Source organism: Pseudoalteromonas agarivorans, from assembly GCF_024518735.1.
Lineage (GTDB): Bacteria > Pseudomonadota > Gammaproteobacteria > Enterobacterales > Alteromonadaceae > Pseudoalteromonas > Pseudoalteromonas atlantica.
In genome coordinates this window covers 749,728-865,070 of the sequence record NZ_JANIGJ010000001.1, presented here as the reverse complement: position 1 = coordinate 865,070, position 115,343 = coordinate 749,728, and the positions used below count along the sequence as shown (strand labels likewise).

Annotated in this window: 104 protein-coding genes and 1 pseudogene (2 of these 105 only partly in view); 73 read left to right on the top strand and 32 right to left on the bottom strand. The window is 39.6% G+C overall.

What is annotated here, in order from left to right; genetic code table 11:
* A protein-coding gene (rne, locus tag NQT65_RS03805) for a ribonuclease E (RefSeq protein ID WP_256850543.1) crosses the window boundary here: on the bottom strand, positions 1–2,818 show its 5' portion. 419 nt of this gene lie to the left of the window's left edge; the window shows 2,818 of its 3,237 coding nt (coding positions 1–2,818); its start codon is at positions 2,816–2,818; its stop codon lies beyond the left edge, outside the window.
* Positions 2,819–3,574: 756 nt separating this feature from the next.
* On the opposite strand from rne, the gene rluC reads away from it, so the two are divergent.
* Together rluC and NQT65_RS03795 are read left to right on the top strand one after the other, a co-directional pair.
* Entirely contained in the window at positions 3,575–4,534 is a 960-nt protein-coding gene (rluC, locus tag NQT65_RS03800) for a 23S rRNA pseudouridine(955/2504/2580) synthase RluC (protein WP_004587682.1), read from the top strand.
* Positions 4,534–5,193 carry an HAD-IA family hydrolase gene (locus NQT65_RS03795; protein WP_256850542.1) on the top strand — a complete coding sequence of 220 codons (660 nt, stop codon included), beginning with the start codon at positions 4,534–4,536 and terminating at the stop codon, positions 5,191–5,193. Before rluC ends, NQT65_RS03795 begins: the two co-directional genes overlap by 1 nt.
* On the opposite strand, the gene NQT65_RS03790 is transcribed toward NQT65_RS03795, so the two are convergent.
* Positions 5,190–5,783 (bottom strand): Maf family protein, encoded by a 594-nt coding sequence (locus NQT65_RS03790; protein ID WP_256850541.1) that lies wholly within the window; start codon positions 5,781–5,783, stop codon positions 5,190–5,192. The genes NQT65_RS03795 and NQT65_RS03790 overlap by 4 nt on opposite strands.
* A gap of 131 nt (positions 5,784–5,914) precedes the next feature.
* Here NQT65_RS03790 and yceD point away from each other — a divergent pair, with 131 nt between their 5' ends.
* From yceD to NQT65_RS03720, 14 genes are all read left to right on the top strand, one after another.
* Positions 5,915–6,439 (top strand): 23S rRNA accumulation protein YceD, encoded by a 525-nt coding sequence (yceD, locus tag NQT65_RS03785; protein WP_004587685.1) that lies wholly within the window; start codon positions 5,915–5,917, stop codon positions 6,437–6,439.
* Positions 6,440–6,449: 10 nt separating this feature from the next.
* Entirely contained in the window at positions 6,450–6,620 is a 171-nt protein-coding gene (gene rpmF, locus NQT65_RS03780) for a 50S ribosomal protein L32 (protein ID WP_004587686.1), read from the top strand.
* Positions 6,621–6,631: 11 nt separating this feature from the next.
* A complete protein-coding gene (plsX, locus tag NQT65_RS03775) occupies positions 6,632–7,669 on the top strand; it encodes a phosphate acyltransferase PlsX (RefSeq protein WP_004587687.1) in 1,038 nt (345 codons plus the stop codon).
* Positions 7,670–7,722: 53 nt separating this feature from the next.
* A complete protein-coding gene (fabD, locus tag NQT65_RS03770) occupies positions 7,723–8,655 on the top strand; it encodes an ACP S-malonyltransferase (RefSeq protein WP_256850540.1) in 933 nt (310 codons plus the stop codon).
* Between the two features lie 11 nt (positions 8,656–8,666).
* Positions 8,667–9,413: a 3-oxoacyl-ACP reductase FabG gene (fabG, locus tag NQT65_RS03765; protein WP_004587689.1), complete on the top strand. Its 747-nt coding sequence runs from the start codon at positions 8,667–8,669 to the stop codon at positions 9,411–9,413.
* A gap of 250 nt (positions 9,414–9,663) precedes the next feature.
* Positions 9,664–9,900, top strand: a complete 237-nt coding sequence (gene acpP / locus NQT65_RS03760) for an acyl carrier protein (RefSeq protein WP_004587690.1) — start codon at positions 9,664–9,666, stop codon at positions 9,898–9,900.
* A 272-nt stretch (positions 9,901–10,172) separates the two neighbouring features.
* Positions 10,173–11,411 carry a beta-ketoacyl-ACP synthase II gene (gene fabF / locus NQT65_RS03755; protein WP_004587691.1) on the top strand — a complete coding sequence of 413 codons (1,239 nt, stop codon included), beginning with the start codon at positions 10,173–10,175 and terminating at the stop codon, positions 11,409–11,411.
* Positions 11,412–11,484: 73 nt separating this feature from the next.
* Positions 11,485–12,288, top strand: a complete 804-nt coding sequence (gene pabC / locus NQT65_RS03750) for an aminodeoxychorismate lyase (protein WP_256850539.1) — start codon at positions 11,485–11,487, stop codon at positions 12,286–12,288.
* Positions 12,282–13,268 carry an endolytic transglycosylase MltG gene (gene mltG, locus NQT65_RS03745; RefSeq protein ID WP_126006628.1) on the top strand — a complete coding sequence of 329 codons (987 nt, stop codon included), beginning with the start codon at positions 12,282–12,284 and terminating at the stop codon, positions 13,266–13,268. The genes pabC and mltG overlap by 7 nt, the downstream gene beginning before the upstream one ends.
* Before the next feature lie 7 nt (positions 13,269–13,275).
* Positions 13,276–13,902, top strand: a complete 627-nt coding sequence (gene tmk / locus NQT65_RS03740; RefSeq protein ID WP_256850538.1) for a dTMP kinase — start codon at positions 13,276–13,278, stop codon at positions 13,900–13,902.
* Between the two features lies 1 nt (position 13,903).
* Entirely contained in the window at positions 13,904–14,818 is a 915-nt protein-coding gene (locus NQT65_RS03735) for a DNA polymerase III subunit (protein WP_256845870.1), read from the top strand.
* Between the two features lie 11 nt (positions 14,819–14,829).
* Complete coding sequence (locus NQT65_RS03730) at positions 14,830–15,156, top strand: PilZ domain-containing protein (protein WP_004587696.1); 327 nt, start codon at positions 14,830–14,832, stop codon at positions 15,154–15,156.
* Positions 15,157–15,508: 352 nt separating this feature from the next.
* Positions 15,509–16,288: a TatD family hydrolase gene (locus NQT65_RS03725; protein WP_029773701.1), complete on the top strand. Its 780-nt coding sequence runs from the start codon at positions 15,509–15,511 to the stop codon at positions 16,286–16,288.
* 3 nt (positions 16,289–16,291) lie between these two features.
* Entirely contained in the window at positions 16,292–18,151 is a 1,860-nt protein-coding gene (locus NQT65_RS03720; RefSeq protein WP_256850537.1) for an alkaline phosphatase D family protein, read from the top strand.
* An 888-nt stretch (positions 18,152–19,039) separates the two neighbouring features.
* Here NQT65_RS03720 and NQT65_RS03715 read toward each other — a convergent pair.
* From NQT65_RS03715 to NQT65_RS03700, 4 genes are all read right to left on the bottom strand, one after another.
* The gene (locus NQT65_RS03715) at positions 19,040–20,347 is read right to left on the bottom strand and encodes an O-antigen ligase family protein (RefSeq protein ID WP_126006636.1); all 1,308 of its coding nucleotides are present in this window, start codon (positions 20,345–20,347) and stop codon (positions 19,040–19,042) included.
* A gap of 97 nt (positions 20,348–20,444) precedes the next feature.
* The gene (locus NQT65_RS03710) at positions 20,445–20,996 is read right to left on the bottom strand and encodes a hypothetical protein (RefSeq protein ID WP_126006638.1); all 552 of its coding nucleotides are present in this window, start codon (positions 20,994–20,996) and stop codon (positions 20,445–20,447) included.
* A gap of 23 nt (positions 20,997–21,019) precedes the next feature.
* Positions 21,020–23,023 (bottom strand): bifunctional diguanylate cyclase/phosphodiesterase, encoded by a 2,004-nt coding sequence (locus tag NQT65_RS03705; RefSeq protein ID WP_126006640.1) that lies wholly within the window; start codon positions 23,021–23,023, stop codon positions 21,020–21,022.
* Positions 23,024–23,048: 25 nt separating this feature from the next.
* A complete protein-coding gene (locus NQT65_RS03700; RefSeq protein ID WP_276537790.1) occupies positions 23,049–23,648 on the bottom strand; it encodes a transglutaminase-like cysteine peptidase in 600 nt (199 codons plus the stop codon).
* Between the two features lie 585 nt (positions 23,649–24,233).
* Between NQT65_RS03700 and galU the strand changes: the two genes are divergently transcribed.
* From galU to NQT65_RS03605, 19 genes are all read left to right on the top strand, one after another.
* Positions 24,234–25,127: a UTP--glucose-1-phosphate uridylyltransferase GalU gene (gene galU, locus NQT65_RS03695; RefSeq protein WP_126006644.1), complete on the top strand. Its 894-nt coding sequence runs from the start codon at positions 24,234–24,236 to the stop codon at positions 25,125–25,127.
* Positions 25,128–25,250: 123 nt separating this feature from the next.
* Positions 25,251–26,255 (top strand): NAD-dependent epimerase, encoded by a 1,005-nt coding sequence (locus NQT65_RS03690; protein WP_126006646.1) that lies wholly within the window; start codon positions 25,251–25,253, stop codon positions 26,253–26,255.
* A 2-nt stretch (positions 26,256–26,257) separates the two neighbouring features.
* Complete coding sequence (locus NQT65_RS03685) at positions 26,258–27,157, top strand: sulfotransferase family protein (RefSeq protein WP_126006647.1); 900 nt, start codon at positions 26,258–26,260, stop codon at positions 27,155–27,157.
* Positions 27,148–28,593 (top strand): lipopolysaccharide biosynthesis protein, encoded by a 1,446-nt coding sequence (locus NQT65_RS03680; protein WP_126006649.1) that lies wholly within the window; start codon positions 27,148–27,150, stop codon positions 28,591–28,593. The genes NQT65_RS03685 and NQT65_RS03680 overlap by 10 nt, the downstream gene beginning before the upstream one ends.
* 45 nt (positions 28,594–28,638) lie before the next feature.
* Positions 28,639–29,742, top strand: a complete 1,104-nt coding sequence (locus NQT65_RS03675; RefSeq protein ID WP_126006651.1) for an acyltransferase family protein — start codon at positions 28,639–28,641, stop codon at positions 29,740–29,742.
* Entirely contained in the window at positions 29,739–30,890 is a 1,152-nt protein-coding gene (locus NQT65_RS03670; RefSeq protein ID WP_126006653.1) for a glycosyltransferase family 4 protein, read from the top strand. Before NQT65_RS03675 ends, NQT65_RS03670 begins: the two co-directional genes overlap by 4 nt.
* Positions 30,890–31,999, top strand: a complete 1,110-nt coding sequence (locus NQT65_RS03665) for a glycosyltransferase (RefSeq protein WP_164521613.1) — start codon at positions 30,890–30,892, stop codon at positions 31,997–31,999. Before NQT65_RS03670 ends, NQT65_RS03665 begins: the two co-directional genes overlap by 1 nt.
* A 1-nt stretch (position 32,000) precedes the next feature.
* On the top strand, positions 32,001–32,936 hold the full coding sequence (locus tag NQT65_RS03660; RefSeq protein ID WP_126006655.1) for a glycosyltransferase family 2 protein: 936 nt from the start codon (positions 32,001–32,003) through the stop codon (positions 32,934–32,936).
* A 1-nt stretch (position 32,937) separates the two neighbouring features.
* Positions 32,938–33,507 carry a serine O-acetyltransferase gene (locus NQT65_RS03655; protein WP_126006657.1) on the top strand — a complete coding sequence of 190 codons (570 nt, stop codon included), beginning with the start codon at positions 32,938–32,940 and terminating at the stop codon, positions 33,505–33,507.
* Positions 33,504–34,544, top strand: coding sequence for a glycosyltransferase (locus NQT65_RS03650; protein ID WP_256850536.1), 1,041 nt, complete (start codon positions 33,504–33,506; stop codon positions 34,542–34,544). The genes NQT65_RS03655 and NQT65_RS03650 overlap by 4 nt, the downstream gene beginning before the upstream one ends.
* Complete coding sequence (locus NQT65_RS03645; RefSeq protein ID WP_256850535.1) at positions 34,541–35,707, top strand: O-antigen ligase family protein; 1,167 nt, start codon at positions 34,541–34,543, stop codon at positions 35,705–35,707. Before NQT65_RS03650 ends, NQT65_RS03645 begins: the two co-directional genes overlap by 4 nt.
* Positions 35,700–36,668, top strand: coding sequence for an acyltransferase family protein (locus tag NQT65_RS03640; protein ID WP_126006663.1), 969 nt, complete (start codon positions 35,700–35,702; stop codon positions 36,666–36,668). The genes NQT65_RS03645 and NQT65_RS03640 overlap by 8 nt, the downstream gene beginning before the upstream one ends.
* A gap of 40 nt (positions 36,669–36,708) precedes the next feature.
* Entirely contained in the window at positions 36,709–37,095 is a 387-nt protein-coding gene (locus NQT65_RS03635) for a 3-phosphoshikimate 1-carboxyvinyltransferase (RefSeq protein WP_126006665.1), read from the top strand.
* 237 nt (positions 37,096–37,332) lie between these two features.
* Positions 37,333–38,736: an undecaprenyl-phosphate glucose phosphotransferase gene (locus NQT65_RS03630; RefSeq protein ID WP_126006667.1), complete on the top strand. Its 1,404-nt coding sequence runs from the start codon at positions 37,333–37,335 to the stop codon at positions 38,734–38,736.
* Positions 38,720–39,937, top strand: coding sequence for an outer membrane beta-barrel protein (locus NQT65_RS03625; protein ID WP_256850534.1), 1,218 nt, complete (start codon positions 38,720–38,722; stop codon positions 39,935–39,937). Before NQT65_RS03630 ends, NQT65_RS03625 begins: the two co-directional genes overlap by 17 nt.
* Positions 39,937–40,461 (top strand): polysaccharide biosynthesis/export family protein, encoded by a 525-nt coding sequence (locus tag NQT65_RS03620; RefSeq protein WP_126006671.1) that lies wholly within the window; start codon positions 39,937–39,939, stop codon positions 40,459–40,461. Before NQT65_RS03625 ends, NQT65_RS03620 begins: the two co-directional genes overlap by 1 nt.
* A gap of 20 nt (positions 40,462–40,481) precedes the next feature.
* Positions 40,482–42,704, top strand: a complete 2,223-nt coding sequence (locus NQT65_RS03615; RefSeq protein WP_126006673.1) for a GumC family protein — start codon at positions 40,482–40,484, stop codon at positions 42,702–42,704.
* 11 nt (positions 42,705–42,715) lie between these two features.
* Positions 42,716–43,444, top strand: coding sequence for a tyrosine-protein phosphatase (locus NQT65_RS03610; RefSeq protein WP_126006675.1), 729 nt, complete (start codon positions 42,716–42,718; stop codon positions 43,442–43,444).
* Entirely contained in the window at positions 43,437–44,156 is a 720-nt protein-coding gene (locus tag NQT65_RS03605) for a VpsP family polysaccharide biosynthesis protein (RefSeq protein WP_164521614.1), read from the top strand. Before NQT65_RS03610 ends, NQT65_RS03605 begins: the two co-directional genes overlap by 8 nt.
* 220 nt (positions 44,157–44,376) lie before the next feature.
* Here the strand turns inward: NQT65_RS03605 and NQT65_RS03600 are convergent.
* From NQT65_RS03600 to rsmF, 3 genes and pseudogenes are all read right to left on the bottom strand, one after another.
* A pseudogene (locus NQT65_RS03600) lies at positions 44,377–45,437 on the bottom strand (methyltransferase RsmF C-terminal domain-like protein); the annotation flags it as partial.
* 70 nt (positions 45,438–45,507) lie between these two features.
* Positions 45,508–47,397 carry an acyltransferase family protein gene (locus NQT65_RS03595; RefSeq protein WP_256850533.1) on the bottom strand — a complete coding sequence of 630 codons (1,890 nt, stop codon included), beginning with the start codon at positions 47,395–47,397 and terminating at the stop codon, positions 45,508–45,510.
* A 162-nt stretch (positions 47,398–47,559) separates the two neighbouring features.
* Positions 47,560–49,011: a 16S rRNA (cytosine(1407)-C(5))-methyltransferase RsmF gene (rsmF, locus tag NQT65_RS03590; protein ID WP_256850532.1), complete on the bottom strand. Its 1,452-nt coding sequence runs from the start codon at positions 49,009–49,011 to the stop codon at positions 47,560–47,562.
* 265 nt (positions 49,012–49,276) lie between these two features.
* Between rsmF and NQT65_RS03585 the strand changes: the two genes are divergently transcribed.
* The 8 genes from NQT65_RS03585 (at position 49,277) to NQT65_RS03550 (ending at position 62,782) form a co-directional block, all read left to right on the top strand.
* A complete protein-coding gene (locus NQT65_RS03585; protein WP_024032638.1) occupies positions 49,277–49,963 on the top strand; it encodes a GntR family transcriptional regulator in 687 nt (228 codons plus the stop codon).
* A 268-nt stretch (positions 49,964–50,231) separates the two neighbouring features.
* Positions 50,232–51,110, top strand: a complete 879-nt coding sequence (gene prpB / locus NQT65_RS03580; protein ID WP_055253209.1) for a methylisocitrate lyase — start codon at positions 50,232–50,234, stop codon at positions 51,108–51,110.
* A gap of 47 nt (positions 51,111–51,157) precedes the next feature.
* Entirely contained in the window at positions 51,158–52,285 is a 1,128-nt protein-coding gene (gene prpC, locus NQT65_RS03575) for a bifunctional 2-methylcitrate synthase/citrate synthase (RefSeq protein WP_138578268.1), read from the top strand.
* Positions 52,286–52,401: 116 nt separating this feature from the next.
* A complete protein-coding gene (gene acnD / locus NQT65_RS03570; protein ID WP_126006680.1) occupies positions 52,402–55,011 on the top strand; it encodes a Fe/S-dependent 2-methylisocitrate dehydratase AcnD in 2,610 nt (869 codons plus the stop codon).
* A gap of 12 nt (positions 55,012–55,023) precedes the next feature.
* The gene (prpF, locus tag NQT65_RS03565) at positions 55,024–56,190 is read left to right on the top strand and encodes a 2-methylaconitate cis-trans isomerase PrpF (protein ID WP_256850531.1); all 1,167 of its coding nucleotides are present in this window, start codon (positions 55,024–55,026) and stop codon (positions 56,188–56,190) included.
* A gap of 525 nt (positions 56,191–56,715) precedes the next feature.
* Entirely contained in the window at positions 56,716–59,739 is a 3,024-nt protein-coding gene (locus NQT65_RS03560; protein WP_256850530.1) for a coiled-coil domain-containing protein, read from the top strand.
* A gap of 64 nt (positions 59,740–59,803) precedes the next feature.
* Positions 59,804–60,895, top strand: coding sequence for a hypothetical protein (locus NQT65_RS03555; RefSeq protein ID WP_029773797.1), 1,092 nt, complete (start codon positions 59,804–59,806; stop codon positions 60,893–60,895).
* A gap of 9 nt (positions 60,896–60,904) precedes the next feature.
* A complete protein-coding gene (locus NQT65_RS03550) occupies positions 60,905–62,782 on the top strand; it encodes a hypothetical protein (protein ID WP_256850529.1) in 1,878 nt (625 codons plus the stop codon).
* Between the two features lie 103 nt (positions 62,783–62,885).
* Here the strand turns inward: NQT65_RS03550 and moeA are convergent, their stop codons facing one another.
* On the bottom strand, positions 62,886–64,100 hold the full coding sequence (gene moeA, locus NQT65_RS03545; protein ID WP_256850528.1) for a molybdopterin molybdotransferase MoeA: 1,215 nt from the start codon (positions 64,098–64,100) through the stop codon (positions 62,886–62,888).
* Between the two features lie 47 nt (positions 64,101–64,147).
* Here moeA and modA point away from each other — a divergent pair, with 47 nt between their 5' ends.
* From modA to NQT65_RS03530, 3 genes are read left to right on the top strand one after another with little or no spacing between them, the layout of a single operon-like run.
* Positions 64,148–64,900 carry a molybdate ABC transporter substrate-binding protein gene (modA, locus tag NQT65_RS03540; protein WP_256850527.1) on the top strand — a complete coding sequence of 251 codons (753 nt, stop codon included), beginning with the start codon at positions 64,148–64,150 and terminating at the stop codon, positions 64,898–64,900.
* Positions 64,887–65,573 (top strand): molybdate ABC transporter permease subunit, encoded by a 687-nt coding sequence (gene modB / locus NQT65_RS03535; protein WP_256850526.1) that lies wholly within the window; start codon positions 64,887–64,889, stop codon positions 65,571–65,573. The genes modA and modB overlap by 14 nt, the downstream gene beginning before the upstream one ends.
* The gene (locus NQT65_RS03530; protein ID WP_256850525.1) at positions 65,566–66,603 is read left to right on the top strand and encodes an ATP-binding cassette domain-containing protein; all 1,038 of its coding nucleotides are present in this window, start codon (positions 65,566–65,568) and stop codon (positions 66,601–66,603) included. Before modB ends, NQT65_RS03530 begins: the two co-directional genes overlap by 8 nt.
* A gap of 37 nt (positions 66,604–66,640) precedes the next feature.
* Here NQT65_RS03530 and NQT65_RS03525 read toward each other — a convergent pair whose 3' ends face one another.
* Positions 66,641–67,399 carry a HesA/MoeB/ThiF family protein gene (locus NQT65_RS03525; RefSeq protein ID WP_256850524.1) on the bottom strand — a complete coding sequence of 253 codons (759 nt, stop codon included), beginning with the start codon at positions 67,397–67,399 and terminating at the stop codon, positions 66,641–66,643.
* A gap of 286 nt (positions 67,400–67,685) precedes the next feature.
* Between NQT65_RS03525 and NQT65_RS03520 the strand changes: the two genes are divergently transcribed.
* From NQT65_RS03520 to NQT65_RS03455, 14 genes are all read left to right on the top strand, one after another.
* The gene (locus NQT65_RS03520) at positions 67,686–69,155 is read left to right on the top strand and encodes a NarK family nitrate/nitrite MFS transporter (RefSeq protein ID WP_004587746.1); all 1,470 of its coding nucleotides are present in this window, start codon (positions 67,686–67,688) and stop codon (positions 69,153–69,155) included.
* A 13-nt stretch (positions 69,156–69,168) separates the two neighbouring features.
* A complete protein-coding gene (locus tag NQT65_RS03515) occupies positions 69,169–70,908 on the top strand; it encodes a bifunctional protein-serine/threonine kinase/phosphatase (protein ID WP_256850523.1) in 1,740 nt (579 codons plus the stop codon).
* Between the two features lie 9 nt (positions 70,909–70,917).
* Positions 70,918–72,111: an alginate export family protein gene (locus NQT65_RS03510; RefSeq protein WP_256850522.1), complete on the top strand. Its 1,194-nt coding sequence runs from the start codon at positions 70,918–70,920 to the stop codon at positions 72,109–72,111.
* A gap of 228 nt (positions 72,112–72,339) precedes the next feature.
* Positions 72,340–73,866 carry an FAD-dependent oxidoreductase gene (locus tag NQT65_RS03505; protein WP_138685167.1) on the top strand — a complete coding sequence of 509 codons (1,527 nt, stop codon included), beginning with the start codon at positions 72,340–72,342 and terminating at the stop codon, positions 73,864–73,866.
* A 21-nt stretch (positions 73,867–73,887) separates the two neighbouring features.
* Positions 73,888–76,578 carry a nitrate reductase gene (locus NQT65_RS03500; RefSeq protein ID WP_256850521.1) on the top strand — a complete coding sequence of 897 codons (2,691 nt, stop codon included), beginning with the start codon at positions 73,888–73,890 and terminating at the stop codon, positions 76,576–76,578.
* Between the two features lie 16 nt (positions 76,579–76,594).
* Positions 76,595–77,566 carry a GTP 3',8-cyclase MoaA gene (gene moaA, locus NQT65_RS03495; protein WP_126006709.1) on the top strand — a complete coding sequence of 324 codons (972 nt, stop codon included), beginning with the start codon at positions 76,595–76,597 and terminating at the stop codon, positions 77,564–77,566.
* 1 nt (position 77,567) lies between these two features.
* Positions 77,568–78,194, top strand: coding sequence for a molybdenum cofactor guanylyltransferase (locus NQT65_RS03490; protein WP_256850520.1), 627 nt, complete (start codon positions 77,568–77,570; stop codon positions 78,192–78,194).
* On the top strand, positions 78,191–78,730 hold the full coding sequence (gene moaB / locus NQT65_RS03485) for a molybdenum cofactor biosynthesis protein B (RefSeq protein ID WP_256850519.1): 540 nt from the start codon (positions 78,191–78,193) through the stop codon (positions 78,728–78,730). The genes NQT65_RS03490 and moaB overlap by 4 nt, the downstream gene beginning before the upstream one ends.
* A gap of 1 nt (position 78,731) precedes the next feature.
* The gene (moaC, locus tag NQT65_RS03480) at positions 78,732–79,202 is read left to right on the top strand and encodes a cyclic pyranopterin monophosphate synthase MoaC (RefSeq protein ID WP_004587754.1); all 471 of its coding nucleotides are present in this window, start codon (positions 78,732–78,734) and stop codon (positions 79,200–79,202) included.
* Positions 79,180–79,479 (top strand): MoaD/ThiS family protein, encoded by a 300-nt coding sequence (locus NQT65_RS03475; protein ID WP_256850518.1) that lies wholly within the window; start codon positions 79,180–79,182, stop codon positions 79,477–79,479. The genes moaC and NQT65_RS03475 overlap by 23 nt, the downstream gene beginning before the upstream one ends.
* Complete coding sequence (moaE, locus tag NQT65_RS03470; protein WP_256850517.1) at positions 79,479–79,937, top strand: molybdopterin synthase catalytic subunit MoaE; 459 nt, start codon at positions 79,479–79,481, stop codon at positions 79,935–79,937. The genes NQT65_RS03475 and moaE overlap by 1 nt, the downstream gene beginning before the upstream one ends.
* Before the next feature lie 39 nt (positions 79,938–79,976).
* Entirely contained in the window at positions 79,977–80,342 is a 366-nt protein-coding gene (locus NQT65_RS03465) for a hypothetical protein (RefSeq protein ID WP_256850516.1), read from the top strand.
* Between the two features lie 27 nt (positions 80,343–80,369).
* Positions 80,370–81,056, top strand: a complete 687-nt coding sequence (locus NQT65_RS03460; RefSeq protein ID WP_256850515.1) for a hypothetical protein — start codon at positions 80,370–80,372, stop codon at positions 81,054–81,056.
* 74 nt (positions 81,057–81,130) lie between these two features.
* The gene (locus tag NQT65_RS03455) at positions 81,131–81,775 is read left to right on the top strand and encodes an MOSC domain-containing protein (RefSeq protein WP_256850514.1); all 645 of its coding nucleotides are present in this window, start codon (positions 81,131–81,133) and stop codon (positions 81,773–81,775) included.
* A gap of 57 nt (positions 81,776–81,832) precedes the next feature.
* Here NQT65_RS03455 and NQT65_RS03450 read toward each other — a convergent pair whose 3' ends face one another.
* Both NQT65_RS03450 and metG read right to left on the bottom strand, forming a co-directional pair.
* Positions 81,833–82,489 (bottom strand): bifunctional 4-hydroxy-2-oxoglutarate aldolase/2-dehydro-3-deoxy-phosphogluconate aldolase, encoded by a 657-nt coding sequence (locus NQT65_RS03450; protein ID WP_256850513.1) that lies wholly within the window; start codon positions 82,487–82,489, stop codon positions 81,833–81,835.
* Positions 82,490–82,745: 256 nt separating this feature from the next.
* Positions 82,746–84,767 carry a methionine--tRNA ligase gene (gene metG, locus NQT65_RS03445; RefSeq protein ID WP_064385641.1) on the bottom strand — a complete coding sequence of 674 codons (2,022 nt, stop codon included), beginning with the start codon at positions 84,765–84,767 and terminating at the stop codon, positions 82,746–82,748.
* A 186-nt stretch (positions 84,768–84,953) separates the two neighbouring features.
* Between metG and apbC the strand changes: the two genes are divergently transcribed.
* Positions 84,954–86,030, top strand: a complete 1,077-nt coding sequence (gene apbC, locus NQT65_RS03440; protein ID WP_256850512.1) for an iron-sulfur cluster carrier protein ApbC — start codon at positions 84,954–84,956, stop codon at positions 86,028–86,030.
* A gap of 6 nt (positions 86,031–86,036) precedes the next feature.
* Positions 86,037–86,624 carry a dCTP deaminase gene (gene dcd / locus NQT65_RS03435; RefSeq protein ID WP_256850511.1) on the top strand — a complete coding sequence of 196 codons (588 nt, stop codon included), beginning with the start codon at positions 86,037–86,039 and terminating at the stop codon, positions 86,622–86,624.
* Positions 86,625–86,716: 92 nt separating this feature from the next.
* Here the strand turns inward: dcd and NQT65_RS03430 are convergent, their stop codons facing one another.
* From NQT65_RS03430 to NQT65_RS03420, 3 genes are all read right to left on the bottom strand, one after another.
* Positions 86,717–87,376 carry a type IV pili methyl-accepting chemotaxis transducer N-terminal domain-containing protein gene (locus NQT65_RS03430; RefSeq protein WP_256850510.1) on the bottom strand — a complete coding sequence of 220 codons (660 nt, stop codon included), beginning with the start codon at positions 87,374–87,376 and terminating at the stop codon, positions 86,717–86,719.
* 98 nt (positions 87,377–87,474) lie between these two features.
* Positions 87,475–88,257, bottom strand: coding sequence for a CLCA_X family protein (locus NQT65_RS03425; protein WP_256850509.1), 783 nt, complete (start codon positions 88,255–88,257; stop codon positions 87,475–87,477).
* Positions 88,258–88,273: 16 nt separating this feature from the next.
* The gene (locus tag NQT65_RS03420) at positions 88,274–88,870 is read right to left on the bottom strand and encodes a tRNA-uridine aminocarboxypropyltransferase (protein ID WP_256845918.1); all 597 of its coding nucleotides are present in this window, start codon (positions 88,868–88,870) and stop codon (positions 88,274–88,276) included.
* 137 nt (positions 88,871–89,007) lie between these two features.
* Between NQT65_RS03420 and NQT65_RS03415 the strand changes: the two genes are divergently transcribed.
* Together NQT65_RS03415 and NQT65_RS03410 are read left to right on the top strand one after the other, a co-directional pair.
* Positions 89,008–89,352, top strand: coding sequence for an Hpt domain-containing protein (locus tag NQT65_RS03415; protein WP_004587765.1), 345 nt, complete (start codon positions 89,008–89,010; stop codon positions 89,350–89,352).
* A gap of 260 nt (positions 89,353–89,612) precedes the next feature.
* Positions 89,613–90,830, top strand: a complete 1,218-nt coding sequence (locus NQT65_RS03410) for a pyridoxal phosphate-dependent aminotransferase (protein ID WP_004587766.1) — start codon at positions 89,613–89,615, stop codon at positions 90,828–90,830.
* Between the two features lie 84 nt (positions 90,831–90,914).
* Here NQT65_RS03410 and NQT65_RS03405 read toward each other — a convergent pair whose 3' ends face one another.
* The 4 genes from NQT65_RS03405 to NQT65_RS03390 form a co-directional block, all read right to left on the bottom strand.
* A complete protein-coding gene (locus NQT65_RS03405) occupies positions 90,915–91,382 on the bottom strand; it encodes an outer membrane lipoprotein (RefSeq protein WP_004587767.1) in 468 nt (155 codons plus the stop codon).
* 215 nt (positions 91,383–91,597) lie between these two features.
* Positions 91,598–92,215: a penicillin-binding protein activator LpoB gene (gene lpoB / locus NQT65_RS03400; protein ID WP_024032666.1), complete on the bottom strand. Its 618-nt coding sequence runs from the start codon at positions 92,213–92,215 to the stop codon at positions 91,598–91,600.
* Between the two features lie 11 nt (positions 92,216–92,226).
* Positions 92,227–92,652 carry a YcfL family putative periplasmic lipoprotein gene (locus tag NQT65_RS03395; protein ID WP_256850508.1) on the bottom strand — a complete coding sequence of 142 codons (426 nt, stop codon included), beginning with the start codon at positions 92,650–92,652 and terminating at the stop codon, positions 92,227–92,229.
* 8 nt (positions 92,653–92,660) lie between these two features.
* Complete coding sequence (locus NQT65_RS03390; protein ID WP_256850507.1) at positions 92,661–94,025, bottom strand: COG3014 family protein; 1,365 nt, start codon at positions 94,023–94,025, stop codon at positions 92,661–92,663.
* 381 nt (positions 94,026–94,406) lie between these two features.
* Here NQT65_RS03390 and NQT65_RS03385 point away from each other — a divergent pair, with 381 nt between their 5' ends.
* Positions 94,407–95,279: a DMT family transporter gene (locus NQT65_RS03385; protein WP_256850506.1), complete on the top strand. Its 873-nt coding sequence runs from the start codon at positions 94,407–94,409 to the stop codon at positions 95,277–95,279.
* 64 nt (positions 95,280–95,343) lie between these two features.
* Here NQT65_RS03385 and NQT65_RS03380 read toward each other — a convergent pair whose 3' ends face one another.
* The 7 genes from NQT65_RS03380 to NQT65_RS03350 all read right to left on the bottom strand — a co-directional run bounded on the left by NQT65_RS03380 (position 95,344) and on the right by NQT65_RS03350 (position 101,999).
* The gene (locus tag NQT65_RS03380; RefSeq protein WP_256850505.1) at positions 95,344–96,030 is read right to left on the bottom strand and encodes a M15 family metallopeptidase; all 687 of its coding nucleotides are present in this window, start codon (positions 96,028–96,030) and stop codon (positions 95,344–95,346) included.
* A complete protein-coding gene (dapE, locus tag NQT65_RS03375; RefSeq protein WP_256850504.1) occupies positions 96,030–97,160 on the bottom strand; it encodes a succinyl-diaminopimelate desuccinylase in 1,131 nt (376 codons plus the stop codon). The genes NQT65_RS03380 and dapE overlap by 1 nt, the downstream gene beginning before the upstream one ends.
* Complete coding sequence (locus NQT65_RS03370) at positions 97,160–97,504, bottom strand: ArsC family reductase (RefSeq protein WP_055019375.1); 345 nt, start codon at positions 97,502–97,504, stop codon at positions 97,160–97,162. The genes dapE and NQT65_RS03370 overlap by 1 nt, the downstream gene beginning before the upstream one ends.
* Before the next feature lie 4 nt (positions 97,505–97,508).
* Positions 97,509–98,006 (bottom strand): PTS glucose transporter subunit IIA, encoded by a 498-nt coding sequence (locus NQT65_RS03365; protein ID WP_004587775.1) that lies wholly within the window; start codon positions 98,004–98,006, stop codon positions 97,509–97,511.
* Positions 98,007–98,396: an ACT domain-containing protein gene (locus NQT65_RS03360; RefSeq protein ID WP_004587776.1), complete on the bottom strand. Its 390-nt coding sequence runs from the start codon at positions 98,394–98,396 to the stop codon at positions 98,007–98,009.
* Between the two features lie 226 nt (positions 98,397–98,622).
* A complete protein-coding gene (pta, locus tag NQT65_RS03355; protein WP_256850503.1) occupies positions 98,623–100,782 on the bottom strand; it encodes a phosphate acetyltransferase in 2,160 nt (719 codons plus the stop codon).
* A gap of 2 nt (positions 100,783–100,784) precedes the next feature.
* Entirely contained in the window at positions 100,785–101,999 is a 1,215-nt protein-coding gene (locus NQT65_RS03350) for an acetate kinase (RefSeq protein WP_126008737.1), read from the bottom strand.
* A gap of 300 nt (positions 102,000–102,299) precedes the next feature.
* On the opposite strand from NQT65_RS03350, the gene yfbV reads away from it, so the two are divergent.
* The gene (gene yfbV / locus NQT65_RS03345) at positions 102,300–102,746 is read left to right on the top strand and encodes a terminus macrodomain insulation protein YfbV (protein ID WP_004587779.1); all 447 of its coding nucleotides are present in this window, start codon (positions 102,300–102,302) and stop codon (positions 102,744–102,746) included.
* Between the two features lie 131 nt (positions 102,747–102,877).
* On the opposite strand, the gene NQT65_RS03340 is transcribed toward yfbV, so the two are convergent.
* From NQT65_RS03340 to xthA, 3 genes are read right to left on the bottom strand one after another with little or no spacing between them, the layout of a single operon-like run.
* Positions 102,878–103,678: a putative RNA methyltransferase gene (locus NQT65_RS03340; RefSeq protein ID WP_029772082.1), complete on the bottom strand. Its 801-nt coding sequence runs from the start codon at positions 103,676–103,678 to the stop codon at positions 102,878–102,880.
* The gene (locus NQT65_RS03335) at positions 103,675–104,322 is read right to left on the bottom strand and encodes an energy-coupling factor ABC transporter permease (protein WP_024034028.1); all 648 of its coding nucleotides are present in this window, start codon (positions 104,320–104,322) and stop codon (positions 103,675–103,677) included. Before NQT65_RS03335 ends, NQT65_RS03340 begins: the two co-directional genes overlap by 4 nt.
* Positions 104,323–104,327: 5 nt before the next feature.
* Complete coding sequence (gene xthA / locus NQT65_RS03330) at positions 104,328–105,134, bottom strand: exodeoxyribonuclease III (protein ID WP_248530949.1); 807 nt, start codon at positions 105,132–105,134, stop codon at positions 104,328–104,330.
* A 241-nt stretch (positions 105,135–105,375) separates the two neighbouring features.
* On the opposite strand from xthA, the gene NQT65_RS03325 reads away from it, so the two are divergent.
* From NQT65_RS03325 to rluB, 4 genes are all read left to right on the top strand, one after another.
* Positions 105,376–105,807 carry a hypothetical protein gene (locus NQT65_RS03325; RefSeq protein ID WP_004587783.1) on the top strand — a complete coding sequence of 144 codons (432 nt, stop codon included), beginning with the start codon at positions 105,376–105,378 and terminating at the stop codon, positions 105,805–105,807.
* A gap of 221 nt (positions 105,808–106,028) precedes the next feature.
* On the top strand, positions 106,029–106,550 hold the full coding sequence (locus NQT65_RS03320; RefSeq protein WP_256850502.1) for an EF-hand domain-containing protein: 522 nt from the start codon (positions 106,029–106,031) through the stop codon (positions 106,548–106,550).
* A 151-nt stretch (positions 106,551–106,701) separates the two neighbouring features.
* Positions 106,702–107,292, top strand: a complete 591-nt coding sequence (gene scpB, locus NQT65_RS03315) for an SMC-Scp complex subunit ScpB (protein ID WP_024034031.1) — start codon at positions 106,702–106,704, stop codon at positions 107,290–107,292.
* Positions 107,289–108,158 carry a 23S rRNA pseudouridine(2605) synthase RluB gene (rluB, locus tag NQT65_RS03310; protein WP_004587786.1) on the top strand — a complete coding sequence of 290 codons (870 nt, stop codon included), beginning with the start codon at positions 107,289–107,291 and terminating at the stop codon, positions 108,156–108,158. Before scpB ends, rluB begins: the two co-directional genes overlap by 4 nt.
* 228 nt (positions 108,159–108,386) lie before the next feature.
* Here the strand turns inward: rluB and NQT65_RS03305 are convergent, their stop codons facing one another.
* Entirely contained in the window at positions 108,387–109,133 is a 747-nt protein-coding gene (locus NQT65_RS03305) for a YciK family oxidoreductase (protein WP_256845924.1), read from the bottom strand.
* Between the two features lie 227 nt (positions 109,134–109,360).
* Here NQT65_RS03305 and NQT65_RS03300 point away from each other — a divergent pair, with 227 nt between their 5' ends.
* Both NQT65_RS03300 and sohB read left to right on the top strand, forming a co-directional pair.
* Entirely contained in the window at positions 109,361–111,790 is a 2,430-nt protein-coding gene (locus tag NQT65_RS03300) for a VolA/Pla-1 family phospholipase (protein WP_256850501.1), read from the top strand.
* A 100-nt stretch (positions 111,791–111,890) separates the two neighbouring features.
* Complete coding sequence (gene sohB, locus NQT65_RS03295; protein WP_029772521.1) at positions 111,891–112,907, top strand: protease SohB; 1,017 nt, start codon at positions 111,891–111,893, stop codon at positions 112,905–112,907.
* 63 nt (positions 112,908–112,970) lie between these two features.
* Here sohB and NQT65_RS03290 read toward each other — a convergent pair whose 3' ends face one another.
* Positions 112,971–114,302, bottom strand: a complete 1,332-nt coding sequence (locus NQT65_RS03290) for a dicarboxylate/amino acid:cation symporter (protein WP_004587790.1) — start codon at positions 114,300–114,302, stop codon at positions 112,971–112,973.
* A gap of 188 nt (positions 114,303–114,490) precedes the next feature.
* Between NQT65_RS03290 and NQT65_RS03285 the strand changes: the two genes are divergently transcribed.
* Positions 114,491–115,343, top strand: partial view of an Ig-like domain-containing protein gene (locus NQT65_RS03285; RefSeq protein ID WP_256850500.1) — the 5' portion only. 2,450 nt of this gene lie beyond the right edge of the window; only the first 853 of its 3,303 coding nucleotides appear in the window; it begins with the start codon at positions 114,491–114,493; its stop codon lies beyond the right edge, outside the window.

The following is a 115,343-nucleotide window of genomic DNA, read 5'->3' as shown; positions in this document are numbered from 1 at the left end:
CTTCAGGCTCTGCTTTAACAGGCTCTGGTGTTGCTGGTTGCTCAGCTACTTCAGGCTCTGATTTAACAGGCTCAGATGTTGTTATTGGTTGCTCAGTAACAACAACTGGCTCTTCAGCTGTTTCAGGATCAACAGTTTGTACTGCATCGTCATTGGCTGTTGGTTGCTCTGCTTTAGGGGCAGCTTCAACTTTAGCTAAATCTTCTACAGCTAACGCTTGCTCAACATTTTCTGATGCATCGTTTGAGGTTGGCTGTTCAGCTTTTGCTTTTAGCTCTGCCTCATACTCAGCGGCAGCTTGATCTGCTACTGGCACAAATGCCGGAGCTTCATCTGCTTTTTCTTCTGTAGCTTCACTTTGTTCAGGACGACGGCGACGCTGCCCCGAAGCGCGAAGGTGACGAGGAGAACGGCGTGAACGCGTACGTGTTTGCCCTTGCTCATCTTCAGAGTTTGCTTCGTCAGTTGACGCTGCAGCTATTGGCTTTTCTTCTTGCTCAGGTTGTGCCTTAGGCGCTTGCTCTTTCACAGGTGCAGGTTTTGTTTGCTCTGACTTTTGCTCATTTGTAGTTTGCTTTGCTGCTGGCGCTTGCTCTTGCGCTTTAGGCTGCTCTACTTGAGCTGTTTCAGTGCTTTGCTGCGCTTGCTCAGTAGTATCAGATGCTTTTACTTGCTCAGTATTTTCATCTTGGATACGTACTTTTTTGCGAACATTACGACGTTGACGGCGAACTTTTGGCTTTTGCTCTTTAGGCTCAGTGCTTTGCTTAGCCTCAGTTTCATTCGCTTTTACGTCCGTTTTAACTTGCTCTTTGTCTGCGGTACGATTGTCGTTATTACGGTTATCGTTACGCTTACGCGAGTTAGGATTACGACGGCGCTTATTGCGGTTCTCGTTTTTCTCTTGGCTTTCGTTCGCGGTAGACTCAGTTTTCACTTCTTCTTCAGCAGGACGTTCACCACGAGGTTTAGAGCGAGAGTTATTACGACGACGCTGGTTGTTATTGCGGCGACGGTTGTCACTGTTACCACGGCGATTGTTATTACGTGTTTGCTGTTGCTTTTCTTGCTCAGCTTTTTCTTTTGCTTGCTTTTCTTCTTCGCTTTCACCAGCAAATAACGACTTAAACCAATTACCAATAGCAGCCAATAGGCCACCTTCAACCTTAGGTACAGCAACAGGCGCTGCTGGTTTGTCTACTTTAGCTTGTGGCGCTGGCGTTGAAGGCATAACAACACCTTTAAGCATCGGCTCTTCACGAACAGGCGCAGCTGCTGGTTTAGCCATTTCGAACGATTCTGGCTCAGGTGCAACAACTTGCTCGTAACTTACTGTTTCTAGTGTTTCGTCTTTACGTAAACGCATCACTTCGTAGTGCGGTGTTTCCATGTGTTGATTAGGAATAATAACCACATTACATTTATGATGCTTTTCAATACGATGAACGCTTCTGCGCTGCTCGTTTAATAAATAAGCGGCAACCGCTACAGGCACTTGTGCATTTACTTGTGCTGTGTTGTCTTTAATTGCTTCTTCTTCAATTAAACGCAAAATAGACAAGGCGATAGACTCGTTAGAACGAATAGTACCTTGGCCGCTACAACGCGGACATGGGCCTTGGCTTGCTTCACCTAGTGAAGGGCGCAAACGCTGGCGCGACATTTCAAGTAAACCAAAGCGCGAAATTTTACCAATTTGTACACGCGCACGATCTGGACGAGCGGCATCTTTTAAGCGGTTTTCTACTTCACGCTGATGGCGTGGCGGTGTCATATCGATAAAGTCGATAACAATTAAGCCACCTAAGTCGCGAAGACGTAATTGACGCGCAATTTCATCAGCCGCTTCTAAGTTAGTATTCAGTGCTGTTTCTTCGATATCTCCGCCTTTTGTTGCTTTAGACGAGTTGATATCAATAGAGGTAAGCGCTTCTGTTGGGTCAATTACAATTGAACCACCTGAAGGCAAACGTACTTCACGTTGGAACGCAGACTCAATTTGGCTTTCAATTTGATAATGCGTAAATAATGGCGTGTCGCCTTGATAAAGCTTTACGCGGCTCATAAAGTCAGGGCGAAAACGCTCAATGTGCGCTTTAGCTTCTTCAAATACACGTGGTTTATCAATTAATATTTCACCAATATCACGACGTAAATAATCGCGAATAGCGCGGAAAATTACATTGCTTTCTTGGTGAATCAAAAACGGCGCTTTAGCACTGTCGGCTGCTTGTTGAATTGCATCCCAATGTACTAAAAGTGCTTTTAAATCGTAGTTTAATTCTTCAAACGATTTGCCAACACCTGCTGTGCGTACAATTAAGCCCATACCTTTAGGAAGTTCTAAACGGCTAAGTGCTTCTTTAAGGTCTGTACGCTCATCGCCTTCAATACGACGAGAAATACCGCCTGCACGAGGGTTGTTTGGCATTAGCACTAAGTAGCTACCCGCTACGCTGATAAAGGTAGTAAGGGCTGCGCCTTTTTGGCCGCGCTCTTCTTTATCAACTTGTACAATTACTTCTTGGCCTTCTTTAATCACGTCGCGAATATTTGGGCGACCATGAAAAGTGTAACCTTGTGGGAAGTAAGTACGGGCAATTTCTTTTAAAGGAAGGAAACCATGACGATCGGCGCCGTAATCTACGAAAGCCGCTTCTAAAGAGGGTTCAATGCGTGTGATTTTGCCTTTATAAATATTGGCTTTTTTCTGTTCGTGACCTGGGCTTTCTATATCTAAATCATATAGGCGCTGGCCGTCAACCAGTGCTACGCGCATTTCTTCTTGCTGCGTTGCATTGATTAGCATACGTTTCATATTGTTACTCTACTTATTTTTTGTCGCTGACATGACGAAACGTGTTCGCCTGTTCAGTTGTTCCTTTTTTTAGAATGTGCAGCCTCACGACTGGGTCTGTAACGGAACGCTCTGTAATGTGTATGCAGTATTTTTTAAATGCTGGCTAACAATAACGTACGCTTACGTTATTAAATTCTTTATGGTGCTAAAACTGTCGGCTCTTACGCTCTTTACAAGTTTTACCCAGAAGTTGGCCTGTCATATCAATCTTTTTAGTACGTTTATGTTAGGCGCGTAGGGCTCGTTAAGTAACTTAAATACGATGAGTATTTTCTAAGTACTTGCGAGCAAAGTTCGCTGCCGAATGTTAATAAACGCTTATTTACTAGATTTTTAGTTCTAAATAAGCTGCTATACGGTACTACGTGTGAGCAAATGCTGAACAACGTTTTTACGTCGTCACTATCAAACAAATTATTTGTTCATTGCTTTTATTTTTACATTAAATGTAAATTCATGTTCAAACTTAACCAGTAATATATTACGCGCATTACTGTTAGTTGATCGCACGTGTTAACTGAGTAGGCATAAAAGCTTTGGAAAACTTAACTCGGATCTGTATGATCGGCTACCCAGAATGTGCATCACGAATGTTTTAATGTGTTAAAAAGCACCGTTGTTATTTGCAAATACTAAATATTTGCGCTGCTGATTATCCCACTATTATAACCGTGTTAGCAACTAAATTATTTTACTTAAATCAGTGATTAGGCAATGTCAGAAAAAACCGGCTTACAAGTAACTTTTGTCACAATCAACGAAGACCATTTAGGTCAGCGTATTGATAACTTTCTTATTACCCATTTAAAAGGGGTGCCTAAAAGCGCTGTTTATAAAATTTTACGCAAAGGCGAGGTCCGCGTTAATAAAAAGCGTATTAAGCCAGTTTACAAATTACAGCTTGATGATGTAGTGCGTATTCCGCCAATTAAAGTAGCAGAGCGCGAAGAGTTTGTGCCTAAAAAGCTCGATAAAGTGAAGCAATTAGAAGACGCAATATTATTTGAAGATAAATACCTTATTGTAATTAATAAACCCTCGGGCATGGCTGTACATGGCGGCAGTGGCTTAAGCTACGGTTTAATAGAAGCACTACGCGTATTACGCCCAGATGAGCGCAGTTTAGAGCTAGTACATAGGCTTGATAGAGACACATCGGGGTGTTTATTAATTTCTAAGCGTCGCTCGGTACTTACCGCATTGCATGAGCAGCTGCGTGAAAAAACAATGGAAAAAAATTACTGGGCGTTGGTCACAGGGCAGTGGGATTCGTCGGTTAAAAATGTAACTGAAGGGCTGCGTAAAAACACCCTCAAGTCGGGCGAGCGCGTGGTGCGTGTAGATAATAACGAAGGTAAACCTTCACATACTCGCTTTAGAGTACTTGAGCGTTTTAACGAGTGCTCGTTAGTGCAAGCCTCACCTGTGACTGGACGTACTCACCAAATTCGTGTTCATACACAGTGTAAAGGCCACCCTATTGCATGCGATGATAAATACGGCGACCAAGGGTTTGATGTATCAATGCGCAAAATAGGCTTAAACCGCTTATTTTTACACGCCCACGATTTAAGCTTTTATCACCCTAAAAACGAAACTACCATGCGTGTAGAGGCACCGCTTGATAACGCACTTAAAAGTTGTATTTTAAAATTAAGAGATGCTAAAGCGTAATGACCACCGCTGTATTAAAAAAATATAAACTGGTTATTTTTGATTGGGATGGCACTGTAATGGACTCAATTAGCAAAATTGTTAATTGTATTCGTCACAGTGCGCTGGCGCTTAATATTGAGCCGCCGAGCGACACTGCAATTAAAAATATTATTGGTATGTCGCTTGAACTTGCTATTGAGGTGCTATTTCCTGACGAGGTAGCGCATCATCCCGCATTAGTTAACGGCTATAAACAGCAATACCGTGTTGATACGACTGCCACTCCTGTATTTGATAATGTAGAAAATGTACTAAGTGCGTTAAAAGCACAAGGGGTTATTTTAGCGATTGCCACCGGTAAAGGGCGTGATGGTTTAATGCGTTTATTAGAGCAAACTCAGTTAGGGCATTACTTTAGTGCCACGCGCACAAGCGATGAAGCGCGCTCTAAACCTTCCCCCGATATGCTTGAACAACTATTAGCTGAATTAGCAATAAATGCCGACGAAGCACTCATGATTGGGGATACCAAAATAGATATGGCCATGGCACAGGCAGCCAACATAGATAGAATTGGCGTTACCATGGGCGTACACAGTGCAGTGCAGTTAAGTGAGTTTAGCCCCGTTGCAACCGTTGATAATTACCAGCAGCTGCAACGCATACTACTTGGCTAAGGTTGCGCGGCGAGTATGTCGAGATTAAACTCAGCCAATAGCCGGCTGAGTTTAATAAGAGGTAAGCCTATTAAGCTATTAGGATCGTCTCCGTTTAATTTTTCAAATAAGCAAATCCCTAATCCTTCACTTTTAAAGCTCCCAGCACAGTTATATGGCTGCTCTGCATCGCAGTAGGCTTCTATTTGCTCTTTGGTGAGTGTTCTAAATACTACCTCAAAAGGCTCTATTAACGTTTTTGCTTTATCGCTAGTAATATCGTAAACACACAGGCCAGTTAAAAACGTGACAGTTTGGCCGCTAAACAAAGAAAGCTGCTTTATGGCGTTTTCTTTATTATGAGGTTTACCAAGTATTTGCCCATCAAATACGGCCACTTGGTCGGAGCCGATTGCAAGGCCTTTAACAAAATGATCGCAAGCGGCACGCGCTTTGCGCTCGCTTAGGCGCTTAACAAGTTGCTCAGGGGTTTCGTTTGGTATAGCTGTTTCGTCAATATCAGGCGAAAAAGTACTAAATGGCAGATTAAATTTTTGCAATAAAGACTGCCTAAATGGCGAGCTTGACGCTAATATAAGCGGGTGCTTCATAAATTATTATCCTAATTAAGATTAGTTTGAGTTAGGATAAATCAGATCCGTAATGAAAACACGTGAAAAACCATGTAAAAATGCTTTTTTGCTTTGACTAACCAATTAACTATCTATATGATGCAGCCCCTATGCAAAAGGTAAAAATTCCCATCACTCTTCATCCTGGGAAAGCAGCGCAACACCGTTTAACTTACGATGGTATTGTACCGCTTGAAAAACTTGCTCGTTTACGAGGTGTTGTACAGGAAGAAGTAGGTGAAATAGCGGTAAAAATTCAGTGCAAAACCGATGAGCAAGGTTTAGTTGTGATTAGTGGCAATTTGTCTACACACGTAACTGTAACTTGTCAGCGTTGTAATGATGATTTAGGGTTGGATTTGGATCAAGACTTTATGTATTCGCCTGTTGGTTTGGATGCTGAGTCAGATGATCTTCCTGAAGTCTACGATGAAGTAGCGCTTGATGAAAACGGTGAAATTAACGTGTTTGAGTTAATCGAAGACGAGCTAATTTTAGCAGTGCCATTAGTGCCTACACACAACGAAGCTTCGTGCAATTACTCATCAAAGCCTGCTAGCTTTGGTGTACTAAAGGCGGAAGATGATAAACCAAATCCATTTGATATTTTGAAACAACTTAAGAAAGATTCTTAGGAGAAGACTAATGGCTGTACAAAAAAGCAAAAAGTCTCGTGCAAGACGCGGCATGCGCCGTTCACACGATGCGATCAACGGTCCAACTTTAACAGTTGACCAAACTTCAGGTGAGACTCATCGTCGTCACCATGTAACTGCTGACGGTTACTACAAAGGCGTTCAAGTAATTTCTAACTAAGAGATTGCTTTATGCTGACTAATCTAACCATAGCGTTAGATATGATGGGGGGCGATTATGGCCCCCGTTCATCTATCCCCGCTGCCGTTTGCGCAGTAAATGCTCATGCCAATTTAACACTCATTTTATGTGGCAACGAGCAAGTAATTACTAATCAATTAGAATCCCTCGATTCACTTTCACACCCACGTTTAATTATTCGCCATTGCAGCGAAGTTGTCACTAATGCCTGCGAACCCGCTTTAGCTGTGCGTTCTAAAAAAGACTCCTCTATGCGTGTCGCCCTTGATTTAGTTAAATCGGGTGAAGCACAAGCCTGTGTAAGCTCGGGAAACACCGGCGCTTTATTTTTTATGGCTCATTACGTATTAAAAATGCTGCCTGGCGTTAAACGCCCTGCATTGATATCGGCCGTTCCTACAGAGCGAAAAAATCCAGTTTATCTGCTTGATTTAGGCGCTAATGTACATTGTGATTCAGAAATACTTTATCAATTTGGCATTATGGGCTCGGTAGTAGCAGGCCAAGCTCTTGGCTGCGACAACCCTAAAGTGAGTTTACTTAATATTGGCTCTGAAGACATAAAAGGCCATGAAGGCATAAAGCAAGCAGCGCAGCTTATGCAGCAAAGCCCTTATATTAATTACACGGGTTACAGTGAAGGCAGTGATATTTTTTCGGGGAAAGCCGATGTCATTGTGTGTGAAGGGTTTGTCGGAAACGTTGCATTAAAAACCTGCGAAGGCATTGCTAAACTGATCATGAAAAAGTTTACAAGCGCCCTAGAAAAGCACTTAATTTACAAATGCATGGCGTTTATTTTAAGTCCTATCATAAAAAAACTCTATAATCGGGTGAACCCCGACCAGTATAACGGTGCTTCTCTGGTAGGATTGCGCGGTATTGTCGTTAAAAGCCATGGAAATGCATCAGCAAAAGCATTTCAAGCAGCAATCGATGAAGCGGTAAAAGAGGTTGAACGTCAACTTCCAGATAAAATAGCCGCTATTTTCGAAAAAACACATTCTAAAAACTCGGCGGCCGAATAACGTTTAGGTGCCGTAGTTACACTAAATTTTTGTTTAATTAAAAAGAGCAAAGTATGGCACAAAAAATTGCACTTCTATTTCCTGGTCAGGGCTCACAAAGCGTTGGCATGTTAAGCGAGCTACTAGAGAGCTCTGACATTGTAAAAGCAACCTTTAGCGAAGCGTCAAGCGCACTTGGCTACGATTTAGCAGCGCTTGTACTAAATGGCCCAGAAGAAGAACTTAATCAAACTCACCGCACTCAACCTGCTTTATTAACAGCAAGCGTGGCAATTTACCGCCACTGGTTAGCTGCAAACCCAGATGTGGATGTGGATGTGGTTATGGCTGGTCACAGCTTAGGTGAATACTCTGCATTGGTATGTAGTGACGTTATTAGCCTAGGTGAAGCGGTAAAACTTGTTGAAAACCGTGGCTTATACATGCAAGAAGCTGTGCCTGCGGGCGTAGGCTCTATGGCTGCCATTATTGGTTTAGGTGATGAGCAAATAAAAACAGCATGTGAAGAATCTGCACAAGGCGAGGTTGTTTCACCGGTAAATTATAACTCACCAGGGCAAGTGGTTATTGCAGGGCATAAAGCTGCTGTTGATAGAGCTTCACAAGCGTGTAAAGATGCCGGCGCAAAACGTGCCTTACCACTGAGTGTAAGCGTACCTTCACATTGTGAACTAATGAAACCAGCGGCTGAAAAACTTGCCAACGATTTAGCCGCTTTAACATTTAATACACCTAAGTGTGATGTAATTAATAATGTTGATGTAAAAGCACAAAGCTCGGCTGATGCAATTAAAGATGCATTGGTACGTCAACTATACAGCCCAGTTCGTTGGACAGAAACAGTACAGGCTTTAGTTGCTCAAGGCATTACGCAAAGCTACGAATTTGGCCCAGGTAAAGTATTAACTGGCCTTGCAAAACGAATTGATAAAGCAATGGTATGTGGCTCAGTAAATGACGCTGCTGCTATCGACGCTGCAAAATAAGAGAATATAAAATGACTAATTTATTTTCATTAGAGGGCAAAGTTGTCCTAATTACTGGCGCAAGCCGTGGTATTGGTAAAGCAATTGCGAACACTTTAGTAGCGCAAGGCGCAAAAGTAGCAGGTACTGCTACGAGTGAGTCAGGCGCGGCTAAAATTAGCGATTACTTAGGTGATAACGGTAAGGGTTATGCTTTAAACGTAACCGATCCTGCATCGATTGAGGCTACATTAGCAGCAATAAAAGCCGACTTAGGCGATGTTGACGTACTTGTAAATAACGCAGGTATTACCCGTGATAATTTATTAATGCGTATGAAAGACGGTGAGTGGGACGATATTATCGACACTAACTTAAGCTCTATCTTCCGTTTATCTAAAGCGGTATTACGCCCAATGATGAAGAAAAAGAACGGCCGTATTATTAATATTGGCTCAGTTGTGGGCACTATGGGTAATGCAGGCCAAGCTAACTACGCGGCAGCTAAAGCGGGTGTTATTGGCTTTTCTAAATCGCTTGCACGCGAAGTTGCATCGCGCGGCATTACAGTAAATGTAGTAGCCCCAGGTTTTATTCAAACTGATATGACCGATGAGCTAACAGAAGATCAAAAAGCGGCCACCCTTGCTAATGTACCAGCAGGTCGATTAGGTCAGCCTGATGAAATAGCAGCGGCAGTGTGTTATTTAGCATCTGACGCGGCTGCGTATGTATCTGGCGAGACTTTGCATGTAAATGGCGCGATGTACATGGTTTAACCGCCATTGTTAAAAGTAAATGCTAAAAATAACTTAAGTAAGTGACCTCAAAAACATTGAAATTTTTATGATCTTGCTTTAAACATACTTGGAATCGCTGTGAAAATAAGCGATAAAAGACAAAACAAACACTCAGAGGTTTGACCAGACAATTATTTATGGTCAAATCATTGAATCAGAGAATTATGCGGCGTAAACTACGCCGCAATCTGAAAATAACGCATTGGCGTTTTTAATAAAGGAAAGAAGAATGAGCGATATCCAAGAACGCGTAAAAAAAATTATCATCGAACAGCTAGGTGTTAAAGAAGAAGAAGTTAAAAACGAAGCTTCTTTCGTAGACGACCTAGGTGCGGATTCTCTTGATACTGTTGAACTAGTTATGGCTCTTGAAGAAGAGTTTGATACTGAGATCCCAGATGAAGAAGCTGAAAAGATCACTACAGTACAATCTGCAATCGATTACGTATCAGCTCACGCTGAGTAATTAATCGCATATTAAAGGCAGCATTCGCTGCCTTTAATCTATATATCCAAACCACCTCAAAGTTCATGATTCAAATTCACCCGCTTTTACTCTCTCCTGCATTCATTTGTAATAGCACATCTTTAGTTGAATTTGAGACTCGCACTTTGAGGTCGCTTGGGTATGAATTCCCTTTGTAATGCCAATAGATTTAAACTTAGTGAGTTAAACGGCTTACTAAAGTAATACTATTTTAATCAATTGGTTTAAATATCCCTTATTGGAGGCAAACCGTGGCTAAACGTCGAGTCGTCGTAACTGGCTTAGGAATGTTGACGCCGCTAGGTAATGATGTGCAATCTACCTGGCAAGGCTTATTAGATGGTAAAAGTGGTATACAAAATATAACCCACTTTGATACATCAAAATTTGGTACTAAATTCGCTGGACTCATAAATGACTTTGATGCAACTGCATACATGTCGGCGAAAGATACTAAAAAAATGGACTTATTTATTCAGTACGGCATTGCAGCGGGTGTTCAAGCCTTTCAAGACTCAGGTCTTGAAGTTACTGAACAAAACGCAACACGTATTGGTGTTGCTGTAGGTTCAGGCATTGGTGGATTAACCCTAATTGAAGAAAACCATATAAAGCTACTTAACAGTGGCCCACGTAAGCTTTCTCCATTTTATGTGCCATCAACCATTATTAATATGATCTCGGGCCATTTATCAATGATGCATGGTTTACGTGGTCCTAATATTTCTATTGTGACGGCATGTACTACAGGCCTGCACAATATTGGCCATGCAGCGCGTATGATTGCTTACGGCGATGCCGATGCGATGGTTGCCGGTGGCGCAGAAAAAGCCTGTACACCTATTGGTATGGGTGGCTTTAATGCTGCACGTGCGCTTTCTACCCGTAACGACGACCCACAAGCTGCGTCGCGTCCGTGGGATAAAGACCGCGATGGTTTTGTACTATCTGATGGTGCAGGTGTTGTTGTAGTAGAAGAATATGAACACGCTAAAGCCCGTGGCGCTAAAATTTATGCTGAGCTTGTTGGCTTTGGTATGAGCGGTGATGCGTATCACATGACCTCGCCACCGGAAGACGGTGCAGGTGCGGCACTTGCTATGCAAAATGCATTAAACGATGCACAAGTAAATGCAGACCAAGTTGGTTACATTAACGCACACGGTACATCAACTAATGCAGGCGACAAAGCCGAAACGCAAGCTGTTAAAACTATTTTTGGCAGTGCAGCGCAAGATGTAATGGTAGGCTCGTCTAAATCGATGATGGGACACCTATTAGGTGCAGCGGGTTCTGTAGAGTCTATTATTTCTATTTTATCGCTGGCCGATCAAAAAGTATCGCCCACCATTAACCTAGACAACCCAGATGAAGGCTGTGACTTAGATTACATAGCCCACACTGCACGTGATGCAAAACTCGACTTTGCATTGTGTAACTCATTTGGTTTTGGTGGGACTAATGGCTCGTTGCTATTTAAAAAGGTATAATCCTTTTTAACAACGAACCACATTATAAGAGCTCAGTTGTTTAACTGGGCTTTTTTTATGCAAGCCATTCAATATGCAAACAATAATAACAACCGATGATACAAGTGCGATTAATACACGCGATAGAGGCCTTAACTACGGTGATGGTTTTTTTACCACAGCCAAAGTAATTGCTGGGCAAGTAGAGCACTGGCAGTACCATAAAGCACGTTTGGTAGAATGCGCAGAACGCTTAGCGTTTCCTGCAATTAACTTTACTGAGCTTGAGCAACATATTGCAAAGGCGATTACTGGCTGCCAATTAAATGTGCTTAAAATAGTGATCACCCGCGGAGAAGGTGGGCGAGGCTATGGATTGCCGCAACACACCCATTTAACCATTTTAATTACCGTGTTAGGGTTTCCACAAAGCTACCCAGCATTAGCTAAATCAGGGGTGAGTTTAGCCCTAAGCCCAATAAAATTAGCAGCCCAACCTTTATTAGCCGGTTTAAAAACACTTAACCGACTAGAACAAGTGCTGATTAAAAATGCCATGGCAAAACAGCAATGTGACGATGTTTTAGTACTCGATCATCAAAACAATGTGATTGAAGCCTCGGCAGCTAATATTTTTGCTATTAGTGATAATAAGGTATATACGCCAAGCCTTGAGCAATGCGGTATTAAAGGGGTTTATCTGCAATCGTTATGTGATAAATTAGCGGTTGAATTTAAGCAAGTAAGCCTAAATGAATTAACCCAAGCTAGTGCTGTATTTATTTGTAATAGCTTAATGGGCGCTGTGCCCGTTAGTCGTATAGAACAACATACATTTAATGTTGAACAAAGCATGTGTTTATTAAATGAATTATTAGCCAAGGAGGCTAAGTGTTAAAAGTTATTTTATCGGTATTATTGTTAGCTTTAGTTACAACGCTAGTAGGGTATCAGCAATTACAAGCAACAATAACTAGCCCGCTAAATATAACAACGCCTACCCAGTTTGAAGTTAAAAAAGGCATGGGCTTTAACCAGCTATGTAAACAATGGCAAGCTAATAATTGGTTAAAAAGCTGCTGGCGTTACCAAGTAATTGCAAAGCTTGACCCAACACTAACCGACTTAAAAGCCGGCTTGTACGAGCTAACGAATACAAGCGTTATTAATAATATAAAAAAAATAAACAACGGTGAGCAAATCAGTTTTAGCTTTACTATTATCGAAGGGCAAAACTTACGCGAAGTGATAGCAGCCATTAGTAGTGCGCCGCATCTAACTAATAACTTAAATACAGAGCAACTGGCGCAGCAAATAGTAGGAGAAAAAGGCCATTTAGAAGGGTGGCTGTTTCCAGATACGTATCATTATCACAGCGGTGATACTGCCAGTAGTTTATTAAAACGTGCGGCCGTTAAAATGCAGCAAACACTTGAGCAAGCATGGTCACAACGTGCAGAAAACCTACCGTATAAAAACGCATATGATGCACTTATCATGGCCTCTATTATCGAAAAAGAAACGGGCCTTGCCAGTGAGCGCCCGTTAATAGCCGCTGTATTTATAAATAGATTAAACGCAAATATGCGCCTACAAACCGATCCCACCGTAATATATGGCCTAGGGGAGAGTTTTGACGGTGACATTAAACGAAAAGATTTACGCGATTACACACCCTATAATACGTATCGCATTAAAGGGCTGCCGCCAACACCCATTGCCATGCCCTCAAAAGCGGCTATTTTAGCAGCGCTTAATCCGCCTAAAACACAGTATGTTTATTTTGTGGCGAAGGGCGATGGCAGTCACCAGTTTTCAACCACGTTAAAGCAACACAACGCGGCAGTTAAAACGTATATATTAAATAAAACGAATTAAACTTTATATGAAACCAAAATTTATTGTTATTGAAGGCCTTGAAGGCGCAGGTAAATCAACGGCTATTTCGTTATGCCAAGACTTTTTAAATAAAAAACAAATAGACTTTATTAACGTACGCGAGCCTGGTGGTACACCGCTTGCCGAGTCTTTACGTACTTTAGTAAAAGCCGAGCATGAAGAAGACATAGCCTTTGAAACCGAACTACTTATTATGTACGCAGCTCGCTCGCAGCTTATGCATAATGTAATTAACCCGGCGCTTGATAAAGGGCAGTGGGTATTAGCAGATCGCCACGATTTATCATCTCAAGCGTATCAAGGTGGTGGGCGCGGCATTAGCGCTAATACGTTAGCGTCTTTGTCGTCTATGGTATTAAAAGGGTTAAAACCTGATTTAACCATTTACCTAGATATAGACCCCGTAATAGGCCTTGAGCGTGCTAAAGGCCGTGGAGAGCTTGATAGAATTGAGCAAGAAGCCATTGAGTTTTTCCAGCGCACGCGCATGCGTTATGTTGAGCTGGCAAATGACGATAGCTCAATAAAAACCGTAGATGCCAACCAAAGTATTGATAAAGTTCACCGCGATATAATCAATGTACTGCGCACCTTTTTTGAAGGGTTAAAATAACATGGCATTGCCATGGCTTAATAACGTAGAGCAACAGCTTGCGCAAAGTTATAAAGCGCAGCGTTTTCATCATGCACAATTGTTATGCGGGCCAAAAGGCGTTGGTAAGTTTGAGCTAAGCGAGCAATTAGCTAATAGCTTATTATGTCAAAATATTAATACCCATATGCAAAGCGAAGGTAGCAAGTTAGCCCCGTGCGGGCAGTGCAAAAGTTGCTCATTAACACTTGCGGGTAACCACCCTGATAAACGGCTAACGCAAGTTGAAGGGCAAAGCATTGGTGTTGACGATATTCGTGCGATAAGCGATTTTATGAACCACTCTGCTGCGCAAAATGGTAATAAAGTGGCCATTATTGAAAACTGTGAAAAAATGACCACGGCAGCAGCAAACGCGTTATTAAAAACCTTAGAAGAGCCCAGTAATAGCCGTTTTTTAATTTTAACCACAAGCCACACTGCGCAGTTACCTGCCACCATTTTAAGCCGCTGTGCTAAAACAGACATAAAAGTCGTAAACCCAGAAGCGGCTAAAACCTGGTTAGCCGATTTAAATATTAGTGACTATGTGTGGCTGCCTTTATTTTATACGCAACCACTTTTAATTAAACAGTGGCAAGCGCAAGAGCAGCTTCAACACATTGATACTTTATATAAATTTGCAACTGAGTTTAAACAAAGCCATAATTTTAGTCCGCTTGTAAATATTATAAACAAACAACCTGAGCTAATACGCATTTTTACATTATTTTTAAGCGAGCAATTAAAACAGCAGCTTATAATGGGTTTAAGCTTTGACGCGTACCAAAGTGCTCAGCAAGCGTTGAATGAATTTTTACAAAATAGCACAGAGGTACTCGGGCTTAATTTACCTCTAGCAGTGTCGCGTTTAGCGCATGCCCTGCGTAACATTTAATAGGAATACATATGCAAGAGCTTTTAGTTGATGTAGATAACCTTGACGAACTTTATCGTTGCTACATGCCTTATTTAAAAAAAGGCGGCCTATTTGTACGTACCAATATGCGTTACGAAATCGGCTATTCTTTAGCGCTCAGAGTGACTTTACCTGATGCGCTAGAAGATGACGTGGTAACGGGTAAAGTTGCCTGGATCACACCACAAGGCGCACAAAGCTCTAACCCACCAGGTATAGGCATTAGCTTTTTAGATGATAAAACAAATTTAAACGCTAAAATCGAAAAGCTATTAGGCACTATGTTAAACTCTGGTAATCCTACATATACCATGTAGTTTTAAACGCATTTGCTTAATAGTGATATGCATAAAGCAGCCGGTTAGCGAGCGCTTAACCCTCGTTAACTTGCAATACTAACTTGCTTATTCCAACTCGTTTAATACCCATTCGCTTACTTAAGTGATTTACTTTGAGGCTGGAAAAACGTGTTGATAGCTAGGTAAAAAATTCGCTATTTAGTTATTCTCGGCAATTGCTCTGCATTCATGCAGTCGTAAATGAAAATTTTTTATCGCAGGCAGCGACACGTTTAGCTTCGCAAAATGATTAGGTATTATTGCAAATTGGTATAACTAAGTATTTTGCAGGTTAGTATAATTTAACACCCAAAACCATACAGGCCGTATAGTGATTGTAGATTCTCATTGCCATTTAGATCGTCTTGATTTTGACAAATTAGATTTAAACCTAGATCAAGTACTCGACAACGCCCGCGCAAAGCAAGTAGAGCACTTTTTATGTGTAAGTGTAACGCTTGATCAATTTCCAAGCATGCTTGAAAAAATTAAACATTACGACGATGTATCGGCATCGTGTGGCGTGCATCCGCTTGATCAAAAAGATGCCCTTAATAAACAGCAACTCATTGATTTAGCATCGCATGAAAAAGTAGTCGCGATTGGCGAAACAGGCCTAGATTACTATTATTCAAAAGACACGCATGCAGTACAACAAGCCAGTTTTGTTGGCCATATTGAAGTAGCAAACGAACTACAAAAGCCACTGATTATTCATACCCGTGACGCCAGAGCCGATACCATTAACTTAATGCGTGAGCACAAAGCAGAAAACTGCGGTGGCGTACTGCACTGTTTTACCGAAGATTGGGATATGGCCAAAAAAGCGATTGATATGGGGTTTTATATCTCAATTTCAGGCATTGTTACCTTTAAAAATGCCGTAGAGCTTAAAGAAGTTGTAAAACAAATCCCACTCGATAGATTACTCATCGAAACAGACTCGCCTTATTTAGCACCTGTGCCGTACCGTGGAAAAACAAATCAGCCTGCGTATGTAGAAGATGTTGCCTACTATATTAGTGAGCTTAAAGGTATTAGCTTTAACGAGCTTGCAAAAGCAACAACGGATAACTTTTATTCACTTTTTAAATTAGCAGCAAAAGGCTAACACATGACTACTCAATCGGCGCAACTCCCACTTTTATTAATGGGGCCTATGGTGCGCCGAGCTGAGCAAAGTGGTATATGTATACAGTTTGCTACTTCACGCCCTGGCAATTGCCAAATCACACTTGAAAACCAACAAAGCTACAGCGAGCAGCAAAGCATTGCATTAGGTAAACACCTTTACCTGCATTTTATAATTATAAAACCTGTTGATAGCCAGTTTCCGCTCGACACATTATTAGCTTATACACTGCATATTAACGAGCAAAAAATTGACTTAACTCCTTGGTGCTTTGAAGGGCAAGCAGCGCCTTCGTTTGCAATTGCCAATAAGCTTACGCATATTTTACATGGCTCGTGTCGCAACGCACATCACCCCGCAAAAGACAGCTTAGTATCAGCAAGTGAATGGCAAAATACCCAGCGCAGTAATAAACTGCAGGGCGCACAGCTTTTACTGCTTAGCGGAGACCAAGTTTACGCCGATGATGTTGCCGGCCCTATGCTATTGGCTATTCATCAGCTAATAGATGCATTAGGACTTTATAAAGAGCAACCGCTTGAGCTCAATTTACCAGCAGATATAAATGAGCAGCTTTTTAACCGCCATCATTACTTACCAAAAACGCCATGGCAAAAACGTTCAAAATTGGGCGTTGGGTACTGGCTAAAAAAAGACGAGCCTCATTTTTCTAGCGTAAAAGCGCATAATCACTTAATTCACTTTGAAGAATTTATAGCGCTGTATTTACTTAACTTTAGTGCCGCCGCGTGGCAATGCGTTGATATTAAAAATAGCCATTACACACAAGGCAATGAAAAAAATAACACCATTTTTAACGCCGAAAAAAAGGCGTTAATTGACTATGCAAAAGGCTTAAATCGCGTAGAGCGTTTATTTGCTAATGTATCTACCTTGATGATGTTTGACGATCACGATGTTACCGATGATTGGAACCTAACAGCAGGGTGGGAGCAAGCTATAAATCAAAACCCAAGTAGTAAACGCATCATTAATAATGGGCTAATAAGTTATTGGCTATTTCAAGGGCTGGGCAACGACGCGCTACATAAAACCGGCGCGCTTATAGATGATTTTAAACAAAGCCGTAACGCCAACAATAGTTGGCAGTTTAAAGATTTTGATAAGCCTCTGAACGAATTTAACTATTGGCATTATGAGCTTACCACCACGCCTAAAGTAGTTGTGCTTGATACCCGCACACACCGCTGGCGTAACGAAAGTAACTTTAATGAACCCTCAGGCTTACTTGATTGGGAGCGCTTAACAGAGCTTGAAGAAAGCCTGCTGAGCCACAGCAAAGTAATTATTGTATCGCCAGCGCCAGTGTTTGGCGTTAAATCAATAGAAGCAATACAGGCGGCGTTTAATATGTGCGGCCAGCCGCTTATGGTTGATGTAGAAAACTGGATGGCACACGAAGGATCGGCCAAAAAACTGCTTGATACCTTTAGGCGTACAGACACACCTAACGAAACGCTTATTCTATCGGGTGATGTGCATTATTCTTTTTGTTTTTCGGTGCAAAAACGCTTTGGCGATCACCCAAACCGCATATGGCAGCTCACCGCCAGTGGTATTAAAAACGAATTTCCGCGTAAGCTAATTAATGTACTCGATAAGCTCGACTCAATATTATACGGCCCCAAAAGCCCGCTTAACTTTTTCACCAAACGCTGGCATATGGAAGTAGATAAACACCAAACCAAAGGTGAAGGCCAAAAGTACCTAGTAAGCGACTCAGCTATTAGTTTAATTACACTGAAGCAAGGAGATTTAGCGCGTTATCAACTAATCCACGGCGACGGCCACACCACCGAGTTTGATTTAGAAGAGCAGTAAAGCCGCGAAAAATTTGTTGAGTGAATTAAAAACCTTAATTGCACAAAGAGAAGCGAATGAGGAGTAAATGAGAAGACACAACTAATGCAGACATTTTACTTTGTTTATTACCACTCTAAAGCGGAGCGTCTCAAAACCTCTTTGTGAAAAATAACAAATTTCAATTGCACAAAGAGAACTGAATGAGGAGTAAATGAGAAAACACAACTAATCCAGGCATTTTATTTATCACGACTCTAAAGCGGAGCGTCTCTAAACCTCTTTGTGATTAAAATAATATAAAAATTTGCACAAAGAGAAGAGCATAAGGAGTAAATGAGAAGACATAACCAATCTAGGCATCTATTTATCACGACTCTAAAGCGGAGCGTCTCTAAACCTCTTTGTGATTAAAATAATATAAAAATTTGCACAAAGAGAAGAGCATAAGGAGTAAATGAGAAGTCACAACCAATCCAGACATCTTATTTATCACTGCTCTACAGTGGAGCGTCTCAAAACCTCTTTGTGAAAAATAACTAAGTTCAATTGCACAAAGAGAAGCGAATGAGGAGTAAAAGAGAAGACACAACTAATGCAAACATTTTACTTTGTTTATTACGACTCTAAAGCGTAGCGTCTCTTCACCTCTTTGTGAAAAAGTAACTTAAGCTAATTGCACAAAGAGAAGTGAATGAGGAGTAAATGAGAAAACACAGCTAATCCTGGCATTTTATTTACCACTACTCTAAAGTGGAGCGTCTCTAAACCTCTTTGTGATTAAAATAATATAAAAATTTGCACAAAGAGGAGTAAATGAGAAAACACAACTAATCCTGGCATTTTATTTATCACTACTCTAAAGCGCAGCGTCTCTAGACCTCTTTGTGCAAATATTTTTAAAAATAGCTATTTAAAATCACGCCCTCGCTTAACAACTATTTTATTACTTAAAATCGCCAAACATAATATAGCCATAAACAACATTGAATTAGCGCCTGCTTGGAGCGAATAATCTACCGACGAATGTAACAGCATATCTACAATAGCGATAGCACAACCAAAAGCCACGCCCTGAAATAACGCTGTTTTGCGTTTTCGCATGGTTTGAATACATAACCATAAGCAATATAAAATAAGCGCCCCTAAAGCTGATGTTACGGGTATACCTAGCTCTACAGCAAATTGAATATAGTCGTTATGAGCATTATCGTAATAGCCAGAGTACGGCTCAGATTGATACGCAGGGAAAGCTGTATAAAACGTACCGCCACCTGAACCCAATAAAGGCTTGTCGAGTATTAACGGGATTGAATCACGAACTACTTCATCACGTGTTTCAGATTGAATACTGGTTTCGCTTATACGTTGCTTTACTTTTTCTACATCAAATATTGCACCAATAATGATCAAATCAATTATAAAAAAACTAATAATAAGTAACTTAAACGCTTTAGGTTTTTTATTGTAAACAAACAAAGCCAACAAGCTAACAGCCATCAGTGCTATAAAAAAGGCTGAATTACCCATTCGACTGCGCGTTAAAATTAGCGCAATAATTATAATAATTAACGATATACGCAAAATTATTTTTGAGCTTAATAAAATCTCAGTCCAGGCGCGCAAAGTTTGTTTAAATGTAAGATCACTTGCATGACTACCTCGCTTTAATTCACTCACTAATACACCAATACCCAAACATAAGCATAGCGCTAAATAGTTAGCTAAAAAATTAGAGTAAGTAAACGTACCTATGGCGCGTTGCGTGTGCCTATATCCAAAAATAGGGCTAAGCATGTCAGGCGAAAGATTTAGGTAAGTTGCATACAAAGCCTGAAAAACACCCGCTGCAATAATGGTATAAATAAGCTTTTTTATACGCTCACTATTATTGCAATAAATAAATATAAGCCAACAAAAGCAAACCATAAAGCTCGTTTTTAACAGCATTTGTTTTGTTTGAAAGGGGTCTAAACTCACAGTAAAAAATTGCAAAGTACACATAGCGCATACTAATAATAAAGCAGAAATAATGGGTAAAGAATAGCGAGGAGGGTACAACGTTTGGTTATTTACAGCGCTATTAACTAGGTGAAAAACAAAGGTTATACAAATTAAAATACCCATTGCCATAATGGCCCAGGGTCGGTAGCTACCTAAAGGAAGGGGCAGCAAAAAAACAATTGCACACAGCAAAAAAAATATAAAACGATTCACAGCTTTCTCAAAAAAAACGAGCTAATAGTTAAACAATAGTGTTTAAAGTAAAAACGCAGCCATTAGGCTGCGTTTGTATTATAAAACTAGTTATTATTTAGTTGCCAACTTCAGAAATACCAGCGTCACCACCGGTACCGCCTGCGCCTTGAGGAACGGTTGTTGTAGGCAAGGTTACAATTACAAGGCCAGCTGGTGCTGTAGGCTCTGTAGGACCAGCTGCTGTTGCTTCTGACGCAATAGTTGCATCAACTCCAGCTGTTATTGCAGCAAGCGTTACAGCATCGCTATCAACGCCTGCAGTAACTAAGGCAGCTAAAAAATCAGAGATAAACGGGCTATCTGCGCCAATGGCTGCAATAACTGCATTCATAATTATATCAAGCTGCTCAGCAGAACACGTTCCATTAGCGATAGGTGAGTCTAAATCGACTGGGCCGGTATTTTGGCAAAGTTGCTCAATGGCTACTACTAGTTCTTCTTGTAACTCTTCTGAGGGGGTGTCAGCAGTCGCATTAGTTAAAATATTTATTAAAGTATCTAGGTTATCTGTTTGCACAATTACATCGTTGTCTGCTTGAGCATAAACAGGAAATGTTACAAAGCTCGAAGCGCCAACAAACAAGCTAGCAAGTATAAGTGATTTCATCTTGTGTCCCTTTAAGAGATTATCTAATTACAGAATTTTAGCGTATCAGCACAAAAAGTAAACTGTTTATTCGTGCTACTTTGTGTGGTTTTTATAACTTTCGAAGGCGGCATAATCAAATTACCTTGTACACCGTCACACCCTAGGTTTTCAAGCATGTGTAATGTTTCAGGTTTTTCAATTAAACAAGCTAGCACCTTTATACCAAAGCCATGACAAATATTATTAACTGTTTGAATAAAAAATTGGCTTTGGCTGTTATCTAGTAAGTCTTGTATGTAACTACCGTCTATTTTTACATACTCAATATCTAAGCCTTGCAAGTATCTAAACGAGGTAAGGCTAGTACCAAAATGTTCAACACATACATTAATGCCTATGTCTTTTATTATGTCTATATGTTGTGAAGCAATATGAACATTATAAAGCAAGCTAATCTCATGTAGTTCAAATAACAGATTAGTTTTTAAAACAGGTTTAGTATGGGCGTAAAGTGTTAACCATTCAATAAACTCAGTAGAGTATAATGATGCTTTACTTAAATTAAGCGCAAATACATCGTTTGGATATTGCTCTTTAACATTAACAAAATTACGAATTATTTTTTTGTCTAATTCTTCAGTCAAATTAAGCTTTTCGGCCATAGCAAACAAATGCCCGTTATTCACTTTCTCGTTTTCATGAATAAAGTGAGCAAATACCTCAAAATAGCATTGCTTATTTTGTGAGTTAGCACGTTTTACAGGTTGCACTGAAAAACTCACCTCACCTGATGCTAAAATAGACTGAATAAGTGAGCGCCACTGATTAACACTAAATAAAGTGTCTTTATCTATTTTATTATTGTTTGTGTCACCAATTGTACAGCCCGTGTCTAACGCTGATAATACGCGACCTACAGGCATTCCTTTTTCTACACTTACTAACGCAAAGTTAGCAAAGCCATTAACATGCAAACTATTTTTTTGCTGGCTAAATGCATCAGTAATTTCAAGGCGAGTTCTATTTAAAAAATCACTATCGTAGGGGGCAAGGGCAATAAAAGTACTGCCATTTAACCTAAACACTTTTGCATTAGTAAGCTCGCCAAACGTGGTTTTGAGTATGTTTGCCACTTCGTTTACGTGTTCATCACCGTCTTGATAACTTACCGTTTTATTAATGTTTGCAAGCGAGGGCAGGGTAATCATCATTGCAGTAATAGGTGTCTCGTCACTTATAGAGTCAACTACCGAGTTAAAATGGTTATCAAACGACTTTCGGTTACCTAAACCAGTTAAAGGGTCTATATATACTTCTTCGGTCAGGGCTTGTGTTTGCCTAGTAAGCGAGTCAAACGTACTTTGCAGGTTCATAACCATATTGTTAATGGCTTTAGTTACAGTGCGCAGCTCGCGCGCAACAGGTATTTCATCGTTGAGTGTAAAGCGCTTACGTGTAACTAGGTGGGCTTGGTTTTCTACAGCTCTAAGTGGTTTAAAAACAGCACGCAGTATTAAAAATGCAACAGCCAGTGACGCTACTAATAATAAAAACGATCCATAAAAGCTGCGTTTAGTATGCTCCCAAAGGGTTAGATACGACTGCCCAACATGGCTTGTTACTTCAAGCGTGCCCGCCATAATCCAGCCATTGTTTAGTTCAGACAGCCTAGTTGGCGCGTTTAGTTTAACTGCACTTATAAACCAATTAGGTACCGATTCAACACGCTTAGGGTTTACAAGTTCAAAAACCACCTCAGCCTGGGCATTAGTAAACTTTATTTGCTTATAATAACCTGAGTCAAAAATGGCCGTTGCCATTGTTTGAGCAATCATTATGCTGTCTTCTTCAAGGTAGGGCGAAATAGAAAGCCCTAAACTTGTGGCGGTATCTTGAGCGTGGCTGCCCATTTGGGTTTGCAAATACTGGCGAGTGGTATCTACATCGGTAACTACCCGAACACAAAAAGAAATTAATGAAATGACTATAATCAATCCATAAACTTGCGTTTTTAAACTCAAGCCATTTTTAAAAAAAGACGACATAACTAATAGTTCCTTTAACGTTATTCTATATGGGAGCTAGCTCACCTTGTTCAATTCGCTCTAGCATTGTATTCCAAGCAGATACACCACGGCTGTTTTTTACTTTGTTACCTAACCCCTTCGATTTAGCTAACCATAAACCTTGGCCATTAAAGCTGTATATTGGCGTTAAGTCAGGGCGCTGAGTGGCAGGCAAAAGCTTAGTATTAAAATTACCAAGTACATAAGGTACTTGGTTAGGTTGTTCAATGTAAATTAATACCATATGAGGCTGGTTAACCGTTTTTTGACGAACATACATTAACCGTATTTTTTCTTCAGGTAGGCCAAGGGCAATAAGTGTAAAATATTTGGCTATTACATAGTCTTCGCAGTCGCCCATACCAACACCTAAGCTTTCTAATGGTGTGGCCCAGTAATCTTTTTTTTGCCACAGTTCATCGTCAGATTTGTATTTAATATTTTTATTAAAAAAGTCATTAACGAGGTGGATTTTTTGCCACTCACTTTTATCGGCAGAGTCATCAATAAAGGTAAGCCAGTTTTTTATACGATTATGCCCGCTACCGCCGTATTGTTGTTCTGCACGCGCAATTATATCGCTATTACGTAAGTATAAAAGCATATCTTGTGCGCATACAAAAAACGACACTATTAATACAAGGCAATATTTTATGCGCACATGCTTCCTATAACAAAAATACCTTAAACAAACACACAGCAAGTATAGTGTTTTTAAATTTAAAAAGGTAGAGAAGGCGTATTTATATTTAAAGCCAAATAACGGCTTAGTATTTGCTAGGTATTTACAAATGGCTAAGCCGTATGCACTAAGTGCTATTTTAAGCAATAAAGCCATTTAATTTTGAGCTAAATGTTAAGGCTAATGTTTTAAAACAAGTTTATTGTTAGTGATAAACTTTATACTTTAAAAATATAAATGGTTGAGCTAAACCAAGATTACATTTTTATAAAATATATACATATGTTTATATTTTAATCTTGCATCATAATAAAGCATGTTTTGTTTATTTTGGTGCAACATAAAGTTAACAAAAAAACAAGCTCAAAGTACGCTTTTATTATTGAGTAGATTATTGTGTTGTGTATAATAAAAAAATCACACGGTGAGTGAAGTACGTAAGAAGGAGTTTAGCTTTTGCTAGCCCATTTTATGTGCTTTTACAAAGCAGATTAAAAAGGAATTAAAGTGAAAGTTTTAAAAGCAGTATTACCGGTTGCAGGTTTAGGTACGCGCATGTTGCCAGCGACCAAAGCCATCCCAAAAGAAATGCTACCATTGGTAGATAAGCCTCTCATTCAGTATGTAGTTAACGAAGCCGTAGCGGCGGGTATTAAAGAAATAGTACTTGTTACTCATGCATCAAAAAATTCAATAGAAAATCACTTTGATACCAGCTTTGAGCTAGAAGCCACGCTAGAGGCACGTGTAAAACGCAGCCTATTAGAAGAAGTTCGCTCTATTGTACCAAAAGACGTAACAGTTATTTCTGTACGCCAATCAGCGCCCCTTGGTTTAGGCCACGCAGTACTTGCAGCGCGTCCAATAGTGGGTAATAACCCGTTTGCGGTAATGTTACCCGATGTAATTATTGATAAATATAAATCTAATTCAAAAACTGACAACTTAAGTCAAATGATCGACCGCTTTGATAAAACAGGCCATAACCAAGTTATGGTAGAGCCCGTACCACAAGAGCAAGTGCACCAATATGGTGTAGTAGATTTAGCGGGTAAAAAAATAAAAGAAGGCGAAAGCGCCGCCATTAAAAACATGGTCGAAAAACCAAATAACGACGAAGCACCAAGCAACCTTGCCATTACGGGGCGTTATGTTGTATCTACGGCTATTTGGGACTTACTAGAATACACACCACCAGGTGCGGGCGGCGAAATACAGCTAACCGATGCACTACTTCAACTTCGTCACCTAGAAACATTAGAAGCTTATCACTTAAAAGGTAAATCACACGACTGTGGCTCTAAACTAGGTTATATGCTGGCAAATGTAGAATACGCTATGCAGTCTAGCCACATGGGCGAAGACTTCACTAAGCAAGTTAAAGAGCTACTTTCAAATTAAAGTAATTGTTTAACAAACTAATATCATTAGCAAAATCATATCAATAACAGAAGTAACTAATGTTTGCTTCTGTTATTTAGCGTGTAAAAACTATGTAAGTTGAGCATAGTAGGGATATATCAAATGAAATTTTTAGTAACAGGTGCAGCGGGCTTTATTGGCAATTTTGTGGCAGAGCGTTTATGTGATGCAGGGCACGAAGTTATTGGCCTTGATAATTTAAACGATTATTACGATCCCGCATTAAAATTAGCCAGGCTTGAACGCATTAAGCACTTAACAACCTTTCGTTTTGTAAAAATGGATTTGGCCGACAGAGATGGCATAGCTAAACTTTTTAGTGATGAAAAATTTGACCGCGTTATACATTTAGCTGCACAAGCAGGTGTTAGATACTCCATAGAAAACCCAATGGCCTATATAGATTCTAACTTAGTGGGTACAGCTACTATTTTAGAAGGCTGCCGACACAACAATGTTGAGCATTTAGTGTATGCATCATCAAGTTCTGTGTACGGTATGAACGAAAAAATGCCATTTTCTACAGATGATGCGGTTGACCACCCTGTATCGCTTTATGCGGCTACTAAAAAGTCGAATGAATTAATGGCACATAGCTATAGCCATTTATACGACCTACCAACAACAGGCTTACGCTTTTTTACTGTTTATGGCCCATGGGGTCGCCCAGATATGGCGCCATACTTATTTACCGACGCAATATTAAACGACCGTGAAATAAAAGTGTTTAATAACGGTAAAATGAAACGCGACTTTACATACATAGACGACATTGTTGAGGGCATAATTCGTATTCAAGATGTAGTACCAGTTCGCAATCCTAATAATAGCAACACCTCTCCAGAATCAAGCAAAGCGCCGTACCGTGTATTTAACATTGGTAATAACGAGCCAATAGCGTTAATGACCTTTATAGAGTCAATTGAAAAAGCGGCAGGTAAAGTAGCAGATAAAAACTATATGCCAATGCAAGCAGGTGATGTACCGGCAACATTTGCCGACATAGATAGCTTAAATGCAGAGGTAGGGTTTAAGCCTAATACTAATATTGAATACGGTATGCAGCAGTTTGTAGATTGGTACCGTAGCTATAATTCTACGAAATAATTATGAAATGCATATTTATAGGCGGAGCAGATAGAAGCGGCACTACAATGTTAGCGTCGCTGCTTTCAAATATTGAACAGAGTGTAGTAACACCTGAGTCATTATTTAAAACTGAAATTCCATTTCAGCAGCCTTTATGCACAAAAAGTTACTGCAATAGCTTAGAAGAAAACTTAAGGTTTAAACAATGGCAGCTCGATATTTCAGAGCTTAAAGCGCAGTCACATAACGGGTACCGAGATTTTTATAAAGACTTAGTTAAACTGTATCAGGGAGGTGAAAATGTTCATTACTGGATTGATCACTCTCCAAATAACCTTGCACATTCAAAACTATTAAACTCTGTTTTTGATGACTGTTATTTTATTCATATAGTTAGGGATGGAAGGGCTGTAGCGCAATCTCAAATTCCTTTGGAGTGGGGGTCTAATACGTATTTAGATGCAGCAAAAGCATGGCAAAATAAGCTTTTATATGGATTTATTACCCAAAGTTTATTCCCAAGTAAAACTATTATGGTTAGGTACGAAGACTTACTCACTAATAGTGAGGCCGAACTTAAAAAAATACACACTTTTTTAGGTAATCCAAACACAAAAAACGAATTAAATATTAAAAATAACTTTTTACCAGAATTTACTAAAAATCAGCATTCTTTGGTGGGGAAAAAACCTGATGTAACCCGAGCGTATGCGTGGAAAAAAAAGCTTACTCTGCAAAATATAGCTGACTTTCAATATTATGGTCAGAACACGTTAGAACTACTCGGCTATGAAATTGTTAGAACAGATAACGTAAAAGTGACAAAGCTGAGGGTCGCAAAGGAATATTTAAGAGAAATGTGGATAAAAAAAATCTTGAATCCTAAAAAATACAAAGAAAAAAGAAATATATGTCCTTAAATAAAAAAATAATTAAAGGCTCGCTTTGGAGTTGGATCGGTAGTGTAGGTTATCAGTTATCTGGTTTAATTATTTTTATAATACTATCAAGGATGTTGTCTCCAGTTGATTTTGGTACCGCCGCTTTAGCTATCGTATTTGTGGAGTTAACTAAAGTATTAGTCACATTTGGCCTCGACCAAATTGTTATTCGTACTGCTGCAAATGAGGAAAACGAAGTACAAAATAACGTGTTTAAAAGTACACTACTTTTAGGTGTTATTACTAGTTTAATTTTTATTATAGGCGCGCCTTATTTAGAGTTAGCCTTTGAAGCACCAGGGTTAGCCGTATCTTTACATATACTAAGTATTATACCTATTATGCAGTCGCTTACGACTGTACCAAACGGTATTTTAAGGCGTTTATTTAAATTTAAGGCTTTAGCTTTAAGATTACTGGTTTCTTCACTTATTGCAGGTGGGGTGGCTATATATTTAGCTTATCATGGCTACGGTTTTTATAGTTTGATCATTCAAAAAGTAATTACAGTAGTGTTAGAGCTGATTTTAGTATGGAAGTCTGTTAAATGGCGCCCTAGCTTTACATTTCATTCCGTTAAAATATTATCTACGCTCAAACAAGGTAAGCCAATTGTCTTAACCTCACTCATTGGTCAAGGCATATTTCGGTTTGTAGAATTATTAATTGGGTATTTTTTAGGGGTTGCAGCGCTAGGTATTTTTAAAATAGCAGGTAAATTACTTGATGCGATTGTGCAGTTTACGATTAAGCCTATAGTAGATGTATCATTTTCTGCTTTTGCTAAGTTAAAAGATACACCCGATAAATTACAAGACTGTTATTTAAATTTTATTTCTACGTGTGCTCTGTTTTCGTTTCCGGCGTTTTTTGGAGCGTTAGTGATTGGCCCTGAAATGGTAAATTTGATTTTTGGTGCACAGTGGGAAAAAAGCGGGGTTGTTTTTTCAATTTTATGTTTAAGTGGTATTAGTGCTTCGTTAAATTACTTTTTTTCTCAATATTGTCACGCAACAGGGAACTCAAACATTCCATTTAGAATACGCATCTTTGAGTTTTTTACAGTTATATCCCTTGTCGGTATATTTTCGCAGTTGTCGATTTATTACGTGGCGTATTCCACTGTAGCTGTTGCAACGGTAATCTGTTTAATAATGATGGCCATTTTAAGGCAAAAGTTCTTGTTTTCCTTAACTGACGTTTTTAACAGACTTTTTCCATCGTTTGTTTCATCTTTATTTATGGCCGGTATTATTTATTTTGGTGTAAAAAATCAGCTTCATAATTTTAGTCCATTAGTAAAAATTATAGTAAGTGGTAGTGTGGGGGCTATTACTTATATACTTATATATAAATTACTCTTTCCAAAGGACGTTTCGAATTTAATGCAAAATATAAAAAAAATACGCTCTTAAAATTAAGAATATAATTCCAACTAATATATTTTAATAGGAAATAAAATGAGGTTAACGAGCCTAGATTTTTTGAGGGCAATGGGAGCGATTTTTATAGTTGTGTCGCATTCACACGGTCTAATAAGAAAGCGTTTTGAAGCATTAGGTTATAATGATCATTTTTGGCAGGTTGAACAAGGCTATACAAAAATTTTTGGTGCTATGGGTGTGGGTTTGTTTTTGGTTTTATCGGGTTTTTTTGCTTTTTATACCACTTGGAATAAAAGTAATAATGGCTTAGATTTTATTAAAAAAAGAGTAATACGAATTTATCCAACCTGGTGGTTTGCATTATTTTGTGTTATTTGCCTTTCTCTTGTACCTGGTAGCTCGGCAAGTTATAGCGCATATCAAATTTTTAACTCTATTCTATTAAATCCAATATATATAGATGGTGACATAAAACCAATATTAGAAATTGGTTGGACACTACATTATATTGTTTTTTACTATGCGGTAATTGCTTTATTAATGCTTTTCAATATAAGTTCCTTAAAAATTTTATCTCTATTAACAGTGCTATTTATATTTTTATCATTAATAGGTTTATTAATAGATTTTAAAACTCCTATATTAGCGGTGATTACAAATCCTCGCACTTTGTCTTTTGCTTTAGGTGGTTGGCTAGCATTTTTTGTAATTACCAAAAAAGAGGGCTTAGCTTGGATCCCAGCATATACCTATATCACGCTTAGTTTGCTTCTTGCTTTTATAATTGCTTTTGTATTTATAGATGCGTGGCGCTTAAATATGCCAACCTTAATCAGTCGAAGCAGTATTGCTGTATTAATCATTGCTTTATTTGTTTTTCATCCAAGGTTAAAAAATATCCGCTATGGTAAATTTTTTAAAGTTATAGGAGAGGCATCTTACTCAATCTATCTTTTTCATATGTTTCCTTTAATGGTTCTTTCTGGCCTTTGGAAGCGGGGAATTTTGCTGCCTCCAAGCTCTATTTCTCCTGTTATAACTTGGGCTGTTATTATAGCTTTAGGGGTAGTAGGGGGGGTTGTGGCACATTATATTTTTGAAAAACCCGTATTTAATTTACTAAAGAATAAACTTATTACAAAAAGTCTTAATAACAAGGATGTAACTAAAGCTATATGAAAATTTTAATGCTTACTTGTCAATATATGCCAGATGTATTTGGCGGGGCTGAAAAACAGTGTGGGCGCGTTTCTAAAGGGATACAAGCACAAAACTTGGATGTACAAATTTTAACATCTCGGCAAAAAATCGCAGGTAAAGCAAAAGAGGTAATGAACGATGTACCTGTAACACGTTTATATTCACCTGTAGGCCCCGATTTACTTGGGCGTTGGCTACCTTTTTCGATTTATTGGCTATTAAGAGTACTTATTTGGGCGGCATTTAATAAAAATAGTTTTGATATTATACATTGCCATCAGGGGAAGTTTGGCGCATTTGTAGGTTGTTGTATAGCACGTTTATTTAACAAACCCATATTAATAAAAGTAGGTAACTCTAACCAATTTATGGATTTTAATGCGTTAAAGGCCAAAAAGGTTGTTGGGCCTTTAATGGCCAAGTTTGTACTTAATACCAACCCCACAGTTGTTGCCATATCTGACGTAATTGCTAAAAACTGCAAAGCATTCGGCTTTAAACACATTGTTAATATACCTAACAGTATAGATAAAAGCTTATTAAGCAGTGATTACAGCGAAGTTAAAAGTGTAGATAGCTCAAAACTAAACCTATTTTATCATGGCCGGTTAGAGCAAATAAAGAAAGTAGATGTATTAATGGAGTCGTTTGCTTTGCTTGCATGTAAAGACGAACAAGTACATTTTCATTTAATTGGCAGTGGTAGCTGTTTAGAGCCAGCAAAAAAATATATTACCGCTAATAACTTACAAAATAGAGTAACCTTCTACGGCGAAGTACAAGACCCCGTAAACTTTATAAGGCAGTTTGATATTTTTGTTAATGCATCAGAGGCCGAGGGTTTTTCTAATTCATTATTAGAGGCATTATTAGCAGGAAAAGTGTTAGTGTCGACCCCTGTAAGTGGGGCTAGCGATGCAATTTTTACAGAAAAAAACGGTTATATTGCAACTGGATTTAGCGCGCAAGATATCACTAAAGCAACTGAGTTAGGAATAAAGTTGCACAAACAAAACAAAGGTGAGGTTGCAGCTTTTTCAGAGCAATTAATAAACGCTAATTTTACTGTTGATGTTATTGCAAAAGAATACGTAAAACTTTATAAAAAAATATATGGAGCTTCTTAATGAAGGTTTTAATAGGGATGACCCGTTCAGATACAATAGTATCTGGCTCGTTTAAACATATTTGCCAAATAGGTGAAAAGTTTAGAGACGAGGGCGCAGAGGTTGTTTATGCCTTAGGTGGCAATGGCGAGGCTATAACAAAATTACGCACGGCTGGTTTTAAGGTACATGAATTAACAAACTTAAAAAGAGATTTAAGCCCGCTAAGCGATTTATTGTCGCTAATTAAACTAATGTGGATCATTATTAAAGAAAACCCCAAAGTTTGCTCTTGGCATACAGCTAAAATAGGTGCCCTGGGGCGAATTGCTGCTATGTTTACTTTTAAGCGCTCTTATTATGTTCCTCATGGTGTGCCTTTTGTTAATACACCTGAAAATAAAGGCTTTAAAAAATATCAGTGTCTTGAAAAACTTCTGTCTTATTTACCTTCTAAAATTATTGGCGTGTGTGAGTTTGATAAAAATGAATATTTACGTATTGGCGTACCCAATAAAAAATTATTGGTAATACGTAACGGCATGTTAGGGAAGTCGAGCGATATGTGGGAGCTAAATAATAACCCGGTACATTTTATCACTGCTGCCCGCTTTGAAGACCAAAAAGATTACACCACGTTAGGAAAGGCCTGCGACACCTTATTAAAGCAAAACAAGCCGTTTAAATTAAGTATTTATGGCGATGGCCAGTACGAGGCTAAAGTTAAAGCGTTGTTTGCACATTTTCCTGAAGGGGTTATAAATTTTTGCGGTGTGGTAGACAACTTTGCCGAAAAGTTAGCATTAGCCGACGTATTTATATTATCGAGCTTTTGGGAAGGCTTACCACGCAGTATTATTGAAGCCATGGCGTGTAAAAAGCCAGTGATAAGTTCAGACGTAGGGGGCTGCTCTGAGCTTATATTAGAAGGTGAGTCTGGCTTTTTAGTCCCAATACGTGACAATGCAACAATGGCAAGCGTAATGAGCGAATATATAAGCGATAAACAAAAAACGGTAGAGCATGGTGATAATGCTTATAAGTTGTATATGCAAAAATATTCTCTACCAGTAATGCTAAATAATTATGCACATGAATATGGCGTAATAAATATGAGCGAAAAAAATTAATATGGCTATTAAATTAACGCTAATATGCCCTGTTTATAAGGTTGCTGAATTTATACCTGAACTGATGGATAGCTTAGTTGCAGGGGTTAATACTGAAAACGTAGAAGTTATTTTTGTAGACGACTGTTGCCCAGAAAACTCAATTAAATTATGTGAAGATTTTTTAGCTAAAAATAAAAGCATTATAAAATTTAGTACAACAATAATTAAGCAACCTATTAATAAAGGGCAGGCCGCAGCTCGCAATGCTGCTTTAATTGTTGCCAATGGTACTTATATAGGTTTTATTGATTCTGATGATGCTATTGCCCCTAATTATTGGGAAGCACTTTCGACTCATGTCGGCTCTGCAGCTAATGATATTATTGAGTTTGATTTTAAAGAGTTTACAACACTGCTACCAACTCCTGATTGGGGAAAATATAGGGATGTTGAGCTAGTTAAAACGGATTTATTTAAAAGTGGTTTTTTTGTTTGGACCCGACTTTATAAAAAAAACATCTTAGATAAATGTCGTTTTCCAGAAGGTGTTATATATGAGGATATTCACTTTAATATACAGGCTTTCTCACATGCTTCGAGTATTGTTAAAACACCAAAAACACTTGTTTTTTACCGAAAACGTTTAGGTTCAACTACGAGTAAGAGAACATCATCTTATTCTGATTTGCTGCTTAATATGGTGAATTCAGTAAAGGAAAGTATAGATAAGTTTGATGATAAAAAAACAGTAGTAGCGCAAGTTGCAAGATATTCTTTACTTGTTAGTCTTAAGGGCTACTCGATAGAGGATAAAAAAGATCGCAAGGTGTTTTTTAAGCAATGTAGGAATATAAATTCTATTTTTAAAAGTATATTTAAAGAATATAATAAATCGATAGTTGCTAAACTTAAATTCAATTTATCTAATATTATTTGTATTAACGGAAAGCGATAAGATGAAGTTATCTGAGATAAAAATATATATAAAGTCTGATCTATATCGTTTTAATGGTAATGATAAGCAGTTTTTAAAAACCTTATTTAAAAATAGCTATTTTAGGTTTCAAGTTTATTTAAGAATGGCAAAATCCGATGTATATGCACTTTCGTTTGTATTTAGGTTTTTAAAAGCAAAACTAGGAAAAAAAGTTAATATTCAGCTTAATCACAATGTTGCTATAGGTTACGGGTTATATATACCCCATGGAAATGTTGTTATAAATTCTCAGGCAAGCATAGGTAACAATTGTAGCTTTTTGCAGTTTGTTTCGGTTGGGGCTATCCATTATGGAAAGTCAGCTGATATTGGCGATAACGTTTATATAGGACCAAGCTCTTGTTTAGTCGGGGCAATTAAAGTTGGCAGTAATTCAGTGTTAGGAGCCGGCACCGTTGCCGCTAAAGATGTTGAAAATAACTGTGTTGTAGTGGGTGCCCCAGCTAAAGTGATAAAGAAAGTAGAAGATATCGCGATGTATAGCGATAACTTATGTGACGATAAATGGGCAAGGATGCTAGGTAAATGAAAAAAATTGTTCATATAACTAACGACTTACAACGTTTAGGTGGGGTGCAGCGCCTACTTGTAGACTTAATGAGTCTACAAAAAAACGTATTTAAATTTGAAGTTATTTTAACTCGCGGTGAAAATGAATACGCCGATGAGCTAAAAGCGCTTGGTGTAGATGTTTACCACAAACGTGACTTGGGTTTTTTTGGTGTAATAAAAAGATTAAATAAAGCTGATTTAGTGCATACGCATTTGTATCCGTCTATTTATATTGCTTACTTTACTCGTACGCCGACTATTGTTACCGAGCATAACCCGCATTACAGAAGGCGAGATATTCTTTTTGTAAAAACATTAGAGCGTATAATTTATAAAAAATTTAAAAAAATAGTATGTATCTCTGATGGTGTTAAAGAAAAATTTTTAGAAAGTATTAAAGTAAGCCCAGCTTTAACTCAGGTAATTCATAACGGTGTTGATTTATCACGCTTTGCTCAACAGCCTAAAGCTATTACTGCAGAACAACCTGCAATAAAGTTAGGCATGGTAGGGCGTTTTGCAGCACAAAAAGATATTAAATCACTCATAAAATTAATGACCTTACTTGATTCTCGCTTTGAGTTGCACTTAGCAGGTGATGGAGATTTACGGGCCGAGTACGAACAACTAGCTAAAACACTCAAAGTTGACAATAAAATTGCTTTCCATGGACAAGTAAACAATGTGCCTTCATTTTTAAATTCATTAGACATTTACATACAGTCTTCGCACTGGGAGGGCTTTGGTATTGCCGTAGTTGAGGCTATGGCGTCTGGTTTACCTACATTTGCAACTGACGTAGAAGGCCTCAATCATGTAGTAGATAAAACTGCTTTGTTTGAGGTCGGAAATGTTAAAAAATTAGCAGAAAAAATTAATGCTTTACTGAATAATATAAGAAATTATAACGAGCAATCTGCTTTATGTATTAAAAAAGCTCAATGTTTTTCAATACAAAGTACGGCTACTGAACATACGAAAATATATAAATCAGTGTTGGTAAGCAATATATGATGTTTTCAAGCTATAATTACTCAAAAAAAGAGATGTTAGGCTTTCTGGTTGTTTGCGCTATATTACCTTTATATTTTTCTATGTTTAGGTATGGCGTGGCTGGGGCACTAATTAGGCTCTCCGATTTGTTATTGTTAAGCTTAGTGTCGTTTAAGTTAATTACAACACCTAAAGTTTTTTATAATTTTGCGCAAATAAGAATATTACCATTATGGTTTTATATTTCTTATATCTTATTCAATGGCTTATATAATGATAACATCGCAGCATCTATAAAGGAATGTATACAATTAGTATGGGTAGTAACCTACTTTGTTATTGCTTCAGAGTATGCAAAAAAAAATAGTAAACTATTTTTAGATTTAACAATTGCATTTTTAATATTGTCAGCTCTATATACGGTTTTATATCATTTTTCATTAGGTCACCTTACTCGGTATAAATCAGCAAACGATGGTAAATATGCCTTTGGCCTTTTATCCTTATTACTCTTATTAAAGTCGAGTATGTTTAATGATAAGCGTACGTTTAAAGTGTTTTTGCTTAGCTTAATCCCTTTGTTTATGTCTATGGAACGTAAAGGCATATTTGGAGTGTTGCTGATTTTTTTATTGCTTCTTATTATAAGACCCATCAGGGCTAAAGCGTCTGCTGGTGAGGTGAAACTAATCTTTGTTAGTTCTTTAACTCTACTTTTATCCGCTTTCTATTTTTTCGATATCCAAGGTTTTATAGATGAGAAAATTTATCAGTCTAATTTTTTAGATGAATCAATTGCCTTATATACATCTAATGTACACAGAGAAAACCTATTAATAAATGCTATCCAAATTATTAAATCGAATCCTTTGCTTGGGGTGGGGTCTGATCAAATTGTGTATTATATGTTTGACTATTATTGGGATGAAAGGTTAATTAATGGCGCTCATAATTTCTATCTTGATATGTTAGTTCAATATGGAGGGGTAGGGCTAACTTTACTAATTAGTTGGTCATTATATTGTATATACTCATGTTATGCATCAAATCGTTATCATAAAGAACTCTTTTTGTTTTATATATATTGCATGTTTGTTGTAACGTTTATGGCTGTTGGACAAGCAGTTATGTTAGTTTTTTTTATGCCTTTTCTTAATCCATATATGTTTTTAAATCATGATTAACTCTATTCAATACCTAAGAGGTTTAGCTGCAGTTTTAGTGGTGTATTATCACGCTACCATAAAGTCAGTACAAAATAACTTACCTGCAGCTGAAGTATTTAACTTTGGTCAAGCTGGCGTAGATTTGTTTTTTATAATATCTGGTTTTATAATTTGCTTCTCTACAGATAAGCACACGTTTTCTGCGGGTAGGTTTTTAAAATCTCGAGTCCTGAGAATTATCCCTTTATATTGGTTTTTTACATTGTTAGCCTTATTGGTATTTTTAGTTGTACCCAACTTGGTTAATAGTAGCGGCGGAGAAACCGTGATCTGGAAGTCATTTTTTTTAGTACCAACTGAAGATAAATACTTGGTAAGAAATGGCTGGACACTAAGCTACGAATTTTATTTTTACTTTATATTTGCTTTATTTGCTGTATTTTTTATTAAAAGAAGTTTAGTGTTTTTGCCTTTACTATTGTTAGCGTTGATAGGCTGCTTTAATAATGCGCACTTTTACTTTGATAGCTACCTTATCGAGTTTGCAATGGGTGTTATATCTTTCATTATGTATAAAAATAAAGTCGCTGTTAAATATAATCTAATACTTTTGTTTTTTATGTTTTTTTCTCTTTTGGCAATGCATCTTTTAGAGGTGGATTCTGTTGTATTTTATTATGCTTTTATAATGTGGTTTATATTCCATGGCTCTCTAGTTTTAGAGCAATTAATTAAAGTTAGTAAATTACAAAGCTTTAAAAATCTATTATTTAAGCTAGGAGACTCATCCTATTCGTTGTATTTATCTCATGCGTTTACCCTGGTCGTGTTGAATAAAATTATGCTTTTGATAATGCCGAATGTTGGTAAAGAGCTTTACCTTTTTTTGTTAACATTTATATCAATAATTGTTGGGCATCTGGTGTATGTTTTAATTGAACTCAAACTTAATTCTTACTGCAAAAAACTCTTTAACTAAAGAGATTTTATAAATGCTTTAACAAAAATGAGGAACAAACTTGCCTAGTATTAAATATGACCCTGCTGTTCAAAATTTATTAAAAAGAATGCCTAAACATGTACAAGCAAGCTTTAGTGATGAGCAACTTAGCCATTTAAAAGTTGCGATAGGGGCTAGGCAGTGGGGTGAACATGCCCTTGATTGCCGTGGTGTAATAAGGTTTTTCAAATATAGGTATTATTTTGTAGTGCTGGCTGGGCGAAATAGGCGACAACTTAGCCAAGCTGAAAAAAAAGCATCTAGAGTAGCACAAGCCATCGTTGTGACTATTAGTTTGTTTATAATTTTGTTAATACTTTATTTAATTAAGTCGGCACTGGGGATAAACATATTTCAGGGCTTTTCGTTTGGTATTTGGACATATTTTAAAGAGTTGTTCGTTTAGTTGGTTATTGGTTTGTTGCATATTTATTAAATATTTTGTTTATTGTGTTTGTGTTTGTTTAGCGTGTTTGTTTTTGTTTTGCTTTTTGCAATTAAAGGCGCGTAGGTATTTTATTTGTTATAGTTGATCTAGTTTAATAGGTCAGCGGCATTGAATACTTAGTAGCAATACGTTATTATTTATTCATAGTTTTGTGGTGCTTTATCCACTTTTAAGATAGCTATAAGGAATAATAGTATGACATCTTCAAGGACGTTCAAACCTTCTGGTTCGTCTGATGCAAATTTTTACCGTTTATTCGATATTTTTGCGCTTTTTTTAGCCTTTCAGTGCTCTGCTTTATTTTACGGCTTTGAGCTAACTCCATTTTATATGGTTGCAATATTAAGTGTTGCATTAAGCTACATGTACAGCGCTGAGCTATTTTCTACGTACCGCTCTTGGCGGGCTGGCAAGTTTAAAACCATGGTGTTGTGCGCTTGGGGATCCTTGGCCGTTGCTTTTACGTTTTTATTTTTTGTATCGTTTGCGTTTAAGTTTACCGACGATTTTTCGCGTATTGGTTTAGGGTTATGGTTTTTACTAAGCGTTACATTTTTATATGTTTGGCGCTTAGGTGTTCATGCCTATAAAAGAAACCGCCGAAAGCTAGGTATGAACCTTCGTAATGTTGCAATTATTGGCGCTACAGAATCTGCAGTTTACTTGTACGATGAAATAACCAAAAATGACGAGCTAGGCTTTAAATTTTTAGGTTTTTATGACGACCGTAAACCAGAGCGTTTATTTGAAAATTCAAAAAAGCATGCACTTGAAGGTAAAATACAACATGCTGTTGATGCGGCCAGAAGCGGTGAGATTAGTGTTTTATACATAGCACTCCCAATGAAAGCCGATAAACGTATTGCTGAAATATTATCGCAGCTTGGCGATACCACGGTTGATGTACATATTATTCCTGACTTTTTACTTTCTAACCTGATACATGCTCGCATAGAACATGTTGGTGATGTAGATACGCTAAGTGTTTTTGAATCGCCGTTTATTGGTGCGCGCGAATTTATAAAGCGCACAGAAGATATAGTTGTTGCCTCTATTATTTTATTATTGATTTCACCTATATTAATTGCCATTGCAGTTGCAGTTAAGTTTACCTCGAAAGGACCTGTTATTTTTAAACAAGACCGCTATGGTCTTGATGGCAGACGCATAAAAGTGTGGAAATTTAGATCGATGACGGTAACTGAAAACAGCGATGTAGTTACCCAAGCCACTAAAAACGATGCACGTATTACACCGCTAGGTGGTTTTTTACGCCGTACTAGCTTAGATGAGCTTCCGCAGTTTATAAATGTGCTAAAAGGCGATATGTCGATTGTTGGCCCACGCCCGCATGCGGTAGCCCATAACGAGGAATACCGTAAAAAAGTAGACTTTTATATGTTTAGGCACAAAGCTAAACCCGGTATTACTGGTTGGGCACAAATAAATGGCTGGCGAGGCGAAACCGACACCCTAAATAAAATGGAAAAACGCGTTGAATTTGACCTGCACTATATTAAACATTGGTCACTTTGGTTAGATGTAAAAATTATTTTTATGACAATTTTTAAAGGATTTAAAAATGATAATGCCTACTAAAAATATCGCAAAATCAATCTTGTGCCTTGCAGTGTGTGCAGCTTCTCCGGCTTATGCACAGCTTGAGCCAGGCAGTTTTATGACCCAAGATGGCGCTGAAATAACGCCTACCCTTACACTTGGCATGAGCAGTAACGATAACTTTTTTAACACTCCAAGTAACGAAGAGTCGCGCCTAATTTGGACTATTACGCCTAATATTAAAGCCGCTATTGATGATGGCCCTGATTCTTACACACTAAACTTGGGCACCAGTAGTTCTTTACATAATAAAGATACCGCCGATAACTTCACACAAATTAATATTGGCGCCGGCGTTCATAAAGAATTTACTAGCCAGCATAGGCTTGATATAAACGCCACTGCCGATTGGCTTTATGAGCCACGAGGCACAGGCTTAACAGAAGGTTTAGCCGATATTGTTGATGAGCTAATAAAATATCAACAACAAGAAGTAATAGCAGGTTACGAGTATGGTGCGCCATCGTCTAGAGCGCAGCTGGCACTTGAAGCTGGCTTTTACAATAAAAAATACCAAAATTTTAGAGAAACATCGCAATACCGCGACTACGATAAATCGCTTGTTGGGGCAACACTATACTACAACACTAAAGCCGCAACACGTGTTTTAGCAGAGGTAACCAGTGAAGACTATAATTACGATGTTATAGAGCCAAGCGGTGTATCGCGCGATTCCAAAACACTTACTGCCTTAATAGGTATGGAATGGGATGCCACGTCTTTAACTTCTGGTTCTTTTAAAGTGGGTTATCAAAATAAAGACTTTAGTAACTCTCAGCGTGAAAGCTTTAGTGGCCTTAGTTGGGAAGCTGGGGTGACATGGCAGCCTTTAACGTATTCTACCTTTGAATTTACTACCAGCCGTGCGGCGAAAGATCCGCTTCTTGAAGGTGATTACATTAAAGAAAGCACTTACAGCGCCAACTGGACTCACGATTGGAACGACTACTTAAGCACACTTGCTGGCTTAGGTTACATTGATGAGCAGTACACTGGTGATGTTGGCCGTAAAGATACCACTAAAAGCGCTCGCTTAGGTTTAAATTATAACGCTAGTAATTACGGTATGATTTCTACTTACATAGATTTTATTGATAAAAACTCTAACCAACCCACAATCCCATTTGACCGTGTCATTGTTGGCATTAACTTTACGTTTGCACTTAGGGCTAATAATTAATGAAGTTGAAGTATATTTTAGGTATTGCCATTGTTTTATTGAGTAATGCCTGTTTTGCACAAACAGCAAAAGATTATGTGTTAGGCCCAGGCGATAAAGTAGAGATTAAAGTATTTGGCGAGCCTGATTTAGAGGTAAGCGCTTTACTTGGTAACCGTGGTGAAATAAATTATCCGTTTTTAGGTAAAATTACACTAACAGGGCTAACTATTTCGCAGGTTGAACAAACTATAAGTAGAGGTTTAAAACCAGACTACTTAATAAACCCTAATGTGTATGCACAGGTAGTTGAATATAGGCCTTTTTATATTCACGGAGAGGTAAAAGCACCAGGAGCCTACCCTTATCAACCTGCTATGACCGTTAACCAAGCGGTAGCGCTTGCAGGGGGCTTAACTGAGCGCGCTTCGGTAGATAAAATCTTTATTTTTAAAGAGCAAACTAAACAGCAGCAACAAAAAGGCACTTTAAATAGCCAAATTGCAGCAGGCGATACAATAAAAATAGAGCAGCGCTTGTTCTAAGCAGTAAAGGCACAGATTAAATGAACGAACAAAAAACAAATATTATAAGCAGTAATGAAGAAATTATTGATCTTAAAACTTACTTTACTGTAGTTGCTAGATCAAAATGGAAGATCATATTTTTCTCAACTATTGTAGCTATATTAGCGGCAATGATTACACTCACTATGCCACCCGTTTATACTGCTACCGCTACATTGTTGATTGAGTCAGAACCGGCTAAAGCAGTTAGCTTCGAAGAAATATACGGCTTAGATTCTAACCAACAAGAATATTATTTAACTCAATTTGAAGTTATGAAGTCTGATAGTATCGCAAGGGAAGTAATCACTAAACTTAACTTGGCAAACCATCGAGATTTTAAAGCTGAGGCTTCTATTTCATCCGATATAAAAAAACAGGTTATGAAGACATTAGAGTCTTACTTACCTTTTTTAAATCAAAAAAAGCAAGAAAACTTTTCTCCAGAGGAGTTAAAAGAACGCAATATGCTTTTTTTGATAGGGAATTTTAAGTCACGTCTTTCAGTATCTCCAATCAGAAAAACGCAACTTGTAAACTTAAGCTTTGAATCGAGTGATCCAAAGTTAGCTGCTTTAGTTGCTAATACTGTTGGTGATGTTTATATAGAAAGTCAAATGAGAGCAAAGCTAGGTATAACTCAGCAAGCATCTAACTGGTTAAATACTCGCCTTTCACAGTTACGTATACAATTAGATGACTCTGAGGCACGCTTACAAGCATTTAGAGAAGCCCAGCAGCTTGTTGATATAGAGGGTATTGCAGGGTTAGCTACTCAAGAGCTTGAGCAAATATCGCAACAGCTGGTTGAAGCACGTAATGAAAAAAATAACTTACAAAGTATTAATCGTGTGATTAACGAGTTTGGCGATTACGACATTGACACGCTAGGAAGTATGCCAGAAATTACTAACCATAGTGTTATTCAAGATGCAAAAAGAGATGTTATCGCCGTGGAACGTAAGCTGAGTGAGTTAAACGAAGTGTATGGTCCTAAGCATCCTAATATTATTTCTGCTAAGGCCGAACTTTTAACCGTTAAAACCAACCTTAATAATCAGGTTGCGGGTTTAATTACGGGCATAGAAAAAGAGCTTAGACGTGCAACGCGAACTGTTAATACATTAGAAAACGATGTAAAAAAAATACGTGCCGAATACCAAGACATAACTCGTAAAGAAACCGAGTATAACCAGCTAAAGCGTGAAGTAGAAACTAATCGAAATATTTTTAATACATTTTTATCTCGCTCTAAAGAAACAGAGGTAACTAGTGACTTTAGTTCTGCAGTAGCGCGGTTTAGTGATCGAGCATATGCCCCGAACGTACCAAGCAAGCCCAATAAAAAAGCAATAGTAGTGGTTTCATTTATTTGTAGCTTTATTTTTGCTGTAGTTATGAGCTTAGTGTTTGATTCACTCAATGATACAGTTAAAAATAAGGCCGGTGTAGAGGGCCAGTTAGCTCAAAGAATGTTAGGTTTATTACCTCAGGTAGCGCTACCTAGAAAAAGTGTACTGCCTATTCACGCCTACCTTGACGACACATATAGGCGTTTTGCTGAGTCAGTACGTACATTTAGAACTAGCTTGTTATTAACCCAGCTCGACAAAGCTCATAAAATTATTGCGGTAACTTCTACCTCACCAGGGGAGGGTAAAACCACTACAGCCTCTAACCTCGCTATTTCTTTGGCTCAAATGGGTAAAGTACTTTTAATTGATGGTGATTTACGTAAGCCAAGTATAGCTAAACGTTTTGAAATACCTGTATATCACCCTGGGTTAACTAATTTAATAACGGGCACAGAGCAGTTTAGTGAATGTGTTCATATTGATGGGCAATCTGGGGTGGCAATTATGCCCAGTGGTCAAATACCGGGAAACCCTTTAGAGCTTTTATCTAACTCTCGTTATGTGGAGTTATTAGAAATACTTAAAACTAAGTATGATCATATAATTATTGATACCCCGCCTACACAAGCAGTGAGTGATGCGCTTGTTATTTCACAAAGTGCTGACTCAGTAATTTATGTTGTAAAATCGGATGTTACACGTATTAAGCCTATTAAAGCAGGGCTAGAAAGGTTATTTGAATCTAAAGCTCATGTTGCTGGCGTTGTATTAAATCAGGTTGATATGAGTAAATCGGCTGATGAGCATAGTTATGGGTATTACGATTACCACGATTACTCTCAAAAGCCTGAGCAACCTAAAGCGTAATATAAGTTTGTATGATTGATATTCATTCGCACATTTTACCTGAGATTGATGATGGCGCTAAAGACTTGTCTGAGTCTTTAGCGTTATTGCATATGGCTCAGTGTGATGGAATTACGCACATGGTTGCTACACCGCATATACACCTAGGCCGGTTTAATAACTTTGCCCCTAGTTTAAAAAAAAATCTAAGCTTTTTACAAAATGAAGCTAAATCGGCTGGCCTTAGCATTAAAATTGCGCTGGCGGCTGAAGTAAGGCTTGATGTAGAGTTAATGAGTCTTATTATTGACAATAAACTTCCTTTTATAGGGCAGGTTAATAACACTAATTACTTATTGTTAGAGCTGCCACATTCGCACGTACCCCAAGGGGTTGAGCAATTTATAAAATGGTTACATAAAAATAATATTAAGCCAATTATTCCACATCCCGAGCGAAATCGAGATATTCAGGCAAACCCGTATTATATTGATCGCCTACAGCAACTTAATTGTGAGTTTCAGTTAACCGCTTCGAGTATTCAGGGTGAGTGGGGCGAGCAAGCCCAAAAAATTAGCATTGATATGCTCAAAAGAGGCTGGGTTAGTTATGTTGCAAGCGATGCCCATTCAGTTAAGCGCAGGCCACCTATATTAAGCAAAGCCAAGCAAACAGTATGTGATTTACTTGGGCCTGATAAAGCACATGATTTATTTGTAGCTAACCCTGCTAAGCTTACAGAGGCCCTATTTAGTGGTTAACTTAAAAACTATTAAGCACTTACATATTTTTTTACTGGCGCTTTTAATAATGACAATATGTTATTCATCGGTGCAGAGTATGCGTGCAAACTCGTGGTATTTTAATTCATTAAACCTAGCTCACGCGGTAGTAGAAAACCCAACTCCTCTCATAGATGTACAAAATGCCCAAGTGGAGCAAGCTACAAAAGCGATAAATTTAGCTTTAACGTTAGAACCACATCAAGCCCATTACTGGCACTTTTTAGCGTATCTTAATCTGCTAAGTTTAGATAATGAGCAGGTTGGTGTTGTAAACGCTTTATCTGTGTATAAAAGCGCTGAGGTTAGTTTATTAAATTCTGTTAAATTACGTGGTTCGTGGGCTGAATCGTGGATATTATTGGCACAAGTGGTTAGTTATCAGCAAGGCCCTAGCAAACAAGTGTTTGAGTACATAAATAAAGCTTTAAATACAGGTCCATACAAACTAGAAGTGCACCTAGGAATTATACAAATAGCATTAGCCAATTGGCAGCAGCTAACCCCCCAATACAAAGCACAATACGTTAAATCGCTAATCAAAGCAGCGCAATATGGCTATAGGTTTAATAAGGTTTATAAAATAGCGAATGACCTAAATGCGATGTCTACTCTTTGCCTATCACTACAATTTGGTAAATCGTTTGACCATATTAAAGAGCGCTATATATATAAACAAAACTGTTTATAAAAACGCCCAGAGCCATTGTATACGCTCTGGGCTACAAATGGCTCTTAGTTGAGCCTTGCGCTAACTAAATACACTTTCGCAATTCTTAGGGAGAAGAAGAAAGTACCTCTAAGTCTAGTTAACTAATTTGCAAAACTCTAAATTTTGTTTGTTTATTAACCGCAAATGATAACAAAGACTTAATAATATTGTGCACAGGTTACCCTTTGTGTTGAGTGCTTTATGCCCAGCTTATTAACTGGGTGTTTTGCACTAGATCGCGTGGCAAAGAATTTTTGACCTTATTTTTTTGCCACTTCCCCAGTCCTATCGGGCAGCCACATAAGGTTAGTACTACTTCGCCGCTGGCTTTTGTAACGTCTTCTAGGCGTATATCTTTACCATTAAAGTAGTCGCTTGCTTGCTCGTTTGTTAAAGCATACGTATTGCTTTTGCATTCATTACCAAACACGGTAGCAAACTCGTGAGTTAGTCTTACGCCGTTTTTATGAATAATACCTAGTTGAATACCTAAACGTGCGTATTTTATTTTGTTTTGAACGGCTTCAAACCCATCAGGAAATAACCACAGTTCTTTATCGCGCTGCATTAACTTACCAGGTAGCGCTTTTAAGCCAAACTGTTTTTTAAGCTCGCTCATAAAAGAAGTGGTTTGTTTTTTATCAAATTCGTTAAATGGAAACGCACCTTTTTTAACGCTTTGGGTTGGGTTATTGCAGCTTGCGAGTTTTTTAAACTTAGCGATAAAAAAGCCTTCACTGTCGAATGTTTGCGGCCACACATGTAAATAGCCCTCGGCGGTTGTGGCTTTTTCTGCCCCTTCAAATAAATCACTTAGCGATTGCGGCTCAATATAGTCGCCAAATTCACTCAGTAGGTAGTCGCATACTTGTTGGTTTTCGAGCGGGGTAAGCGTGCAGGTTGAATACACCAGTGTGCCGCCTGGTTTTAATGCGTAAAAAGCGCTTTTAATTAGATCTTTTTGAACTTGAGCAATTTCTATATTTGATTCTATAGACCAGTTTTTAAGGGCATCGGCATCTTTACGAACGGTACCTTCGCCAGAGCAGGGTGCATCAAGCAAAATGCTAACAAAGCATTCAAACATATAGTTACCAAATATGACGCCATTAAAATGCGAAAGCGCACAGTTACCAACGCCCATACGTTTAAGCGTGATGACGAAAGCTCGTTGGCAACAAGTACGCCTTGGTTATTCATTATTGCGGCAAGTTGCGAAGTTTTAGAGCCAGGCGCTGATGCCATATCAAGCACATAGTCATATTGTAAATCTGAGTTCACAATACTTTTGGTAAAACGAGCTATTTCATGTTGGGAGTCAGTTTTCAATTTAGTCTAAATTAATTAGTTCTACCAATTTAGTTGCACCTAAAAGTGATGGATGGTCATCATCAAAATAAAGCGGTGTACCATCTTTAACAGCATAGCAGTTCGCTTTGTCGAAAAAAACGTCCTGCGGTTTTAAAAAGTGAACATTACTAGGGTAGTTACTGTTGTCAAAATGGTTAATGATATATTTATTTCTTTCTTTATACCAAGCTAAATCAGTCCCATAAATATTAACTAAATCGCCCTCGTTTCTTGATTCAGTACCAATTAATTGCTTAATATCACGCTGTAGCTCTGGTATGGGATAAAAAATGTATATGTTATTTTTGCTTGAGGCAAGCACCTTTATTAACTCATCTATATTTTTAGTGATCCTAAGAATATCAGATGTTATCGGCGAGTTATTGTGATTAGGATAGTTAATGGGCTCTCCCCAATAGAAGCCACCAGTAAATCTATGATTAAAGACAACGTTTTTAATTTTCTTGTCGTTTAAAATATACTCTACTGTTTCGTTATACCATTTAGTACATTTACCAAATTCTTCTGTTTCCTGATATGAAACTCTACAACCAGAAAAGCTAAATTCTTTTATTCCAATATTTCTCGGTTCTAACCTTTTAGCTAATGCATATGCTATTTCTACAGAGTGGCTGTCTCCAAGTGTTGCCCACGAAATATCACTACCGAAGTACTCACAGGATTCATTCGGATCTCTATATTGCTTTATATTACACTTATCTCTAAATGGGCTTGATTGCGAGTTATTTATCAATAATTGATATTGTTCAGATGATAGATTTATAAAGCCATCTTTAAAAAATACTACTGAACCTAATAACCCAATTAATATGCTTACATAGATAGGTTTGCAGTGTAAATAACTTGCTGGTTGCTTAAAATCATTTCTGAATTTAATTTTTTCTATATATTTGTTACTTAAATAGCCAAGTAATGCAGATAAAATTATTCCAAAATATATGTAGTTTTTATTTAATGAGAAATAACTGATAGCTACTACTAATGGCCAGTGCCATAAATAGATGGAATACGACCATGTGCCAATTTTTTGAAATAAAAAGTTACCAGTAATGCTGCTTTTATTGTTTGCTTGAATGATAAAAAACGTACCTATTACGGGTATTATTGATAAGTATCCTGGCCATGGGTTATCTTTTGATATAAATATATATGAATAAATAATTAAACCTAAGCCCAACAACTCTAATATTTTTTTATTTTTTTTTGTAAGGCTTTCGAAAGGAAAAAGGTAGGCCACGCCACCAAGCATCATCTCCCACGCTCTTGTAGGTAATAAATAATATGCAGCTTCAGGCCACATAGTTGTAGCCAATATGCAGAATAAAAACCCTAATATCGTACCCATTAAAATGGTCATTTTAATGGCATAAAAGGGCATGAATTTACGAAATGCAGTAAGAATTAATGGATAAATAATATAAAACTGCCATTCAACAGATAAAGACCAAGTATGTAAGAGCCACTTTTCATGTGAAGCGACATCAAAATACCCAGATTCTCTCCAGTACACAATATTAGATACAAAACTAATACTACTTAAAGAATGCATTCCTAAAGTTTTATAGTCTACTGGGGATATATAAAACCAGCCTAGTACCAATAGTACAAAACATAAGAACGACAAGGCTGGAATAATTCTATTAGCTCGCGCGATATAAAAAGATAAAACTGAAAATTTATCTTGTTCTAATCTTTTAAATATTATCCCTGTCATTAAAAAACCAGAGATAACAAAAAACACATCAACACCGGCGAAACCACCGGGCATCCAAGTTGAGTTAAAATGAAATAAAACAACAGCAATAACTGCTATAGCCCTTAAGCCATTAATATCTTCCCTGAATTGCAAACTATTATTCCTTATTTGATATAGGTTCTTTGTAAATAAGCTTAGTAATGACGCTACTAAATTAATAGTCATTCATTTTATGTATGAGTTCAGCTTATTTAGATACGAAGTTCATTTAAATTTACTATTATTATATGGTTAATACATTGTAATGTATATCCATTAACCCCAACATATTAACTGGGTGTTTTGCACAAGGTCTCGTGGCAAAGAGTTTTTGATCTTATTTTTTTGCCATTTACCCAGCCCAACTGGGCAGCCACATAAGGTTAGTACTACTTCGCCGCTGGCTTTTGTAACGTCTTCTAGGCGTATATCTTTACCATTAAAGTAGTCGTTTGCTTGCTCGTTTGTTAAAGCATACGTATTGCTTTTGCATTCATTCCCAAACACGGTAGCAAACTCGTGAGTTAGCCTTACGCCGTTTTTATGAATAATACCTAGTTGAATACCTAAACGTGCGTATTTTATTTTGTTTTGAACGGCTTCAAACCCATCAGGAAATAACCACAGTTCTTTATCGCGCTGCATTAACTTACCTGGCAGCGCTTTTAAGCCAAACTGTTTTTTAAGCTCGCTCATAAAAGAAGTGGTTTGTTTTTTATCAAACTCGTTAAATGGAAAGGCGCCTTTTTTAACACTTTGGGTTGGGTTATTGCAGCTTGCGAGTTTTTTAAACTTAGCGATAAAAAAGCCTTCACTGTCGAATGTTTGCGGCCACACATGTAAATAGCCCTCGGCGGTTGTGGCTTTTTCTGCCCCTTCAAATAAATCACTTAGCGATTGCGGCTCAATATAGTCGCCAAATTCACTCAGTAGGTAGTCGCATACTTGTTGGTTTTCGAGCGGGGTAAGCGTGCAGGTTGAATACACCAGTGTGCCGCCTGGTTTTAATGCGTAAAAAGCGCTTTTAATTAGATCTTTTTGAACTTGAGCAATTTCTATATTTGATTCTATAGACCAGTTTTTAAGGGCATCGGCATCTTTACGAACGGTACCTTCGCCAGAGCAGGGTGCATCAAGCAAAATGCTATCAAAGCATTCAAACATATAGTTACCAAATATGACGCCATCAAAATGCGAAAGCGCACAGTTACCAATGCCCATACGTTTAAGCGTAGCGCTAAGGACTTTTAAGCGTGATGACGAAAGCTCGTTGGCAACAAGTACGCCTTGGTTATTCATTATTGCGGCAAGTTGCGAAGTTTTAGAGCCAGGCGCTGATGCCATATCAAGTACGTAATTATCTTGTAAATCTGAGTTTTCAATACTTTGTTTTAGTGCCATAGGCGGCAGCATTGAGCTTGCCTCTTGCACGTACATGGCGCCGCTTAAATGTAAGTCGGTATTGCCTAATGCTAAGTTTTGCTCTTCATCGCTTGGGCGTTCTAGCCAAAAACCTTCATTGCACCAAGGTATAGGCGTAAGTTGCCAGTTTTTTTGCTCTGCACGGTGTTTAAATTCAGCAACACTAATTTTTAATGTATTTACACGAATAGATTTTCTGAGAGGGCGACGGCACGCGTTTATAAAGTCGTCTAAATTGAGGTGCGCAGGTAAATAGGTTTTTACGTCGTCAATAAAATGCTCAGGAATAAAAGTGTTGGCGTTCACGCGTTGGCTCGTACATTAAAAAATAAAGCGCGATATTAGCACTTTTAACGCACTATTTCAGTGTTAAATAGCGGCTTTATAATTTATTGGTTTGTCGACACATTGTGTTTTTAGTTTAATTTTAAAGCTATATTATACGACTTTAGATTAACAGTGTCGACAATAAGTGTGTTTTTTACTCATTTTTACCTTGGGTGGGGTTGACATGTTTTTTTATTAAGCACATAGTTAACCCATCAATTGTCGACAATTTATTTATAAAGCCATGACGCAACCTTTTTTAAACGATACACCTATTACTACAGCATCTGATCAAGTGTTTGTTGATATGCGCCGTGAAATAGTAGAAGGCAGCATACAGCAGGGCAGCAAAATATCGGAGCCTGAGCTTGCAAAGCGCTACGGTGTAAGCCGTGCGACGCTTAGAGAAGCGCTTAATCGCTTAGAAAGCTGTTACTTAGTGGAGCGTAAAGCCAATGTAGGTTGCCGAGTAGTGGCGCTAACCGCAGAGCGTTTAATTGAAGTGTACCAAGTACGCAGCTCGCTTGAAGGCTTAGCATGTAGGCTTGCTGCCGACAATATGGCAGCTGACGAAGTTAAAGGCTTAAAGCAATTACTTAACCAACATTTGCAAACGCAACGCGTTAAAGAGGGCGAGTCGTACTATCAAGAAGCGGGCGATTTAGACTTTCACTATCGCATTATTAAAGGCAGTAAAAACGCTCATTTAATCCATTTGTTATGTAACGAGCTTTACCAATTAATACGTATGTACCGTGTACAAATGGGCATGGTAGGGCCGCGTGTATCAAAAGCGTTTGACGAGCACTTAGCTATTATTAACGCGATAGAAAACCACGATGGTGAACTTGCCGAAATGCTAATGAAACGACATATCAGTGCATCGCAAGCAAATATTCAAACCAAATTTGATGTGTACCAATCAATATGAGTATTCGAACAATTTAACTGATTAAACCGCTCTATAACGTCGTTAAGAATTTTTTATTTAGAACCACTAAACATAAAAATTATTGCCTAGTTACAGAACGATTTTCTTAGCGTTAAATAGACCTCATACACATACAGATTGGTATTTGTCATAAACAAAAATTTTATAAAAGCTAAAAGCTAAAGCTAGTAACAGTTAAACAGTCACAATGTCAGATTAAAAATATAAGTTACTCCATGTAGCAACCGTTCAAAGTGAGGAGAAAATAATGTCAGCAGGATTAAAATTTAAACAGGCCATTGCGAATAACCGCCCATTACAAGTGGTGGGTACTATAAATGCCTACACAGCCATGATGGCTGAAAAAATGGGCCACCAAGCTATTTATCTCTCAGGTGCCGGTGTGGCAAATGCCTCTTACGGTATGCCAGATTTAGGCATGACCAGCCTTGATAATGTACTTGAAGATATTCGCCGTATTACCGGTGCCAGCGATTTGCCACTATTGGTAGATGCCGATACAGGCTGGGGCGGGGCGTTTAATATTGCGCGTACCGTTAAAGAAATGACCAAAGCAGGTGCGGCGGGTTTTCATATTGAGGACCAAGTAGCGCAAAAGCGTTGCGGCCATCGTCCTAATAAAGAAATTGTTAGCCAAGGTGAAATGGTCGACCGTATTAAAGCCGCAGTTGATGCAAAAACCGATAGCGATTTTTACATTATGGCGCGTACTGATGCGTTTCAAAAAGAAGGTTTAAGCGCCGCGATTGACCGTGCAGCTGCCTGTGTTGAAGCGGGCGCTGACGCTATTTTTGCAGAAGCCGTGCACGACCTTGCCGACTACCAAGCATTTGCAAAAGCGATCAATGTACCAATTTTAGCTAATATTACAGAGTTTGGCCAAACGCCTATTTACACCAAAGAGCAGTTAAGTGAGGTAGGTGTTGAAATGGTGCTTTATCCACTTAGTGCTTTTAGAGCAATGAATAAAGCCGCGCTTAATGTGTACTCTGCCATTTTAAATGAAGGCTCGCAGCAAAGCGAAATTGAGAACATGCAAACACGCGCCGAGCTTTACGAATTTTTAGATTACCACACATACGAAAACACACTCGATAACCTTTTTTCATCAAAATCTGACAAATAATAACTATTAAAATAGATAACACACACAAATTTAGATAGGAGAAGATCATGGTAGATAAAGCATTAGGCGGAGCAGGTTTACGCGGGCAAGTTGCAGGGCAAACCGCATTATGTACAGTAGGGCAAACAGGCTCAGGTTTAACGTATTGTGGGTACGATATTAGCGAACTTGCCGAAAAAGCACAGTTTGAGGAAGTGTCTTTTTTACTTTCACGCGGCGAGCTACCAACAGCCAATGAACTAGCCGAGTATAAAGCTAAATTAAAAAGCTTACGCGGCCTGCCAGATGCACTAAAAACCGTGCTTGAAAATATTCCTAAAGACGCGCATCCAATGGATGTTATGCGTACCGGTTGCTCAATGCTGGGTAACCTAGAAATGGAACTTGATTTTAGCCAAGCAAACGATGCGATTGACCGCATGGTTGCAGTGTTCCCAAGTATTATTTGTTACTGGTACCGATTTACTCACGATGGCGTACGCATTGAAACACAAACTGATGACGACTCAGTGGGCGCGCACTTTTTAACTCTATTACACGACAAAGCACCGAGTGAGCTTTTTGCGCAAGTAATGAATGTGTCGCTAATTTTATACGCAGAGCATGAATTTAATGCCTCTACATTTACGGGACGTGTGTGTGCATCAACGCTTTCTGATATTCATTCTTGTGTAACGGGCGCTATTGGTACGCTACGTGGGCCACTGCATGGTGGTGCAAACGAAGCCGCTATGGATATGATTCAGGGTTTTACAAGTGCAGAGCACGCCGAGCAAGAAATTATGGGTATGCTAGAGCGTAAAGATAAAATAATGGGCTTTGGGCACGCTATTTACCGTGAGTCAGACCCACGTAACGTTATTATTAAAAAGTTTTCTGAAAAACTAGCTAAAGAGGTGGGCGATGATGTGCTTTACCCTGTGTCGGTTAGGTGTGAAGAAGTTATGTGGCGCGAGAAAAAACTGTTTTGTAATGCCGATTTTTTCCATGCATCGGCGTATCACTTTATGGGTATTCCCACTAAGTTATTTACGCCAATATTTGTGATGAGCCGTGTTACCGGCTGGACGGCACATGTTAAAGAGCAGCGCGCTAATAACCGTATTATTCGCCCAAGTGCTGATTACACAGGGCCAGAGGCACGTAGCTACACGCCAATTGAATCAAGAGGCTAATTAGTTACACATAATACCAATCCGTAACAATACTTAATTAAGCGGGTTGGTATAGGGTGAGCAACACGCTCACCTCTTGCCTTTTATTTCCCGTCACCTATTAGCGAACAGATATTATGACCATAATTAATAACACCCAATACCGAAAACCATTGCCCGGCTCAAATGTGGATTACTACGATACGCAAGAAGCCGTTGATGCAATAAAGCCTGGTGCTTATGCCACATTGCCTTACACATCACGCGTACTTGCCGAAAACTTAGTGCGCCGCTGTGAGCCTGATATGCTAACCGATGCGCTTAATCAGCTTATTGAGCGTAAGCAAGATTTAGACTTTCCGTGGTATCCGGCGCGCGTAGTGTGCCACGATATTTTAGGCCAAACTGCTTTAGTTGATTTAGCAGGCCTGCGCGACGCCATTGCCGCAAAAGGTGGGGATCCAGCAAAAGTGAATCCGGTTGTGCCAACACAGCTAATTGTTGATCACTCATTAGCGGTTGAGCATGCAGGCTTTGACCCTGACGCGTTTGAAAAAAACCGTGCAATAGAAGATAGACGCAACGACGACCGTTTTCATTTTATAAACTGGACTAAAACCGCCTTTAAAAATATTGATGTTATTCCGCCTGGTAACGGCATTATGCATCAAATTAACCTTGAAAAAATGTCGCCTGTTATTCAAAACCGCGATGGCATTGCATTCCCCGATACCTTAGTTGGTACCGACAGCCACACCCCGCATGTGGATGCACTTGGTGTAATTGCTGTAGGTGTTGGTGGGCTTGAAGCCGAAAGCGTAATGCTTGGCCGCGCCTCGTACATGCGCCTGCCTGATATAGTAGGAGTTGAGCTTACAGGCACTCGCCAGCCTGGGATTACCGCAACCGATATAGTGCTGGCTATTACCGAATTTTTACGCGCTCAGCGTGTTGTATCGACCTACTTAGAATTTTACGGCGAAGGCGCTGATGCACTAACCCTTGGCGACAGAGCAACTATTTCAAACATGACGCCTGAATTTGGTGCCACTGCAGCCATGTTTTATATAGACGATAAAACAATTGATTATTTGCGCTTAACAGGGCGTGATGAAGAGCAAATAGCGCTTGTAGAAAACTACGCTAAAACGGCAGGCCTTTGGAGCGATAGTTTAAAAACCGCAAAATATGAGCGAGTGCTTAAATTTGATTTATCGAGTGTTGGGCGCAATATTGCTGGGCCTTCAAACCCACATCGTCGTGTATCCACCAGCGATTTAGCAAAAGAAGGTATATCTGGCGTTGTTGAAAACGAAGAAGGCTTAATGCCAGATGGCGCCTGTATTATTGCTGCTATTACAAGTTGTACTAACACCAGTAATCCACGCAACGTAATTGCTGCCGGCTTACTTGCGCGTAATGCAAATGCCAAAGGGTTAATGCGTAAACCCTGGGTTAAAACGTCATTAGCACCGGGTTCAAAAGCGGTGCAATCATACCTAGAAGAAGCAAAATTACTCCCTGAACTTGAAAAGCTTGGCTTTGGTATTGTGGGTTTTGCTTGTACTACCTGTAACGGCATGAGTGGCGCGCTTGACCCTGTAATTCAACAAGAAGTGATAGATCGCGACTTATACGCAACAGCGGTACTTTCGGGCAACCGTAACTTTGATGGGCGTATACATCCGTATGCTAAGCAAGCGTTTTTAGCGTCACCGCCATTAGTGGTGGCTTACGCTATTGCCGGTACTATTCGATTTGATATTGAAAAAGGTGTACTAGGGAAAGATCAAAATGGTAACGATATAACGCTAAAAGACTTATGGCCAAGCGATGAAGAAATAGATGAAGTGATAAAACAAAGCGTAAAGCCAGAGCAATTTAAAAAAGTGTACGAACCTATGTTTGATTTAACCGTAGATTACGGTGAAGACAACGACCCGCTATACAATTGGCGCGAGCAAAGTACCTATATTCGCCGCCCGCCATACTGGGAAGGCGCCCTTGCAGGTGAGCGAACCATGACCGGCATGCGCGCCCTTGCTGTACTTGGCGATAACATTACAACGGATCATTTATCGCCTTCAAACGCTATTATGGCAAGTAGTGCAGCGGGAGAATACTTAACTAAGATGAATGTTCCTGAAGAGGATTTTAACTCGTACGCGACGCACCGAGGCGATCACTTAACAGCGCAGCGCGCTACATTTGCAAACCCTAAATTGTTAAACGAAATGGTGCGTGATGAAAACGGCGAAGTTAAACAAGGTTCATACGCACGATTAGAGCCACAAGGTACTAACACACGTATGTGGGAAGCAATCGAAGCTTATATGCAGCGTAAACAACCACTCATTATTGTAGCCGGTGCCGATTATGGGCAAGGCTCATCGCGTGATTGGGCTGCAAAAGGGGTAAGGCTTGCAGGCGTTGAGGTTATAGCTGCAGAGGGCTTTGAGCGTATTCACCGTACTAACTTAATTGGCATGGGTGTATTACCGCTTGAGTTTAAACCAGGCACTACCCGCAAAACGCTTAACATTGATGGCAGCGAAAGCTTTGATGTAAAAGGCGAGCCAACACCAGGTGCAACGCTTGATTTAGTGATTACACGTAAAAACGGTGAGGTACTAACAGTACCTATGAAATGCAGATTGGATACCCAAGAAGAACTTTCTATTTATGCCGCTGGTGGTGTATTACAGCGCTTTGCGCAAGACTTTTTAGAAGCTACGCAATCAGCATAAGGGGCGAGCATTATGTTTAAACCACAAATTAAAGTGCCAGCAACTTATATGCGCGGCGGCACCAGTAAAGGTGTATTTTTTAAGTTAACCGACTTACCCAAACCTGCCCAAGTGGCAGGTGAGGCGCGCGACAATTTACTGTTACGCATAATTGGTAGCCCCGACCCATATGGCAAACAAACCGATGGTATGGGCGGAGCAACATCAAGTACTAGTAAAACGGTTATTTTAAGTAAAAGCGAGCAACCTAACCACGATGTGGATTATTTATTTGGCCAAGTGGCAATAGATAAACCTTTTATAGATTGGAGCGGCAATTGCGGTAATTTAACCAGCGCAGTAGGTGCGTTTGCTATAACGAACGGCTTAGTTGATAAAAGCACAGTACCCGATAACGGTGTAGCCGTGGTGCGAGTATGGCAGGCTAATATTAAAAAAAGCATTTTAGTTCATGTGCCTATCACCAATGGCGAAGTGCAAGAAACTGGCGATTTTGAACTTGATGGCGTGACCTTTGCTGCTGCCGAGGTAAAGCTAGAGTTTTTAAACCCCGCTGATGGTGAAGGGGCGTTATTCCCTACAGGCAATGTAGTAGATGACTTAGAAGTACCAGGTGTTGGTACTTTAAAAGCCACTATGATAAACGCGGGTATTCCTACTGTATTTATTAATGCCGCGGATATTGGCTATAGTGGCACTGAGCCGCAAAGCGATATTAATAACGATACTAACGCACTTAAAAAACTTGAAACTATTCGTGCCTATGGCGCAGTAAAAATGGGGTTAATAGCTAATATTAACGAAGCTCAAACACGCCAACATACACCTAAATTAGCCTTTGTGGCAGCGCCATTAGATTATAACGCGTCAAGTGGTAAGTTTATTGAAGCTACAACAATTGATTTATTAGTACGTGCTATGTCTATGGGCAAGCTTCATCACGCTATGATGGGCACAGCCGCAGTAGCTATTGGCGCAGCCGCCGCTATTGAAGGTACGCTTGTTAATGTGGCCGCAGGTGGCGGGACATTGAACGAAGTTAACTTTGGTCACCCCTCTGGCACGCTAAAAGTAGGCGCAGAAGCTAAAAAAACAGCTGGAGATTGGCAAGTTACCAAAGCAAGTATGAGCCGCAGTGCTCGTGTGCTTATGGAGGGCGTAGTTAGGGCTTTGCAATAAGCCGATTTTAACGTTTTATATTGAGTCATTAACGCTACCCCTAGTCGTTATTGACTCTTAAAATGTTTAGTTTTAAAACTAAACAACGCAAACATTGTGTTTAACAAATCCCCCTTCCAAAAAGCCTACAAAACTAATTCTTTTTCATTATATCAGCATTTAGATGGTTTTTTTTTAACGTATCTGACGCATTTACTTGAAGAATATTATTAACAAACTAAATTAAATGTAATATTCACTTAATATAGTGGATATATGGTACGCCAGAGCGATGCTTCTTAATGGTTTTAACATATGTTATTGAAAAATAGTAAAGCCTATGAAGAAGCGTCGTTTAAATTTAGGTAAAAATTTGTACTTGAAATGTATAAAAATGTAGCAAAAACTCATTACTTAATGTTACTTTAATCAATAAGTAACAAAGGTTGTTATTGTGTGTCTGTTTATGTTTTTTTGTAAACTTTCACGCGTATATTTAATAAAATAATTTTCTGATACTCATTGCAGGCTATCAAGGAGAAATAAATGGCACAGCGTATGACTAAAATTACCCCAATTGCAGCATCTGTTGCACTTACACTAGGTTTAGCGGGTTGTGGTTCAGACAACGACAGAAACACTTACGTTCCTCCAGTTGAATCTGTTACTTCATCTGATGACGCTCAATTTAACGTAGAAATAACAGGTAAAGCTGTTAAAGGTGCAATGAAAGGTGCCGTTGTTAGCGTGATGACACTTGATGAAACAGGGCAAAGTGTTCCAGTTGCATTTAGATTAGAAGCATCAGCAGAAGCTGAAACGTTTACCGGCGAAGCAACTTCTCAAGATGCGGCAGATGCGGCTGTAGAAGCTAGCAAAATAGCAGGTAACCCAGATGCGCTAGTAACCGGCGATAATGGTAGCTACAGCATTTACCTTGAAGATGACTTTACAGGCCCTGTATATATTACAGTGACTACTGCTGAAGAAGGCGATGATAGCTTCTTACGTTGTGATGCTTACGTTGGTTGTGGAACTTACGATGATGCGCCAGAAGCAGATGACGTAAACGATGGCGATACTAACATTGAGTTTGGTGAATGGTACAAAGCCGACCTAGAGCTTTCTGTTGTTAAATATGTAGCTGCAGCAGAAGCCGACTCATCTGATACGAGCGGCGCAGCAGGCGATGCAAACGTAGCACGTTCGTTTAAAGCTAACGTAACATTTTTAACTACGCTGGTTGCTCAAGCCCTACTTGAAGCCGAAGGTGAAGTTGACGCTGATGCTATTGCATCAACAAGCTTAAATACAGTGATCCAAGTTTTTGGACCGGATGCAGCGGTATTATTATCAGCGCTTATTGGTGACTTATCAAACGGTGGTGCAGTAGATTTAAGTGATGTAGACGGTGAAGAAAGCCTTTCGCAAGGCGTGTTGATGATTGCACAGCTGTCGTCTTCGGTTCAAGGTTTACCATCAATTTCTGATACTATAGCGAGCATTAAAGCTGGTATTGCAGCAGGTACTTTAAGTACAACTGATATTGCAGCAACCTTACAAACAGCCGTTTCTAGTACTGCAAGCGTGTTTGTAGCTATTGCAACGGGTGATGAAGATGCTATTAAAGCGGCATTAGAAGCAGCCTACTTAGCAAATAACCCTAATGCATCAGCTGCTGATATTGCTACATTTGCACAAAACTCCGCTGGTATTGCAGCTAAAGCAAAAGAAGCGAAAGACAACGCAGTTAAAAATGGTGCGGCAACCGATGCAGAGCTGGCAGAACTTGCAGGTACTGTGCAAGAAGCTCTAGAAGAGCTGGGTTGTACTGGCGATGAGTGTGTTGCAGGCGATGACTTTTTTGCAGATTTAGCAGTTGCTTTATCAGCGCAAATTGATGCATCTTCTACTGAACTTTCTGCTCTTCAAACATCTATAGATACTGCTGAAGAAATGCTTGCTGATGTTCAAGACATGGGTGATGCCGTAACTGACGCAGCTACTGCAATTGAATTTGTTGCGGCTGTAGCTGCACTTGAAAATGAAGCTGAAGCAGCGGATTTAGCAACGGCAACAAACAAGGTTTATGTGCAAGCACAAGGCTATGTTAGCACTGCGTCTTTACTTGTAGCTCAAAGCTCTGACTACCAAGGCATAGAGGATTCTGCAACTGCACTACAGGCATTAGCATTAGTAGAAGTAGAAAACGTAAGTACTTACGATGCAGCACTTGCGCAGTTAGTACTTGATGCAGAAGCCGCTATTACTGAGTATGAGATTGAAGTAGAAGCCGCTAAAGAAATTGCTTTGAATACTGCAGATGTTGCAGATGAAAAGAAAACCGCTGCTAATAATGCAGAAGCTGCTTCAACAAGTGCACTTGTTGATGCGCAAGCTGCTGTTGACTCGGGTGACGATGCACAAGCAACTGTTGAATTAGTTGATGCTGCGGTAATTGCTGCGTCAGATTTTTCTGCTGCTGTAGATGCACTAGAGCTTGCGATTGAACAAGCACTAGAAGCAGCAACTGAATATAAAGCTGTAGCAGTAACTGAAGCTGATATGGCTGAAGCTGCTGACTTAGTTGAAAGTGCAGAAACGATGGCAGAAGCTGCTGAAACTCAGGCTGAACTTGCAAACGAGCAACTTGTAACTGCGCTTAGCCTTCAAGCAGAAGCAGAGCTGGCGGTTGCAACGGCATCTGTTAAAGAAACATCAGAGTCTCTTTCTACGATGACAGTATTAACAAGTACCGGTGGTGATGCACTTTACGACACAGCTGAAGTGTTATTTGATGTATTTGAAGAGCTTGCCGATATGGATAACTCTGGTGAAGGTACTTCAACAACGCATCCTGAATGGGCATACGACTACAGCTTAGATGATTTAACGCTAATGCTTACTAATGCGACGACCGGTAGCGAAATTACAGCGTCTGCAGCGTATCAAGATAACCAATTGGTTGTTGCTTGGGGCGGCATGCTAAATACCGAAACCGATGCAACTGTTGAGCTTGTTACGGGTGATGTAGCCGCAGATGCACTTGAAGAGTGTCAAGCATTTGCTGATGGTACAATTACTGACTCTACGCAAATTGATTCGTGTTTAGTATTTACGTTTGACGGTGATGTGAGTGCAGATACCGTTGATGACGCTGAGCTTACGATGACGCAAGCGTGGAACCGTGTTGAAATTATGGACGGTGACTCAGACTTTATGGGTACACTTAACTTAAGCGGCATGGAAGAGACAGACATGGCTATGCTAGAACTAGCAGGTATGTCTGGCGACTTAGACTTTAGCGTAATGTCTGAGGTGGATAGCAGTGGTGATGAAGACATGACCATGCTTGAAATTAAAGTAAATGGCGACGCTGCAATGGGTTACACGCTGTCTATGTCGGGTACTGAATCAGCTGGTTACATGGGCGATGTTAAAGCTATGTACGATGGCATGATGATGACCTTTGGTACAGCAACTAAAGTAACAAACGGTGTTTCAATTACTTACATTGATGATGAAGTAATTGAGTACACAGATGTGACTTTAATTGACTCATCTAACTAATACTTAAACTATAAAAGGGAAAAGCTGTGTGCTTTTCCCTTTTTTTATAGAAAGCGATTAAATTATGAAAAAAAAAATTCTCTTGTTAGGATTTTCAACTGCTCTACTTTCACCTCTAGCTTCTGCAAATAATCAATTTCAAATATTTACTCACTTTGACGCCGAAATTTACACTGAGGCACAGCCAGTACAAGCATTTGTAGATGATTTTGACGAGCCTATTAAGTCTGGCGACAGTGCATTTACTTATAATATTTTTGAGATTGGCGTGGGTTACAACAATTTTAAAGTTGGTTTGCAGAGCCGTTATGACTACGTACTTAATTTTGATCCCGATACTGCACTTTATACTTATTTAGAAAAAAACGATTTACCCTTTGAAGAGCGTTTTTACACGTATCAGCTAGATGCTAAGCAAGTGACCTCTAATGGGGTGTTTGTTTCATACGATTTTAAATTTTTAGATAAAAACGCGCTAACTATTACACCAAAAGTGTCTGTTTTTGCCAGTACACATTTTCAAGATGCCTCAGTAGATGGGCGAGTGTTTAGTGACGATGTAGAAGGCAGCATTACTGCTGATTATAATTTTTCGAAAGATATTTTATTTAAAAAATTTACTCCCTCGCAAAACCCTGAAGGCCTAGGCTATAGCTTAGATATTTTTGCTGATTGGCAAGTAAATGACGATTTAAAAGTAGGGCTAAGTGTAAAAGATCTGCTTTATAAAACTGACTTTGATGATACCGGCGCGGTAAAAGGGCAAACAACAGAAATCCCTTTCAGTGAAGATGAGAGTGGTAATGTTACCTCTACTCCGACTGTTTCTCTTCAAACATCTGCTTTTGGTAATACCCAGTCGCACACACTTGATATGGAAATGCGTATTACCGCCTTTGCCGATTATCGAATTAACCGCCGGTATTCAACGGCGCTTACAATCAAGCAGTACGACGAAGATACATTTAGTCAGCTAAAAGGGCGTATCCATTTTTGGGATCATTGGAAGGTACAAGCTGGCTATGAAACAAAAAGTGAGGCGTTTTTAGTCGGTATTGAAAACGAGTACTTTGGTCTTAATTTACAAACCGACAGCTTAGATTTAGATAAAGCTTATTATGCGAATGTAAATTGGTACATGAACATTAAGTTTTAAGGAATGAAGATGTTAAAAAAACTTTTACCTTTGTCAGTTGCTCTAGCGCTTAGTGGCTGCGGTGGCTCTTCAAATGACAGTAGTGACGAAGCGGTTGAAATAAGCGTAGCATCTACCTCTACCGTAAATTTTTATGTACCTCAGTGGCAATCAGCCAAAGGTACGCTTAATCAATTAGACAGCCAAGGCAATGTGGTTGAGTCTGTCGCGGTCGAAAACATAAATACCGCCAGCGTGAGTGTATCGCCTCTTAATTTTTATACATTTGAATTTATACCTGACGATAGCGCCTTGCCATGCCCACGCTTTACAGGCTGCGGCAGAACGCTTCGCGGCGATGTAAACGATATAAACGAAAACCGTTTAATTGATTTTGAAGAGATAACTGGCGTTAATTTAAACTATGCCGCCCGTGCCTATGTTGCGCCAGGCGTTAATGAGGTGTTTTTCTCGCCATTGAGCACCGCAATTACGAATGCAAATGTTGACGCGACCCTTGCAAGTTTATCTACGAGTCCTTTTTATCAGCTTACACATAGTAGCTTGAGTAATACACTAGAGGCAGAAATTGTTGCTAACGCATTTACGTATAGCGCTATCATCGCTGGTGTGTCTGTTGAAGGCTTTGATTTAGCCACTGCATTTGATGATTTTATCACCCAGCAGGATGATACAAGTGCTTGGCAAACTTACAGCAGTTTAGCAGATCAATACATTGCAGATAACCTTTACAGTGAACAAGGTAATGGTTTAATTCAAAGTGTAGCTGGGCAGGTTAAGCAAACTATTGCGAGTGTGGCTAGTTATAACAATTGGCAGCAAAAAGTTGAAACTGAGCAAGCATTAGAGTCACGCGAATTACTCGAAAATATAAGAGATGCGCTAGGTGTTATTCGCTTACAGGACACAACCTACGCTGATGATTTAGACGCGAAGCTTGAACAACTAGAAAGCGCACTTGATGATGATACGCAGCAAACTATTACTGTGCTTGCTGAGGTGATTAATGAGGTACTCATAAATTACTCTCCACTTGCAGAAGTATCTGCGAGCGAAGGGCAGTACACGTTACGTAATCTTGATATTAGCTATTCAACCTCACCCTACGAATGGCTAATTACCGGTACCTATGATGGCCTCCCAGTAAATATAGACATGTCTATCCCCACATTTAGAATAAGCGGTGTACTTGGTGATAAAATAGAAGGGGTAATGAGCGCTTCTGTTATTAATGGCGATACGCGCTTAGATGTAGATGTAAGTGAACTGCTGGTGGAATTTGATGGGGTAAGTGAGCAAAGTGAATTATTACCCGATGCACAAACAGGCATTGCTAATATTACCACTGATGTAGTCATTGCTAAGCAATCAGGCGAGCTTACTGGTGAGATATCATTAGATCTAAATCGATTTGTTACTGCGTTTGCACAGGAAGTTACGTCTTTATCTGCCTTTGATTTTGCTGGCCAATATCAAAGTGATATTCAAACTACGCCTTTTCATATTACAGCATTAGAAGCTTCGCCACTGACGGGTGAGGAAAACGATGATTTAATGTTTGGCCTAGAACTGGCTCTGCCATTAGGTGGTGCGAGTGACTTTAGCTTAGCGTATGTAGGTGATGTTATTGATTTATCGCAGCTTACTAGTAGTGATGTATTTATTAGCGTAAAGCAAAAAGCCTTAGATTTACGCATTAGAGAAGTAAATAGCAATATTAGTTTAACCGCAAAAGGTGAAAACGGTCGCTGGCTTGATGTAAAACAAGCTGGCAGCAACTACAGCGGTGGCTTGTACTTAGGCGATACAAAAATTGCGGATGTAACCGCAGTACGTGGTATTCCTGGGGTATTATTTCCTAATGGAGATTTTGAGTCGTTATTTTAATAGCGGTTTAAACCTAAACTTAAGCCCAGCAAGTTGCACATACTTGCTGGGCTTTTTTATTACTCGTGCTTATATACTACCTAACTAAGCAAATTGGCATAAGTTATAGTAGCTCTATTTCTACGGTTTCGTCTTTTGCAATATTGCCATTTTCTGCGGGCACCACAATAAGGCAGTTAGCGTGGCTAAGCGATGAGAGTACCCCCGAACCTTGCTTATTTATAGGCGTTACCAACAGGTTATTGTTTTCGTCGGTACTGGCAATACCGCGTTGAAAGTCGGTACGGCCGGGGCGCTTTTTAATCAGCGTTGTGGTGGTTGCTTTTAAACGTAACTTAGCAGTATGTTCATTTCCTGAAAGCTTTGTAAGGGCAGGCTTTACAAGTCGCTCAAGCGTAACAGCTGCCGATACGGGGTTACCTGGTAAACCAAAAAAGTAGCTGTTAGGTAATTTACCAAAAGCAAAGGGTTTGCCCGGTTTCATGGCAATTTTCCAAAAATGGATATCGCCAATTTCATTTAATACTTCTTTAGTAAAATCGGCTTCGCCAACCGATACACCACCAGAGCTTATTACGGCATCGGCTTGCTCGTTTGCTTTTAAAAACGTGTTTTTAATGAGCGTTTTATCATCGGCAATTATCCCAAAATCAATCACTTCTATACTGTTATCATTAAGCTCGCTTAATATAACAGCGCGATTACTTTCATAAATAGCTCCTGCAGGAAGTGCATTGCCAGGCTCTATAAGTTCATCCCCTGTAGAAAAAACCGCGACCTTTAGTGTTTCATATACACTTACTTGGTTAATACCAATAGAGGCAAGTAAGCCTACATCGACTGCTTTTAGTTTTCTGCCCGCTTTAAAAACAACACTATTTTTTGCAATATCTTCACCTGCAAAGCGCACATTATTATTGAGCTCAATATGACCTGTAAATGTTATTTTGTCGTTATCTACGCTGGCGTTTTCTTGCATAACTACCGCATTAGCGCCAGGGGGCAGGGCAGCGCCGGTCATAATTCTAACGCATTGCCCAGGTGTTAAGGTGTTTTTAAAGGTTTGCCCAGCAAATACACTGCCTACTTGCTGATAAGTTGTTAGCCCTTCGCTTAGGCAAAGTGCATAGCCATCCATTGCCGAATTATCGTGAGCAGGCACATTTATATTGGATTTTATATCGCTTGCTAAAACACGGCCAACACTTTGCATTATTGAAATGGTTTCTGCGGCTTTACTAAAGTTAATAGCGCTTAGCATGTTACTAATTGCGGTTTCTACTGGTAATAAACCAGGTGCATTGCATACATCGTTCATATATATTGTTTTTTATAATGTGTCTGATTTTTAAAACAATACTTATAATGTTAAAGCTTTACAATACATGGTGTGGTTATTTGTTATTACTGTTAGTGGTATTTAGCAATCCTCTTAACGCAAAAGAAACGCTGCACATAGCCGTTGCGAGCAATTTTAAACCTGTGCTGCAAACGCTGGTAACTAACCCGGCCCTGAAAAATATTAATATTAAAATATCAGCTGCTTCTAGCGGCGTATTACACTCTCAAATTATGCACGGTGCACCGTACGATATTTTTTTATCAGCCGACGCTTCACGCCCACACGCACTAATCAAAGACGGCTTTGCACTTAAAAATAGCTTAACCACCTATGCGATAGGTTTATTAGCGCTGTGGCAGCCAAGCAACTCAGTTATTAATCATAAATTAGCCATTGCTAATCCGCGGTTTTCGCCATATGGTCAATCATCGGCGCATTATGCTAAAAACTATATAAAAACACCGTATGAATTTGTGTATGCAAATAATATTACCCATGCGTTTCAATTTGTAGAAACAGGCAATGCCGCTAAAGGCTTGGTCGCGTTATCTACGTTAAAGTCGGCGTATCGCAAAACTAAAAATAAAAAATATTTAAATTACACGCTTATCGAACCTGAAAAATACCCTGAAATAACGCAGCAAGGCGTTATCATAAGCGCTACTAAGCATTTAACGGCAGCTAAAAAATTTATGGCTTTTTTAAATGACTCCTCAACCGCAAAAACATTATTAGAGCTTGGCTATAAAGCAAAGGAAAGTGATGTTAGCAAGTGATGTAACAGCGCTGTGGCTTACAATTAAACTTGCCTTTATAACGGCTGCTATTTTGTTGATTATATGCATTCCGCTTGCATGGCAGCTAGCCAGTTATAAAGGTAAGTTAAAGCCTATATTAGAAGCACTTATAGCAATGCCTTTAGTGCTGCCGCCTACGCTAATGGGCTTTTATTTATTGGTATTGTTTTCACCTACTCATGCATTTGGCCAGTTTTGGTTTTGGCTAACGGGTACGCAGCTCGCGTTTAGTTTTCATGGGGTGGTTATTGGTTCGTTATTTTACTCTCTCCCTTTTGTGATGCAGCCATTACTAGCGGGCTTTAAACAAATAAATACTACTTATAATCAAGCTGCTATTGCCTTAGGAATAAGTCCATTTAAGCGTTTTATGTATTTAACGTTACCGCTTTTAAAGCCAAGCATAGGCAGTGCCTTTGCACTGGGCTTTGCCCATACATTGGGAGAATTTGGTTTAGTGCTAATGATTGGTGGCAATATACAAGGCGAAACCCAAGTGGTGTCTATTGCGTTGTACGACCATGTAGAGTCGCTTAATTATGGGGCTGCGCACCAATTGTCGTTGGTATTGCTAGCAATCTCGTTTGCGTGTTTAGTGTTGTTGTTTAAATTTAATAAAACCGTGATAAACGGAGCTGCTAATCGTGCTTAAAATACAGTGTCATCAACGTTTGGACGATTTTGAATTACATGTTGATTTAGCTATAAATCAATTTGATATTTTAGGGGTGTTTGGCCCTTCGGGCTCGGGCAAATCGAGCTTATTACAGGCGATAGCAGGGCTTACTACGGCGCAAAATGTGTGTATAAATAATCATAATATTACCCATTTAAAGCCCGATAAACGCCTACTTACTTTACAGCTGCAGTCGTGCCCGTTATTTCCACATTTAAATGTGATGGGTAATTTACTGTTTACTCACAAGCATTGTAAAAATAAAAGTAATAACCTAACGCCTGATCAGGTAATTGATTTATTAGCACTAAACCCATTACTAAATCGTGATGTGTCTGGGCTTTCGGGCGGGGAGCGCCAGCGCGTAATTTTTGCAAGAACACTACTAAGTGGGCAATCTGTTGTTTTACTTGATGAGCCATTTAGCGCCTTAGATTGGTCAACGCGTTTTACTATGTTGGGGGCTGTTCAACAACTTAATAAATCCCATGGTATTAAATTTATTATTGTTAGCCACTCTTTAAAAGAGCTACTTTATTGCAGCGATACATTACTTCATATAGCGAAAGGCAACGTGCTCCAGTGCGGTGCAACACAAGAAGTGGTGCAAAGTATTTATACAAATAAGAGCCAAACGCCACTTAGTATACTTAGTTATAGTAAGCCTGAATTTAATGATGCTTTTGGTCTATACCAGCTTACTCTTAGTAATAGCCAACAGCATTTATATGCAGTGCCTTCGCTGGTAAAACAAAACCATAAGTTAATTATAGAAAGCAGCCAAATAACCTACAACAAAGTAAAACCAATTAACGAGAGCAGTGCAAACGTGCTAAAAGGTATGCTTGAAAATGCCCAGCAGCTTGATGAGCAATGGCTGCTAACTGTTAACGTAGATACGCAATTACTGTATTGCGCGGTGTCTAAAAGGCAATGGCAGCAAAGTGCTGTAAGCCTAGGCGAGCAGATTTATTTGACAATAAATAACCTAGAAACGCTAAATTAGGCTCTAAAAAGCAGTCATGTATTTACCATGTACTAAATTAAGCGCTGCAAACAGGGCAGTGCTTATTTTTAACAATATTAAAACGGTTAAACTCCATACTCAAACCATCTACAAGTAATAGCTGCTCGGTGAGTTTACTAGGCAGTCCTGCAATAATTTTAAGTGCTTCAGTCGCTTGAATACTACCAATAAGCCCTACAATAGGGGAGAGTACGCCTGACTCTGAACAGCTTTGAGTTTGTTCGCCAAAGAGCTGTGACACACACCCGTAGCAATGGCTATTAGGCGCCATTGTAAAGCAAGCTACTTGTCCTTCTAACCTTATGGCAGAGCCCGAAACCAAGGGCGTACGGGTGTTATAGCAGGCGCTGTTGAGCAAATTACGTGTTGCTAAGTTATCAGTGCAGTCAATAACTACATCTACTTTGCTAAGTAGTTTTTCAAGGTGCGAATTTTCATTTAAAAATTCATCAATAGTGTGGATCTCTATTTCATCATTTAACTGAGTTAACTGTTTTTTTGCACTGTTGGTTTTTAAGCACCCAACATCACTTTGTTTATAGAGCACCTGCCTTTGCAAGTTAGTTGCATCAACCACATCGTTATCTACAAGCGTTAAAGTACCTACGCCCGATGCCGCTAAGTACTGCGCAACTGGGCAGCCTAATCCACCTAACCCCACAATAAGAGCATGACTTTGCCATATTTTTTCTTGTCCATCTATATCTAGCTGAGGAAGCATAATATGGCGAGAATAGCGTAATTGCTGCTGATACGTTAAAGGGGGTTTTTGCATTAATGAGTTCTCATAATTTTTTTTAACAATACCAATTAGTTAAAACCTAGAGCAAGTAAAGCTTAAAAATTCTTTGCACTGTTTACGCCCAACAAAGCTGCTTAAATAGTGCAAAGCGAAATAAACATTAATTCCCAAAAATATAAGTGACTGAAAAACCTACCTATTAATTGTTGGCTTAGTAATTGCTGAAAGCGGTTAACGTTAATTTAACAATCGTCGCAGTGTTATTACTACCAAAGTCGTACTCACTGCTTAAAATAATAATCGTTACAAGGAAAAAAACATGCAACCGAGTTCTGGGTTTAATCTCATATCGTTTAGCGGAAAAATGAAAATACTACATTTAAGCTGGATGGTGTTTTTTATCTCTTTTTTTGTATGGTTTAACCATGCTCCATTATTAGGGGCAATAGCGGGCTCGCTAGGTATAACTATGGCACAGGTAAAAACGCTGCTCATTTTAAATGTGGCCTTAACCATTCCCGCGCGTGTTGTTGTTGGCATGCTGACAGATAAATTTGGCCCGCGTATTGTTTATGCCGCTTTACTTATTTTATGTAGCATACCGTGTTTTATGTTTGCTATGGCCACCACATTTGAGCAAGCCGCTATCGCGCGTTTTGCACTAGGCTTTATTGGAGCAGGCTTTGTAGTGGGCATTCGTATGGTGAGCGAGTGGTTCCCGGCTAATGAGCTTGGTACAGCAGAAGGTATTTATGGTGGCTGGGGTAATTTTGGCTCGGCTGCCGCTGCCATGTTACTACCTGTATTAGCGCTTATGTTTGGCGGCGACGATGGCTGGCGCTATGCCGTTGGTTTAACGGGCGTACTTAGCGTTATTTTTGGTGTTATTTGGTACATAAACGTAACCGATACACCAAAAGGGGGGACGTACTTTAAGCCTAAAAAAGTAGGCGCAATGGAAGTAACCAGTAAAGGTGACTTTGTATTATTGCTTATTATGAAATTACCTATGTATGGCGCACTGGCATTGCTTACTTGGAAGTTGTCTCCTACAGGCGCTAATTTAATTTCTGCCAATTTTGTTTTAGCCGTTTATGCATTTTTAGTGCTGTTATACGCTTACGAGGTATATAAAACCTTTGATATAAACGGACATATCTTTAAACAACCCGTGCCAGAATCACACCGCTACGAATTTAAACAAGTAGCTGTACTTAATATTTTATATTTTACCACCTTTGGCTCAGAGCTGGCCGTTGTATCTATGCTGCCATTATTTTTTATGGAAGTGTTTGGCCTAGATATGGTGTACGCAGGTTTACTCGCCTCTGCTTATGCGTTTATGAATTTAGCCTCGCGCCCAGGTGGTGGTTGGATCTCAGATAGAATGGGTCGTCGTAAAACACTTATTGTTCTTACCTCAGGGTTAGCTGTTGGTTACTTTGTTATGGGCTTAGTTGACGCTAGCTGGCCACTTTGGCTTGCAGTAGCTGCTGCCATGGCGTGTTCGTTCTTTGTGCAAGCTGGTGAGGGAGCGGTTTTTGCTGCTGTGCCACTTATTAAACGCCGCTTAACAGGGCAAATTGCAGGTATGACAGGCGCTTACGGTAACGTTGGCGCGGTGGTGTATTTAACGGCGCTCTCATTAGTGGATTACCAAACTTTCTTTATGATTATTGCTGCCAGTGCATTGTTAGGTTTAGGGGCGTTATTTTTCATGAAAGAGCCAGATGGGCACATGACAGAAGTAAACGAAGATGGCTCTGTTGAACTTATTTCAGTGACTTAAGGCAGCGTTAACCATGTTTGATGAAACCCAACACGCTCAAGTTCGTAATAATACGCTAGATGTTTCTTTTGGTGGGCACAGTGCCGCGGGTATAAAAGATGAAAATCAAGATGCGTTTGCTGCTTTAAATACTGAGCACGAACAACAAGAAACAAAAGGCGCTATTGCGTGCTTAGCAGATGGGTGTTCATCGGCTAAAAATGCCAAACAAGCATCGCAGCTCAGTGTTACTCATTTTATAAATGAGTATTTAAATACACCCGACAGCTGGGCGGTCAAAAAATCGGTTTCTAAGGTTTTAGCTAGCTTAAATCAGTGGTTATATTCGCAATCAGTCAACTATAACCACTTAGGGCAACGCCAAGCAGATTGGATGACCACCTTTACGGCGCTTATATTAAAATCAGCTACGGGGTATATATTTCATTTAGGCGATACTCGCATTACGCGTTTACGCGATAATCAAATGGAAGCGATAACGCGGGATCATAAAGTAAATGATACGCTCACTCGTGCTTTAGGCGCGCAGTCACATCAAGAAATTGATGTTTACGAAGTTGACCTAAAAGCCGGTGATATTTACATACTGACTTGCGATGGTGTGCATGATGTATTGCCCTATAGTGAAATTGCCAACGAAATAAACGCCCATAACAACTTAGAGCAGGCAGCAAAGGCCATTACCTCACGCGCTATAGCACAAGGCAGTGATGATAATGTGAGTTGTTTATTAGTGAAGGTAAATAGCATTGCGCAGCAAAATCTAGATGAGCTTTATCAATCGTTAACGCAGCGAAAAATACCACCCGCATTAGAAGTTGGCCAAATAATTGATGGATATACGGTTATTCGTAAAATCAACGAAAGCAGTCGATCGCACATTTATTTGGTACAACAAGCACCTGATGCACCTCCCGTTGTATTAAAGGCACCCTCGGTTAATTTTGAAGACGATATACATTACCTTCAAGGCTTTATACGCGAAGGGTGGGTAGGGCAACGTATTAATCATCCTAATGTAATGAAGGTTTTAAATACGCAATCGCAAAGCCGATTTTTATATCATATTTGCGAGTACATGGACGGACAAACCCTCAGTGACTATAAGCACGACGTCCCTTATTTAGAAATAGCTCAAGTGCGCAGTATTGTAGAGCAAATAGTGCATGCGGTAAGGGCTTTTCAGCGATTAGATATGGTACATCGTGATTTAAAGCTCGATAACGTGATGATAGATGCTCACGGTAAAGTTACGTTAATTGATTACGGTACTGTAAGTGTTGCGGCTATGGATGAGTCGGTTAAGCAAATAGCCGATGACTGCCCGCAAGGGACTATAGATTATACGGCTCCTGAAACACTTATTTCGCTGCATGCCGATTTTAAAAGCGATATGTTTTCGCTTGGGGTGATTGCTTATGAGTTATTGTGCTCGAAGCTGCCTTATAAAACATTACCGGCAAGTCATACCCCTATTGATTACAGCCACTGGCAATACACAAGTATTCGCAAGTACCGAGCCGATATACCCTTTTGGTTAGATCAGGCTTTAATGAAAGCACTTGCGCCAAAACCAGCGCTCAGATACCAGGCATTTTCTGAGTTTTTAACAGATATTAGTAAACCTAATCCACATTTACAGAGCTCAGCCAACAAAATTTCAATAATGAAACGCGATCCAGTATTACTCTGGAAGAGCATTTCGCTGTGTTTATTTATCATTTTATTGTGCGTGCTCATAATTAAAAACTAAGAGACCAACATGTTAAATTATAAAAATAACTTACCTATTATTTTAATGATAGGGTGCATTGCTGCGCCTTCAATTAGTGTTGCAGCGCAAACCGACCTTAATTTTAGGCTGCGTTATGAAAGTGCAGAGCAAGATAACGCACTAAAAGATGCCAGTAGCTTAACGCTGCGTACACGCCTTACTCATAAAACCGATGAAGTGAATGGCTTTTCTGCTTTATTAGAGGTCGAAGATAGCCGAAGCCTATTAGGTGTAGACGATTACAATAATACGCTGGGTAAAAATACTAATTACTCAGTAATAGCCGACCCTGAAATCACAGAGGTAGATCAGGCTTTTGTTAAGTACGCAAAAGATGCGTTATCAATTAAAGTAGGTAGGCAAGTAATAGCGCTTGATGGACAGCGCTTTGTAGGCCACGTTGGCTTTAGGCAAGACAGGCAAACCTTTGATGCTGCAACAGTAAATTACACCTTTAATGATATTAACTTGCACTATAGCTACATAAGTAAGCGCAACCGAATATTTGCCGATAGCAAAGATATTGATGCATCCGATCATCTTATCAATGCAAGCTTTAAAACAAGCCTAGGTAAGGTGGTTTTTTACAGCTATTTATTAAGTGACGACGCAATAGATAATGACAGTTTAGATACTTATGGTGTGTCTTTTAATGGTAATAAAACGCTCAGCGATATTAAATTTTACTATAAAGCACAGTACGCCACGCAATCTGCATCAACGAGCATGAGTGATTTTGACGCTGATTATTATGCATTTGAAGGGGGGATAGATTTAGGCGGTTTAGGCATTGAAACCGTTACATTAAAAGCCGGTATTGAGTCACTGGGCTCTGATAACGGCGATTATGGTTTTGCCACGCCGCTTGCCACAATGCATAAATTTAATGGCTGGGCCGATACGTTTTTAGCAACCCCAGCACAAGGGCTTGATGACACTTATGTAAGTTTAAATGGTAAAGCATACGGCGGTAAATGGCTGTTGGCGTATCACAGCTTTGATGCCAACGATAGCGCCAATGGTGTTGATGATTTAGGCACAGAGCTAAACGTACAATACGTAAAGCCTATTAATAAAACCTATGCCGTAGGTGCAAAATATGCCGATTATTCAGCAGGCGATAGCGCGGCAGGCAAAGTTGATACCCAAAAACTGTGGGTATGGGTAAGCGCTAAATTTTAAGTCTTTAACTTAAACCCTCATTATTTAATTTAAAGCGTTACAAGTTGGTGCAATAGCGCCAGCTTGTGGTGCTTTCACTTCTTTTTTACTGCATTAACTTAGTTAAGCTATTGAAATATATTGTTTATATATCTGGCTTGCATATTGCTATAACCAACACATAATAAATTATACATTTAAAGTACCCATCTAAAGTTAAGTGTATTTTAAATCAAACAGGTGATTTTAATGCCAAGCAAGCAGCGTGTTGTAGTTGTCGGAAATGGAATGGTTGGCCATCATTTTGTACAACAGCTAGTATCACAACAAGGTGATACTCAAAATATGGAGATTACCGTACTCAGCGGTGAAGACCGACTCGCTTATGACCGCGTACAGCTTTCGTCTTTTTTTAAAGGCAAAACCGAAGATGATTTAGCGCTTACCTGCAGTAAAACCTATCAAGATTGGCAAGTGTGCTTTCATACTCATTCTAAAGTGGTTGATATAAACCGCGATGCAAAAACAGTCACTACTGCAAAAGGCAAAACATTTGAATACGACAAGTTAATATTGGCTACTGGTTCATTTGCATTTGTACCACCGATTCCTGGAAAAGACCGTGAGCATTGCCTAGTTTACAGAACCATTAACGATTTACACGCCATAAAAAAATCTGCACATGCCAGCAAAGTGGGCGTAGTAATTGGCGGCGGTTTATTAGGGCTTGAAGCAGCCAACGCGTTAAAGCAGCTTGGCTTGCAAACCCATGTAATAGAATTTGCACCACAACTTATGGGCGTACAAATAGATGGTGCTGGTGGTCGAATGCTTAAAAATAAAATTACCGAACTGGGCGTTACAGTGCATACATCAGTGGCGACAGAGCAAATTATAGAGGGTGAAAACAGCCGTTATAAAATGTGCTTTAAAGGGGGGCAAACCCTAGAAACCGACATGATTGTATTTTCGGCTGGTATTCGCCCATACGATAACCTAGCTCGTGAGTTTAATTTAGAAATAGGTGAGCGCGGCGGCATCGTAATAAACAACCATTGCCAAACGAGTGATAAAAACATATACGCCATAGGCGAATGCGCCCTTTGGAATAACTTTATTTTTGGCCTTGTAGCACCGGGCTACGCGATGGCAAAAGTAGCGGCGGGGCATGTTTTACAACAGCTGTCTTCAAACAAAGATTTACACACTACCTCTAACAATTTCTCAATTAGTGCTGATGAATTTAGCGGTGCCGATATGAGCACCAAGCTTAAATTAATGGGTGTTGAAGTGGGCTCAATTGGTGATGCCCATGCACGCAGTGAAGGCGCAATTAGCTATTACTTTGAAGATCAACTAAGCGGTATTTACAAAAAAGTAGTCACTAATGAGCAAGGCAATAAGCTCATAGGTGCTGTACTGGTTGGCGATACCAGTGATTACGATAATTTATTGCAGTATCACTTAAATGGCATTGAGCTTAGCGTGCCGGCAGAGTCATTAATAATGCCGCTTGCAGGTGACGCGGGCGAGCTAAACGCTGATGATTTACCACGTGATGCCATTATTTGTGCGTGCCACAAAGTGACAAAACACACTATTGAACAAGCGGTTATACAAGGTTGTAGCGATTTAAATAAAGTGCAGCAAGCCACTAAAGCAAGTACGGGTTGTGGAGGCTGTGAAAAACTAGTGCAAAGCGTTATTAGCAGTGCACTTAATAATAAAATAGCCACGCTAACCCCAGTAGATGAGCCTGTATCCCAGAGCGCTTAACGCAAATAATAAGAGAGCAGTATGGAAACATTAAACACATGTTCAAACACACCTTTGCTTAAACAAACCACTTGCGCTTATTGTGGTGTAGGCTGTGGGGTTGATATTTCATTATTAAATAATACCCCAACAAAACTTGAAGGCACGCGCGAGCACCCAGCTAATTTTGGCCGTTTGTGTGTTAAAGGCACCCATCTGCTTGACACCATTGGCACTGATAATCGCTTAACATCGCCCCTTATTGATAACGAACCCGCCAGCTGGGATACGGCAACTGATTACGTTGCCAACAAATTTAACGCCATTATTAAAGAGCATGGGCCGGAGTCGGTTGCGTTTTATGTATCGGGGCAGTTACTGACTGAAGATTACTACGTTGCCAATAAATTAATGAAAGGCTACATAGGCTCAGGCAATATAGATACAAACTCAAGGCTGTGTATGTCATCGGCGGTTGCCGGTTATAAACGTGCGTTTGGTGAGGACGTAGTACCATGTAACTACGACGATTTAGAGCAAACGGAGCTACTTATTTTAATTGGCTCAAATGCAGCGTGGACACATCCGGTGCTTTACCAGCGTATGGAGCGCGCAAAAAAGCTTAATCCAAACATGAAAGTAGTGGTTATCGACCCGCGAAAAACCGATACAGCCGAACTTGCCGATACCTTTTTAAATATAAAACCAGGCAGCGACGGCGCACTTTATAACGGCTTACTTACCTATTTAAGTGAACATAACTATTTAGATACGCAATTTATAAACGCGCATACAAACGGCTTTGAAACAGCGCTTGCAGAGGCTAAAAAGTGGAGTGTAAAAGCGGTCAGTGATTTTTGTGATATCGATGCGCAGCTAGTCAGTGACTTTTACGCCTTATTTGCACAAAGCCCAACCGCTATTAGCTTTTATTCAATGGGTATTAACCAATCAAGCTCAGGGGTTGATAAGTGTAATGCCATTATAAATGCGCATTTAGCGTCGGGCAAATTGCTAAAACCTGGATGTGGCCCGTTTTCAATAACGGGGCAGCCTAATGCTATGGGTGGGCGTGAAGTAGGGGGCTTGGCAAATCAATTAGCAGCACATTTAGACATTGAAAACGACGCGCACCAACAGTTAGTTCAGCGTTTTTGGCAATCGCCAACAATAGCTAAAAAAGCAGGGTGTAATGCGATTGATATGTTTGATGAAATCGCCAAAGGGAAAATAAAAGCTATTTGGATAATGGCAACCAACCCGATGGTGAGCCTACCTAATAACGCAGCAATTCAACATGCACTTGAGCAATGTGAGCTGGTGGTTGTGTCTGACTGTATTGCTAAAAGTGATACGCTAAAATTTGCTAATGTGGCGTTTCCATCTACTGGGTGGGGTGAAAAAAACGGCACAGTGACTAATTCAGAGCGCAGAATATCGAGGCAGCGCCCGCTAGTTGAGCCATTTTCGGGGGCTAAAAACGATTGGCAAATAATGTGTTTAGTTGCCCAAAAAATGGGTTTTGAAGGATTTGACTTTACAGACCCCAGTGGCATTTTTGAAGAATGGGCGCAACTGACTGATTTTGAAAATAACGGAGATAGGCTATTAAATTTATCAGCCTTAGTGGGGCTTTCGCAGCAGCAATACGATAACTTAAAACCGGTTATGTGGCCGGTACTAAAAAATGAGCCATATAAAAACGGGCAGGTTTTTGTTAATAATCAATTTAGCACCGCAGATAAAAAGGCCCGCTTTATACCTATAACGCCCAAACTTCCTGTGCAACAAACCTCAAGCGATTACCCGTTTGTAATGAACTCAGGGCGAATACGCGACCAATGGCATACAATGAGTCGCACCGGAAAAAGTACAGCCCTTTCGACTCATATAACGCGCCCATATATTGAAATAAACCCCATAGATGCCTGCAAATTAAACATAAAAGCAAACGATTTAATAACTGCCAATGCTAAAACAGGGCAAGTGACGGCTCATGCAAAAGTGACGAAGGCTGTGCGTAAAGGCGAATGTTTTATGCCTATTCACTGGAACAAGCAATTTGCCTCATCCGCTACTGTAAGTAGGCTTTATCAATCGGTTGTTGACCCTATTTCGGGCCAGGCTGAGTGTAAGCATGGTGCTGTTGATTTAGTTAAAGCGCAGTTTGCTCAGTACATGCAAGTTTTTAGCAAAACAGAGCTTAAAATAACCAGTGATTTTTGGCTTAAAGTTAACGCAAGTAATTGTGTTAACTATCAGTTAGCGCTCAATGAGCCGCAAAATGATTTGCTTTATTATTGCCAAACACTGACTGGGTTACAAGGGCAGTGGTCGGCAATGGGCAGTGCAAAAGCAATGCATATTCAATGTATGCAAAACCAGCAGCTAGTGTTTGTTGCGGTTATTTCGTCAGCTCAAAAAGACATATCACTTGAGTGGATAAATCATTTATTTGCAGAGCCTTTAATAACCTTTAGCCAATTACAGTCATTGCTGTATGCCACGCCCGATGAAGAATTTACCCAAGGCGCGCAAGTATGTAGTTGCTTTAAAGTACGTGAGCAACCCATTATAAACGCCATTAAAAGTGGTGAAAATACAGTAGAACAATTGGGGTCTAAACTAAAATGCGGCACTAACTGTGGGTCGTGTAAAACCCAGATAAGCCAATTAATAAAGCAGCATACTACGCAAAACGCTAACAGTATTGATGTTGCAGTTGAAATGTAAATAAACAAGGAAGCATATGCTTAATGATCAATTTGGTCGGCAGTTTAACTATTTGCGCCTCTCAATTACCGATGTGTGTAACTTTAGTTGCACCTATTGTTTACCAAACGGGTATCAGTGCGATACCCCGCGTAACTTTTTAAATAAAAACGAAATAAACACCTTAGTAAATGCATTTGCTTCACTTGGCACAAAAAAAGTGCGCATTACGGGCGGTGAGCCGTGTTTACGCAGTGACGTAACCGAGATTATAAAGCAATGTAAAAACACCCCAGGCATAGAAAAAGTCGCCATAACAACCAATGGTTTTAACTTATTTAATAAAATTGATGAGTTTTACAGCGCTGGCCTAGATGCGCTAAACATTAGTATAGATAGCTTAAACCCGAGCATGTTTAAATTAATTACAGGACACGACAAGCTAACTCATATTTTAAAAGGGATAGACCGGGCAATTGAGCTGGGCATAAAAGATATAAAAATAAATGCAGTGCTGGCTAAGCAATTTAATAAAAACCAATTAAATGATTTTTTAGACTGGGTAAAACATAAAAAAGTAACGGTACGCTTTATTGAATTAATGGAAACAGGTAATGGTGCCACCTTTTTTGAACAAAATCATTTAAGCGGGCTAAGTGTTAAAACGCAGCTTTTAGCACAAGGTTGGTTACAGGTAGTGAGAGGTAAATTAAACGGCCCTGCAGAGGAGTTTTGTCACCCCGACTTTGAGGGGCGCATTGGCTTAATTATGCCCTACAGTAAAGATTTTTGTAAAAGCTGTAACCGATTAAGAGTATCGTCATTAGGCAAATTACATTTGTGCTTGTTTGCCGAGCAGGGAATAGACTTACGCCCGCATTTAAATGTGCAAGATACGCCAGCCACTGTAAATGCGATTCAAGCAGCAATGGGCAATAAAACTATTAGCCATGAGCTTGATAAGCGCTTAACGGGCGCCACAACCCATTTAGCTATGTTGGGCGGCTAAAATGAGTAATAAAGCCGTATTTACGGGGGTTGTACTCGCCGGAGGTCAATCATCAAGAATGGGCAGCGATAAAGCCAACCTCATTTTAAAAAATAAAACCTTACTGCAAAATGCATGTGAGTTATTAACAGCAGCAGGAGCAAGTGATGTACTTATAAGCCGTAATGTACAAAGTGCTACTGCGCAATACATTGCAGATATATACCCAGATTCTGGCCCGCTTGGGGGGATTTATTCAACCTTAATGGCTACAGAGCAGGATATACTTATCACCGCTGTTGATATGCCATTGCTTACTTGCACGTTATTATCGCAAATTGCATCTGCAGCAAGCGATAACCCTTACTTTCAAACAAATCAGCCACAAATACATGCGTGGCACTTTGAAAATGAACCGTTACCCCTGTATATTCGTAACACCCAAAGCGTTAAACGTCATTTAAAACAATTACTCATAAACGCAAATAGTCATAAGTCAATTAAACAGTTTACCCGTAGTATTGGGGTGCAAACGCTAAAATGTAATAAAGCGCACGCACTTGTTAATACCAATACACCGGCGCAATTTAAAGCTGTTAACGAGCAATTTGACCAACACAAACCTAATTTATTGAGAAGAACCCTATGAGCCACACAACTGAGTCACAAATCGCATTAAACATTGCCGTAATGACAGTAAGCGATACACGCGATGAAATTACGGATGCTTCAGGCCATTATTTAATTAAAGCCCTTACTGAAGCTGGCCATCACTTAGCTGATAAAGACATAGTTAAAGATGATGTTTACCAAATGCGAGCAGTTGCATCGCAGTGGATCGCCGATGACACCATTCACGCTATTTTAGTAACCGGTGGTACGGGCTTTACTGAGCGCGACTCAACACCAGAGGCATTTGCACCGTTGTTTGATAAAATCGTAGATGGATTTGGCGAGCTATTTAGACATATTTCGTACGGCGAAATTGGTAACTCAACTATTCAATCACGTGCGTTGGCGGGCCTTGCCAATAACACCGTTATTTTTTGTATGCCTGGCTCTACAGGCGCATGTAAAACAGCCTGGACAGGTATTATAAAAGATCAGTTAGACTCAATGCACAAGCCATGTAACTTTGCACCGCATATTACTATTGGTAAAAAATGCGAATCGCGAGAGCAATAATATGCTGAGCCACGTAGACGAAAATGGCCAAGCAAATATGGTTGATGTATCGCTAAAAGAGGTCACTCTGCGCGATGCATCTGCCGAGGCCTACATTAAAATGAGCAAACAGGCTTTTGAGCAAGTGTTGCTTAATCAAAATAAAAAAGGTGACGTGCTAGGCGTTGCCAGAATTGCGGGTATTCAGGGCGCTAAAAAGTGCGCTGATTTAATTCCGCTTTGTCACCCGCTGGCACTGAGTAAAGTAGCCGTTGATTTTGAACTTGATGAAGCAAATAGCCAAATTAAAGTCACCAGCTACTGTAAATTAGCAGGTAAAACGGGCGTTGAAATGGAAGCGCTCACCGCTGTATCTGTAGCGACCCTTACATTATTTGATATGTGTAAAGCCGCCGATCCGCTTATGGAAATACACGGTATGCGTGTAACGCAAAAAGCAGGAGGCAAGCATGGTAGCTGGCAGCGAGACTAATTTAAATGATACTGATGCAGCTGCAGGGCATGTAAACGTACTGTTTTTTGGCCAACTAAAAGAGCGCCTAAAGTGTGATAAGTTAACCGTTGATATAGCGCATACCCTTAGCATTAAAGCGTTTAAACACATGCTGGTTGAGCAAAACCCAGATTGGCAGGCATGGCTTGAAGAGCGTGATGTATTGTGTGCGCTTAATCAAACTATGTCATCAAGCGATGAGCTTGTAAAAGCAGGGGATGAACTTGCTTTTTTCCCACCAGTGACAGGTGGCTAATGAGTATAAGTATTAACGTACAAACGCACGATTTTTCAGTAGGCGAGCAACATGACGCACTTTGCAGTAATAACAAAAGTGATGGTGCCGTAGTGACGTTTACAGGGCTGGTGCGAGAATTTAGCAGCGGCGATAACGTAATTGCACTTGAGCTTGAACACTACCCAGGGATGACTGAGCAACTACTGCAATCTATAGCCGAGCAAGCGCAAACACGCTGGCAACTTGCCCGCATAAGTATTATTCATCGAGTAGGCTATTTAGCGCTTGGAGAGCAAATTGTATTTGTTGGCGTAACTAGCCGCCATCGCCAAGCCGCGTTTGAAGGCGCACAGTTTATTATGGATTACTTAAAAAACCACGCCACGTTTTGGAAAAAAGAGCATTTTAAAGACTCCTCAAACTGGGTTGAGTTTAAACAAAGCGACAAGCAAGCATTAAACAAGTGGGAAAAGTAGGCCTGTGTAGGCCTATTTAAATGCGTTTGTAAAATATTAATGAAAAAGCTTATCTCAAAAAGAGAATCAATAGAGTCAGCTTACCTTTGGGTAGCGGCTCTACTTATTTTTATAATTATGTTAGAGCTATTAACTGGCTGGTCAATGGGGTCCAAAAGCTCACCGAGTCAATCTTTAAACATTAATCCGGAACAGTTTTGGTTTGAAATAAAACTTCACTGCAGCTTTGTTTCATGGGCAATTTTTAGAGCTTTTATTACATTCCCACTTTTTAGAGCGACTTACAATGGCATGCTTCGCTTTAGAGAAAAACACAAAACCGTAGCAAATATCCTTTTCTATGTACTTACCCCTGTATTTGTAGTGTTTCTCATTTTAACCTTGTTATATATTTTTGACTTATAATCTTACTTTGTTGATCATCAAGGATGAATGATGAAAATTTACACTCTCTTACTATTGGCTATTTTTTTACAGCCGTTTTGTATTTACTTTGCGTTGTATGCAAAAGCCAAATATTCATCAGATAACAAGCCAATTAACCAACTTGTATTAGGTGTAACGCCGAGTCTTGCATATCTATCGGCAGACGATTTTTTTGGGTCATTCGTTTTTCTATTTATGGTTAGCATAGTGTCACTTGTTTTATCGTTATCACTGAACTTTAAATATGTGATGACAAGAAAAATAAATACGAGCACTATCCTCACTTCAATTGTTTCATTTCTTTTGGCATTTGGGTTCTTTTATTGGTTAATTGGTCATTTTATAGTTGAAAACTGGTATGAAACATTTTGGCCCTCATTTTATTTTTTGGGACTACTTGTTAGTGTTCTTATTATAAAAATCATCGAAAAGAAGCGACAAATTGAAGACGGACTGAGTAATATGCTCGTGCTAGCTTTATGCGTTGCTGCCTCAGTTATTTCTGCATTTGGGGATGCATTTATTTTATGCACATTTATTAATATATTTTTACTTATTCCAATAGGTATAGCTATTGTGAGTAGTGGAGTTGATAAAACTTCTGCTGGTGGTATCGCCTTTTTTTATGGTTATGTTTTTATTATGAGTTTGCCTCTTTCAGGCCTACTGTATATAGCGCTTAGCTCTAGTTAAAGCATGTTAATATAGATTTTGAATAATAATATAAATTAGCTCTGAGCTGCTAAAGTATTAATTAAAGGTTTTATATGAAAATAATCTCTACCAATATCTCTAAAATAAAAACGGTTGAGCATAACGGCAAAGCCATTAAAACGGGCATATTTAAAACGCCAACCAATGAGCCGGTTGTTATTGAAAAGCTAAATATAATAGGTGATGAACAAGCCGATTTAGTCAATCATGGCGGGGTGGATAAAGCGATTTATGCGTTTTCGCATAATCATTACGATTATTGGAAGCGCACCCTTAAAAATGATGATTTAGCAGTCGGTGCCTTTGGCGAAAATTTCACAATCTCAGACCTTGATGAGCAAAACATTCACATAGGGGATCGTATTCGTATAGGTACTGCACTACTTGAAGTAAGCCAGCCCCGTGTGCCGTGCTTTAAATTGGCTATTGCACTTAATAATAAACAAAGCCTAAAACTGTTTACTCAGTATTACCACACGGGTGTTTATTTTAGAGTGCTTGAGCAAGGTGTTGCTAAAACGGGCGATGCCGTGACTATTGAACATAAAGCTGAGCATAACATTTCGGTTAAAACGTTGTTTCAGGCCTTTTTTGATAAACAATACCCAGATTATGAAAGCGTATTATTAGCAGCACTTGAACTACCCGAGCTTGCACTTGAGTGGCAAACTAAAATCAAAAAGAAGTTGGGTAGTTAAAAGAGCGTTATTAAAGCTGTATTACCCTTAATAAAAGCTCACTTTTAGCTGTATTGTTTAGTTTGTTAAGTGAGCGACCGCTGATATGTATTTGCACACCAATTGGCTTAATGTGTCGTATTGCTGTTTGCTATTTACTGGCTTACTAAAATCACTACTTACCGCCACTGCGCATGCCCCCGCTGCAAACCAATGTGTTAGGTTGTCTAAATTAATGCCGCCTACGGGCATTAATGGTACATCAGAAAAAGGCCCCGTTAGCGCTTTAAAGTAATTAACCCCCATACTGCCTGCAGGAAAAACTTTAATAATATCGGCGTTATACTCTATGGCATTGGCAACATCGGTAGGAGTGAGTGCGCCCATTAACACAGGTAAACCATGGCGGTGGGCAAGCTCTACCACGGCTTGATTAGTATTTGGTGTAACTATAAATTGCGCACCGGCATCAATCGCTTGTTGCGCATGGGCGGTGTTAATTATTGTGCCAGCGCCAATGAGTGTACTTTTATAAGCAGCCCGTGCTTTTGCTATTTCTTGATCAAAGCCAGGTGTATTTGAGGTGATTTCTAGTGCGTTAATGCCTGCATTAACTAAGCAATTAATTAAAGGGGCTACATCGCTTTGTTGCTTTAAGCGAAGTATAGCAACTAACTTATGTTGCTTTATTTGGTTGCTTATTTTTATTCTGTTGGCATTTAAAATTTGGCTCATAATGTCACTTCACTTTATTTAATACAGAGTCACACGTGTAACAGCAATCGGCAATAATACTTAATTATTTTGGGGTTAAACGCGTTAAAAAGCTCTCACCTTAATCATTTTGAATAACTAAATAGCGAGTTCTTGTCTAGTTATCTACACGCTTTTGCACCCTCAAAATAGCACACTTAATTAAGCGAATTGGTATGAACGTTTTTTTCTCATAAAAAAACCGCTGAAATATCAGCGGTTTTTTATAAGCAATAAATTACATTACACGCATGCCTGGCTCTGAGCCATCGTCTGGGTTAAGAATGTAAATTTCTTTACCGCCAGGGCCTGCAGCTAATACCATACCCTCTGACATACCAAAGCGCATTTTACGAGGCTTAAGGTTTGCAACCATTACAGTCAGTTTGCCTTCAATGTCTTCTGGTGCGTAAGCCGATTTAATACCAGCAAACACTTGGCGTGTTTCGCCGCCTAAATCCAGCGTAAGTTTAAGTAGCTTATCGGCGCCTTCAACATGCTCTGCTTTAGCAATTTTAGCAACGCGTAAGTCAACTTTTGCAAAGTCATCAAATTCAATTTCATCCGCAATTGGCTCTTTTGCAAGTGGGCTATTAGGGTCAATTGTTACTTTCGATTCTAGGCTTTCTTTTGATTCTTCAACCATTTTGTTCACTTTATCCATTTCTACACGTTGCATGAGCGGCTTAAATTTATTGATAGGATGTGCAACGAGTGCATTTTGAACGCCATCCCATGCTAAGTCGTCATTTAAAAAGGCTTCTACGTTTGCAGCCATACCTGGTAATACAGGTTTTAAATAGGTAATTAAAACACGGAACAAGTTAAGGCCAAGCGAGCACACTTCGTGCGCTTCTTGCTGTTTTGCTTCATCTTTAATGAGTACCCATGGCGCTGCGGCATCAATAAATTGGTTTGCTTTATCGGCTAGGGCCATAATTTCACGAATCGCGCGGCTGTATTCACGGTTTTCATAGTGGGCAGTAATGCTCGGTGCAGCAGCTTGAAATTCTTCAAGTAGTTCAGGCTGCATAATTGTGCTACTTAATTTACCGTCAAACTTTTTAGTAATAAAGCCTGCACAGCGGCTTGCTATGTTTACTACTTTACCTACTAGGTCTGAATTTACACGTTGTGCAAAGTCTTCTAGGTTTAAATCAAGGTCAATAATACCGCTGTTTAATTTAGCTGCGTAGTAATAACGTAAGTACTCTGGGTCTAGGTTATCAAGGTAAGTACGTGCTTTTATAAACGTACCCTTTGATTTAGACATTTTCTCGCCATTGACGGTTACAAAGCCATGTGCAAACACGTTAGTTGGCTTTCTAAAATTAGCGCCCTCTAGCATGGCTGGCCAAAATAAGCTGTGGAAGTAAATAATGTCTTTACCAATAAAGTGATAAAGCTCAGCATCAGACCCTTCAGCCCAAAATGCATCAAAGTCGAGGCCTTTTTCGTCACATAGATTTTTAAAGCTTGCCATGTAGCCAATTGGCGCATCTAGCCATACGTAAAAGTATTTGCCCGGTGCATTTGGAATTTCAAAACCAAAGTAAGGCGCATCGCGGCTAATATCCCACTGTTGCAGGCCATCGGTAAACCACTCATCTAACTTATTCGCCATTTCTTGCTGAATAGAGCCAGAGTGTAGCCACTCTTTAAGCATGCCTTCAAATGCTGGCAGGTCAAAAAAGTAATGCTCTGAATCTTTTAAAATTGGCTCTGCACCTGACATTACTGAGCGCGGGTTTATTAATTCGGTTGGGCTGTAAGTTGCGCCACACGAGTCACAGCTATCGCCATTTTGGTTTTCAGACTTACACGTTGGGCAAGTACCTGTTACAAAGCGATCTGGTAAAAATATGCCTTTTTCAGGGTCGAATAACTGTGAAATAGTGTGCTTTTTAATATGACCCGCATCATTAAGGCGGTTATAAATAAGCTCACTCAGCTCTTTATTTTCTGAGCTGTGGGTGCTGTGGTATTTATCAAACTTAATGTTAAAGTCGGCAAAGTCGCGCTGGCGTTCAATGCTTACATTTTTAACCATTTCTTCAGGCGTGATCCCTTGCTTTTGCGCATTAAGCATAATTGGCGTGCCGTGAGCATCGTCGGCGCAAACATAATAAGCTTCGTGGCCTTGTAGCTTTTGAAAACGTGACCAAATATCAGTTTGAATATATTCCAATAAATGGCCTAAGTGAGTAGGGCCATTTGCATAAGGTAATGCGCTGGTAATGAGGATCTTTCGCTGCGTCATAATCATTCCGAATTGAGGATAAATCACCATTTTTACTACAAAAAGGCGGTTATCATTAATTTATCCATAAGCTTTGGACTAACGGTACGCGCAGCTTATGGATTTTTGTTAATTGACTGGTGTTAATGCCCTGAATGTTACATAATTCTGTGGCACTTTTCATCAAAGAAACGCTATTTAATTGCTATGTTTGGACTGTCGAAACTATTCTCCTCTAAATCGGTGCAAAAACAACCGATTATTACTGCCTTAGCGGCGTATCGAAGCGCGGCATTTTCCGTAGGTATTGATGAAAGTTTTATTGATACCATTTCGCAAAATGACGATAAATCAATACACATTAAAATAACGCTGCCATTTGCGGCTCAATCAGAAATGCCATTAGTTGAGCAGCACGTAAGTGAAAATATAAATACACCGGTTACCATAGACTCTGTGGTGAGTATAAAAGAGCCTGCAAAATTTAAAGCCATTAAACACATTGTGCTGATTGCCTCAGGTAAAGGGGGGGTAGGAAAATCAACTACTGCTGTAAATTTAGCCGGGGCGCTTAAAAGCGAAGGCGCAAAAGTAGGGATTTTAGATGCTGATATTTATGGGCCATCTATTCCTATGTTATTGGGGCTTGTAGGCGCAGAGCCGCAAACCAAAGATAACAAACTGCTTCAACCATTTGATGCCAACGGCATTAAAGCGCAATCAATCGGCTTTTTAGTGCCAAGTGATGATGCAACGGTATGGCGAGGGCCAATGGCATCGGGAGCGCTCAACCAATTATTAAACGAAACTGATTGGGGCGAACTAGATTACTTAATCGTTGATATGCCACCGGGTACGGGCGATATACAGCTAACAATGAGCCAAAAAGTGCCTGCCAGCGGCACTGTTATTGTGACTACGCCACAAGATTTAGCCCTTGCCGATGCGCAAAAAGGCATTGCAATGTTTAATAAAGTAAACGTACCTGTGCTTGGGCTTATAGAAAATATGAGTCACTACATTTGTAGCCACTGCGGTGAATCCAACCATGTGTTTGGCAAAGATGGCGCAGAAAAACTTGCTCATAAACACGGCGTACCGGTGTTAAGCCATATTCCACTTGCCATAGATATTCGTGAATACTCAGAGCAAGGTAAATTAATCGCCAGCGATACCAGCGCGGCTATTAGCAACACATACAGCGCAGCGGCAAGATTGATTGCCAGCACGCTTTTTTATCAGCAGCACCAACACAGTGTTGAGATAGTGATAACGCAGGACTAAGAAAAAATGAGACTCTCAGATACCCATATAAAAGAATATTTAAGCGATGGCCGCATAGTGATTGAGCCTGCGCCGACTAATGAAATGATTTCGGGTGTGACAGCCGACTTGCGCTTAGGGAACAAATTTAGAACCTTTAACGCACATAACGCAGCGTACGTAGATTTAAGTGGCCCTAAAGATCAGTTAAATAAGGCTATGGAATCAATCATGAGTGAAGAGATTGAGCTTGCCGACGGCGAAGCTTTCTTTTTACACCCAGGTGAGCTGGCATTGGCCATTACCCATGAAAAAGTAACACTTCCTGCCGACATAGTAGGCTGGTTAGATGGTCGTTCGTCGCTTGCCCGCTTAGGTTTAATGGTGCATGTAACAGCGCACAGAATCGACCCAGGTTGGAGTGGTAATATTGTTTTAGAATTTTACAATTCAGGTAAGTTGCCACTGGCGCTGCGCCCAATGATGAAAATTGGTGCAATGAGCTTTGAAATGCTTTCAGGCCCCTGCGAAAAGCCTTATAACATTCGTAAAGACGCAAAATATAAAGATCAAAGCAGTGCTGTAGCAAGCCGTATTAGCGACGATAACCTATAACAATATAAATCTATTAAGCGTTTAAATGGCTTTTTTTGCTAGCTTAAACGCTTAATAATTTATACCAATGTGCATTATTGCGTAAACTGATATTAAATGTGTTTTTTATTTCTGGCTTTATAAACGAGTAAAAACTCGACTAATATAGATAATAAAATAACTATAATTACAATGCCTTGAATAGTGTGTAGCCTTTTAACCCTGTCAACACTCTCTTTTTCGTACTGCATAACTACCGTATTAAACGCTTTTAAAAGTGGCTCTTTTGCTAAAGAAAAAAAGCTTTCTTGCGCTGTATCTAAATTAAGTGTTTGTGTTTTTAACTTTAGTACTTCTTCAACTCTATCTGAAAACATACTTAATTTTTTATCGACATTAATAGGCTCTTTAAAATACATTGCTAACAACTCCTTAGATAGCGGGCTTTCATCGCCTAATACTTGCGCCCCATAATGCTCACTTAATAAGTATTTATGATTATTTTTTAAAGAGTTTAAAGCATTAATGGCCAGTAATTTAGAATCCTGCGAGCCATACATTAAGTACTCTAAAGTAAACATGCTCACCCGTTGCGAAAGCATTCTTTGTTGGCCACTTACATTTACGAGTTTTCCAGTATCGGTTTGCGCGTCTATTACTTCATCAAGCATAAAGTGAATACAGATAGATAAAATTGCAATTACAGTTAAGGGAACAATATAAATAAAAGAGATAGCGCCATGCTTTTTATTTGTAAAATCAGTATTTACCATTTAATTGCTACTTAATTTAAAATTATTAATGCTTTAGGATAGGATAGATTAAATATAAGATTTTTCACGTAATTAAAGTTTACAAGGTAGTTTGTGGCTTATTGAGATTTATGAAGTGCATAACCTAGTAGTTCAAAATACTTATTAAGGGCTTTATTTGCTTTATTAACATGCTGAGCATTTGGGTATATCAAGTTACTGCTTTTTAAGCCACTAACCAAAAAACTATTTTGTATCGTGCTGTGGGCATCTATGCAGGCTTCAAAGCAGCGCGCTGCTAACTCCTCAGGCATACTCATGTAGTTCAAGTCATGCGCTTGGTCGTGTTTTATGCACGTTTGTACAAATTCATTCGCATCTTCCCCATTTAAATCTAAAAACACGTTTTTGTAAAAATCGTTTAGCGCACTATTAAGTGGGTGCGATAAATTTGGCGTGTTTGAAAGCCACAGCTTTGAGGCAAACCCAAAGCGAGGTTTTGCATTAAATAAATGCTCGCTTATATGGTGATCAAAGGCATGAAACCATTCGTGAGCCAATGCGCCACCGCCGGCGTTTTTTGCTAAAGCAAGGGTTTGTGAAGCTGCGTTATAATGCGCTTGGACGCCTTTTTGACCGCCATGCCCAAAGGCAAAATTTAGTTTGCCGCGCAGGCCAATAGCTTTGGGCGGTAAATGTAATATTTGAGCAAGGTCGGCGAGGGCATCGTAAATTAAGTTTGCACTAATAAAATGCTCTTCTTTGGTTACCCATTTTCCTACAACCATAGATCTAAAGCCAAAGGTGTCTCTAATATCACTAAAGTCAACTTGGTCGTCAAAGCGGTAGTCTGGCCCTTTACGAGTGAATCCGCGTTTTAATCTGTTTAGGTAATTACGCATTTACATTTAATTGTGGCTAATTTAAGTAACGTGCTTTTACGTGTTCGGGCATGTGTTGGGTTTGTTTTTGTATTAATTCGTCTAATAAATTGTAAAGTGGAGCAGGGTTTAGCTGCTCTATTAACAACAAACTATGTGCAACGGCCTCAAGCGTAGAGAGACTGTCGGCTCTGGGAGCTTTTCTAATAGCGTAACGGTTTTGCGGTAACTGCTTAAAGCTCACTGTTTTAAATTTAGTGAGTAGCGGGGTCAGCTGCAAAATTTTATAGGCTTTTTTCCAGGTGCCATCAATCACGATTAAATGCGTAATGTTACTTAAGGCTGGCTTTGGGTTTGTATCATCTAAGTAGGTGGCGTGCTCATTAGGGTAGAGCAGTACAGTGGAATCCAAAGGTAAAGAGTTGAGCATGGCAAAGTCGGTGTTATTTTCCCCTTTGATTATTTTGCAGTCAGTTAGGCTCAAATTAAGCAATTTTGCCGTGTTTTTCGCTATTTTTTCTTCACTGGGGTGTTGTAGAATAACCACGCTAACTTTATTTGTTAAACGTTTAATGGCCCCGCATATACAGGTAGAGGGCGTAAACAAACAGCGTTCACAAACTTGGCGAGTCATTAATTAAACTTTTTATTGCGAGTGTATTTTGATAATTATACATTTATAAAGTAATAAAGTTGGATTTTTTTACGCATAGATATACAGTAATACTATTAATTATAAAATGACACGGAATGTTTAGAAGGGCTTAAAATATGACAGAAGTACAAATAGATGAGGCTGCTCTAGAAAGTATGCAGTCGTTACTTGGTGAGCAGTTTAAAGATACACTTGAATTTTGCTGCAGTGAATTTGAGCGCCTTGGTAATGAAGTAATTGCAACCATTGGTAACGATAAAGAAGCGGCGATTCGTCATGCCCATAGTTTAAAGTCGAACGCGGCACAGTTTGGTGCCACGAGTTTATCTGATGTAGCCCGTGATATTGAACTTAATCTCAATCAAGATAACTTAGCGCAAGCTGTTACTGCATCTACAGATTTATTGGCGCAAGTAAGTGGTTCGCAAGCCCAATTAAGAGCGTGGGTAGAGTCTAATTAACTTTATTTGTTAACGTGAATTTATTTCAGTATTAAGCAACTAATTACGCTGGCATTTTACGCCTTTACTAGGGTAGTCTTAGACTTTACTAGGGCGTGTTTGGCCTCTCGATAATAAATTTGATCACGCATTGCCCAAGGGCCACCTTGGGTAGTTACACAATTTTACCGAGCCCGTTAGGTTATAACCCTCGCATTGAACAAACCCACTCCTAGTTAATTATTTTTTCCATAAAGCCAGTTCGCCCCAAAGAGGTAAAAATGTCAGATATTAAAAAGAGTCACAAATTAGAAGGTGTATGTTATGACATTCGTGGACCGGTTTTAGCGCAAGCCAAAAAAATGGAAGACGAAGGTCAAAAGGTACTAAAGCTTAATATTGGTAACCCTGCGGCGTTTGGTTTTGATATGCCGGAGGACATGCACCGCGATATTATTCGTAATTTGTATTCGGCCCAAGGCTACTGCGACTCAAAGGGGCTATATTCAGCCCGTGTAGCGGTTTATCAGCATTACCAGCAACGAGGTTTGCATAACCTAGATGTAGATAATATTTATATTGGTAATGGGGTGAGCGAGCTTATTCAAATGATCACCCAAGCGTTATTAAATAACGATGATGAAGTGCTTATTCCAGCGCCTGATTACCCACTGTGGACCGCGTCAGTTAAATTAGCAGGGGGCAACCCTGTTCATTATTTATGTGATGAAGAGCAAGACTGGTTTCCAGATATTGCTGATATAAAAAGTAAAATTACATCTAAAACAAAAGCGCTTGTACTAATTAACCCTAATAACCCAACCGGCGCGGTTTATAGTGACGATTTACTTTTAGAGTTAATTAATGTGGCGCGCGAGCATAAGCTGTTATTGCTTAGCGATGAAATTTACGAAAAGATTTTATACGATGGCATCACTCACACCTCAATTGGTGCGCTATGCGATGATGTGCCCATTATTACCTTTAATGGCTTAGCTAAAACCTACCGTGCGGCAGGTATTCGAATGGGCTGGATGGTACTAAGCGGGCGCACCTCAGCAATGGAAGATTTACGCAAAGGGCTAGATATTTTATCGTCTATGCGTTTGTGTGCCAATGTACCCGCCCAGTATGCGATACAACAAGCGCTAGGGGGCGTGCAATCAATAGATAGCTTAATCGACCCAGGCGGGCGATTATATGTTCAGCGCGATATTGCTTGGCGTGGGCTTAATGCTATTGAAGGGATAAGCTGTAAAAAGCCAAAGGGGGCGCTTTACGCGTTTGCTAAGGTAGATACGGCTCATTTTAATGTCACTGATGATGAAAAAATGATGTTTGATTTACTAAAAGCAGAAAAAATATTATTAGTGCATGGGCGTGCATTTAATTGGCCAGAGCCTGATCACTTTAGGTTAGTGTTTTTACCTAACAAAGACGATTTATCGAGTGCGATGCTTAAAATGCAGCGCTTTTTTAAAGACTATCGCCAAGTTTAGTTAATTCCAACTAATGCGCTGTAAAATAAAAAACGAGCTTAAATAGCTCGTTTTTTATTTACGCGATAATGCTGATACGGGCTGTTAGTACGCGCGGTCAACTCTTACGGTATTATCACTTAAATAGACCAACCGTACGTTATCACCTTTACTAAAGCGCATTGACTGGTCTTGGTCTTGTACCACCATGTATTGATCGCCGTTTTCTACCTGAATCAATAACTCTACTAGGTGTGTTTGCTTATAATAGCTTTTTTGCTGATTATTATGCGCCACGCTTCCGCCAATGACTGAGCCTAAAATAGTAGCGACGGTACGACCGCTCCCACCACCAAATTGATTACCGACAACCCCCCCGAGTAGGGCGCCGCCAAAGGTTTTCCAGCCATTGTTTTTGTCTTGCACAAGCTCTTGTTCGGTAATTTTACGTACAGATTTTACATCGCCAAATAAAACCTGTTGTACAGGCACGGCTTTGTTTCGCTCATAGTTAGCAAAACTTGGTGCACTGAGTGTAAGCAATGCACACATTGCTATAGTTAAGGCTTTCATAGGTGTCTCCTATTGGTGTTACGCAAAGGCAATATTTTTGCCTTTGCGTGGAAATGTATACCAATGCGAAAAATACTTAATCATTTTGCGGCTAAACGTGTCACTACCGGCGTTAAAAATTCTCATTTAAAACAAATAAATAGCAATTTTTCCCTAGTAATCAACGCGTTTATTCCGCCTCAAAATAGATCAGTTAATTTAGCTAATTGGTATTATTACCAACCAAATGTCGATTTTTCTTTCGTTTTACGAATTTCAGTTTCGTCTGCCCACTCGACTAGGCCGCTTTGCATATCCATTAAGCGCATTGTAAATTTGTAATACACATCTGATTTATCAGCATTTGATTTAACAATGCTCGATAAGTTGCCGTACAACATGTATTGCGCACCAATTTGTTTACCAAAGGCAACTGCGGTGGCAGGGTTTACAAGGGCATCTTCGTTTTGAAAGTTAAGCTGCTCACGTACTGATTCAACACGGGTCATGTCAACAAAACGAAACTTACCGCTGCGCAATAGTTGCGTAGAGATTGAGTCGGTAATAGATTCAGTGTCTATGTGTTCACTGGTTTTATTTTTAATGCGCTCAACAAATACCACAGGGCGTTTGTTTTGGGTCATTGTGCCAATAACCGGCGAGCTAAGTAGTGAGTCGGTCATTTGGCTGGCTACTTTTTGTAAATCGGTAGAGCCAAAGTTTATATCGGTGGTTTCTACTGCTTGCGCGTCGCCATAACTAACTACGGCTTTATTGGCACACCCGCTTAAAATGAGGGCGCTGAGGCCAATAACTGCATAACTCGATAACGTTTTAAATTGTGTAGTGATCATCTTTATAACCCTTATTCTTTAAATTCTTGTGCGTCGGTAGACACTTCTCTTACAGCGAGCGAAAATGTAACCGCATCCGGTGTTGGCGCTAAGCCGGGTAATTGTGTTTTAGAAAAACCAAACAGTGTTAAGGCTTGCCAAGGTGAGTGGTTTCCTTTAATTACAAACCCGTCTTTGTCGTACCAATTAAACTGATACTGTAAATATTGCGACTTTTTATATTGGCTGCTTAGTGTTACTACCACGTCGGTTAACTGGTTTGTTTGGCGTGTTTTAACATCGGTAATGGCAAGCTTTTCACCTAGAGCAGGATTATCAACATGTAACTGCTCGTTAAATGTATTTTTGCTTTGCTCAACCGAAATGCCTGATGTATCAGGTTGGCTTGCACATGCCCCAAGCATTAATGCAGCCACTAATGGCAAAGTATTTTTCATGATGACTCCTAGAGTTGAACCACATGGTAGTTAAAATAGTTATTAATAGAGGTTAGGTAAATTAAGGTTAACCCTTGCTTACTAACGGTAAAATTAATAGGCGCATGGTTGCCTATTAAAAGTGTCTGCGACCCTGCATTTAAACTGCTACGAGCCATGCTTATTTGATTAGGTAAAGTAAGCCAACTGCGTGTATCAGCCTGTTCAGACGCCAAATTATAAATATTAGCAATAATATTGCCTACATCGCCTGTGCTACGTGCAAGCTCTGCGCGCACTTTTTCTTTGGCTACTAAGCGTAATATTTGCCTAGATACGCGAGCCGGTATTTGTTGCTCTAATGTTTTAGCCGCTAATGCTTCTATATGCACTAACGGGTTGAGCTCTAAATTTTGCGAACCTATATTTACGCCATTAATATTAGCTATAAACGCATTATCTTTATAAACTGGCATTGCTAAACTGTAAAAACGTGCATCGCCACCTGAGGTATAAATAGGCAAGCGTAATTTAAACTCATCTTGTTTAGGCACTAAGCCTTGTTCAACCAATATAACGACTTCACCGTGATTAGCCCGAAGGGGCTTTAATGGGCTAAAGCGGCGCTCAAACTCTTCTAAATCTTGGTTAAAACCTTGCTTTTTAGCTAATCGCATTACATCTTGCTGTAAGTAGTGATTATCAGGTTGAATCTCTAATGCTTTTTTATAATCAATGTAGGCATCATCGTATTGTTTATCACTTTGGTACAACAGCGCAGACAAATAAAACGTAAAGGCATTTTGAAAACCATTTTTAATACCGCGTGTCACATTACTCATACTTGGGTAATGCTGTTGTGCTTGCTCTATTGTGTCGTTTATTTGTGTTTGATTATCTGCAAGCGCATCGACTTGTACTTTGTTAGCGCGACGTATTTCAACCAAGGCGCCTTCTAAATCACTGTTGTATACATAATTAAGTGCTTTGTAGCTATGTAGCATGCTCATTTCATATGCCGGTGGTACATAGGTAATGGCAGAGTCGTTAGTAAATAAGGCGTTACTTTGTTCAAGCCCTGCACTTAATTGAATTTTTGCTGCTTCTTGTTTTGTTTGTACCTGGGCGTATACGTTTTCAAATTGTTGCTGTGAAAGACTTTGCTCGTTAGCAAGGTATTTTAAACGGGCTTGCTCTAATTGGTTAAGTAAATAGCTACTGTGTAACTTACTATTGTTGGCAATAAGTGATTGAGCCTGTTCAATATTGTTATTTTTAATTGCGTTTCTTACAGACGTCATTTGGCTTGCATAGTCGTTAAATAAATCATTAAAGCCTATGGTGCTGCATCCACTTAATATAAAACAAACACTTAAAATTATACTTTGGCGCACTGAGCACTCCTATATAGTTAGGTTTTAAAGATTAACATACTCTGGTTTTGGATTTGTGTGAAATAGTGTAAAAAAGCGTAGCCTACTTTAGGGCATATAGACTGTGAAGATTGAAAGTTATTCTCCCTAAGGTCAGCGCGCGTTAGTTAAATTACGTGTATTTAAGGTAGGCAAATCATCATGAATAGCTTGTGAATACCAGAGGGTAGACGCGTAATTCCAGCAATTTAGCAGTATATAAAGTTATAATGCTGCGAATAAGATTAGAGTAATTACAACAATGCCGCTTTACATTTAAATGGCTCAGCTGTTTAAATACAGAGCTGACTGTGCAAGCCAATTTAAAGCATCTCATTATAAGGTTTTAGTTAAGGAGCGATTTTGAAAGCCACTTTATACACCCTCGTTGCATTAATAGCCTTTGCGGCAAATTCTTTACTTTGCCGTATGGCGTTAGCGCAAGGTTATATTGATGCGTGGAATTTTACAATTATCAGGCTCGTAAGTGGTGCCGTGTGTTTAGGCTTAATTATGGCTGTATATACGTATAACCTTAAGCGTAAGGGCGCGCTTAATAATGCTATTTTAAGTGATACCGGAAGTTGGCAAAGCAGTATTAGTTTATTGGTATATGCACTTTGTTTTTCTATTGCTTATATAGAGCTAGATACAGGCACCGGTGCGCTTATTTTATTTTCAGCGGTGCAACTTACCATGATTGGTTGGGGCATATATAAAAAAGAGCAGCTGAGTAAATTGCAGTGGGGGGCTTTTTTTGTCGCGTTAGCTGGATTTGTGTATTTAATGTTGCCCTCTGCCGCTGTGCCTTCTTTGTTAGGGGCATCGCTTATGGCGTTAAGTGGTGTTGCATGGGGCGTTTACAGTATACGTGGTAAAGCATGTGTATCGCCGCTGCGGACCACCGCCTTTAACTTTATAAGAAGCTTAGTGGCTATTCCTGTTTTATTACTTGTAGCAATAGGCTATTTAAAAACAGTAAGTATGCAAGGGGTGTTACTAGCATGCGCCTCGGGCGCCATTGCATCAGGCATTGGTTACAGTATTTGGTATGTGGCCATGCCGCTACTAAAAAGCACGCAAGCGGCGGTTGTACAGTTATGTGTGCCTGTACTAGCTACTATTGCAGGTATGTTGTTTTTATCTGAGCAGGTAACAGTGGAGTTTATTATTGCAAGCTCACTAATACTTGGCTCGGTATTGGTGTTTATATTAAATAAGCATACAGCGCGGTAATGCAAATAAAAGTTGCCACGTTTTATCAGTACTGATGCCTTTTAAAGTGAATAAAAGCACGCTATTAAGGCGGGCTTACATTTGTTATAAAACGTTTATATAGCGCGGGTAAATTATCTAAAATAGCTGACTTACCCTCTAAATCGCTGTTGCTTATACATTCGTAAAGCATCGCTTCGCTCAATGCGTTTACTAACCGCTGAGATTGCTTAATATGGCTAATATGCCAAAGTTCAGGTGCTACGCCGCCTAAATCCTGTTTGTAGGGGCGATAAAAACCATATTTAGCTAGATTTTTATCAAGCCACTGGCTGAGTGGCGCAAATGGTCCCCCATGTTGATATTCATCAGGGGTAAGTTGCAGCTTATAGTCATCGTTAATTGCAGCGGTATCATACACATCAAGGTCGGTACCTAAATGATGCCGACTAGCACCTGGCAAGGCAGAGTAGAGCATAATAGCCGTGCATTTTTCCAGCTCATTTAGTTGGCTTAAATCCACTATCTGTTGCTGTTTATTAAAAACAGGGCGTATACCTAAAAACTTGTTATTCCAAATCATAGCTTGGCGATTAAAATCGCGAAAACTTGAGGCAATAGTCAACTCAAAACCAGCATTTTTAGCGCCATTTTGCAGGGCTAAAAAGTCATCAATAATATCAGTATGTAACCGATGCGATTGAATCTCAGTGAGGTGTGTATCACTTTGTCCAGTGATACACATTGCTAATGTATTGGTATCGAGTGCCATTAGGTTAACAATTGCTCTAAAATTTGCTCGTAAATATCAGCTAAAGCGATTAAATCATCGGTGCTTACACATTCATCTACTTTATGAATAGTGGCGTTGCGCGGGCCTAGTTCAATCACTTTAGCGCCTGTTTGCGCTATAAAGCGCCCATCTGACGTACCCCCGGTGGTTTCGAGGTTAGTGGTTAAGCCCGTGACAGATTTAATCGCATTTACGGTGGCATCGACTAATGGGCCATGCTCGGTTATAAACGGCAAGCCATTTACTATCCAGCTTAAATCGTAGTTTAAGTTATGCGTTTGTAAAATAGCATTAACCCGTTCTTGAAGTTGCTGATGAGTTACTTCGGTACTAAATCTAAAATTAAATTGCACCTCAAGCTCGCCCGGTATTACATTACCGGCCCCCGTGCCACCATTTATATTTGATACCTGGAAGCTGGTTGCAGGGAAAAATTCATTGCCGTTGTCCCACACGGTTTGGCTAAGTTCAGTAATGGCGGGGGCAGCCAAATGAATTGGGTTTTGTGCTAAGTGGGGGTAGGCTACATGCCCTTGCACACCTTTTACTTTTAAAAAGCCAGTAAGGGAGCCTCGACGGCCATTTTTCACTACATCACCGAGTACATCTCGCGATGAAGGCTCACCCACTAAGCACATATCAATTTTTTCGCCGCGTGCTTCAAGCGTGTCTATTACTTTGGTTGTGCCGTTGATAAAGGGGCCTTCTTCATCGGAGGTAATTAAAAATGAGATAGAGCCTTTGTGATCAGGGTTTTTAGCCACAAAGCGCTCAGTAGCAACAAGCATTGCCGCCAGAGAGCCCTTCATATCAGCTGCGCCTCGGCCATGCAGCAAACCATCTTCAATTAAGCCTGAAAATGGCGGGTGCTGCCAGTTTTGTGCAGGTCCTGTAGGGACTACATCGGTATGACCTGCAAAACAAAAGTGTGGCGACTCGTTTCCTTTTCGGGCCCATGTATTGAGTGTATCGGTAAAAAATAACGACTCAATATTAAAGCCTAGGGCTTTTAAACGCTCGTTCATCATTGATTGGCAACCCGCATCTTGAGGGGTTACCGACTCGCGCTGAATAAGCGCTTGTGCAAGTGCAATTACTTCATGTGTCATTATTTAAATATCTCATCGTATTGCGCAGCTTTAAAGCCTAAGTGGTAGCTGTTGTCATTAACAAGCACTGGGCGCTTGATCATAGCTGGTTGCTCTACAAGTAATGTTATAGCAGTGTCTTTGCTTAGGTTTTGCTTTTGCTCATCACAGAGTGCGCGATAGGTTGTGCCACGCTTATTAACTAATTGCTCCCAGTCAATATGCTCAGCAAATTCGCTTACAAGCTGCTCGTTTACACCGTCTTTTCGGTAATCGTGAAAGGTAAAATCTATGTTGTTGTCGGCGAGGTATTTTTTGGCTTTTTTAATGGTGTCGCAATTACTAATGCCGTAAAGAGTGATCATAGGTTTAGTTCTTCTTAATAATAGTTAAAAGGGGGTCTACACCCGCATTTACTTGCGTGTGTGAATAATGAAAAGTGCCTAAATTATGGCCATTTAATAGCACCAAGCTGGCTAGTAAGGGCGATTTAAGTTCGCGTAAATCAAAGTAAGCTAAGCGCTGCCCTTTACTTATTTTGCTGCCATTTAGCTGTGCAATATGTGTGTGTGTAATAGGCTGCTGCGCCGGTAGTGACAAGTTAATGAGAACCTTTAAACCGTTATTTGCTTGGAGAATAAATTCACATCCTGCATTTTTAACCTGCACTAAAGTGCCATCAAAGGGCGCTAAAATTTTATGATTACTTAGTGCAACCAACATAGTTGGCCCAAGGGTAGAAAATTTAAAAAAGGGCTCAGGGTGCAGGTTCAAATCAATGACTTTGCCGCTAAAGGGACTGGTAATTTTTAATGCGCTGGCGGGGAGCTTATTTTGCGCTAAAAACTCGATAGATGCTGCTCTCATTTATTGATCTACTACTAAATTGTAGCCATCGTTTTTAAGTGCAGTGATGGCTTGCTGCGCAGTGTGTTTTTTTACCAAAATATAATCTGTGTCGTAGGTTGAGATAGAAAAAATAGAAATATTAGCCTTTGCAAGCACGCCAGATATATTGGCCATAATCCCCGTTAAAGAAAACCCCAACGGGCCAACCACTTCAAGTGCTTGCCAATCAGGCTCTGTATCTAAACACTCAATAGCAAAATGACTAGGGCAAACAATAGAAAGCTCATCATGAGTTTTAGAAATAAAAAATAGGGGTAATTTTAATAGCGCTACAGGAATGTCCGCATCCACTTCTAGACTATGAATTGACAACAGCGTGCTGTGTAATTGTAATGTTTGTTTTGACATTAATAACCTGCAAACAGCGTATAAAGTCAGTTAATAGTATAGATTATTGGCTTTAAATTAAAGGTGTAACAGTCACTAAAATAAAGGCTGTGTGACTGTGGGTAATAAGGATTTATAACTTACCCACAATTTCTGTGGATAAGTATGGGAATTGGTAGGTATAAATAGCCTAACTAACTAATTAATAAGTAAATATTAGCTAGGCTATAAAAAGCACTAGTTTGATTTAGGCGTTTTCGAGCGCTTCAACTTGAGCTGCTTGAATAGCCGTAAGTGCAATGGTGTACACTATGTCATCGACTAATGCGCCACGGCTTAGATCGTTAACGGGCTTTCGCATACCTTGTAACATAGGCCCTATGCTGATTAAATCGGCACTACGCTGTACGGCTTTGTAGGTTGTGTTACCGGTATTAAGGTCTGGGAAAATAAATACCGTAGCTTTACCGGCTACTGGGCTATTTGGTGCTTTTTTAAGAGCAACATTTTCCATAATCGCAGCGTCGTATTGCAATGGCCCATCAATAATTAAATCTGGACGTTTTTGTTGAGCAATTTGCGTGGCTTCACGCACTTTTTCAACATCGGCGCCAGAGCCAGAAGTACCAGTGCTGTAGCTTATCATGGCAACACGTGGCTCTATGCCAAACGCAGCTGCAGAATCAGCTGACTGAATAGCGATATCTGCTAATTGTTCTGCATTAGGGTCAGGGTTAATTGCACAATCGCCATATACTAGTACTTGGTCGGGCAGCAGCATAAAAAACACAGACGATACAAGTGATGACCCTGGAGCGGTTTTAATTAACTGCAGCGGTGGGCGAATTGTATTAGCTGTTGTGTTAACTGCGCCAGATACTAAGCCATCGACTTTACCTTGCTCAAGCATCATAGTGCCCAGTACAACATTATCTTGTAATTGCTCTTGTGCTACGACTTCTGTTAAGCCTTTGCTTTTACGAATTTCGACCATAGGTGCAACATAGTCGTTAATCACCGATTTTGGCTCAACAATACTTACATGTTCGTTAAGCTCAATACCTTGTTGCTCGGCAATACGCATGATTTCATCGCGTTCGCCAAGTAATACTGTTTTTGCAATACCACGTTGTCCACAAATAGCCGCGGCTTTAATAGTACGCGGCTCATTTCCTTCAGGAAGTACCACTGTTTTAGCAGCTTTACGGGCTTTATCTGTAAGTAAATAACGAAACGCAGGAGGTGAGAGCTTACGTGTTTTGCCAACATTTTTTGCAAGCGTATCAAGCCAATCAGAATCGATATATTCTGCGTTGTGATCTTTTACTTTTTCAATACGTTGGTCATCATCGCTTGGTACTTCCATATTAAAATTATGCAGTAGTAATGATGTACGCCAAGTATCGGCCTCTGTGGCTAAAATAGGCAAGCCTGTTTGCATTGCTTGTTCACACAGCGCCATTATACGCGGCTCTGGTTCAAAGCCACCGGTAAGTAAAATAGCACCAATTTTAGTGCCGTTCATGGCGGACAAACACGCAGCGACTAAAATATCTGAACGGTCGCCTGGGGTGACTAATAATGCGCCCGGTGTAAAGTGGTTCAAAATGTTTGATACGGTACGCGCACAAAACGTAATACGGCGTAAGCGACGGTGTAGCATGTCGCCTTCGTTAATAATGGTGGCTTTTAAATACGCGCTTAAATCTTTAACGCGCGGCGCAACTAAATCAAAGTCCCACGGGATGGCGCCTAACAGCATAAATGGGTTTTTTCTAAAAATAGGTAAAGAAGCTAAACGGTTTAATTCGTTATCGAGCTCTTCTGCTTTGTATGAATCGACCAAATCAGCGCGGGCGCGGCCTTCTTCATCAAGCGGGGCATTCACTTTGTTAAAAATACAGCCTAAAACACGCGGGTGATCAATGCCACCATAATACCCAGCAGCAATTTCTAAACGGTCTTCAATTTGCGTAATGGTGTAATTACCAGGGGTTAATACAAATACAATATCGGCACCCAGAGTTTGGGCTATTTCGCGGTTTACACGCCCTGCATAAGGTTGGCGGCGAGTAGGCACCATACCTTCAATAATAGCCACTTCGTCATCGTTAATTTTACTTTCAAAGCGCTCTACTATTTCTTCAAGTAAGTCATCGCCTTTACCATCGCCAATCATTTGCTCTGCATAGCTTAATGCAAAGGGAGTTGGTGGGGTAATTGATGAGCCTTGCATAATAATTTGAGTCGACTTTTCAGGGCCTGTTTCACCCGTACGTGGTTGGGCAATTGGCTTGAAAAAGTTAACTTTCACGGTTTTTTGCTCAAGCGCACGCACTAACCCGACAGAAACAGATGTTAAACCAACACCCGTAGAAACCGGTATTAACATAATACGACGTGCCATAATTAAAGCTCCTTCACAATGTTAGCGGCATCAAGGGCAATTACCCATTCTTCATTAGTTGGCATTACAACCGCTTTAGTGGTCGCGTTGTCAGAGCTAATAATGCCTTCATTACCAAATCGCGCATCTAAGTTGGCTTGTTTATCGCAATCTAAGCCTAAAAACGCCAGTTGTGTAATTACTTTTTCGCGGATAATATCTGAGTTTTCGCCTATACCACCGGTAAAAATAAGCGCATCTAACTGCTGTAATGGCACCATGTAGGCGGCAATTTGTTTAGCAAGGCGGTAGCAAAAAATGTCAAGTGCAAGGGCGGCTTTTTCATGGCCAGCTACAGCAGCTTCTTCTATGGTTCTGCAGTCGTTAGACAGTTCACTAATACCTAACAAACCACTTTCTTTATTAAGTAAGTTGTCGATTTGTTTTGCATCGTAATTAAGTTGTGTTGTTAAAAAGTTAAATAAACCAGGGTCGATATCACCGCTGCGGGTGCCCATTACTAACCCAGCAAGCGGGGTTAAGCCCATGCTAGTATCTACACTTTTACCGCCTTTAATTGCACACACAGAACAACCATTACCTAAATGCGCACTAATAAAATTACTTTGCTCAACAGGCTTATTAATTAATTTAGCGGTTTGGCCTGCTACATAATAGTGGCTTGTGCCGTGCATACCGTAACGGCGAACACCGTGCTCTGTGTATAGCTTGTAAGGGAGTGCATATAAGTAGGCTACTTTATCCATGGTTTGATGAAATGCAGTGTCAAAAACAGCAACCTGTGGCAAACCAGCAAACGAAGCCTGCGCTGATGAAATACCCAGTAAGTTTGCATGGCCATGTAAAGGGGCAAGGCTTGAAGCATCTGAAATACCCGCAATGACTTTTTCATCTACTAATGCAGATTGAGTAAAGTGCTCACCACCGTGAACAACACGATGGCCTACGGCAATTAAATGCTCATCTAAGTGGTGATCTTTAATTAGGCTCACAAGCGTATTAATGGCTTCACCATGCGCTTGATTAGCAGCTAAGGTGATAACGGTTTTATCACCTTGGTATTTATATTTAATAGATGGATTTTCTGAACCTAGGCGTTCAGCTAAGCCCGAAATAATTTCATGCCCGTTATCAGCATCAATAATGGCAAATTTTAAACTCGAACTACCACAGTTTAATACTAAAACGTGTTGTGATTTAGAGGGCGTAGTTGGCATAGATACAGTTTCCATAAACAATAAATTTAGTAAGTGTACGTTAAGATATGAACAATACACTTAAGGTACAAATTAAAGGTAAACTTAGCCACCATATAGGTGATAAAAAAGCGACTAAAGTCTAATTTATAAGATGCGTATTTTAACCCAGTTAACAAATTTAGTTTAGTGTTTAGTTGCTTATATATACAAAAACAATAACTTTTACTGCTAAAGTGTGAAGCTATTTATTTGTGTTACACTTACAGGCAGTGGCAAGCAGGCGCTACGGGTTTAAAAGTTTAGATGTGAGGAGTCATGATGCAAAAAAGTGTGATGTCACAATTACAAACGGGTAGGGTATATGCAAAAAAATGGCCTATGCGTAAAGAGTTAGCACCGTTGTTTAACGAATTTAAAGTAATTAAGGCAACCGAGCTGGCAATTACTGTAATGCCAATATTAGCCATGCTTACTTTATTTTTTCAGCTTAACTATTTAGGCCCCGATTTTTTACCGCAAGCGATTGCCAGTGCATTGTTTTTTTTGTCGTTGCCGTTGCAAGGCTTGTTTTGGTTAGGTAAGCGAGCCGAAACACCATTAGAACCTAGCATGCAAAAATGGTACAACGAGTTATATACCAAAATGGTGGCAAATGGCTACCAAGCCCAAATAAGCGAAAACAAGCCCCGTTATATGGAACTTGCACACTTATTAAAAGACATGTTTGATAAAATGGATAAAGCGTTTACTAAAGAACAATTTTAGAGCGCGTTTATCTATAAGTGTATGAGCAGAGCGCACGCTTTGCTCCATTTATTTAAGCACTCCCTCTGGCATATGAGCTAACTCAATATAGCCGGGCAGTAACTTCCTCACAAACACTCGTTATTAAAACATCAATCGGCTTTACTAAACTCGGTAATGTAAAACGATAGGGTGACGCTTTGGGCGCCTTTTTCTTCAAGAGTTTGCCAATGTTCAGGTCTAAATTTCCACGCAAACGGTGTCATCATTATCAAATTTTTAATATCTGAAAAATTAAGCGTAACCTGCTCTGTAATGAGCTTTTGATCTGCTTTTATAAAGCCGCTTGGCGTGTCAATTTCAGTGTGTTTTGCTACATCTGCATAAATATATTCTTTAAGCTCTTTTAAATGCCACGGCCCTGGGCTTGCAACTACTAATGTGGCATTTGGCGCTGCTAAACGCGCCAGCTCTTGCTCAAACAAAGGCGCAAAAACACTAAGTAATACGTCAGCAGTGCCTGACTTAAAAGGCGCTTGGCTAATTGATGCAACGCTAAAATGACATTGTGGGTATCGCTTTGCTGCATATTTTACGGCTGATTTAGAAATATCGACGCCGTATACCTGCGCCTCTATTTTATCGGCAATGGCATGAGTATAAAATCCTTCGCCGCAGCCTAAATCTATTAGCACGTTTGGTTTGCGCTCACTAATTATATTACTTAATGCGCGCTGTAAAAATGCGTAAAAGCCTTGCTCTAAAAAAGCACGCCTTGCTTGTACCATTTCGAGCGAATCACCCGGTTGCTTTGAGTTTTTGTGTTGCACCGGTAGTAAATTTACATAGCCTTCTTTGGCAAAGTCGAAGGTGTGATTATTGTCACATCGAAGTGATGAATTATGTTTTAAAAGTGCGTGGTTACATAAAGGGCATTGGTATTGCAGACTCATGAGTCTAGGTAGTCCTTATCATAAAAAGTTTTGACCCAGTGTGGCCGGTAAGTGATCAAAAGCGTAATGGCCATACCGTTAAGCATTGCCTCAGGAAACCAAATGATAGCACTTAGGTATACGTAATTATCTGCCAATTCTTGCCAATTATATTGCCCTATAAGCAAATAAAACAAAGCCCCTAAGCTTATTTTTAGACATGCAATAAAGCCTGCCAATATAAAAGAGCATACAAAAATATAAACAAAAAAGTGACGCGGTAAATACTGATAACTCATTATAAAGCCAAGGTAGCTTAATAATGTAGGAATAAATGCACCAAACAGTATTTGCATGGGCAAAAGATTAAGATCAATGTTTGCAAAAGCTGCCAATAGGGCACTGGCCAGTAGGCTACTTAAAATAGCAAGGCGCCACCCTAAAATTAGCGTTGCGGCAGTTACACCTAAAATGTGTAAATCAAGACCGCTTAAAATACCCGCTTTAATTTGCCATAACATGGCAAATACTAAGGCACACGCAAGTACCCCTATTTGCCGTGCAGGCGTTTTATAAAGTGCTTTATAGGTATTTTTTTCTACGCTTATAAAGGTAATAATTAAAACAAGGGCCCAAAGTAGCCCTTGCATTTTAAGCGTTAACATAGCAATTATTTAAAGGTTGACCAAATTGGCGCATGGTCAGAGGGCTTTTCTATGCCGCGTAATTCGTAATCTATGCCGGTATCAATACAGCGCTCGGCAAGGGCATGGGTAGCAAGTACAACATCAATGCGTAGGCCACGATTATCTACAAACCCTTTAGAGCGATAATCAAACCACGAGTATTTGTCGCTTGTTTCAGGGTTTTGCTCTCTGAAGGTATCTTTAAAGCCCCAATTTAATAATTTAGCAAGCCATTCGCGCTCCTCTGGTTGAAACGAGCACTTACCTGTTTTAAGCCAGCGTTTAGCGTTTACTTCACCAATACCAATATCTAAGTCGGTGGGCGAAATATTGATATCGCCCATAACGATAACGTCTTCATCGGGCGTGTGGTTTGTTTCTAAATGGGTCATTAAATCTTTGTAAAACTGGCGCTTATAAGGGAATTTTGTTTCGTGATTTATATTATCGCCTTGTGGGAAATAACCATTCATTACTGTTAGGTCGCGGCCATTTTCTTGCTCAACTGTCACACTTATCATGCGTTTTTGTGCTTCTTCAGTGTCGCTGGCAAAACCTTTTAAGACCGATTTAGGCTCATTTTTGCATAACATTGCCACACCGTAGTGCGCTTTTTGACCATGAAAATAAACGTGGTAACCCATTTTTTGTACGTCCTCGAGAGGGAACGCCTCATCATGAACTTTAATTTCTTGCAAACCAATAATGTCTGGCTGGTGTTTATCTATAATTGCTTGTAACTGGTGTAAGCGAGCTCGCAGACCATTGATATTAAAAGAAATAACCTTCATAAAATTTACCTTTAATTAGACTCTGTTTTTATAACTAAATTGTATCAGTAAATAAGCCTACATAACATGATCGAAATGAGAAAATAGCTGCGCAAATGTTGATCAATTGGTGCGTAAAGTTTAAACATTGTAAATTCTTTATTAATTATTTAAATAAATAAAAAATTCAATTGCTCTCGTGATTGTTGAATATATAATGCGCAAAAATTACTTGTTTAGTCGTTCAAATAGGATCTCTCTCATGAAAACACAATTACTTTTAGCTACTGCTTTATTAGCCTCTGCGTCTGTATCAGCAAAAAGCAACACTTACTTTAGCCAAGATAATAAACTTGAATCTAAATTATGTGTATTAAGTGCAAATGAAGGCTTTAGCGCAGCGCGTAAAGAAGCAGCACAACACGGTGTATACCTATCGCGTTTTTCTAAAAGTGTTTTATGTAATGGTCAAGATATTCGCGACATTGCTAAAAAAGTAACGTCTAACCAAGCTGCTGAATCAAAAGTTGAAGTGTTTGCAAAAGATGCACACCAAGAAACACAGTTATGTATCACAGCGTTAAAGCAAGGCCTTGCGCCTGTTCGCCAAAAAATTGGTAACTTAAACTCATTAAAGTGTAACGGACAAAACGTAACTGAATTTGTAAAGCGTTACCAAAACGCAGCAATCTAATTGCGCGGTAACATGTAGATTAAAATAATGCCCAGTTTGTACTGGGTATTTTTTTGCAAAAATTACAAGGTATGCAGCAATCATTGCAAAGCTAAGTAATTGATTAATGTATATAAAATAAGCTAAATACACGTAACTTATTGATTGTTGGCGGCTTGTGCACTTTGGCATTGGACTTGTATTAGTTAAAGTGACATTTACTAACTACAAGGATACGTCTTATGAAAAAGTTAACACTCGCAACAACTATTTTAGCTTCGTTAAGTTTAGCCGCTTGTGCCTCAAACCAAGGCCTTGAAAAAATCGATAGCGATTTTGCAAGTTTAGATAACGACAGTGATGGTTATATTTCAAAAGTAGAAGCAGATGACGATAGCATCTGGGGCCACTTTTCAAATATTGATACCAATATGGATAACGAGATCAGTCGTAAAGAATTTAACACTTACATGCAGTTAAATACCGGTAAGGTAGCGACTGACAGCGAAGTAAGTGAGTCGGCATTTAAAGCTAAAATAGCTAAATTTGATAAAATCGAAAATGATTTTAGAAGTTTAGATAACGACAAAAATGGTTACATCTCAGTAGAAGAAGCTGACGATGATGATATTTCAAACCATTTTGGTTACATGGATGGCAACAATGATAAGCGCATCAGTAAAAGTGAGTTTAAAGGCTACATTAGCAAATACGGTAAAGCCGTTGCTGAAGATGATGCACTAAAGCATTATAAAAACAGCTAATATTAGCTAAATACGCTACACATAAGAGCCAGCATTAATTGCTGGCTTTTTTGTGCATTTAATTTGTTTTAAAAGCAGATATATTTTCCCCCTTTTGCGATGTTCTGTCATAATAGATGGCTACGTATTTTAAAGGGCAAAGCAAAATATTATGGCGGGTCGTCGAATTAGTGATGAACAATTAATTGAGATCATTGAAGCGGCTATATTTGTCGCAGACAAACCTGTTAGCAAACGCCACTTAAAAGATACTGTATTGGCTGATTTAGCTATTTCTATGTCACGAATTAACACTGCAATAGACGCTATACATACCCACTATCAAACACGTGGCATTAAGCTAGTTGAAGTAGGCAGCGGCTATCGCTTTCAAGCGTGTAGTAGTTTAAGCCCTTGGCTTAGTAATTTATGGCAAGAACGGGCACCTAAGTACTCTCGCGCACTACTAGAAACATTGTCGTTAATTGCCTACAGGCAACCAATAACGCGTGGTGAAATAGAGCAAGTACGAGGTGTAACAACCGGATCAGCAATTATTAAAACCCTCCTTGAGCGAGAGTGGGTTAAAGTAGTAGGGCATAAAGAAGTACCTGGTAAACCAGCGCTTTATGCAACAACAAAATTATTTTTAGATTATTTTTCGTTAACCGGTCTAGATGAACTCCCTGCATTGCCAGCGCAACAGGAAAGTAAAATAAACCAGTTATTAAGTGATCCTTCTGTGAGAGAACCATCCGAATGAGTATTCAAGGTGAAAAGTTACAAAAAGTCCTAGCCCGTGCAGGGGTAGGCTCACGACGTGAAATGGAAAAATACATTGATGCAAACCGCGTTAGTGTTAATGGTAAAGTGGCTAAATTAGGAGACCGTGTTGAGGAAACAGACTTAATACGTGTTGATGGCCACAGCGTAAAAATTGAAGAAAAAGCCGACCGTATTTGTCGTGTAATTATGTACAACAAGCCAGAAGGGGAGTTAAGTACACGTAAAGACCCAGAAGGACGTCGTACTGTTTTTGACCGTTTACCACGCATAGACGGTGAGCGTTGGATTGCTGTTGGTCGTCTAGATATTAACACGGCAGGTTTAATGTTATTTACCAACGATGGTGAGTTAGCTAACCGCTTAATGCACCCAAGTTATGAAGTTGAGCGTGAATATTCAGCCCGTGTATTTGGTGAAGTGACCAATGAAACCATTAAAAACCTAACGCGTGGCGTAGAGCTAGAAGATGGTCCTGCTAAATTTTTAACGGTTAAATCTTTGGGTGGTGAAGGCATTAACCGTTGGTACAATGTAACGCTAAACGAAGGACGTAACCGCGAAGTTCGCCGCTTATGGCAATCTCAGGATGTAGAAGTATCGCGCCTTATTCGTATTCGTTACGGAAAATTAGAGCTAGATAAGCGCCTTCCTCAAGGTGGTTGGGCTGAACTTGATTTAGAAACCGTTAATTATTTACGCAAAACCGTTAAATTAGGTCGCGAAACACAAACTAAACTGTCGGTTATGCCTGAAAAACGCAAAGACAAGCGTGCTAAAATTAACCAAATTCGTAAAGCGGTTAAAAAGCATAACCAACGTGTTAAGCAAACTAAGCGTAAGTAATACTAACCCGCAATAATACTTAATCATTTTGCGGGGTTAAACGTGTCGTTACCTAGGTAAAAAAATGCTCATTTAGCACAGCTAAATAGCGAATTTTTTGCCTAGCGATCAACACGTTTTTCTAGCCTTGAAATAGATAATTTAATTAAGCGAATTGGTATAATTACCAAAAATTACCGACAAAAAAGCCGCAATGTATGCGGCTTTTTTTATAATTAAAAATGTAGTTTACTTTTTTTGTTGCGCATCGAGAGATTCACCGTTTACATCGCTCGAGTCATCACTCATTAAATATAAATACGTTGGCATTAAATCTTCTGGGGTAGCAAGCTTATCGCGATCCTCCCCTGGATACGCTGATGCGCGCATAGAGGTACGCGTTGCGCCAGGGTTTATACAATTTACACGGATATTGGTTTTACCTACTTCGCAGGCCCATGTTTGCATCATGCCTTCAACTGCAAATTTAGATATTGCATAAGGCCCCCAAAATTCGCGCCCTTTACGGCCAACGCTTGATGAAGTGAAAACAATAGAGGCATTCACTGATTTACGCAGCACAGGGAATAGCGCTTTGGTGATCATTGCTTGCGCAGTAACATTCACTTTCATGATGTTTTCAAACGTAGAAGAGCAAAAGTGCTCAAGTGGCCCGAGCGAACCTAAAATACCGGCATTATTTAATAAGCCGTCTAATCGGCCAAATTGACTTTCGATTGTGGCTGCTAAATCGCGGTAGTTTTGTTTTGTCGCGCCTTTTAAGTCCATTGGCACAATAGCAGGCTGAGGGTAACCAGCATTGACAATCTCATCGTAAACGCATTCGAGCTTATTTGTTGTTTTACCAAGTAAAATAACTGTCGCGCCATGCTTTGCGTAGGTAATTGCTGCTACGCGGCCAATACCATCGCCGGCCCCTGTAATTAAAATTACTTTATTTTGAAGTGCATTTGGAGTTGCTTGATAAGTTTGCATATAAATACCAATTTATAAAATTTTTTTGATTTTAACATAGCAAATCGTCAAGTAATCGAATTTATTGAAAATTTAGGTGGCGGAATTATATACTTTACGTTAAGTTTAACTGGTCTAATGTCTCATTAATAAACTGATTACATTGTTTTAACTTTACTACACTGATTAAACACACTTACTTTGAACGAACACACTATAAAAATAAAGATATGTGCGGAGCCAACAATATGAAAAAAATGCTACTCTCACTCTCGGTTACAGCTGCGTTAGCAGGTTGTGGCGGCGGAGAAACATTAGAAGATGTTAAAAACGATACTGCAACCATAATACCTAATGCCACGGTGACCTTTGACCCTGCGAATGGGGTTTTATCTGTCCCTAACGATTTATTAATGAGCGGCACTCAAGACGGCACAATTAATATTCCAGGTGAATTAGACGATGATAACGTCTCTGTGCCTCGCACTGCTTATGCAGATCCGCAATTAGCGCTAGGTGCGTTAGATGGCTGGTCATCGCAAGTGCCTTACAAAATTGATTTAACTTTCCCGACAGGCGTATCGCTTGATGAAACCTCTGCAGCGTCGCCTGGTACAGTAAGAATTTTTGAAGTGGTTATGGGCGCAAGCTTAACTGATGCCGAATGTGCTGTTGTTACAGCTGGTTCAGCGTGTAAATTGGTAGGCGAATTAACCTATGGCGTAGACTTTATTTCTCAAGCCTCTGGCGATGCAGTAGCTATTATCCCATTAAAGCCTTTCACACCAGGAAGTTCATACATAAATGTATTAACCACTGGATTAAAAGACTCTCAAGGGCGTTCTATTCAGCCTTCTTCTACTTACGCTTCTGTAAGTGAAGAAGCGCCATTGATTACTGATGCTCAGCTTGGTCTTCAAGCGGCAGTAAATAGCTATGAGAATGTGGTTGTAAGCTCAGGTGATATTACTAAAGATGATATTATATTTTCTGCTGCTATGACCATTCAATCAGCAGGTCCTGTGCTTGGCACAATTAAAAACTTACTGGCAGCTAGCTTACAAAATGATGCTTTGCCAACACCAATGGTAAGTGTACCTGAACAAGCAATGGTAAATGTGCAGCAAGTATTTGCAGCTGCGGGTGTTAGCGTATCGGATGCGTTTTCTGGTGTGCAATATTTAAAAGGTAGCGTTATGTTACCTATGTATTTAGGCACCCCAACAGGCACTGAAATAAGCGATTTAAATGATACATATTGGCAAGGTATGTGTGACAACGCGGTAGCTGTTTTAGGTTACAAAGCTGCAGCAGGCGAGGCTTTCCCTGCAGAGCCAATTAGCGATAATGATGGGCTTTGTGCTGCGTTAAGTGACGGACAGTTGCGTGATTTAGGTTTAGACACTTCGCGCCATTTAACTAAGTATAACTCTATTCCTAAAGTGCAAAGCATGGCGAATGTGCCAGTGCAAATAACCAAACCTATTTTACCGGTTATTAATTTTATTCGTGATTCACAAGGTCTTGATCCAATTGAAATGCCAGAAACTGGCTGGCCAGTTGTTATTATGCAACACGGTATAACAACAGACAAAGAAAGCATGTTGGCACTCACTGCACAACTGTCAATTCAAGGTTTTGCCACAGCGGCGATTGACCATCCCCGCCATGGTGAGCGTGGTGTAGATGTTGACGCTGATGGGACAGATGACTTTAATGCAACAACGGGCTCAGTACTAAGTTACATGAATTTAAACTCTTTGTTAGTGGCTCGTGATAGCTTGCGTCAATCATCAGCAGATTTATTAGGCTTACGCTTAGGTTTAAACTTTATTAATGATGCAACAATTAACGCACAAGATGTAACCTATGTAGGGCATTCTTTAGGCTCTATTGTTGCACCTGCATTTATAGCTCAGGCTAATACTCCGCTTGCAGATACAGTTGACCCATTATTTAAGGTAAACACTGTAGCACTTGCCAGTGGCGGTGGCGGTATAGCAAGCTTTTTACTTGAATCGGCTGCGTTTGGGCCATTTATTCAAGGCTCTGTATTATCGCAAGCTGGTACAGCAGAGTCGCAAGAGTTTAACGAGTTTTTACAAGCGGATGCTATTTCAAACTGTGGTACATTATTACCAGATATGGAAGCGTTTTTAACTTGTGGCTATCAGGCCTATGTAACCTCACTTACTACGGCAGGGGAAACTACAAAACTTGCCAACATCCAAGCGGTAATGACCGAGTTTGCTTTTGCAGCGCAAACAGCACTTGATAGCGGAGACCCAACAAATTACGCAGCAGCGGTAAATGCTTTAGGTACACCTGTATACACTAATGTAGTTGTAGGCGATGGCGCAGATAACAAACCAGACCAAGTTATTCCGCCAGCGGCAGCAAATAACCCTATATCGGGCACAATTCCGTTAGCAACATTTATGGGGCTTGAAACAGTAAGCACTTCACAAGCACTAAGTGAAACCCCGGCGAGTTATTTGGTGAAATTTACAAAAGGGCACCATGGCTCAATTTTAACGCCAGCACAAGACGATGCCCAAGCGGCAACTGTTGAGGGCAGTGCAGCAGCAAACGCTGAAATGCAGCTCCAAGTAGCTACTTATTTAGCTGCACGCGGGCGTATGTTATTAGTCAGTAACCCAGAGGTTGTGACTGATTAATCAGCAAATACCTTATTAACCTTGAAAAGCCACTGTTTAGTGGCTTTTTTTTGTTATAAAGCATGATAAATTAGCTTAAATTTATAAATGGAGAGACCAGTTGGAATTTTTATACGAATACGGTTTGTTTTTTGCTAAAACGGTTACCTTTGTTATTGCTATTGCAATTATTTTAACCCTTATTGTGGGTTCAGCAGTAAAGCCTAAAGCTAAAAAAGGAGCCATAGAAATAGACGATTTGTCTGAGCAACTAGATGACTTAAAACACAGCTTTTTAGAAAACACTTTAACTAAAAAAGAGTTAAAAGCGCATCATAAAGCGCAAAAAGTCGAGTCTAAAAAAGCAGCAAATGATGAGCCGAAGCCACGCCTATATGTTATTGATTTTATAGGTAGTATGGACGCTCATGAAGTTGAAAGCCTACGCGAAGAAGTGACCGCAATTATTGCCATTGCTAATCCTGAGAAAGATAAAGTATTAGTTCGCTTAGAAAGTGGGGGCGGCGTGGTGCATGGCTATGGCTTAGCTGCATCGCAATTACAGCGTTTTAAAACTGCAGGTATTAAGCTTTCGGTTTCTATTGATAAAGTAGCAGCGAGTGGCGGTTACATGATGGCCTGTGTGGCCGATGAAATATTAGCGGCTCCTTTTGCTATTGTTGGCTCTATTGGTGTTATTGCACAAATACCTAACTTTAATAAAATTTTAAAGAAAAACGATGTAGAGTTTGAGCAAATTACAGCAGGCGAATTTAAACGTACGTTAACCTTGTTCGGCGAAAATACAGATAAAGCCCGCGAAAAATTTCGTGATGAAATAGAGCAAACACATGGTTTGTTTAAAGAGTTTGTAAGCAGCCAACGGCCAACACTTAATATTGATAATGTGGCAACGGGTGAGCACTGGTTTGCAACACAAGCAATTGAAAAGGGCTTAGTTGATGTAATTAAAACCAGTGATGATGCGTTATTAGAGCAACAAGCTGAGCGTCAAATATACAAAGTAAAATACAAAATTAAGAAAGGATTAAGTGATAAGTTAGCAATTGGGCTTAGTAGCTCTGTAAATAAAGCAGGCGTTAATTTAATGTCGCGTTTTAAAGCAATGAACCCATAAAACGTTATTATAGATAATAAAAAAACCCTTGCTTAGCAAGGGTTTTTTTATGGGCTTAAATAATTATTCAGTAGATTTGTGGTAATCTTCTAAGTCTTTAGCTGCGTTCGGGTCGTTAAATATTGTTTCATCTAATTGACCTTCTGATTTAGCAACCACACAAGTTACCATACAGTCACCCGTTATATTAACGGCTGTGCGCGTCATATCGAGTAATCTGTCAACACCAATAATAATTGCAATCCCTTCTACTGGTAAACCTACTTGGTTAAGTACCATTGCAAGCATGATTAAACCCACACCAGGCACACCTGCGGTGCCTACCGAGGCAAGCGTTGCGGTTAGAATAACCATTAAGTAATCAGAAATCGTTAAATCAACAGCAAACACTTGTGCAATAAATACTGTTGCCACGCCTTGCATAATGGCTGTGCCATCCATGTTAATGGTAGCGCCTAGCGGAATAGTAAAAGAGGCAACCGAGTTATTAGCGCCGAGTTTTTTGGTCGCAGTTTCAAGTGTAATAGGCATAGTCGCGCTTGAGCTTGAAGTGCTAAAACCAAATAAACACGCATGTTTCATTTTAGCTAAAAAGGTAAGCGGGTTAAGGCCTGTTAAGACTTTTAAAATAATACTGTAATTAATAAACGCGTGAATTAATAACGCCGCCACTACTACAAGGAAGTACTTAGCTAGGCTGAGTATTAATCCCATTTCGATAGTGGTAAAAAGTTTAGCCATTAAAAAGAACACACCGTAAGGTGCAATGTTCATTAGTAGCGTTACTAGTTTTAAAATAACCGTGTTTAAATCTTCAAATACTGCGGCTACACGTTTACCTGCTTTGCCACTTAGCGCCATTGATACACCAAATAAAAGCGCAAACACAATAACTTGCAGCATGTTCCCTTTAGCCATTGCTTCGAATGGGTTAGTAGGGAACATATCGATAATCACTCGCGCTAAGGTAGGGGCTTCTTTAGCATTGAAGCTTGCATCTGATGGCAGTGCAATGCCTTGACCTGGGTTAAATAATAACGCCAGTGAAATAGCTACGGTAATTGCCACGGCAGTTGTAACTAAATATAAGCCAATCGATTTACCACCTAAACGGCCTAATTTTTTAGGATCGCTCAAGCTACACGTACCACACACAAGCGATACAAATACCAGCGGCACAACCAACATTTTTAAGCTGGCAATAAAAATTTGTCCGCCAACATGGAAAAGGCCATCTACAAAAAAAGCTTTAATTGGCAAAGAGAATAACCCAAGAGGAATTAGATAATCGTCTTCACCAGCTAATATAGCCTGAAATAAAAAGCCTACTGCAATACCCAATGCCATGCCAATCATGATACGGGTAGTTAAACTCATTGAACGTATTTTAGACATATTCCCTAATCTATTTTTTCAAATTTGCCATAGACTACCAGCAAGGAAATATTTACTACAGAAAAAAATAGCCTTTGCGGAATTATTTACATAAAAAAGTGACAAAAAACTGTGATATTAGACTAAGTTATAGGTTAATATTAGGTAAACAACTATTAGTAAATAATAACAACGCTAGGGAGAGGTCCATGCCTTTAACGCGACTACTCAGCATTACACTATTTAGCATTTTGCTTTGCGCTTGTGGTGGTGGTGGAACAATCGAAAAAGACGGCACCATCGGAGATGATGACGATTCTACTACAGAAACATCCACTTACACGGTAACTTTAAAAGGTTACTTACAATCTAGTGACACTGAGTCAAACACGGTCACAGCGGCTGCTCCTTTAGAGCTTAGAGCTACTTTAGAAGATGAAGATGGCGATGCAGTATCAGGTGAGCGTATTACTTTTACCCTTGCTGACTCAATCGGTGAACTAAACCCTACAGCAGGTACAGCGTTAACCCAATCAGATGGTATAGCGATACTGGAACTGACCGCGGGTGAAAATGCAGGAGCTGGTGAAGTAACAGCAACCTATACAGTAGATGGCGAAAGTTACACCGATACGTTTGCATTTGAGTCGGATGGCGCACAATCAACAGATCCACAATTGAGTGTAACGCTTGTTGATTCATCTGGGGCTACGACTCGAAGTGTTGATTATTTAAACCCTGTTACCGCGCAGGTTGAACTATTAATTGATAATGAACCCGCTGCTTACCAATTAATTGAGTTTGTACTTACTGGTTTAGGGAGTATAAATCCTACAAATGGTACAGCTTTAACAAACGAACAAGGCATTGCAACAATTAGCTTGCTTGCAGGGACTGAAGCTGGGGCTGGCTCTATTGTGGCCACCTACACCGATAACGAAAATACTGTTTATAGCTCTGAAGGTTATACATTTACAACTGAAGGGGATGCGCCCATTCAAGGTGAATCATTAGACTTTTCTATTGGTTTAAGCCTTACCTCTTCAACGACGTTATCAGAAA

What these genes read in the sequence shown, in the direction of transcription:
- NQT65_RS03700 (WP_276537790.1), bottom strand. Translation starts at nt 23,648, where the DNA reads ATGCTTTTATACTTACGTAATAGCGATATAATTGCGCGTGCAGAACAA.
- NQT65_RS03415 (WP_004587765.1), top strand. Translation starts at nt 89,008, where the DNA reads ATGACAGAAGTACAAATAGATGAGGCTGCTCTAGAAAGTATGCAGTCG.
- NQT65_RS03525 (WP_256850524.1), bottom strand. Translation starts at nt 67,399, where the DNA reads ATGCAAAAACCCCCTTTAACGTATCAGCAGCAATTACGCTATTCTCGC.
- moaC (WP_004587754.1), top strand. Translation starts at nt 78,732, where the DNA reads ATGCTGAGCCACGTAGACGAAAATGGCCAAGCAAATATGGTTGATGTA.
- NQT65_RS03300 (WP_256850501.1), top strand. Translation starts at nt 109,361, where the DNA reads ATGAAAAAAATGCTACTCTCACTCTCGGTTACAGCTGCGTTAGCAGGT.
- NQT65_RS03380 (WP_256850505.1), bottom strand. Translation starts at nt 96,030, where the DNA reads ATGGCACTCGATACCAATACATTAGCAATGTGTATCACTGGACAAAGT.
- scpB (WP_024034031.1), top strand. Translation starts at nt 106,702, where the DNA reads ATGGCGGGTCGTCGAATTAGTGATGAACAATTAATTGAGATCATTGAA.
- rluB (WP_004587786.1), top strand. Translation starts at nt 107,289, where the DNA reads ATGAGTATTCAAGGTGAAAAGTTACAAAAAGTCCTAGCCCGTGCAGGG.
- moaA (WP_126006709.1), top strand. Translation starts at nt 76,595, where the DNA reads ATGCTTAATGATCAATTTGGTCGGCAGTTTAACTATTTGCGCCTCTCA.
- yceD (WP_004587685.1), top strand. Translation starts at nt 5,915, where the DNA reads ATGCAAAAGGTAAAAATTCCCATCACTCTTCATCCTGGGAAAGCAGCG.
- tmk (WP_256850538.1), top strand. Translation starts at nt 13,276, where the DNA reads ATGAAACCAAAATTTATTGTTATTGAAGGCCTTGAAGGCGCAGGTAAA.
- NQT65_RS03645 (WP_256850535.1), top strand. Translation starts at nt 34,541, where the DNA reads ATGATGTTTTCAAGCTATAATTACTCAAAAAAAGAGATGTTAGGCTTT.
- NQT65_RS03685 (WP_126006647.1), top strand. Translation starts at nt 26,258, where the DNA reads ATGAAATGCATATTTATAGGCGGAGCAGATAGAAGCGGCACTACAATG.
- acpP (WP_004587690.1), top strand. Translation starts at nt 9,664, where the DNA reads ATGAGCGATATCCAAGAACGCGTAAAAAAAATTATCATCGAACAGCTA.
- acnD (WP_126006680.1), top strand. Translation starts at nt 52,402, where the DNA reads ATGACCATAATTAATAACACCCAATACCGAAAACCATTGCCCGGCTCA.
- NQT65_RS03455 (WP_256850514.1), top strand. Translation starts at nt 81,131, where the DNA reads ATGAAAATAATCTCTACCAATATCTCTAAAATAAAAACGGTTGAGCAT.
- NQT65_RS03365 (WP_004587775.1), bottom strand. Translation starts at nt 98,006, where the DNA reads ATGAGAGCAGCATCTATCGAGTTTTTAGCGCAAAATAAGCTCCCCGCC.
- NQT65_RS03510 (WP_256850522.1), top strand. Translation starts at nt 70,918, where the DNA reads ATGTTAAATTATAAAAATAACTTACCTATTATTTTAATGATAGGGTGC.
- NQT65_RS03425 (WP_256850509.1), bottom strand. Translation starts at nt 88,257, where the DNA reads ATGCGTAATTACCTAAACAGATTAAAACGCGGATTCACTCGTAAAGGG.
- rluC (WP_004587682.1), top strand. Translation starts at nt 3,575, where the DNA reads ATGTCAGAAAAAACCGGCTTACAAGTAACTTTTGTCACAATCAACGAA.
- moeA (WP_256850528.1), bottom strand. Translation starts at nt 64,100, where the DNA reads ATGAACGATGTATGCAATGCACCTGGTTTATTACCAGTAGAAACCGCA.
- modB (WP_256850526.1), top strand. Translation starts at nt 64,887, where the DNA reads ATGTTAGCAAGTGATGTAACAGCGCTGTGGCTTACAATTAAACTTGCC.
- fabG (WP_004587689.1), top strand. Translation starts at nt 8,667, where the DNA reads ATGACTAATTTATTTTCATTAGAGGGCAAAGTTGTCCTAATTACTGGC.
- NQT65_RS03585 (WP_024032638.1), top strand. Translation starts at nt 49,277, where the DNA reads ATGACGCAACCTTTTTTAAACGATACACCTATTACTACAGCATCTGAT.
- NQT65_RS03550 (WP_256850529.1), top strand. Translation starts at nt 60,905, where the DNA reads ATGTTAAAAAAACTTTTACCTTTGTCAGTTGCTCTAGCGCTTAGTGGC.
- NQT65_RS03475 (WP_256850518.1), top strand. Translation starts at nt 79,180, where the DNA reads ATGGTAGCTGGCAGCGAGACTAATTTAAATGATACTGATGCAGCTGCA.
- fabD (WP_256850540.1), top strand. Translation starts at nt 7,723, where the DNA reads ATGGCACAAAAAATTGCACTTCTATTTCCTGGTCAGGGCTCACAAAGC.
- metG (WP_064385641.1), bottom strand. Translation starts at nt 84,767, where the DNA reads ATGACGCAGCGAAAGATCCTCATTACCAGCGCATTACCTTATGCAAAT.
- NQT65_RS03680 (WP_126006649.1), top strand. Translation starts at nt 27,148, where the DNA reads ATGTCCTTAAATAAAAAAATAATTAAAGGCTCGCTTTGGAGTTGGATC.
- NQT65_RS03515 (WP_256850523.1), top strand. Translation starts at nt 69,169, where the DNA reads ATGTTTGATGAAACCCAACACGCTCAAGTTCGTAATAATACGCTAGAT.
- pta (WP_256850503.1), bottom strand. Translation starts at nt 100,782, where the DNA reads ATGGCACGTCGTATTATGTTAATACCGGTTTCTACGGGTGTTGGTTTA.
- NQT65_RS03465 (WP_256850516.1), top strand. Translation starts at nt 79,977, where the DNA reads ATGAAAAAGCTTATCTCAAAAAGAGAATCAATAGAGTCAGCTTACCTT.
- apbC (WP_256850512.1), top strand. Translation starts at nt 84,954, where the DNA reads ATGTTTGGACTGTCGAAACTATTCTCCTCTAAATCGGTGCAAAAACAA.
- NQT65_RS03795 (WP_256850542.1), top strand. Translation starts at nt 4,534, where the DNA reads ATGACCACCGCTGTATTAAAAAAATATAAACTGGTTATTTTTGATTGG.
- NQT65_RS03720 (WP_256850537.1), top strand. Translation starts at nt 16,292, where the DNA reads ATGACTACTCAATCGGCGCAACTCCCACTTTTATTAATGGGGCCTATG.
- NQT65_RS03670 (WP_126006653.1), top strand. Translation starts at nt 29,739, where the DNA reads ATGAAAATTTTAATGCTTACTTGTCAATATATGCCAGATGTATTTGGC.
- NQT65_RS03335 (WP_024034028.1), bottom strand. Translation starts at nt 104,322, where the DNA reads ATGTTAACGCTTAAAATGCAAGGGCTACTTTGGGCCCTTGTTTTAATT.
- NQT65_RS03490 (WP_256850520.1), top strand. Translation starts at nt 77,568, where the DNA reads ATGAGTAATAAAGCCGTATTTACGGGGGTTGTACTCGCCGGAGGTCAA.
- NQT65_RS03405 (WP_004587767.1), bottom strand. Translation starts at nt 91,382, where the DNA reads ATGAAAGCCTTAACTATAGCAATGTGTGCATTGCTTACACTCAGTGCA.
- rpmF (WP_004587686.1), top strand. Translation starts at nt 6,450, where the DNA reads ATGGCTGTACAAAAAAGCAAAAAGTCTCGTGCAAGACGCGGCATGCGC.
- NQT65_RS03395 (WP_256850508.1), bottom strand. Translation starts at nt 92,652, where the DNA reads ATGAAAAATACTTTGCCATTAGTGGCTGCATTAATGCTTGGGGCATGT.
- NQT65_RS03450 (WP_256850513.1), bottom strand. Translation starts at nt 82,489, where the DNA reads ATGAGCCAAATTTTAAATGCCAACAGAATAAAAATAAGCAACCAAATA.
- NQT65_RS03520 (WP_004587746.1), top strand. Translation starts at nt 67,686, where the DNA reads ATGCAACCGAGTTCTGGGTTTAATCTCATATCGTTTAGCGGAAAAATG.
- NQT65_RS03350 (WP_126008737.1), bottom strand. Translation starts at nt 101,999, where the DNA reads ATGCCAACTACGCCCTCTAAATCACAACACGTTTTAGTATTAAACTGT.
- NQT65_RS03790 (WP_256850541.1), bottom strand. Translation starts at nt 5,783, where the DNA reads ATGAAGCACCCGCTTATATTAGCGTCAAGCTCGCCATTTAGGCAGTCT.
- NQT65_RS03665 (WP_164521613.1), top strand. Translation starts at nt 30,890, where the DNA reads ATGAAGGTTTTAATAGGGATGACCCGTTCAGATACAATAGTATCTGGC.
- moaE (WP_256850517.1), top strand. Translation starts at nt 79,479, where the DNA reads ATGAGTATAAGTATTAACGTACAAACGCACGATTTTTCAGTAGGCGAG.
- NQT65_RS03675 (WP_126006651.1), top strand. Translation starts at nt 28,639, where the DNA reads ATGAGGTTAACGAGCCTAGATTTTTTGAGGGCAATGGGAGCGATTTTT.
- NQT65_RS03705 (WP_126006640.1), bottom strand. Translation starts at nt 23,023, where the DNA reads ATGTCGTCTTTTTTTAAAAATGGCTTGAGTTTAAAAACGCAAGTTTAT.
- lpoB (WP_024032666.1), bottom strand. Translation starts at nt 92,215, where the DNA reads ATGATCACTACACAATTTAAAACGTTATCGAGTTATGCAGTTATTGGC.
- yfbV (WP_004587779.1), top strand. Translation starts at nt 102,300, where the DNA reads ATGCAAAAAAGTGTGATGTCACAATTACAAACGGGTAGGGTATATGCA.
- prpC (WP_138578268.1), top strand. Translation starts at nt 51,158, where the DNA reads ATGGTAGATAAAGCATTAGGCGGAGCAGGTTTACGCGGGCAAGTTGCA.
- NQT65_RS03555 (WP_029773797.1), top strand. Translation starts at nt 59,804, where the DNA reads ATGAAAAAAAAAATTCTCTTGTTAGGATTTTCAACTGCTCTACTTTCA.
- NQT65_RS03420 (WP_256845918.1), bottom strand. Translation starts at nt 88,870, where the DNA reads ATGACTCGCCAAGTTTGTGAACGCTGTTTGTTTACGCCCTCTACCTGT.
- moaB (WP_256850519.1), top strand. Translation starts at nt 78,191, where the DNA reads ATGAGCCACACAACTGAGTCACAAATCGCATTAAACATTGCCGTAATG.
- NQT65_RS03660 (WP_126006655.1), top strand. Translation starts at nt 32,001, where the DNA reads ATGGCTATTAAATTAACGCTAATATGCCCTGTTTATAAGGTTGCTGAA.
- NQT65_RS03410 (WP_004587766.1), top strand. Translation starts at nt 89,613, where the DNA reads ATGTCAGATATTAAAAAGAGTCACAAATTAGAAGGTGTATGTTATGAC.
- dapE (WP_256850504.1), bottom strand. Translation starts at nt 97,160, where the DNA reads ATGACACATGAAGTAATTGCACTTGCACAAGCGCTTATTCAGCGCGAG.
- NQT65_RS03560 (WP_256850530.1), top strand. Translation starts at nt 56,716, where the DNA reads ATGGCACAGCGTATGACTAAAATTACCCCAATTGCAGCATCTGTTGCA.
- NQT65_RS03615 (WP_126006673.1), top strand. Translation starts at nt 40,482, where the DNA reads ATGAACGAACAAAAAACAAATATTATAAGCAGTAATGAAGAAATTATT.
- NQT65_RS03650 (WP_256850536.1), top strand. Translation starts at nt 33,504, where the DNA reads ATGAAAAAAATTGTTCATATAACTAACGACTTACAACGTTTAGGTGGG.
- pabC (WP_256850539.1), top strand. Translation starts at nt 11,485, where the DNA reads ATGCAAACAATAATAACAACCGATGATACAAGTGCGATTAATACACGC.
- NQT65_RS03620 (WP_126006671.1), top strand. Translation starts at nt 39,937, where the DNA reads ATGAAGTTGAAGTATATTTTAGGTATTGCCATTGTTTTATTGAGTAAT.
- NQT65_RS03325 (WP_004587783.1), top strand. Translation starts at nt 105,376, where the DNA reads ATGAAAACACAATTACTTTTAGCTACTGCTTTATTAGCCTCTGCGTCT.
- NQT65_RS03505 (WP_138685167.1), top strand. Translation starts at nt 72,340, where the DNA reads ATGCCAAGCAAGCAGCGTGTTGTAGTTGTCGGAAATGGAATGGTTGGC.
- modA (WP_256850527.1), top strand. Translation starts at nt 64,148, where the DNA reads ATGTTAAAGCTTTACAATACATGGTGTGGTTATTTGTTATTACTGTTA.
- NQT65_RS03360 (WP_004587776.1), bottom strand. Translation starts at nt 98,396, where the DNA reads ATGTCAAAACAAACATTACAATTACACAGCACGCTGTTGTCAATTCAT.
- NQT65_RS03710 (WP_126006638.1), bottom strand. Translation starts at nt 20,996, where the DNA reads ATGAAATCACTTATACTTGCTAGCTTGTTTGTTGGCGCTTCGAGCTTT.
- NQT65_RS03735 (WP_256845870.1), top strand. Translation starts at nt 13,904, where the DNA reads ATGGCATTGCCATGGCTTAATAACGTAGAGCAACAGCTTGCGCAAAGT.
- plsX (WP_004587687.1), top strand. Translation starts at nt 6,632, where the DNA reads ATGCTGACTAATCTAACCATAGCGTTAGATATGATGGGGGGCGATTAT.
- NQT65_RS03625 (WP_256850534.1), top strand. Translation starts at nt 38,720, where the DNA reads ATGATAATGCCTACTAAAAATATCGCAAAATCAATCTTGTGCCTTGCA.
- dcd (WP_256850511.1), top strand. Translation starts at nt 86,037, where the DNA reads ATGAGACTCTCAGATACCCATATAAAAGAATATTTAAGCGATGGCCGC.
- NQT65_RS03500 (WP_256850521.1), top strand. Translation starts at nt 73,888, where the DNA reads ATGGAAACATTAAACACATGTTCAAACACACCTTTGCTTAAACAAACC.
- NQT65_RS03430 (WP_256850510.1), bottom strand. Translation starts at nt 87,376, where the DNA reads ATGGTAAATACTGATTTTACAAATAAAAAGCATGGCGCTATCTCTTTT.
- NQT65_RS03610 (WP_126006675.1), top strand. Translation starts at nt 42,716, where the DNA reads ATGATTGATATTCATTCGCACATTTTACCTGAGATTGATGATGGCGCT.
- NQT65_RS03290 (WP_004587790.1), bottom strand. Translation starts at nt 114,302, where the DNA reads ATGTCTAAAATACGTTCAATGAGTTTAACTACCCGTATCATGATTGGC.
- NQT65_RS03730 (WP_004587696.1), top strand. Translation starts at nt 14,830, where the DNA reads ATGCAAGAGCTTTTAGTTGATGTAGATAACCTTGACGAACTTTATCGT.
- NQT65_RS03460 (WP_256850515.1), top strand. Translation starts at nt 80,370, where the DNA reads ATGATGAAAATTTACACTCTCTTACTATTGGCTATTTTTTTACAGCCG.
- NQT65_RS03690 (WP_126006646.1), top strand. Translation starts at nt 25,251, where the DNA reads ATGAAATTTTTAGTAACAGGTGCAGCGGGCTTTATTGGCAATTTTGTG.
- NQT65_RS03370 (WP_055019375.1), bottom strand. Translation starts at nt 97,504, where the DNA reads ATGATCACTCTTTACGGCATTAGTAATTGCGACACCATTAAAAAAGCC.
- xthA (WP_248530949.1), bottom strand. Translation starts at nt 105,134, where the DNA reads ATGAAGGTTATTTCTTTTAATATCAATGGTCTGCGAGCTCGCTTACAC.
- NQT65_RS03305 (WP_256845924.1), bottom strand. Translation starts at nt 109,133, where the DNA reads ATGCAAACTTATCAAGCAACTCCAAATGCACTTCAAAATAAAGTAATT.
- NQT65_RS03640 (WP_126006663.1), top strand. Translation starts at nt 35,700, where the DNA reads ATGATTAACTCTATTCAATACCTAAGAGGTTTAGCTGCAGTTTTAGTG.
- NQT65_RS03320 (WP_256850502.1), top strand. Translation starts at nt 106,029, where the DNA reads ATGAAAAAGTTAACACTCGCAACAACTATTTTAGCTTCGTTAAGTTTA.
- NQT65_RS03340 (WP_029772082.1), bottom strand. Translation starts at nt 103,678, where the DNA reads ATGAGTCTGCAATACCAATGCCCTTTATGTAACCACGCACTTTTAAAA.
- prpF (WP_256850531.1), top strand. Translation starts at nt 55,024, where the DNA reads ATGTTTAAACCACAAATTAAAGTGCCAGCAACTTATATGCGCGGCGGC.
- NQT65_RS03655 (WP_126006657.1), top strand. Translation starts at nt 32,938, where the DNA reads ATGAAGTTATCTGAGATAAAAATATATATAAAGTCTGATCTATATCGT.
- prpB (WP_055253209.1), top strand. Translation starts at nt 50,232, where the DNA reads ATGTCAGCAGGATTAAAATTTAAACAGGCCATTGCGAATAACCGCCCA.
- NQT65_RS03630 (WP_126006667.1), top strand. Translation starts at nt 37,333, where the DNA reads ATGACATCTTCAAGGACGTTCAAACCTTCTGGTTCGTCTGATGCAAAT.